The organism is Microcystis sp. M061S2 (assembly GCF_020245605.1).
Classification (GTDB): Bacteria; Cyanobacteriota; Cyanobacteriia; order Cyanobacteriales; family Microcystaceae; genus Microcystis.
The window spans coordinates 1-112,601 of the sequence record NZ_JADBUP010000024.1; the positions used below are offsets into that span (position 1 = coordinate 1).

At 43.1% G+C, this 112,601-nt stretch carries 112 protein-coding genes, 2 tRNA genes and 1 pseudogene; 46 read left to right on the forward strand and 69 right to left on the reverse strand.

The annotated features are described in order from the left end of the window. From IM475_RS05215 to IM475_RS05225, 3 genes and pseudogenes are all read right to left on the reverse strand, one after another. Positions 1-138: pseudogene (locus tag IM475_RS05215) on the reverse strand (photosystem II D2 protein (photosystem q(a) protein)); the annotation flags it as partial. 325 nt (positions 139-463) lie between these two features. After that, complete coding sequence (locus tag IM475_RS05220; RefSeq protein WP_287726900.1) at positions 464-1,225, reverse strand: lipoate--protein ligase family protein; 762 nt, start codon at positions 1,223-1,225, stop codon at positions 464-466. Then, complete coding sequence (locus tag IM475_RS05225; RefSeq protein WP_287660477.1) at positions 1,188-1,664, reverse strand: YbjN domain-containing protein; 477 nt, start codon at positions 1,662-1,664, stop codon at positions 1,188-1,190. Before IM475_RS05225 ends, IM475_RS05220 begins: the two co-directional genes overlap by 38 nt. 209 nt (positions 1,665-1,873) lie before the next feature. Here IM475_RS05225 and IM475_RS05230 point away from each other — a divergent pair, with 209 nt between their 5' ends. Beyond that, entirely contained in the window at positions 1,874-2,506 is a 633-nt protein-coding gene (locus IM475_RS05230) for a TetR/AcrR family transcriptional regulator (protein WP_287660478.1), read from the forward strand. Here IM475_RS05230 and IM475_RS05235 read toward each other — a convergent pair whose 3' ends face one another. Continuing rightward, positions 2,507-2,755, reverse strand: a complete 249-nt coding sequence (locus IM475_RS05235) for a DUF433 domain-containing protein (protein ID WP_287726962.1) — start codon at positions 2,753-2,755, stop codon at positions 2,507-2,509. Positions 2,756-2,855: 100 nt separating this feature from the next. Beyond that, positions 2,856-3,551 (reverse strand): response regulator transcription factor, encoded by a 696-nt coding sequence (locus IM475_RS05240; protein WP_002795661.1) that lies wholly within the window; start codon positions 3,549-3,551, stop codon positions 2,856-2,858. 264 nt (positions 3,552-3,815) lie between these two features. On the opposite strand from IM475_RS05240, the gene IM475_RS05245 reads away from it, so the two are divergent. After that, positions 3,816-5,972, forward strand: a complete 2,157-nt coding sequence (locus tag IM475_RS05245; protein WP_287726901.1) for a putative PEP-binding protein — start codon at positions 3,816-3,818, stop codon at positions 5,970-5,972. Positions 5,973-6,660: 688 nt separating this feature from the next. On the opposite strand, the gene IM475_RS05250 is transcribed toward IM475_RS05245, so the two are convergent. Continuing rightward, entirely contained in the window at positions 6,661-9,411 is a 2,751-nt protein-coding gene (locus IM475_RS05250; protein WP_287726902.1) for a glycerol-3-phosphate acyltransferase, read from the reverse strand. Positions 9,412-10,171: 760 nt separating this feature from the next. On the opposite strand from IM475_RS05250, the gene IM475_RS05255 reads away from it, so the two are divergent. Continuing rightward, complete coding sequence (locus IM475_RS05255; RefSeq protein ID WP_287726903.1) at positions 10,172-10,792, forward strand: GIY-YIG nuclease family protein; 621 nt, start codon at positions 10,172-10,174, stop codon at positions 10,790-10,792. Continuing rightward, the gene (locus IM475_RS05260) at positions 10,793-11,005 is read left to right on the forward strand and encodes a hypothetical protein (RefSeq protein WP_287726904.1); all 213 of its coding nucleotides are present in this window, start codon (positions 10,793-10,795) and stop codon (positions 11,003-11,005) included. 427 nt (positions 11,006-11,432) lie between these two features. On the opposite strand, the gene IM475_RS05265 is transcribed toward IM475_RS05260, so the two are convergent. Beyond that, positions 11,433-12,299 carry a hypothetical protein gene (locus tag IM475_RS05265; protein WP_287726905.1) on the reverse strand — a complete coding sequence of 289 codons (867 nt, stop codon included), beginning with the start codon at positions 12,297-12,299 and terminating at the stop codon, positions 11,433-11,435. A 200-nt stretch (positions 12,300-12,499) separates the two neighbouring features. Between IM475_RS05265 and IM475_RS05270 the strand changes: the two genes are divergently transcribed. After that, positions 12,500-13,504, forward strand: coding sequence for a helix-turn-helix domain-containing protein (locus IM475_RS05270; protein WP_287726906.1), 1,005 nt, complete (start codon positions 12,500-12,502; stop codon positions 13,502-13,504). A gap of 210 nt (positions 13,505-13,714) precedes the next feature. On the opposite strand, the gene IM475_RS05275 is transcribed toward IM475_RS05270, so the two are convergent. Next, a complete protein-coding gene (locus IM475_RS05275) occupies positions 13,715-14,368 on the reverse strand; it encodes a HupE/UreJ family protein (RefSeq protein ID WP_287726907.1) in 654 nt (217 codons plus the stop codon). Between the two features lie 14 nt (positions 14,369-14,382). Continuing rightward, a complete protein-coding gene (locus tag IM475_RS05280; RefSeq protein WP_287726908.1) occupies positions 14,383-15,309 on the reverse strand; it encodes a class I SAM-dependent methyltransferase in 927 nt (308 codons plus the stop codon). Positions 15,310-15,511: 202 nt separating this feature from the next. Between IM475_RS05280 and IM475_RS05285 the strand changes: the two genes are divergently transcribed. Next, positions 15,512-16,708, forward strand: a complete 1,197-nt coding sequence (locus IM475_RS05285) for a homocysteine biosynthesis protein (protein ID WP_287726909.1) — start codon at positions 15,512-15,514, stop codon at positions 16,706-16,708. 109 nt (positions 16,709-16,817) lie between these two features. On the opposite strand, the gene IM475_RS05290 is transcribed toward IM475_RS05285, so the two are convergent. Both IM475_RS05290 and lipB read right to left on the reverse strand, forming a co-directional pair. Beyond that, positions 16,818-18,080, reverse strand: coding sequence for a pentapeptide repeat-containing protein (locus IM475_RS05290; protein ID WP_287726910.1), 1,263 nt, complete (start codon positions 18,078-18,080; stop codon positions 16,818-16,820). A gap of 1 nt (position 18,081) precedes the next feature. Next, positions 18,082-18,750, reverse strand: coding sequence for a lipoyl(octanoyl) transferase LipB (gene lipB, locus IM475_RS05295; RefSeq protein ID WP_287726911.1), 669 nt, complete (start codon positions 18,748-18,750; stop codon positions 18,082-18,084). Positions 18,751-19,223: 473 nt separating this feature from the next. On the opposite strand from lipB, the gene hpf reads away from it, so the two are divergent. Then, a complete protein-coding gene (hpf, locus tag IM475_RS05300; RefSeq protein WP_149987279.1) occupies positions 19,224-19,823 on the forward strand; it encodes a ribosome hibernation-promoting factor, HPF/YfiA family in 600 nt (199 codons plus the stop codon). Positions 19,824-19,881: 58 nt separating this feature from the next. Here hpf and IM475_RS05305 read toward each other — a convergent pair whose 3' ends face one another. Both IM475_RS05305 and IM475_RS05310 read right to left on the reverse strand, forming a co-directional pair. Further along, a complete protein-coding gene (locus tag IM475_RS05305; RefSeq protein ID WP_287726912.1) occupies positions 19,882-20,292 on the reverse strand; it encodes an Hsp20/alpha crystallin family protein in 411 nt (136 codons plus the stop codon). A gap of 299 nt (positions 20,293-20,591) precedes the next feature. After that, positions 20,592-21,233 carry an L-threonylcarbamoyladenylate synthase gene (locus IM475_RS05310; RefSeq protein WP_002803551.1) on the reverse strand — a complete coding sequence of 214 codons (642 nt, stop codon included), beginning with the start codon at positions 21,231-21,233 and terminating at the stop codon, positions 20,592-20,594. On the opposite strand from IM475_RS05310, the gene larC reads away from it, so the two are divergent. Continuing rightward, positions 21,210-22,466, forward strand: coding sequence for a nickel pincer cofactor biosynthesis protein LarC (gene larC / locus IM475_RS05315; protein WP_287726913.1), 1,257 nt, complete (start codon positions 21,210-21,212; stop codon positions 22,464-22,466). The genes IM475_RS05310 and larC overlap by 24 nt on opposite strands. A 40-nt stretch (positions 22,467-22,506) precedes the next feature. On the opposite strand, the gene IM475_RS05320 is transcribed toward larC, so the two are convergent. Both IM475_RS05320 and rpsD read right to left on the reverse strand, forming a co-directional pair. After that, the gene (locus IM475_RS05320; protein ID WP_287726914.1) at positions 22,507-22,959 is read right to left on the reverse strand and encodes a DUF29 domain-containing protein; all 453 of its coding nucleotides are present in this window, start codon (positions 22,957-22,959) and stop codon (positions 22,507-22,509) included. Between the two features lie 214 nt (positions 22,960-23,173). After that, entirely contained in the window at positions 23,174-23,782 is a 609-nt protein-coding gene (gene rpsD / locus IM475_RS05325; protein ID WP_002798058.1) for a 30S ribosomal protein S4, read from the reverse strand. Positions 23,783-24,142: 360 nt separating this feature from the next. Here rpsD and IM475_RS05330 point away from each other — a divergent pair, with 360 nt between their 5' ends. Further along, complete coding sequence (locus tag IM475_RS05330; protein WP_287660493.1) at positions 24,143-24,643, forward strand: bifunctional nuclease family protein; 501 nt, start codon at positions 24,143-24,145, stop codon at positions 24,641-24,643. Positions 24,644-24,961: 318 nt separating this feature from the next. On the opposite strand, the gene IM475_RS05335 is transcribed toward IM475_RS05330, so the two are convergent. Together IM475_RS05335 and upp are read right to left on the reverse strand one after the other, a co-directional pair. Next, entirely contained in the window at positions 24,962-25,249 is a 288-nt protein-coding gene (locus IM475_RS05335; RefSeq protein ID WP_002803502.1) for a ssl2009 family thylakoid membrane protein, read from the reverse strand. Between the two features lie 14 nt (positions 25,250-25,263). Then, positions 25,264-25,917 (reverse strand): uracil phosphoribosyltransferase, encoded by a 654-nt coding sequence (gene upp / locus IM475_RS05340; protein WP_016516455.1) that lies wholly within the window; start codon positions 25,915-25,917, stop codon positions 25,264-25,266. A 327-nt stretch (positions 25,918-26,244) separates the two neighbouring features. Between upp and IM475_RS05345 the strand changes: the two genes are divergently transcribed. Next, on the forward strand, positions 26,245-26,460 hold the full coding sequence (locus tag IM475_RS05345; protein ID WP_002782591.1) for an NAD(P)H-quinone oxidoreductase subunit O: 216 nt from the start codon (positions 26,245-26,247) through the stop codon (positions 26,458-26,460). 26 nt (positions 26,461-26,486) lie between these two features. After that, positions 26,487-27,464: a malate dehydrogenase gene (gene mdh / locus IM475_RS05350; RefSeq protein WP_002786991.1), complete on the forward strand. Its 978-nt coding sequence runs from the start codon at positions 26,487-26,489 to the stop codon at positions 27,462-27,464. Here mdh and IM475_RS05355 read toward each other — a convergent pair whose 3' ends face one another. The 5 genes from IM475_RS05355 to psaM all read right to left on the reverse strand — a co-directional run bounded on the left by IM475_RS05355 (position 27,465) and on the right by psaM (position 32,424). Next, positions 27,465-28,592: a THUMP domain-containing class I SAM-dependent RNA methyltransferase gene (locus tag IM475_RS05355; RefSeq protein WP_287726915.1), complete on the reverse strand. Its 1,128-nt coding sequence runs from the start codon at positions 28,590-28,592 to the stop codon at positions 27,465-27,467. A gap of 267 nt (positions 28,593-28,859) precedes the next feature. After that, entirely contained in the window at positions 28,860-30,299 is a 1,440-nt protein-coding gene (locus IM475_RS05360; protein WP_287726916.1) for a hypothetical protein, read from the reverse strand. 57 nt (positions 30,300-30,356) lie between these two features. Further along, entirely contained in the window at positions 30,357-31,661 is a 1,305-nt protein-coding gene (locus IM475_RS05365; protein ID WP_287726917.1) for a glycoside hydrolase family 15 protein, read from the reverse strand. A gap of 51 nt (positions 31,662-31,712) precedes the next feature. Continuing rightward, positions 31,713-32,063: a slr1601 family putative cell division protein gene (locus tag IM475_RS05370; protein WP_287660450.1), complete on the reverse strand. Its 351-nt coding sequence runs from the start codon at positions 32,061-32,063 to the stop codon at positions 31,713-31,715. A 268-nt stretch (positions 32,064-32,331) separates the two neighbouring features. Next, positions 32,332-32,424 (reverse strand): photosystem I reaction center subunit XII, encoded by a 93-nt coding sequence (gene psaM, locus IM475_RS05375; RefSeq protein ID WP_012264462.1) that lies wholly within the window; start codon positions 32,422-32,424, stop codon positions 32,332-32,334. A 189-nt stretch (positions 32,425-32,613) separates the two neighbouring features. Here psaM and IM475_RS05380 point away from each other — a divergent pair, with 189 nt between their 5' ends. Next, positions 32,614-33,333: a TerC family protein gene (locus IM475_RS05380; RefSeq protein ID WP_002737049.1), complete on the forward strand. Its 720-nt coding sequence runs from the start codon at positions 32,614-32,616 to the stop codon at positions 33,331-33,333. A 104-nt stretch (positions 33,334-33,437) separates the two neighbouring features. Continuing rightward, positions 33,438-33,920 carry a thiol-disulfide oxidoreductase DCC family protein gene (locus IM475_RS05385; protein ID WP_287726918.1) on the forward strand — a complete coding sequence of 161 codons (483 nt, stop codon included), beginning with the start codon at positions 33,438-33,440 and terminating at the stop codon, positions 33,918-33,920. Between the two features lie 174 nt (positions 33,921-34,094). Here the strand turns inward: IM475_RS05385 and IM475_RS05390 are convergent, their stop codons facing one another. The 8 genes from IM475_RS05390 to IM475_RS05425 form a co-directional block, all read right to left on the reverse strand. After that, the gene (locus IM475_RS05390) at positions 34,095-34,811 is read right to left on the reverse strand and encodes a cadmium resistance transporter (protein WP_287726919.1); all 717 of its coding nucleotides are present in this window, start codon (positions 34,809-34,811) and stop codon (positions 34,095-34,097) included. Positions 34,812-34,946: 135 nt separating this feature from the next. Next, complete coding sequence (gene cax, locus IM475_RS05395) at positions 34,947-36,038, reverse strand: calcium/proton exchanger (protein WP_287726920.1); 1,092 nt, start codon at positions 36,036-36,038, stop codon at positions 34,947-34,949. A gap of 72 nt (positions 36,039-36,110) precedes the next feature. Further along, positions 36,111-36,908 (reverse strand): phosphate ABC transporter ATP-binding protein PstB, encoded by a 798-nt coding sequence (gene pstB / locus IM475_RS05400; protein WP_287726921.1) that lies wholly within the window; start codon positions 36,906-36,908, stop codon positions 36,111-36,113. A 139-nt stretch (positions 36,909-37,047) separates the two neighbouring features. Next, on the reverse strand, positions 37,048-37,938 hold the full coding sequence (gene pstA / locus IM475_RS05405) for a phosphate ABC transporter permease PstA (RefSeq protein WP_002738206.1): 891 nt from the start codon (positions 37,936-37,938) through the stop codon (positions 37,048-37,050). A 6-nt stretch (positions 37,939-37,944) separates the two neighbouring features. Next, positions 37,945-38,889 (reverse strand): phosphate ABC transporter permease subunit PstC, encoded by a 945-nt coding sequence (pstC, locus tag IM475_RS05410; protein WP_061430481.1) that lies wholly within the window; start codon positions 38,887-38,889, stop codon positions 37,945-37,947. Positions 38,890-38,909: 20 nt separating this feature from the next. After that, positions 38,910-39,908: a PstS family phosphate ABC transporter substrate-binding protein gene (locus tag IM475_RS05415; protein ID WP_287726922.1), complete on the reverse strand. Its 999-nt coding sequence runs from the start codon at positions 39,906-39,908 to the stop codon at positions 38,910-38,912. 20 nt (positions 39,909-39,928) lie between these two features. After that, positions 39,929-41,002, reverse strand: coding sequence for a sulfate ABC transporter substrate-binding protein (locus IM475_RS05420; RefSeq protein ID WP_287726923.1), 1,074 nt, complete (start codon positions 41,000-41,002; stop codon positions 39,929-39,931). A 109-nt stretch (positions 41,003-41,111) separates the two neighbouring features. Then, positions 41,112-41,786 carry a cadmium resistance transporter gene (locus IM475_RS05425; RefSeq protein ID WP_002763668.1) on the reverse strand — a complete coding sequence of 225 codons (675 nt, stop codon included), beginning with the start codon at positions 41,784-41,786 and terminating at the stop codon, positions 41,112-41,114. 216 nt (positions 41,787-42,002) lie between these two features. Between IM475_RS05425 and IM475_RS05430 the strand changes: the two genes are divergently transcribed. After that, positions 42,003-43,241, forward strand: a complete 1,239-nt coding sequence (locus IM475_RS05430; protein WP_287660458.1) for a sulfonate ABC transporter substrate-binding protein — start codon at positions 42,003-42,005, stop codon at positions 43,239-43,241. 184 nt (positions 43,242-43,425) lie between these two features. On the opposite strand, the gene sigC is transcribed toward IM475_RS05430, so the two are convergent. The 9 genes from sigC to psbZ all read right to left on the reverse strand — a co-directional run bounded on the left by sigC (position 43,426) and on the right by psbZ (position 50,387). After that, the gene (sigC, locus tag IM475_RS05435; protein WP_287726924.1) at positions 43,426-44,670 is read right to left on the reverse strand and encodes an RNA polymerase sigma factor SigC; all 1,245 of its coding nucleotides are present in this window, start codon (positions 44,668-44,670) and stop codon (positions 43,426-43,428) included. Positions 44,671-44,902: 232 nt separating this feature from the next. Further along, entirely contained in the window at positions 44,903-45,964 is a 1,062-nt protein-coding gene (locus tag IM475_RS05440; protein WP_287726925.1) for an anthranilate phosphoribosyltransferase family protein, read from the reverse strand. A gap of 43 nt (positions 45,965-46,007) precedes the next feature. Next, on the reverse strand, positions 46,008-46,979 hold the full coding sequence (locus tag IM475_RS05445; protein WP_287660461.1) for a LysR family transcriptional regulator: 972 nt from the start codon (positions 46,977-46,979) through the stop codon (positions 46,008-46,010). Between the two features lie 182 nt (positions 46,980-47,161). Further along, positions 47,162-48,409, reverse strand: coding sequence for a glutamate-5-semialdehyde dehydrogenase (locus IM475_RS05450; protein WP_287726926.1), 1,248 nt, complete (start codon positions 48,407-48,409; stop codon positions 47,162-47,164). 10 nt (positions 48,410-48,419) lie between these two features. Beyond that, on the reverse strand, positions 48,420-48,827 hold the full coding sequence (locus IM475_RS05455; RefSeq protein ID WP_287660463.1) for a hypothetical protein: 408 nt from the start codon (positions 48,825-48,827) through the stop codon (positions 48,420-48,422). 171 nt (positions 48,828-48,998) lie between these two features. Further along, a tRNA-Gly gene (locus tag IM475_RS05460) sits at positions 48,999-49,070 on the reverse strand. 18 nt (positions 49,071-49,088) lie between these two features. Continuing rightward, the gene (locus tag IM475_RS05465) at positions 49,089-49,442 is read right to left on the reverse strand and encodes a hypothetical protein (protein WP_287660464.1); all 354 of its coding nucleotides are present in this window, start codon (positions 49,440-49,442) and stop codon (positions 49,089-49,091) included. 55 nt (positions 49,443-49,497) lie between these two features. Then, a complete protein-coding gene (gene ribH, locus IM475_RS05470; RefSeq protein WP_287660465.1) occupies positions 49,498-50,043 on the reverse strand; it encodes a 6,7-dimethyl-8-ribityllumazine synthase in 546 nt (181 codons plus the stop codon). A gap of 155 nt (positions 50,044-50,198) precedes the next feature. Further along, the gene (gene psbZ / locus IM475_RS05475) at positions 50,199-50,387 is read right to left on the reverse strand and encodes a photosystem II reaction center protein PsbZ (protein WP_002732865.1); all 189 of its coding nucleotides are present in this window, start codon (positions 50,385-50,387) and stop codon (positions 50,199-50,201) included. Positions 50,388-50,550: 163 nt separating this feature from the next. On the opposite strand from psbZ, the gene IM475_RS05480 reads away from it, so the two are divergent. After that, entirely contained in the window at positions 50,551-53,250 is a 2,700-nt protein-coding gene (locus IM475_RS05480; RefSeq protein ID WP_287726927.1) for a CBS domain-containing protein, read from the forward strand. Here IM475_RS05480 and IM475_RS05485 read toward each other — a convergent pair. Together IM475_RS05485 and rbp are read right to left on the reverse strand one after the other, a co-directional pair. Further along, positions 53,247-53,411, reverse strand: a complete 165-nt coding sequence (locus tag IM475_RS05485; RefSeq protein WP_002733784.1) for an Asl3888 family RNA-binding protein — start codon at positions 53,409-53,411, stop codon at positions 53,247-53,249. The genes IM475_RS05480 and IM475_RS05485 overlap by 4 nt on opposite strands. Positions 53,412-53,523: 112 nt before the next feature. Beyond that, positions 53,524-53,817, reverse strand: coding sequence for an RNA-binding regulator (gene rbp / locus IM475_RS05490; protein ID WP_287660468.1), 294 nt, complete (start codon positions 53,815-53,817; stop codon positions 53,524-53,526). Between the two features lie 458 nt (positions 53,818-54,275). Between rbp and IM475_RS05495 the strand changes: the two genes are divergently transcribed. From IM475_RS05495 to cdd, 5 genes are all read left to right on the forward strand, one after another. Further along, a complete protein-coding gene (locus IM475_RS05495; RefSeq protein ID WP_287726928.1) occupies positions 54,276-56,615 on the forward strand; it encodes a DNA methyltransferase in 2,340 nt (779 codons plus the stop codon). Between the two features lie 224 nt (positions 56,616-56,839). Further along, entirely contained in the window at positions 56,840-57,844 is a 1,005-nt protein-coding gene (gene pheS / locus IM475_RS05500; protein ID WP_287726929.1) for a phenylalanine--tRNA ligase subunit alpha, read from the forward strand. A gap of 13 nt (positions 57,845-57,857) precedes the next feature. After that, on the forward strand, positions 57,858-58,202 hold the full coding sequence (locus tag IM475_RS05505; RefSeq protein WP_004157929.1) for a DUF4870 domain-containing protein: 345 nt from the start codon (positions 57,858-57,860) through the stop codon (positions 58,200-58,202). Positions 58,203-58,277: 75 nt separating this feature from the next. Beyond that, a complete protein-coding gene (locus tag IM475_RS05510; RefSeq protein WP_287726930.1) occupies positions 58,278-59,405 on the forward strand; it encodes an NAD(P)/FAD-dependent oxidoreductase in 1,128 nt (375 codons plus the stop codon). A gap of 566 nt (positions 59,406-59,971) precedes the next feature. Then, positions 59,972-60,373: a cytidine deaminase gene (gene cdd, locus IM475_RS05515; RefSeq protein ID WP_287726931.1), complete on the forward strand. Its 402-nt coding sequence runs from the start codon at positions 59,972-59,974 to the stop codon at positions 60,371-60,373. Here cdd and IM475_RS05520 read toward each other — a convergent pair. After that, complete coding sequence (locus tag IM475_RS05520) at positions 60,370-60,666, reverse strand: DUF433 domain-containing protein (protein WP_287726932.1); 297 nt, start codon at positions 60,664-60,666, stop codon at positions 60,370-60,372. The genes cdd and IM475_RS05520 overlap by 4 nt on opposite strands. Positions 60,667-60,958: 292 nt before the next feature. Continuing rightward, positions 60,959-62,221 (reverse strand): YcjF family protein, encoded by a 1,263-nt coding sequence (locus tag IM475_RS05525; protein WP_287726933.1) that lies wholly within the window; start codon positions 62,219-62,221, stop codon positions 60,959-60,961. A 58-nt stretch (positions 62,222-62,279) separates the two neighbouring features. Between IM475_RS05525 and IM475_RS05530 the strand changes: the two genes are divergently transcribed. Both IM475_RS05530 and IM475_RS05535 read left to right on the forward strand, forming a co-directional pair. Further along, the gene (locus IM475_RS05530; RefSeq protein ID WP_287726934.1) at positions 62,280-63,455 is read left to right on the forward strand and encodes a DUF4336 domain-containing protein; all 1,176 of its coding nucleotides are present in this window, start codon (positions 62,280-62,282) and stop codon (positions 63,453-63,455) included. 58 nt (positions 63,456-63,513) lie between these two features. After that, positions 63,514-63,759 carry a ssr2422 family thylakoid membrane protein gene (locus tag IM475_RS05535; protein ID WP_002749050.1) on the forward strand — a complete coding sequence of 82 codons (246 nt, stop codon included), beginning with the start codon at positions 63,514-63,516 and terminating at the stop codon, positions 63,757-63,759. 89 nt (positions 63,760-63,848) lie between these two features. Here IM475_RS05535 and IM475_RS05540 read toward each other — a convergent pair whose 3' ends face one another. From IM475_RS05540 to rpmB, 3 genes are all read right to left on the reverse strand, one after another. Continuing rightward, on the reverse strand, positions 63,849-64,976 hold the full coding sequence (locus IM475_RS05540) for an amino acid ABC transporter permease (RefSeq protein ID WP_287726935.1): 1,128 nt from the start codon (positions 64,974-64,976) through the stop codon (positions 63,849-63,851). 206 nt (positions 64,977-65,182) lie between these two features. Beyond that, positions 65,183-65,449 carry a photosystem I reaction center subunit PsaK gene (gene psaK / locus IM475_RS05545; protein ID WP_002760753.1) on the reverse strand — a complete coding sequence of 89 codons (267 nt, stop codon included), beginning with the start codon at positions 65,447-65,449 and terminating at the stop codon, positions 65,183-65,185. A 144-nt stretch (positions 65,450-65,593) separates the two neighbouring features. Further along, entirely contained in the window at positions 65,594-65,830 is a 237-nt protein-coding gene (rpmB, locus tag IM475_RS05550) for a 50S ribosomal protein L28 (RefSeq protein ID WP_002732080.1), read from the reverse strand. A gap of 169 nt (positions 65,831-65,999) precedes the next feature. Between rpmB and IM475_RS05555 the strand changes: the two genes are divergently transcribed. From IM475_RS05555 to ispF, 6 genes are all read left to right on the forward strand, one after another. Continuing rightward, positions 66,000-69,200, forward strand: a complete 3,201-nt coding sequence (locus IM475_RS05555) for a type ISP restriction/modification enzyme (RefSeq protein ID WP_287726936.1) — start codon at positions 66,000-66,002, stop codon at positions 69,198-69,200. 148 nt (positions 69,201-69,348) lie between these two features. After that, positions 69,349-72,165, forward strand: a complete 2,817-nt coding sequence (gene secA, locus IM475_RS05560; RefSeq protein WP_287726937.1) for a preprotein translocase subunit SecA — start codon at positions 69,349-69,351, stop codon at positions 72,163-72,165. Between the two features lie 231 nt (positions 72,166-72,396). Continuing rightward, positions 72,397-72,600, forward strand: coding sequence for a hypothetical protein (locus tag IM475_RS05565; protein ID WP_287657601.1), 204 nt, complete (start codon positions 72,397-72,399; stop codon positions 72,598-72,600). A gap of 175 nt (positions 72,601-72,775) precedes the next feature. Further along, positions 72,776-73,963, forward strand: coding sequence for an AAA family ATPase (locus IM475_RS05570; protein ID WP_287726938.1), 1,188 nt, complete (start codon positions 72,776-72,778; stop codon positions 73,961-73,963). A gap of 24 nt (positions 73,964-73,987) precedes the next feature. Continuing rightward, positions 73,988-74,599 (forward strand): DUF4276 family protein, encoded by a 612-nt coding sequence (locus IM475_RS05575; protein ID WP_002799501.1) that lies wholly within the window; start codon positions 73,988-73,990, stop codon positions 74,597-74,599. Positions 74,600-75,146: 547 nt separating this feature from the next. After that, positions 75,147-75,626: a 2-C-methyl-D-erythritol 2,4-cyclodiphosphate synthase gene (gene ispF / locus IM475_RS05580; protein WP_287726939.1), complete on the forward strand. Its 480-nt coding sequence runs from the start codon at positions 75,147-75,149 to the stop codon at positions 75,624-75,626. A 22-nt stretch (positions 75,627-75,648) separates the two neighbouring features. Here the strand turns inward: ispF and IM475_RS05585 are convergent, their stop codons facing one another. Beyond that, entirely contained in the window at positions 75,649-75,867 is a 219-nt protein-coding gene (locus tag IM475_RS05585) for a type II toxin-antitoxin system HicA family toxin (RefSeq protein WP_002760734.1), read from the reverse strand. Between the two features lie 3 nt (positions 75,868-75,870). After that, positions 75,871-76,125, reverse strand: a complete 255-nt coding sequence (locus IM475_RS05590; protein ID WP_002760732.1) for a type II toxin-antitoxin system HicB family antitoxin — start codon at positions 76,123-76,125, stop codon at positions 75,871-75,873. 306 nt (positions 76,126-76,431) lie between these two features. Between IM475_RS05590 and argS the strand changes: the two genes are divergently transcribed. From argS to IM475_RS05610, 4 genes are all read left to right on the forward strand, one after another. After that, positions 76,432-78,189 (forward strand): arginine--tRNA ligase, encoded by a 1,758-nt coding sequence (argS, locus tag IM475_RS05595; RefSeq protein ID WP_287726940.1) that lies wholly within the window; start codon positions 76,432-76,434, stop codon positions 78,187-78,189. A gap of 559 nt (positions 78,190-78,748) precedes the next feature. Next, positions 78,749-79,141 carry a Mo-dependent nitrogenase C-terminal domain-containing protein gene (locus tag IM475_RS05600; protein ID WP_287726941.1) on the forward strand — a complete coding sequence of 131 codons (393 nt, stop codon included), beginning with the start codon at positions 78,749-78,751 and terminating at the stop codon, positions 79,139-79,141. A gap of 30 nt (positions 79,142-79,171) precedes the next feature. Next, the gene (locus IM475_RS05605) at positions 79,172-79,930 is read left to right on the forward strand and encodes a hypothetical protein (protein WP_287726942.1); all 759 of its coding nucleotides are present in this window, start codon (positions 79,172-79,174) and stop codon (positions 79,928-79,930) included. Between the two features lie 4 nt (positions 79,931-79,934). Further along, a complete protein-coding gene (locus tag IM475_RS05610; RefSeq protein WP_287657595.1) occupies positions 79,935-80,186 on the forward strand; it encodes a hypothetical protein in 252 nt (83 codons plus the stop codon). A 42-nt stretch (positions 80,187-80,228) separates the two neighbouring features. On the opposite strand, the gene IM475_RS05615 is transcribed toward IM475_RS05610, so the two are convergent. The 5 genes from IM475_RS05615 to IM475_RS05635 form a co-directional block, all read right to left on the reverse strand. Continuing rightward, positions 80,229-80,636, reverse strand: a complete 408-nt coding sequence (locus tag IM475_RS05615; protein ID WP_287657594.1) for a hypothetical protein — start codon at positions 80,634-80,636, stop codon at positions 80,229-80,231. After that, positions 80,636-82,576 carry an AAA family ATPase gene (locus tag IM475_RS05620; RefSeq protein WP_287726943.1) on the reverse strand — a complete coding sequence of 647 codons (1,941 nt, stop codon included), beginning with the start codon at positions 82,574-82,576 and terminating at the stop codon, positions 80,636-80,638. Before IM475_RS05620 ends, IM475_RS05615 begins: the two co-directional genes overlap by 1 nt. A gap of 9 nt (positions 82,577-82,585) precedes the next feature. Then, on the reverse strand, positions 82,586-82,753 hold the full coding sequence (locus tag IM475_RS05625) for a hypothetical protein (RefSeq protein ID WP_287657592.1): 168 nt from the start codon (positions 82,751-82,753) through the stop codon (positions 82,586-82,588). An 80-nt stretch (positions 82,754-82,833) separates the two neighbouring features. Continuing rightward, the gene (locus tag IM475_RS05630; RefSeq protein ID WP_287657591.1) at positions 82,834-84,885 is read right to left on the reverse strand and encodes a DEAD/DEAH box helicase family protein; all 2,052 of its coding nucleotides are present in this window, start codon (positions 84,883-84,885) and stop codon (positions 82,834-82,836) included. A gap of 1 nt (position 84,886) precedes the next feature. Next, entirely contained in the window at positions 84,887-85,213 is a 327-nt protein-coding gene (locus tag IM475_RS05635) for a hypothetical protein (RefSeq protein ID WP_287726944.1), read from the reverse strand. Positions 85,214-85,319: 106 nt separating this feature from the next. Here IM475_RS05635 and IM475_RS05640 point away from each other — a divergent pair, with 106 nt between their 5' ends. The 7 genes from IM475_RS05640 (at position 85,320) to IM475_RS05670 (ending at position 91,258) form a co-directional block, all read left to right on the forward strand. Further along, complete coding sequence (locus IM475_RS05640) at positions 85,320-86,021, forward strand: 16S rRNA (uracil(1498)-N(3))-methyltransferase (protein WP_287726945.1); 702 nt, start codon at positions 85,320-85,322, stop codon at positions 86,019-86,021. Between the two features lie 15 nt (positions 86,022-86,036). After that, the gene (locus tag IM475_RS05645; protein WP_287726946.1) at positions 86,037-86,165 is read left to right on the forward strand and encodes a hypothetical protein; all 129 of its coding nucleotides are present in this window, start codon (positions 86,037-86,039) and stop codon (positions 86,163-86,165) included. A 78-nt stretch (positions 86,166-86,243) separates the two neighbouring features. Beyond that, positions 86,244-86,873 (forward strand): DUF6391 domain-containing protein, encoded by a 630-nt coding sequence (locus IM475_RS05650; RefSeq protein WP_287726947.1) that lies wholly within the window; start codon positions 86,244-86,246, stop codon positions 86,871-86,873. Positions 86,874-86,952: 79 nt separating this feature from the next. Beyond that, on the forward strand, positions 86,953-87,186 hold the full coding sequence (locus tag IM475_RS05655) for a photosystem I reaction center subunit IV (RefSeq protein WP_002800416.1): 234 nt from the start codon (positions 86,953-86,955) through the stop codon (positions 87,184-87,186). 388 nt (positions 87,187-87,574) lie between these two features. Continuing rightward, positions 87,575-88,963, forward strand: a complete 1,389-nt coding sequence (locus IM475_RS05660) for an aspartate aminotransferase family protein (RefSeq protein WP_287726948.1) — start codon at positions 87,575-87,577, stop codon at positions 88,961-88,963. Between the two features lie 5 nt (positions 88,964-88,968). Further along, positions 88,969-90,066 carry a sulfotransferase family protein gene (locus IM475_RS05665; RefSeq protein WP_287726949.1) on the forward strand — a complete coding sequence of 366 codons (1,098 nt, stop codon included), beginning with the start codon at positions 88,969-88,971 and terminating at the stop codon, positions 90,064-90,066. A 196-nt stretch (positions 90,067-90,262) separates the two neighbouring features. Further along, complete coding sequence (locus tag IM475_RS05670) at positions 90,263-91,258, forward strand: lysylphosphatidylglycerol synthase transmembrane domain-containing protein (RefSeq protein WP_287726950.1); 996 nt, start codon at positions 90,263-90,265, stop codon at positions 91,256-91,258. A gap of 173 nt (positions 91,259-91,431) precedes the next feature. Here IM475_RS05670 and kaiC read toward each other — a convergent pair whose 3' ends face one another. The 3 genes from kaiC to IM475_RS05685 form a co-directional block, all read right to left on the reverse strand. Then, on the reverse strand, positions 91,432-92,994 hold the full coding sequence (kaiC, locus tag IM475_RS05675) for a circadian clock protein KaiC (protein ID WP_287657582.1): 1,563 nt from the start codon (positions 92,992-92,994) through the stop codon (positions 91,432-91,434). Between the two features lie 193 nt (positions 92,995-93,187). After that, positions 93,188-93,502, reverse strand: a complete 315-nt coding sequence (gene kaiB, locus IM475_RS05680; protein WP_002733742.1) for a circadian clock protein KaiB — start codon at positions 93,500-93,502, stop codon at positions 93,188-93,190. A gap of 56 nt (positions 93,503-93,558) precedes the next feature. Further along, positions 93,559-94,488, reverse strand: coding sequence for a circadian clock protein KaiA (locus IM475_RS05685; protein WP_287726951.1), 930 nt, complete (start codon positions 94,486-94,488; stop codon positions 93,559-93,561). Between the two features lie 384 nt (positions 94,489-94,872). Between IM475_RS05685 and IM475_RS05690 the strand changes: the two genes are divergently transcribed. Then, positions 94,873-97,248, forward strand: coding sequence for an ATP-binding response regulator (locus IM475_RS05690; RefSeq protein WP_287726952.1), 2,376 nt, complete (start codon positions 94,873-94,875; stop codon positions 97,246-97,248). A 269-nt stretch (positions 97,249-97,517) separates the two neighbouring features. Here IM475_RS05690 and IM475_RS05695 read toward each other — a convergent pair whose 3' ends face one another. From IM475_RS05695 to IM475_RS05710, 4 genes are all read right to left on the reverse strand, one after another. Then, positions 97,518-97,814 (reverse strand): helix-turn-helix domain-containing protein, encoded by a 297-nt coding sequence (locus tag IM475_RS05695; protein WP_002731911.1) that lies wholly within the window; start codon positions 97,812-97,814, stop codon positions 97,518-97,520. Then, positions 97,807-98,199: a type II toxin-antitoxin system RelE/ParE family toxin gene (locus tag IM475_RS05700; protein WP_287726953.1), complete on the reverse strand. Its 393-nt coding sequence runs from the start codon at positions 98,197-98,199 to the stop codon at positions 97,807-97,809. Before IM475_RS05700 ends, IM475_RS05695 begins: the two co-directional genes overlap by 8 nt. A 259-nt stretch (positions 98,200-98,458) precedes the next feature. Continuing rightward, entirely contained in the window at positions 98,459-99,904 is a 1,446-nt protein-coding gene (locus IM475_RS05705) for a caspase family protein (protein WP_287726954.1), read from the reverse strand. 3 nt (positions 99,905-99,907) lie between these two features. Then, positions 99,908-100,435, reverse strand: coding sequence for a hypothetical protein (locus IM475_RS05710; RefSeq protein WP_287726955.1), 528 nt, complete (start codon positions 100,433-100,435; stop codon positions 99,908-99,910). Between the two features lie 89 nt (positions 100,436-100,524). On the opposite strand from IM475_RS05710, the gene IM475_RS05715 reads away from it, so the two are divergent. The 3 genes from IM475_RS05715 (at position 100,525) to IM475_RS05725 (ending at position 102,080) form a co-directional block, all read left to right on the forward strand. Further along, positions 100,525-101,331, forward strand: a complete 807-nt coding sequence (locus IM475_RS05715) for a hypothetical protein (RefSeq protein WP_147068709.1) — start codon at positions 100,525-100,527, stop codon at positions 101,329-101,331. Between the two features lie 258 nt (positions 101,332-101,589). After that, a complete protein-coding gene (locus tag IM475_RS05720) occupies positions 101,590-101,820 on the forward strand; it encodes a hypothetical protein (protein WP_002793567.1) in 231 nt (76 codons plus the stop codon). Then, positions 101,817-102,080, forward strand: a complete 264-nt coding sequence (locus IM475_RS05725) for a ParE family toxin-like protein (protein WP_002734998.1) — start codon at positions 101,817-101,819, stop codon at positions 102,078-102,080. Before IM475_RS05720 ends, IM475_RS05725 begins: the two co-directional genes overlap by 4 nt. A gap of 111 nt (positions 102,081-102,191) precedes the next feature. On the opposite strand, the gene IM475_RS05730 is transcribed toward IM475_RS05725, so the two are convergent. The 3 genes from IM475_RS05730 to IM475_RS05740 form a co-directional block, all read right to left on the reverse strand. Next, a complete protein-coding gene (locus tag IM475_RS05730; protein ID WP_287726956.1) occupies positions 102,192-103,616 on the reverse strand; it encodes an AAA-like domain-containing protein in 1,425 nt (474 codons plus the stop codon). A gap of 192 nt (positions 103,617-103,808) precedes the next feature. Then, positions 103,809-104,156 carry a YkgJ family cysteine cluster protein gene (locus IM475_RS05735; RefSeq protein WP_287657570.1) on the reverse strand — a complete coding sequence of 116 codons (348 nt, stop codon included), beginning with the start codon at positions 104,154-104,156 and terminating at the stop codon, positions 103,809-103,811. Positions 104,157-104,313: 157 nt separating this feature from the next. Continuing rightward, a tRNA-Val gene (locus tag IM475_RS05740) sits at positions 104,314-104,385 on the reverse strand. A gap of 81 nt (positions 104,386-104,466) precedes the next feature. Here IM475_RS05740 and IM475_RS05745 point away from each other — a divergent pair. Further along, positions 104,467-105,003 carry a metal-binding protein gene (locus IM475_RS05745; RefSeq protein WP_287726957.1) on the forward strand — a complete coding sequence of 179 codons (537 nt, stop codon included), beginning with the start codon at positions 104,467-104,469 and terminating at the stop codon, positions 105,001-105,003. Between the two features lie 239 nt (positions 105,004-105,242). On the opposite strand, the gene IM475_RS05750 is transcribed toward IM475_RS05745, so the two are convergent. From IM475_RS05750 to IM475_RS05760, 3 genes are all read right to left on the reverse strand, one after another. Continuing rightward, positions 105,243-106,763: an ArnT family glycosyltransferase gene (locus IM475_RS05750; RefSeq protein ID WP_287726958.1), complete on the reverse strand. Its 1,521-nt coding sequence runs from the start codon at positions 106,761-106,763 to the stop codon at positions 105,243-105,245. A gap of 179 nt (positions 106,764-106,942) precedes the next feature. Continuing rightward, positions 106,943-107,755 carry a pyrroline-5-carboxylate reductase gene (gene proC, locus IM475_RS05755; protein WP_287657566.1) on the reverse strand — a complete coding sequence of 271 codons (813 nt, stop codon included), beginning with the start codon at positions 107,753-107,755 and terminating at the stop codon, positions 106,943-106,945. A 132-nt stretch (positions 107,756-107,887) separates the two neighbouring features. After that, the gene (locus tag IM475_RS05760; RefSeq protein ID WP_287657565.1) at positions 107,888-108,460 is read right to left on the reverse strand and encodes a cell division protein SepF; all 573 of its coding nucleotides are present in this window, start codon (positions 108,458-108,460) and stop codon (positions 107,888-107,890) included. A gap of 106 nt (positions 108,461-108,566) precedes the next feature. On the opposite strand from IM475_RS05760, the gene IM475_RS05765 reads away from it, so the two are divergent. Next, positions 108,567-108,710, forward strand: a complete 144-nt coding sequence (locus IM475_RS05765; RefSeq protein ID WP_287726959.1) for a hypothetical protein — start codon at positions 108,567-108,569, stop codon at positions 108,708-108,710. 77 nt (positions 108,711-108,787) lie between these two features. Here IM475_RS05765 and IM475_RS05770 read toward each other — a convergent pair whose 3' ends face one another. After that, on the reverse strand, positions 108,788-109,447 hold the full coding sequence (locus IM475_RS05770) for a YggS family pyridoxal phosphate-dependent enzyme (protein ID WP_287726960.1): 660 nt from the start codon (positions 109,445-109,447) through the stop codon (positions 108,788-108,790). A gap of 3 nt (positions 109,448-109,450) precedes the next feature. Next, positions 109,451-109,723: a transcriptional coactivator PipX gene (gene pipX, locus IM475_RS05775; RefSeq protein WP_002800387.1), complete on the reverse strand. Its 273-nt coding sequence runs from the start codon at positions 109,721-109,723 to the stop codon at positions 109,451-109,453. Between the two features lie 522 nt (positions 109,724-110,245). Between pipX and IM475_RS05780 the strand changes: the two genes are divergently transcribed. Then, positions 110,246-111,787 (forward strand): NAD(P)H-quinone oxidoreductase subunit N, encoded by a 1,542-nt coding sequence (locus tag IM475_RS05780; RefSeq protein WP_287726961.1) that lies wholly within the window; start codon positions 110,246-110,248, stop codon positions 111,785-111,787. Positions 111,788-111,891: 104 nt separating this feature from the next. Here the strand turns inward: IM475_RS05780 and IM475_RS05785 are convergent, their stop codons facing one another. Continuing rightward, positions 111,892-112,143 (reverse strand): hypothetical protein, encoded by a 252-nt coding sequence (locus IM475_RS05785; protein ID WP_045358308.1) that lies wholly within the window; start codon positions 112,141-112,143, stop codon positions 111,892-111,894. Between the last annotated feature and the right edge of the window lie 458 nt (positions 112,144-112,601).

The following is a 112,601-nucleotide window of genomic DNA, read 5'->3' on the forward strand; positions in this document are numbered from 1 at the left end:
TCCACCTAGGGCCATGAAGGCGCAGGGGAAGAGTAGTAAACCAGACCAACCGATGAAGACGAAACGGTCTCTTTTGAGCCAGTCATCGAGAGCATCAAACAGCCCTCTTTCTGGGGCGCGTCCGACAGCAATGGTCATGGGTATTTTTCCTCTTGCTTAACTGAAATCACGGGCAAGATTTCTTAACTTTTTTGAGTCTGGGATTACTCCCATTGTCTTATAAGATGGCGCGATCGATTGACTGGATTAGCTTAACTAAACTAGCTGCGATCGCTCGTTAATCCTCACAAACTGTAAAAGATTAACGTTTCTTAAACTAGCACAAGCTAGACAATAATTTCGAGTTTGGTAAGATTTTGGTTCCTTGCGGCCTCTATCTACCTTTACCCATTATTAGCAAAAAATTACAAATCTATACAACTTGACTCATAATTGATTTTTTATACACACAAAAGTTGTTTTGTCAATGAGTATTTATATTCATTTTTTTAATTGATCGCCATTCCCAATCCTCTAGGGGTTGCTCTAGCAATTGACAATCAAAGCAATCCTCGGCGGCGGTTTTCAGGGTAGCGATAATTGTCTCTAGGGTCAAATCTGGGGCTAAATTGAGCTTTTTAGGGGCAGCACTGCCGAAAACTCGCTCAAACAGCGAATTATCTTGCTCTAGCACCATGGAACCATGTTGGAGAACCGAGGAACCCCGTTGCAGTTGGGCGCTACCAATAAATTTGTTCCCCCAATTATCGACTAGATCCGCACCGGTAGCCGTACCGAAACAGTTAGCAGAATGGATATATCCCCGGCCTGCAACACCGTAGGACAATTCCAGACCGAGATTTTGCCAGCCTGTGATTAAAAATTGACAGATTTGAAGGTAAACTTCCCTAACATTACCCTTCATCCCCGAATTTACCACCATATAAGTCAAATCCCCCTGATGTAGTACGGCCCGGCCACCAGTAGGACGACGAACTAGGGAGATTTTTTGACCTTGCCAAGTCAAATCACGCCAAAAATCGGGATATTGCCGTTGATGATAGCCCAAGGAAATGGCCGGGGGCGACCATTGATAAAAACGCAAAGTCGGGGGATGATGACCACAACGGTGTTGCTCTAGTAACCAAGAATCGATCGCCATTTGTAGCTCTGCCGATGAGATAATTGGAGGAATATAACGCCAAATTTTAGCTGCCACCAAAGGATTCTCGTAACATTTCATCATTATTATCTGCTACCGTCGCCACGAGAGTAATTGCTCGCGAAATCTCCCCCGCAGACAAATCGGCCACAGTGCGCTGAGAAATCACCACCACCTGATCATTCATAATGGCAAAATGAGATTCAAAGGTTTCGGCACAATTCATCGCTAATAACTTGCGGGTTAATCCCAATTCATCCTGAACAGGTAATTTCAGCACAGAAGACCACACCGTTAAAAAATCATCATCGCTTTCCCCAGTTAACTGCACAAACACCTCAACGCTACCATACTGAAACTTCCAAAGATAACCTTTTTCTGTGTGTTGTACCATAGCAGTATCATTCTGCTGCAGAGTAGAAATAACCATTTCAATCATTTCTTGGTGACTGCTTGTACTAGCTAGAAATTCATCGGTCATTGACTCTATTGCTTCTGAAGTCGCTAAACTTTCCGTCGTCATAAAAATTCCCTAAACTCGATCGATCACAATCTTATCCCAAGGGAAAAGAAAAAAAGACATTCGGGTTGGGGGTTGGGGGTATTAGTGGAAATTTCCCCATCTCCCCACTTCCCCACTTCCCCAATTACTCAAAATTTTGTGAAGCATTTGAGTAAACACCTGACTTGATAGATGACAATGGCTCTATCCCCTTCTAGCTGTCAATAATTATGCAAAGTCTTTTTCAACGTTCCCTAAATGAGACGAATTCTGGGGAAGAAGATATCCGTAGTCGTATTCTACAGGCCGCTTTACGTTTATTTGCCGCCAAGGGTTATGAAGGAACCACGACCAAAGACCTAGCAGGAAGCGCAAATGTGGCAGAAGGAACTTTATTTCGTTATTTTCCCAACAAAAAGGCGATTTTAATTGAAGTGGCCACTAGGGGATGGGTGGATATTCTCACCGACTTGTTGACGGAATTGAGCGAAATGGGCAGTTATAAAGCGGTAGCGCAGGTGATGCGGCGTAGGGTGTTGAGAATGCGAGAAAATAGCGATTTATTGCGAGTTTGTTTTATAGAGGCCCAATTTCACCCCGAATTAAAAGAGCGAATCCAATCGGAGGTAATTGCTAAAATGACCGATGTGGCCGAGGCTTTTTTTCAAACAGCGATCGATCGTGGTATCTATCGTCCCATGAATCCGAAAATTGTGGCGCAGGTTTTTCTAGGAATGTTCGCAATTGCTGGTTTTTCCAGTGAAACTATTTTAGATAGCAATGCTTCCCCCTTCGCTTTACAAGAAATGGCCGAAGGTATTGCCGAAATTTTTCTGAATGGAGTGTTAGTTAAGGAAGTTTAATTATTGCCTATTTGCCATGACTTTCCCGACGGTTAACTTTAATCTTGTCCAACTACTGATGATTTCCAGGGGATACTTGAGACACAAAGGACAGAAAGTTTTTTCGCTATCATCGTAGTGGGCTAAAATGTCGGCAATAGTCAGGCCAGAACTAAGTAATTCTCGGATAAATTCAACAGGATAACGCAATCCTCGAAGGCACGGTTTGCCGAGACATATATTTAAGTTGTTTTTCCATCGGTAATTCAGTTGCCTGTCATCGTCAGTTATTGAAAAATTTGACCTGCCTTTTCCCCAAGGGATATTTCTAAGAAGAGAGTTGCCCGCTACTTTGTCCTTAGCTGCTATATTAACTGGTTAAACCGTGTTTTAGGGCAAAACGTACCAATTCCGTGCGACTATTAGTACCAGTCTTGCTAAATAAGCGACTGACGTATTTTTCTACGTTTCTGACGCTGGTTTCTAGACGACTGGCAATTTCTTTATTCATCAATCCCTCCGCTACTAGATCTAAAACACTTTGTTCCCGGGGGGTAAGATCAATTTTAATCGGGGGGGGAGTAGTAGTAAAAGTGTTCTGTTGTCCCACCTGCTGTTTTAATTCCCGGATATCTCGGGCAATTTCTTCTAATCTAGCGTTTTCGCTGGTGGCTTGCAAGGATTGACGACGGCGCTCGATTAAAGACTTGATTAATGCTTCTAATTCTTCGGGATCGAAAGGCTTGGATAAGTAAGCATCACAACCGGCATTATAACCCTGAATGCGATCGCTTGTCATCCCCCTAGCAGTGAGAAAAACCACGGGAATTGTCTGAAAACGAGCATCTTCGCGCAATTTCTTGAGAAACTGATAGCCATCCACCTGCGGCATCATAATATCGGAGATGACTAATTCTGGGATTTCTTGATTAAGCAAATCCCAGGCTTCGTTAGCATTACTAGCAGTTCTTACCTCGAAGTCATCCCCGTACTGTAGATATGCTTGCACAGATTCACGAACCCCCGGTTCGTCATCCACTAACAAAACTTTCGCAGGTGTGTCCATGAATTTCTCGCAGCGATCGAATATTGTCCGAATCCTATCTTATCAGCTATCAGGAGCCGGTCGTCAGTAGTCAGGAGATTGCTTTTATTATTCTCCCATCTCCCCAATTCATAATTCATAATTCATAATTCATACATTCATAATTCCTAATCACCAGATCATCCTCAAGATAGTGACGGTGAGTTAAACTAGCAGGTATAAGTAAAAAGTTACAAAAATCACCTAGATTATTTTAGAATCCTTTCACCATTCTTAACAAATCCCGTGACCATTCTCTGCTGGCTCGATCGCATTAGTGCTTCTGATCGCCCCCTGGTGGGGGAAAAAGCTTTTATTGCCAGTGAATTACACCAGCGAGGATACCCAATTATCAGGGGATTTGCCATTTTTAACCGCATTTTTGCGGAATTTTTGGAAACTATCAACGATGCTGACTCGTTTCTGACTGATTTTCCGCAATCTTCCCTCTATTTAGACGTAGATAACGCAAAAGCTCTGCAATTAGTCGCCAAAGAAAGTCGGCGGGCCATTTTACAAGCGCAAATTCCTCCTCTCTGGTTAGAAGAACTAACGGCGGCCGTGGCACAATTATCCATGGATACCCTAGTATGGCGCTTTTCCCTGCCAGCTAATCTGGCTCGGCGAACGCTCGGTTTATTTTCCGCCCCCATCAGTGGAATTAAAGCAGATAATCTAGAAAATACCCTAAAACAAGCTTGGGCGGAGTTATTCACCGCCAGAAGTCTATTTTATTGGCGAAAAATGGGAATTGGTTTAGAAAAAATTCAATTATCTTTACTGGTACAACCGTTATTACCAGCCAATTGTGCGGGAAATGTGCTGATTAATGACGATAACTGGCAAATTCAGGCGGTTTGGGGATTAGGACACAGTTTAGTTAATGGAGAAGTGGCACCGGATACCTACATTATCGATCGCTCCGGTCAATTACACAGTCGGCAATTAGGCAATAAATCCCGCGCTTATTATCTCAATAGTGACAGTAATCTGCTCGCACCACAATTATTAGCACCCAGTTTACAGGAAAGCTACTGTTTAGATAATTTCGCCCTCGATCGCCTTTGTCAACTGGTTCAATCTCTACTGGCGGAAAAACCCAGCTTAACCAGCATAGAATGGCTGATGATGCTGGATGGTCAAATTTATATTCTCAACTGTCACAGTCAGGAAATCACCGCTACTACCTCCCATTATCCCTTAAGAGGATTAGGGGCATCCCCGGGGTTGGCATCGGGAGTGGCAAAAGTGATCAGCAATTTCGACTCCCCAGAGGCAAATTTTCAGGATTGCATTCTGGTTACTGCTAATTTACCTCCGAAAAAACTGCCCCATTTACGCCAAATTCGAGCAATGATCACGGAACAGGGGGGATTAACTAGCCATGGAGCCATTTTAGCCCGGGAATTAGCCATTCCTGCCGTTGTCGGGGTGAAAAATGCCACGGAAATTATCCGCTCAGGCGAGATAATTTTAGTAGATGGTACGAGGGGAATTATTTCTCTAGCATCTCAGGAAAAGATTTCCTTACCCCCACAACCACCCAGAGAAACCGACGGGACGGCAATCGCTACCCGTTTGATGGTTAATCTCAGTCAAACTGAAAGTATTGCCAGAATCCAAGACCTGCCTATTGATGGGATCGGTTTATTGCGCTCAGAATGGATGATTTTAGAGTTACTTTCTCAGCGTAATCTAGAAGAATGGTTAACACCAGAGCATCAAGAAGCATTGATCGAGAGATTAAGTGATTTAATCGCACAATTTGCCCTTAGTATCCAGCCTAAGCCTTTATTTTACCGTTCTTTTGATGCTCAACATTCGGCTCAAGACAGTCGGGGAACCCATGGTTATATATTAGATCCGACTCTATTCGATCTAGAATTGCAAGCTTTACGACGGGTACAAACCACCGGCGCCACCAATATTAATTTACTGCTTCCCTTTGTCCGCGGGGTTGAAGAATTTATTTTTTGCCGGCAACGGGTACAATCAGCTTTACTCACTCAAGTCCCTTCTTTCCAATTGGGGATAATGGTGGAAGTACCGGGGGTAATCTTTCAATTGAGGGATTATCTGCAAGCGGGCGTACAATTGATCGCTATTGGTACTAATGATTTAACTCAATTACTTTTAGGTAGCGATCGAGAACATTTCTCAGAATATTTTAACGCCCGTCATCCCGCAGTCAGGGCAGCTTTAAAACAAATTATCACTCAGGCAAAACTTTTACAGATTCCCTGTTCCGTTTGCGGCATGGCTATCGTCCAGTATCCCGAACTTATCGATGATTTGATTGCTTGGGGTGTGACTTCTCTTTCGGTGGATAGGGAAGCAGTTTTAGCCACTAGAGAGGCAATTGTTCGGGCAGAAAGAAGGTTTTTATTGGAAAATAGCAGATAACTTCCGAACTACCCCACTTCCCCATCACCCCACCTCTCCACTTCCCCAATTCATAATTCATAATTCATAATTCCCACTTCATAACGCATACTTTGTGCTTTTTGTCAAAAAAACTTTTTTTTTGCAATAAAACTACACAAAAAAAAGATCATCGTTGTGGGTGAAATTGACTCATTTACCTGTCTTAGTTAGGATTACCTTCTAGGTGTGGCAAGGGTTTCAACCGTGGCTGCCCAAAAAAGCATAGAATACCCGACTATGAAATTCAGTAAAATCGCTGTTACCATCATAACATCGTTGTTAAATAAAAATCTTTCTCAATTAATTTTTAAGAATTTGTAAATATTGCGGAATGTTAATTTAAATATTCTCAAGTCTGTGGAGTCAATAGATAATTTTTGCTTATCTTTAGCCAACCTTGGGTTAGGAGTCAGTATTCAGGAGATAGGAGTCTCCGAGTCAGTATTCAGAAGTCGGGAGATAGGTTTTAGGTGTTGGGGGTTGGGTTTTGGGGTTTTGGGGTTTTGGGGTTTTAGTTCAATTTCCCCACTTCCCCCCGCAACGCGCACGAAGTGGTCTCCCCCAATGCATAATTCATAATTCATAATTCATAATTCCCACTACCCCACTCCCTGCTCTTCTTAAACAGAATTTAGCATTAGATACCGAACAGCTTGTCCCCTAATGCCTAGAGAATTTCAATAATTCCTTGACTGCCATCGAGACGAATTAATTGACCATCTTTTAACAATTTCATGGCATTATGCACATCCATAACCGCCGGAATTCCGTATTCTCTGGCAATAATAGCACCATGGGATAATTGTCCCCCCACCTCGGCAATAATGCCCACAGCCCGGGATAATAAAGGGGACCATCCTGAGTCAGTATAGGGAATAACGAGAATAGTATTAGGGGCAATTTCTAGATTTTGTAGGGTTGGCATAATTTTGACTCGTCCCTCCACTGTCCCCCCACTAGCGGCAATTCCCTGTAAGCGTTTTTTGGCAGTTAAATTTGAAACTAAAAATTCTCTTTTCGGGGGTTGTCCATAAACGATGTAGGGAATATCGGTTAATTGAGAGTTTTCTTGGAATTGTTGGCGACGCTGGCGGATAATCTGGTTAAGATTGGCGATTTTATTATTCTGACCCAACTGGGTAACTTCTGAGTAATTTAGATAAAATATATCTCCCTTCTCCGATAATATTTGCTGCTGTAACCAGAGGGTTTCTAAAGCGAGAAAATGCCAGCGTAGGTGAGCTAAAAGACGGGAGTAAATTTCAGTCACTTGGTTTTTGATATTTAATCTTTTTTGGACAGTATGGGAAGATTTGACTTTTTTATGGCTATTATTACCCGGACTATCTAAGGGGAGTTGTAGCAGCTCTTGGGGATTTTCTCGCCATCTCGGTATGGAAATATCAGTCCCCACTTCGCTTAAATAACCGTAGGTTTCTAACCAGAGGGAAAAAGCTGAGTCAAAATCTCGATCGATCGTATTTTTTCTCAGTTCAGATAGCGATCGCATTGAGGCTATTTCTGGCGCTTGGGAGTTATCCAATCTCTCAAAAGGTACTTGCGAAATACTGCGACGCAAGGCGAAGCTAAGAGGGGCAAGAATACTATAATAGGTAGCTTTTTTTAAGACGGTTAGAATCTCCTCAATTTGCTCTAAAATCTCCCCTGAAGATAAAGCTTCTGGGGAAGTAGCGTTAATTTTTTTGAGCGTTGGGATAAAATAGTTTTTTTGATCTTGGCTAAAGTCTTTTTCTAACTGTAATTCCCGTCCTAAAAGTTTTAATAAACCAGGGGAATTAGCCAAAGTTGCCGTTAAAGGTGGTTTGGTAAACTTTGCTCCTTTGGTCAGGAATTCTAAGCTTTCTGGAGGTAATCCCATGCGACGGAAAATTGTGCCTAATAAAGAAGCATTAAAATAGGCTCTTTGATAGTGTAAAGTCGCTGTTTCATTGAAGTCCAAATCGAGGGCTTTTTTGTCTAAAACTAACTGGAAAATATCTCCCCAAACTCCACAGGTTAAAGGACGATTAATTGACCAAGGTAAAGGACGAATCACACCTGGAATAACTTCAGCCGCGATTTTTCTTGTCCAAATTGGCTGTAAATTAGTGATAGGACGGCACTGTAATAACCATAATTTGTGTCCGTCATGAGTCCATTCTATATCTTGGGGAATGCCATGTTCAAGGTTTTCTAATTGCCGACAAAGATTAGCTACCTGTTGAATAATAGCTGGGGGAATATCTCCCGCTCCGATGATAATATTTTCTTCTAAATTAACTCGATAACTTTCGGGGGTGATTCTTCCCGATACAACTCTGGTGGCATCTCCGGGTAAAGCTTCAATAACTACATCTAAACTGAGAGGATTAATCGGATCACGACTGAAGGCAACTCCCGAAAAAACTCCTCGAATTTGTTCTTGAATTAACACAGCCATGGCTGTGTTTTCTTGACCTTGATCGAGTCGATAATTAACAGCATTAGGACTATTATAGGAGGTTTGGCAACTTAAAATCGCCGCCGCTAAATTTTCTCGATCGATGACGTTAAGAATTGTGGTATATTGTCCCGCAGATGAAGCGGTTTCACTATCTTCTCCAATAGCGGAAGATCGCACGACTAAGGGATGATTAATATCAGGATTAAGAGATTCTATTAACGGTTGTGGATCATCCCCCGGTGGTAAAACCCAACCCCTAGGAATGGGATAACCGGCACGCTTAAGATAGGCTAAAGTGGCGGCTTTTTGTCCCACTTTTAAGGCCGTCAGATTGTCATCAAGAGTTTGGATCGATCGATCTCCACGAAAAAAACGAAACATAGTTTTTGATTCATTGTTAACACTTGCTTCGGGTAAGTCTAAATCGTCGGCTATTTTTTGAAAAATTGCCCCTAATAGACAGGCTAAAGCAATGGCAGTTATAATATAACCTGAATCGTGGGGACGGCGCAAGGTGAGAATTAAAGCTAATAAAAATAATCCTACCAATCTACCCGTAGATTTTTCTCGAAAGACAGTAAAGCTAATCCCACTAATGATTGAGGTGAGAAAAACAGCGACAAAATCGTGAACGATTAATCCCCAGAAAACATTAGTAGTTCCCGCACCTTTTCCTAACCAATAGCGCCCCACGACTAAGGCAATTAAAGCTAATAATTCCCAAGTGGAGCCGGTGGGAAAAAAGAAACGGGTTAGGAAAATAACGATAATTCCCTTGGCTGCTTCCGAAATTACCGCCAAAATTCCCACTAATTTACCCCCATGGTAAAAAGCGGCAGTTACACCGATATTACCGGTTCCTAATTGGGATAATTTACGTCCAGTTACGAGATAATTTATCCAATCGATCAGAGGCAATCCCCCGATTATGGGACAGACTAAAAAAATAAATAGGGATCCCCAAATTTCTGTCATTATATTTTCTGGCTCTAAAAAATAGTTAATTCTCGGTGGAGTCCTGTCAGGTATCGGGATTAGAAGAATTCCGCCCACACTCCCTTCAATCTTATATAGTATTTTAGCTCTACCAACCCACGACATTATTTATTTTAAATTTTACTTTATAAATACTTACAGCCTTTCTCGGACAGATGAGGTATAATCACAACAGTGATTGCAGCAATTACGGGTGTCTTTCTTGGAGACTGCCTTAAAAGCTTCTTCGAGAGCCTTGTCTAAGTCTCGATAATTTTTCGGTTGTAATTTTCCCAAGATAGACTTGATTTTTGGGCAAAAGTTTTCAATAGTTTTCAATCGAGGTAAAGTCGAGAGAGTAAGGATGTAAATAAACTATCTTAGGCTCCTTCTTCTCCCACAGCTTGACGGACTTCTTCGCTGACATGAATTTTATCACTCACCCTTCGCTCATTTCTGGAACCGAAAATTTGATAAATTGTCTCAAATGCAGTCTAGCAAACGCATTGAGCGTTCTACTCGAATATTTATTAGTACAAAAAGACCATTTTGAGGTTAAGGAATTGATTAGGGTTTGAGCGAGCCAATTGGCGAGCGCAATCTCGGCAATGTTCTGCCTACCTTATTCGCTAAAAAGCATACAGGATAAAGGTTACAGCAATTTTAAAACCCTTGCCTTAAAAAATTAAGCCAACAATGAGTTATAATTGATAGCAATTACAGAAAATTATTATCTTGAAAATAAAATAAGACTAGGTTTATGCTGCTCGATCCTTTGGCAATGTCTTCAGTAGAACTAGATAATTTAAATCAACTTCCTGATTGTTCGGCCATATATTTTGCTATCGATTCTCAAAATAGAATTCTTTATATTGGTCAAGCAGTTAATCTTTTAAATCGCTGGAAAAATCATCATCGTATATATCAATTACAAGAAATTAATCAAGATTATCCTGTAAGAATAGCTTGGCAAGCTTGCAATAATGAAGAATTAAATGAAATTGAACTATATCTAATTAAACATTTTCAACCTTTGCTAAATAAAACAGAAGTTAAATCTCCACAAGTTGTACCATCAGAGTTAGTCTTCCGAAATTTTCTCAGGGAATTTTCTCGACGATTAATCATTATTGGGTTTAAACCACAAACTTCTCAAGAGCTACCACATATTCATTTGAAATATGACTGGACAGATTGTTCTCCGAAAGGGACAGCCGCAAAGATTAAAAATTTTATTCAAGAAAATAATCATATAAATACCAGTTTTAAGATTAGAAGAAAACCTTGGGGAAGAATCAGGGGGCCAGAAGATTTTCAAATAGGCAGTCGCGGACAAAAAGCCCTAGCTCGTCAGAATCGTTCCTATAATAATCATTGGTAAATGGCTTGTAATGGAGTAATAATCTCTATCACCCCTACCGATAATTATAAACAGATTAAATCAATAACAAATTTTCAAAAACTTGCTGGGGTAAAAATGAGAACAATCCCAGAACATGATTTTAAGAGAATGTCTAATCAATATCCTGATGATTTTGCGGATTTATCATACTTTGTCGATGATTTAGTTCCGTTACTTTGGATTGAAGGGTAATCTTGAATGGGTGCATCTCAATTTTGTAGAAATATCTATATTACATTATGGACGCAAGCGTTCATTGCTGTCAACTTAAGGAAATAGCCCCCGAAATTTGTTGAGAGAGAGCCTCCCTTTTCCTGTTCCCTGTTCCCTTGCCTATAGTAGGCTGCGTTCTCTAACCTGAAACCATCCATGAAAACTTCAATTACCCCTTCATTAATTGGAGGGGTTGATCATTTACTTAAACCAGAAAACGGGTTTCTTTAAGAAAACCAGAAAACGGGTTTCTTTAAGAAACCCGTTTTCTAGACAGGGGCTTAGATGTGTAATTAATTTTGCTTAGGTACTTAATCGATATTTATCGGACTACATCATTGGTAATAGTAACGATAATTCTTCGCAGCTTCGCACCTTGAAACTCGTAAGGAATCTCGTGTTTATATTAAGTTAGGAAGTTAGGAGTATGATTTGAGAAAGTTCTGATAATATCGACATTTTGTTCGATGTTATTAATATACAGTTTCATCTTACCTATTGTGCTGTCACCCAACGTTTCATCGGAAGGGGCGATTATCTTTGGTTTGGCAAATTCAACTTTGAGTTTCACCTCGCCACTAAGACAAGGAAGATCACTTGTGATCTTCTGTTGTTGCCCTAACCAGTTATAGACATAACATAGTTTTCCCTGATAGATGTGGAAACTATGCCCACCAAAACAGCCGTCGTGCGCCATCAGAACAGCCTGTAAGTCCCCTTTAGCTTTGGAGAAATCAATAGTTGCTTCGATCGCATAGAGAGGAGTGCTAATATTAGGAACAACAACTTCGGAAATTTCCAATCCTCCTGGATAATTTTTCGGGGGAACGGCGAACGTAGCGATTTCCCCGGCAACAGCTTCGGAAATTTCTGATCCTCCTGGATAATAAATATAGCTATCGGAAATTTCCAATCCTCCTGGATAATTTGTCGGGGGAACGGCGAACGTAGCGATTTCCCTGGCAACAGCTTCGGAAATTTCTGATCCTCCTGGATAATAAATATAGCTATCGGAAATTTCCAATCCCCCTAGATAATTTGTCGGGGGAACGGCGAACGTAGCGATTTCCCTGGCAACAGCTTCGGAAATTTCTGATCCTCCTGGATAATAAATATAGCTATCGGAAATTTCCAATCCCCCTGGATAATAGGTATAGGTAAATGTGGTATATTTTGAGTTATCAGAAAATGCCGGGGGAGGTAATTGAGGAATTTCTCCACCCACTACCGCAGATCCAGAGCAATCCTCAGGTGGCATATATTGTTCAGTCATCGAAATCTCCTTGGTAATCGATAACGGAAAAAAGTGAGAGATTTAACTGGAATTACACTGATGGACAAAATTAATAAATCAACTTTGCTGTAACTCATACTACTCAGTCCTCTATGCTAAGATGATCCAAAAAACGCAAGTTTTTAAATTGATGGGCAAAAAAGCTTAACTTTACTCAATAACCAAATAGTTATATATAGATGTTTATTTTTGACAGTAAAACCGATATTTTAATTGATTCTCAGGAATTAACCTTTAAAAGTGAATATGTTTGTGACTTTTCTCGCTATTTTCAGAATCGAGAATTTGTCAACTTAGATGCTTTACAACTCAGTGGCGATAATTTTGAAGGGTATCTTTCAAGGATCATCATCGATGAAGTGATGTTAGAATTATCGCAACGTAATTGTTTAACGAATGTTGTGGGAGTAATCCATTCTAAAATGTGGGTTTTTGCGATTCCTGTTCAGGTGAATTCTGTCTTCTTCCAAAATTTGTATCCATTAGAAAATAACTATCTTGGGATTGTCCCCCCTAAATCAGAAATTTCCGTTTTTCAACATCCCTTTTCCAATCGTTTTCAGCTTTACGTTCATGATAATTATCTGCAACAATTGTGCCAAACTTTAGAGTTACCAGAAGCGAAAAAGTTTTTAAATTCTTCCGCTTCTTCTATTGTGATTTGCCCATCGGAAAAAATTCGTCATCTCCAACAATCTTGTCATCAACTTTATCAAATGCTATTTAATTTAGATCGTCAACAAATATCTGGGAAAAGAAAAGCATTAAGATTGAATTTTGTCGGTCAAAAATTAAAAGAAGAAATTGTCAAAGATTTTCTTTTGACTTTAGCAGTAACCAAAGATATTAAAACCCCTAAAAACGCTATCAGACGCACCTCTATCCTCAAAAAAGCAGAAGAAATGATGAGAAAAAATCTGCGTTCTGATCTGACTATTCCAGCGATTTGTCAAAACTTAGAAGTAAGTCAACGCACCTTAGAATATATATTTAAAGACTTCTATCAAATGTCTCCTTACAATTATTTTAAATTGCTTCGTCTTAATGCTTTACATCAATCTCTTAACCAAAATAATCAGACAAAATTAGTTTATGAAATTGCCGAAGAATTAGGTTTTTTTCATCGAGGATATCTGGCCTCTGATTATAAAAAACTGTTTGGTTACTTCCCCTGTGAAACCTAAAAAAATAGTAGGGGTAGGAATTAGGATTATTGTTAGATTTATCTGACTTATTTTTTCTTTGAGGACTAAATTCCTAACTCCTCTTTCAATTCAGCGGCTCTCCCGCACTTGTTTGGTAGGGGCGTATAGTGTACGCCCTTTCTTCGATCAGATTTGCTGATCACCATAACCTCAAGAGAGCCATTAATAATTAGCCCCATCGAGATTAATTTACTTAATTCCTAGTAAGAAAGTTGTACCGATCGCCATAATTGCTAATCCGATTAACTTACTAATTAGAGTCGCTTGCTTGGCTAATTTTTCCTTAATGACACTGCCAAGGAAAAAAGCACCAGATGCGATCGCTAATTGGATGACGGTAAAACCGATTAAATAGGCAACTAAAGCGGCAACTCGCGCCCCGATAATTGATTCTCCGTAGGCATAACCGTGGAAAATTCCCGCAATCATTGCCAGAGTTGCCAGAGCGATCGTATAGAGATTAGAATGAGTTTGTAACCCTTTTTTCAGGGTTAAAACCACGCCAAAAATCACCACAGAAAGGGCAACAATCCCTTCAGGAAAAAGTAAATTTATTCCCTGTAAATGAATGCCTGTCCCGATTAAAGTGGCAATCGCAAAAGCGATCGGAATTAATAAACCCTGTTCCATGCCCACAGCAATTAAACCACTAGCCACCACAAAAGCTAAATGATCTAAACCGATAACTGGGTGAGCTAAACCCGATAAAAATCCGTTCCAAAAATTATCGGGAGTTTGCCCTCCCATAGCATGATGGGCGAGAGTTTTGCTGGCAAAAATTAACAGGAAGAGAGGGACAATAGTTAATATCTTTGTCCAGCTTTGACGAAAAATTATCTTCATTGATTACCTCAAAATTATGATTCGGAAACCCGCGCAACAATCGCCCGATGTCGGGGACTGGTGGGGGTAATGATCGGTGTTTCAAACCCCGCTTCAACTAATGCCTGTTCGATATCGAGAGTAAAATATTGATCGAGATAGGGTTCGGTACTCTTGAGTAAGGTTAGGACATAAGGGGGCATTTTTCGATAAATTTCCGAGCGCGGATTCATATCCATCAGCGTCAAATAACCCCCCGATCGCAATAAACGACGCGCTTCGGCGAAAATTTCTCTAGTAGCCTGTTGGGGTAGTTCGTGGAACATTAAAAACGAAGATACCAGATCGTAGGACTGACTGGGTAATTGAGTTTTTTCTGCGGCTGCGTGTTGCCATTGAATCGTCTTTTGTTTTTGTTGAGCTTGGTATTGGGCAACGGCTAAATAGTAGGGAGAGAGATCTAACCCAGTTACCCGCGCTTGAGGATAAGTATCTTGCAGTGCAAAGCTGCTCATGCCGACACTACAGCCTAAATCGACAATATCGTTAATTTCTGCCTTGATTTGCTCTTTTAATATCCGGTGATATTCCCGCCGCAATCGCGGATCGCCGTCCATCCCCGCCCCGGGCCAGATGGTAGAATGGACAGCATAGGCGGCAGATTCTACCTCAAAGGCTGGCAACCAGTCTAAATTGCCCTTTTCGTAAGCGTGGAAAGAACAAACGTAGTATTCGGGATAGACGAGATCGGGATTTTCTACCGCTTGCAGTTCCCAACTCCAATCCCGTTGTTGCCATTGTTTGACGGTTTCCCGCCAAGGTACGCCTAGTTTTTCGGCTCTTTTAATCATCATATTGCGCGCCTGATAGCGAGCGATGTCAAAAAGCGGTTTTATGCCGAGAATACGGTTAACTAGACCAGAAACAGGATTAAAGGAGGCCGGAACGGGTGTAACTGTCATAGAAAAGCTTTGATCGTAAATTTTCCCTTTTTCATCTTATAACAGTGATCAGTCATCAGTAATCAGTAATCAGTGAAAAGACAGCACTGTTACGGCCATTTAATACTGCTCAGTTAATACCACTCACTTAAAACTCAAATCTGATTACTGTTTACTGACAACAGCAAAAAGCTCCCTAACCACCATCTGGTCAATTTTTATTATGAGAACAATCGCTGAAATCAACGACAAAATCGCTAAAAAAACGGCTGTAGTCTGGACAGTAGAGGAATTAAAAAGCCGCGTGAGCGAGATGGGAATTAAGGAGATTTTTTCCCAAGTAGATGTGGTTTGTACGGGAACTTTTGAACCGATGGAATCTTCGGGGGCAATTATTAATTTAGGTCAGACGGATCCGCCGATCAAAATTCGTCAATGTTGGTTAGATGGGATTCCTGCTTATGCTGGTTTTGGGGCGGTGGATCTATACTTAGGAGCCAGTGCTATTAGTGATCTAGTGGCCAAAAATGAGAATTTAGAGGGAGAGAATCCCGAAAGGGGCGGCGGACATATTATTGAGGATTTAATCGCTGGAAAATCGATTCAATTGCGCGCTGTCGGCCAGACCACCGATTGTTATCCTCGCACTTCTTTTGAAACGATTATTTCTAAGGAGACTATTAATCAATTTTATCTTTTTAATCCTCGCAATCTCTACCAGAATTTTATCGTCGGAGTCAATGGGGGAGAGCGGACTTTATATACTTATTTAGGACCACTACAGCCGCGATTAGGTAATGCAGTTTATTCTAACCCCGGGGCAATTTCTCCCCTGTTAAATGACCCCGATTTAGAGGCTATAGGCATCGGTACGCGCCTTTTTTTGGGAGGAGGAATCGGTTATATTGCCTGGGAAGGAACCCAACATTTTCCCCTGCAAAAACGCCTACAAAATCGCACTCCTATTGGTCCCGCTTCCACCTTAGCCTTAATTGGGGATGCTAAACAAATGAATGCTCGCTGGGTGCGGGGTTGTTATTTCAAAAATTATGGGGCTTCTTTAATGTTAGGGGTAGCAGTACCGATTCCGATTTTAAGCGAGGAAATTGTTCGACATTGTGCGGTAAAAGATGAGGAAATTGTCGCTCCAGTGGTGGATTTTTCCATTCCCCGGCGAGTCCGTCCTACCTTTGGTTTAATCACCTACGCTAAACTAAAAAGCGGTCGGATTATGATCGAGGGAAAAAGTGTTAGGGTTGCTCCTTTGGCCAGTATTTCCTTGGCCCGGGAAGCCGCTTTAGAATTAAAAGCACTAATCGAATCGGGAGAATTTACCCTCACAGAACCCGTGGCCAAAATTAATCTAGAGCGGACTTTTATCCCCCAGGATCGTTGGGGCGGAAAATTATCAATTGAGTGAGGAGTTAAGGGATTGCGTGCAGGCGGCACAACTACAATTAGGGTATGCTGAAAAACTTTTTCAGCATACCCTCAATAGCAAATCATTACCGATTTTGACCGGAGGTCTCTTATCGTCCCAAAAGATTGGCAATATCAGCACATCCCCCCGGAATGGTTGCGCGGGACTTTTCCCCACACCAACGACAACAATAGTGACGTTGTTCCTCGCTCATATTTTTCACCCCGGTAAAATTGACATTTTCTACCACTGCTCCCGTGTGTTCTCCGCTGTCATAATTGGGGGGAACGGTACGACTGCGGGGGGTGGCATTTTCCAGGGAACCATAAAATAAACGCATCCCTTTCATATCTGCCCCTCTTAAATTAGCTTCGTAGAGAATTGTCCGCGATAAATTTGCTTTTACCAAATCGCTATAACTTAAATCGGCCCGCACCATATTCGCTTCGCTTAAATCCGTCCAGCGCAGATCCTGCCCGGAAATGTCGGCCCCGGCTAACATTACTCCCAATTGTACTACTCTTGTACCGAACTCTCGATCCTCCGCGTAACCCCCTTCCCCGTCTAGAATCGGTCGGCCCAGATAACGATCTCGTTTAATCGGTGATAATAGCCGCGATTGACTCAAAAAACGCAGTATTTTCGCTTTTCCAGAGGCATCGACACTGCTGAGGATGGAAGCGGTGCGACCTTCTGCGATCGCTCTTTCCTGGGGCCAATCTTCTAAAAATCCCTCCTCATCCAAGGCTAGATCGGAAATCCCCTGAAAATAGGAATCGATCGTCTGTTGTTGGGTAATGCGATTTTGCTGTATGGTTAAATCCTTAGAAATAACGTACTGTTCCCAGGCCACATAGACAGCTAACACGGCGATCATAATCTGTCCCAAGGCCCCCACCCACTCGGCCCAGGAACCGAACTCATCGTATTTAAAACTGTCTAACCACCGCAATATGCGCTCGTAAACTCCTAAATATTTCCCTAATCCGGCCAGAGCAGCTATAAAAACTATAAAAGCGAAAACCGTCTGACGTTCAGAGGGGGTGAGATAATGGGCGATCCACTGGCGAATAGAGGGCAAAATCACCTGTAAAGATATTAATATCGCTACTATCGCCCCAGAAAAGCCTAACCAGTCCCAGCTAAAGACGAGGCCGATGGTCATCAGCATCAGGGGGGCCAGTAGTAACCCCGCGTTACCCGGTCGAAGATCTTTTAATACTAGGATGCGCTGACGCACAGGATTACGCGAAGATAAAGAGGAGACGTATTCGGAGGCATCGGGGGCCGATAAACTGGTTTTACCGTTATTTTCGGGGTTATCAGCCCTATTTTCCGCGGCGAGTTTTTCTGGGTCTTTGCGATCGCTCATGTTAATCCTTGTCAAGAGAAAATAATTCCACACCGAAAACTGAGGCGAAAACTCTCGATAAATCTTGCTGTACTTGCATAAGACTAATATTAGGCAGAAACTGCTGTAAACTGCCCACGGGTTTATTAGCAATCCCACAGGGAATAATCTCGGCAAACCCGCTTAAATCTGGACAAACATTGAGGGCAAAACCATGATAGGTAATCCAATGACTAACTTTAATACCGATCGCCGCTATTTTATACCCTTCTACCCATACCCCCGTCAAGCCCCCGATTCTTTCCCCCGACAATCCATAAATAGCGATAGTTTGCAGGATGACTTCTTCCAATTGTCGCAAATACCAGTGTAAATCCTGCTGATAATAGCGCAAATTGAGGATCGGATAGCCCACTAACTGCCCCGGACAGTGATAGGTGACTTCGCCTCCTCGCTCGATTCGGTACACTTCTTTGTCGGTTTTGTCAAGATTAAATTTAATAAACTTAATATCTGAACCAGTACCAAGGGTGTAAACGGGGGGATGTTCCAGCAGCAGCAGCACATCGGGTAAGTCGGGATCGGCAATTCTCGCCGCCACCAGCGATCGCTGTTGCGCCCAGGTCAGGGAATAGGGAGTGATTGCCTGAATTTTCAGCCCGCAGAGACGAGGTATTTTTTGAGCATTCATTGCGAGATTTGTCAAAATATTTAAGAAATGTAAAAGAGCGCAAAGGAAGATTAAAAGAAGGGAAGATATATATGTTGGGGAGAATACTAAGTGCTAATCTAAGGTTATCCCATCTATTCCGAGGTTAACCGTCGCACAGGAGAAACAATCACCGGATTCCCTTGCTGGCGGCCAAAATCGGTTTCTTTAAATAAAAGTTAACAGAACTTCGCATTTCTGTTAAGAGAAGGTTTAGAGAAACTTGTTAGAATAGAGGCAGATAAATCCAGTTGCAAATAGGCGCTCGACCCGATGAATTTTCCGCGCGATCCGACAAAAAAAAGAGAAAGAGAACACCGACAATATCTAGACTGTGACCTCTAACAACAGCGTGATCGAGCAGATTTTTGAGGATTAAATTCCTAGCATCAACATCCCTTAAAAATAGTTGATGTGGACGGTCTATAGCAAAATTTTTAGATGGAGTAGTGAGTATGAAGCTATTGATTCAGGGCAATAATATCGCTGTCACCGAAGCTATTCATGATTATGTGGAACAAAAGCTGGAGAAAGCGGTGAAACATTTTAACGGCATGACCACAAAAGTGGATGTTCACCTCTCCGTGGAAAAGAATGCACGCATTCCTGATCGCCACAAAGCGGAAGTAACGGTTTATGCTAATGGAACAGTGATTCGCGCTCAAGAAGGAAGCGAAAATTTATACGCGAGTATTGATTTAGTTTCTGATAAAATCGCTCGTCAACTCCGCAAGTATAAAGAAAGATTGGTGGATCATCGCACCAACGCCACCGTTAAAACTAGCGAGGTGGTGCAAGAGAAACCCTTAGATGATAGCCTAATCGGTGATCGCACTCCCGAATTACCTGCGGAAGTAGTGCGGATGAAATACTTTGCCATGCCACCGATGACTATTGAGGAAGCACTAACACAATTGCAATTAGTCGATCACGATTTCTTTATGTTCTGCAACAAAGACACGAACGAAATCAACGTTATCTATCAACGCAATCACGGCGGTTTTGGTGTTATTCAACCCCGTCCCGTTAACGTAAATGGCAAAGAACCCCATTAACAGTTAGCGACTACAAATAAAACCAAAGACTGGAGAATTTCTCCAGTCTTTTTCTCATCTAACCAAGATTAACTTTCACCACTTTATTTTTTTCTGCCGACGCTTTCGGTAGGGTGAGATAAAGAATACCATCTTGATAGTTAGCGGTAACTTGGCTATTTTGCACCTCTACTGGCAGGGTGATCAAGCGACTAAATTTACCATAATAAAATTCGCTTTTTTCCACCTCGGCAGGGCGTTCACGTTGCCCATTAATAGCCACCATTTGCTTGCTAACCTCCACATCGATATCTTTAATATCCATACCGGGTAATTCGATTTTTAATTGCACGGAATCCTCGTTAACGGAGATTTCCACCGGGGGACGAGATACCAATGAAGTTGTCGGTAATACTTCTTGAAAAAGTTGATCGATTTGACGTTGGACAGAATTAATTTCTAGGAAGGGAGAATAAAGAGTGAAAGCCATAGTAATAATTTCCTTGAGAGGTTTTCTCTGACTGCGATTATCTCCATCTTAAGCAACTAACTTGGCTTCCACAAGACGGTTTTCAGGAAATAAAAAGTCGCAATAACCGATACAGTTATCAGTTATCAGTTATCAGTTATCAGTGGGGTGTGGGGTGTGGGGTGTGGGGAAGTGGGGTGTGGGGTGTGGGGAAGTGGGGTGTGGGGTGTGGGGTGTGGGGTGTGGGAAGAATAAATAAAAATAATCTCCTGTCTCCTGACTCCTGACTCCTGACTCCTGCCTCCTGTCTCCTGTCTTCGTTATAACCATTGTTGTAATTCTGGCCAACCCAAACCTTGACGCACGATATCCGGTTGATCGCAGGTAAAATCAACAATGGTTGACACTTCCGAACCAGGAGCCGAACCATCTTCGATAATTAAATCAACGATATGATCGAGGGCATCGAATAACCTAGCGGATTCTAATCCCTTGGTGGGAAAATCCCCCTCCTGATCGGGAAGATGGGCAGAACTAGAGATAATGGGATTTTCTAGGGTTTCGAGAATAGTGCGACAGATAACGTGATCGGGAACCCGGATACCGGTGGTTTTCCGCTTCGGATTCATCACCACTTTCGGCACTAATTTAGTCGCCGGTAAGAGAAAAGTGTAGGGACCGGGTATAACTCGTCGCATAATCTTATAAGCATAATCGCTGACCACTGCGTACTCGGAAATATTCGACAAAGAAGAACAGAGAAACGTCAAGGGTTTATCATTAGATAGTTGCTTGATTTGGCGAACTCGTTCGACGGCAGATTTCACATTGAGATCGCAACCGATCGCATAGACGGTATCGGTAGGATAAAGCATAATTGCCCCATTTTTCAGGGCATGACAGATTTCTTGGATAGAACGTTGTTGGGGATTTTCCGGATGGAGAGAGTAAATAGTAGCCATGATAGCAAAATCGTCGCCTATTGGGATTGTCCCACGGGAATCGCCGGGGATATGTGTTTAGGGGCGTTAGTAGATTTAGGAGTCCCCTTAGAATACCTGATTGCACAACTAAAAACTTTAGGAATCGAGGATGAATATCAGTTAAGGGCCGAAAAAGTGCATCGTCGCGGTCAAATTGCCACTAAGGTTCACGTCGATGTCACTGCCGAGAAGTCCGATTATCATCACCACCATCACCATCATACCCCCGCTCGCCATTTACCGGAGATTGAAAATTTAATTAAACAGGCAAATTTACCCCAGAAAGTCCGAGAATGGAGTTTAGCGGTTTTTCAACAACTGGCGATCGCAGAAGGAGCCGTTCACGGGATCGCGCCGGAAAAGGTGCATTTTCACGAAGTGGGGGCAACCGATGCCATTGTTGATATCGTCGGGACTTGTTTGGGTTTGGATTGGCTATCGGTGAGTGAATTATACTGTTCTTCTCTACCCACCGGCGGCGGTACAGTTCAGGCCGCCCATGGTCGTTTACCAGTTCCCGTGCCAGCAGTAGTACAATTGGTCAGTCAGCGACAAGTACCAATTTATAGTAATGGCATCGCAGCGGAGTTAGTAACACCCACGGGGGCAGCTATTGTGACAACTTTAGCTAAAAGTTTCGGTAAACCGCCGAAAATGCAGTTAGAAAAGGTCGGTTTAGGGGCAGGTACAAAAGATTTACCGATTCCCAATCTTGTCCGGCTTTGGTTAGGGAAAAAAACACCAGAAAAGCTAGATGAAATCGAAACTGTGGCAGTTTTAGAAACTCAAATTGATGACTTAAATCCGCAAGCGATCGCCTATTTAAGTGAGGCTTTATTACAAGCAGGGGCTTTAGATGTATTTAGTCAAGCAATTACTATGAAAAAATCCCGTTTAGGGATACTTTTGACAGTAATTTGTGCCTTGGATAAAATTGCTATTTGTGAAAATATGATCTTTCAGGAAACCACAACTTTAGGCATTAGAAGGACAATTCAAGAGCGATCAATCTTAAAAAGAGAGATACAATCGATCGATACTGTCTATGGACAAATTCGGCTAAAAGTTGCCTACAAAGAGTCAATTAATCAACCGATTACCGTACAACCAGAATACGAAGATTGTGCCGCTATTGCCCGTCAGCACCATCTACCTTGGCGATTTGTTCATCAAATGGCCTTGGCTATTTGGCAAGAAAAAAATCAGTCTTGACAGCAGGGCGATTTTCTCCTAAAACTGCTATATCCATTGTTCAAAAGCTATTTTCAGGAAAATAATCACAATTTAAAACCTGTTCTTGGGTAAAAGGACAATCAACCGGAAAAGTTTCTTTTGGTAAATTAGTTTCATTTACCGTCCCTCGCACTGCCTTTTGATAACATTCTGCGAAAATATCGGCTAAATAGGGTTTTAAGCTGGGACTATCCCTAAAAATAAGCTCTAATTGTTCTCTTTGCTCATCAATGGTATTTATCCAGCTATTAGTCCGTTTTTCCGATTGATATTGCCATTTAAGTAAGTGGATCAAGAGAACTTTTAAACGACTGAATACCTCCCGTCTATTATTACGTCCTATATCGGATATTTCTTCGATTAAGTTATCTAAATCAAGGGCCTGTAAATTGCCCTTTTTTAAGTGATTGACGGTTTGCTCAATCCACAAATTAAAATCAGTTTCATAAAGCTGAGATAATTGATTTTTCATGTTGATAATATCCCATTTAGAAGTGGGTGGTAACGGACCACTCTCTTAACTGTAACTGTTCAGGGGAGTTATCAGTAGGGGGAGCCAGTTGAGGTTCTGCCATTCGCAGTCGGATGTTAGCCAGCCCCATGTACAATCAAAAATACTAAATTTAGCCAATAAAATAAGGACGCTGCCAATTGCGTCCTCAAGGTATCTGGAAAAGGCTTTTTTCCTAGACTTTCCGAGAGTAGTATTCCACTACTAACAGTTCATTAATCGAGAGGGCAATCCATTCTCTTTCCACAACGCCATTCACTTTGCCCACGAGGGTGTTTTTGTCAAATTCCAAATGACTCGGCAGGTTGGCTAAACCGGGGTATTCCATATTTCTTTTGACTAGATCTTGGGAACGCTCTTGATTTCTAACTCCAATCACATCACCCGGACGGCACTGATAACTGGCAATATCCACAACTCTACCGTTAACGGTGACGTGACCGTGATTGACTAATTGTCGCGCCCCCGGAATTGTCCCGGCCATACCGAGACGGAAAACGGTATTATCCAGACGCATTTCTAAGAGTTGCAGCAGCACCTGACCGGTGGAACCGGTAGCCCGGCGAGCTTTGCGGACATAGCGAATTAATTGTTTCTCGCTGACACCGTAGTTAAAACGCAGTTTTTGTTTTTCTTCTAGACGAATGGCATATTCTGAACGTTTTTTGCGGGCCTGGCCATGTTGCCCGGGTGCATAGGCACGACGGGCATTTTTACGGGTTAAGCCTGGTAATTCCCCTAAACGACGCACAACGCGCAAGCGCGGTCCTCTATAACGAGACATACAGACAGTCTGCTCCTATTTAAATTTATCCCAAAACTATTATCGTAGCACAAATTAAGTAATTTAGTTGGGAAGTGGGAGTGGGGAGTGGGTAGAGGGAATTATCAATTATCAATTATGAATTATGAATTGGGGAGCGGGGAGTGGGGAGCAAAAAGCAGCAAGATTGGATCGGGGTATCCTGACTCCTGACTCCTGACTCCTATCTACTGACGGCAGCTGATGTATTTTTTTCATTAAAGATGAGGCTAATCTCCGCCATCTTAGGGCATACTGTGAGTGTAACGAAGCACTATATTATTCAGGTTGCTTTCCCACTCCTTCCCTAGCTGAATCTCTATCTTGGAGAAGCCATAAGCCATGATCGAAATGAAAGTCGCTGGAATTGCCCTAGACGCTATCACTCGCAGTCCCATTGTACTGCTGAAGGATGGTTCTGAGCGTCGCGCCCTACCTATCTACATCGGACAAGATCAGGCTAAGGCCATTATGACCGTCCTCGAACAACAAAAACCCCCTCGTCCTCTCACCCACGATTTGATCGTTAATATTTTTAAAGCTTGGGACATGGATTTAGAAAAAATTGTCATCCATTCTCTCCAAGATAATACTTTTTATGCTGTTCTCTGTCTCCAGCGCGGCGAAGTCAAAAAAGAAATCGATTGTCGTCCCAGTGATGCGATCGCTATTGCCCTGCGTACCAACAGTCCCGTCTGGGTAATGGAAGAAGTGATCGCTTCCGCTTCTATTCCTGTCGATCGTGACGCGGATGAAGAGGAACGTCAAGCTTTTCGCAATTTCGTCTCCAATCTTAGCCCCTCAGACCTGATCCAACGTCGCGGTGATTTTAGTGATCAGTGATCTTGAAGCGGTCAGCCGTCAGCCGTCGGCTAGATAAAAATGATAATAACAGGGAAATTATTAGGGGTCGAGAATAGAGTCGCCCCCATCCCCTCCCATTCGGAACCGTACATGAGACTTTCGCCTCATACGGATATTGGAACCCACATTCCGCACCCTCAACTGTCACATAATAGCTCCTGCAAGCGTGGTGTTTGATTACTGCTAATTCTAACGGAAAATCTTGCCCCTTGCCTCTTGCCTCATCTCAACAAGCAATTTAAATGCGCGGGCAGAGCTTATCCAAAAAGGTTTTGAGATTTATTCAGCCAGCCCTATTTAACGATCGCTGCCGTTTTCCTGTACCGATCCTAACTGTTGACGCACATCATCGATCGCTAGATTTAACTGGGCAATTTTATCTTCTAAACTGCGGCGGGCCATTTCCATGCCTTCCTCGGGAGTCAAGCGCCCATGGCGGATACCCTCCACAAAGGACTGATTATCACCAGCTGCTAAACCGCGGCGGCTGCGATTAGCCAACACTGTCCCCAAAACACCGCCCACTAAACCACCGACAATCGCACCGGCTAAAAAACCGCCCGCAAACCCATCTCGCTGACTCATAATCCGTTTTTCTCCTAATAGGTTCCAAAAGCTCGATCGCCGGCATCGCCCAACCCCGGCACGATGTAACCACGGCTATTTAGTCCTTCATCGATAATAGCCGTATAGATGTTCAAGCTGGGATAATTCTGACTCAATTTCTGTAAAGCCGGCGGGGCAGCCACCACCGAAATCAGGCGAATTAGGGCAGGATCAACGCCTCTGCTGGTAATTTCTGCCATTGCCGTTGAAATTGATCCCCCCGTGGCTAACATCGGTTCCAGAATTAACACTCTCGTGGCCGGATCAAAACTAGCCGGTAATTTATTTAAATAACAACTCACCTCCAGGGTTTCCTCATTTCTGGCTAAACCGAGGTGATAGGTACTAGCTAGGGGTAAAAGACTTTGCGCCCCTTCCAACAGGGCTAATCCTGCGCGTAAAATTGGGACTACGGCGATCGGTACGCTAGGATCGATAAAAGTAGCGGGACATTCCGCTAGAGGGGTTTTAACGCTAGTTTCCAGGGTCGGCAGCCATTGCCGCGCCGCTTCGTAGGTTAACCAGCGCCCTAGTTCCGTCATCGCTGTTTTAAACAGTACCGAGGGGGTATTTTGATCGCGGGCGATCGCCAGCCAATGCTTAACCAGAGGGTGTTCGGGAACGTAGACGCGCAGTTGTAAAACCATGAAAACACGAGAACTCGATCGAGGGCTAAACTTTATCTTAAGCCAAAAAGCCATCAGCCTTGAATTAGTTATCAGTTTCTGAAGGCAAGGGGCGACAGGCACTCATGCAAAAGAAAGAATCTGGCAATTCTCCTACCTAAAAAGAAGGATAGAAACTAAGTAGATCAAAGCTTTTAGCTTAACCAATTAGGTTTTAGATTCGGCCTTTGGTATCGGTTATCAGTTCACTGTTGACTGAAAAAAGCTCTCCACCTCCTCTTGTCAGAGGTCTGCCCGAATATGTAACAATTTATGGGAGAAACCCCCAGCAAATTTAACGAGAAAAACATGGCAGCTACAATTAAGAAAGGAGCTTTAGTCCGCGTGGTGACGGGAAACCTAGAAAATAGCCTCGAAGCCCTAGCCAGCGATCGCCGTTTACCCAGTTATATGTTCAACTCGACAGCAGAAGTCTTGGATGTAAAAGATGATTACGCTTTGATTAAATTCTATGTTCCTACCCCCAGTGTGTGGCTAAAGCTCGAACAACTGGAACCCGCCTGATGAGGATATTGCCTCATCCATAAATCATGGTTGACTTCTACGATACACCCCTCCCCTGTCAATCGCCCCGAGTCTCGGTTATTGGTGCTGGTAACGTCGGACGCACCCTGGCCCAACGCATCGCCGAAAAAAACCTCGCCGATGTAGTTCTCCTCGATATCGTCAATGGTTTGCCCCAGGGTATTGCCCTAGATTTGATGGAAGCTCAGGGCATAGAACTGCACGACAGCGAGATTATCGGCACTAATAACTACGAAGACACGGCAGGCTCGGATATTGTCGTGATTACGGCCGGATTAGCCAGAAAACCGGGCATGAGTCGCGATGATCTCATGAATGTCAATGCTAAAATTGTCGTCGAGGCCGCCACTAAATGCCTCAAGTATTCTCCAGAGGCCATTTTTATCGTCATCACTAATCCCCTTGATGTGATGACCTATCTAGTCTGGCAAGCAACCGGTTTACCCCCCCAAAGAGTGATGGGAATGGCTGGAGTCCTCGATTCTTCCCGTTTACAAACCTTTATCGCCATGGAATTGGGGGTTAGTACCGCCGACGTTCATGCTATGGTTTTGGGTGGTCACGGTGATTTAATGTTACCCCTACCCCGTTACTGTACCGTCAGTGGTGTGCCGATTACCGAATTAATGGACGAGATGACGATTAATCGTCTAGTGGAGAGAACTCGCAACGGTGGGGCTGAAATCGTCAAATTACTGCAAACTGGCGGTGCTTATTACGCCCCTGCTTCCTCTGCCTGTACCATGGTCGAGACGATATTGAGAAATCAATCCCGTTTACTGCCGGCGGCAGCCTATCTCAAGGGTGAATACGGTTTACAGGATGTTTATCTGGGGGTTCCCTGTCGCCTAGGATGCCGGGGTGTGGAAAGTATTCTGGAAGTGCGTTTGACCGATGCTGAACGTCTGGATCTACACACTTCTGCCGCCTCAGTTCGTCAAAATGTTCATTTAGCCCTTGACAGTCTCAAGGTTTTGATGTAGTTAATACAACTCATATTTTAAGAGGGTACAGGGCAAAGAACCGTTATACAAGGGAGTGCGACGGGAAGAACGCAGACCGATTTGTTTGGTCAGTTCTTTGTTTCCCGATAAAATATAGGCTGTCCAACCCTTAAACCTCTGTTTCAAGACATCACCGAAGGATTTATATAGGGTCCCTAATTCTTCGGTATTGCCCAATCTTTTGCCGTAAGGGGGATTACAGAGAATAATCCCTCGATCGCTCGCCGGTTCTAAGTCGGTGATGCTTTGCAAGCTAAAATTAATATGGTCCTGCACTTGACAAAAATAGGCGTTATCCTCGGCCTGATGTAGAACCTCATAATCGGCATCACTAGCATAAATTGGCGCATTTAGCTGAGATTTTTGTTTTTCTTTAGCTTCCTGAAGCAAAGATTGCCATAAATCCGGTTGATAGTCTGGCCATTTCTGAAATCCGAACTGGGAACGAGATAAACCGGGGGCAATATTTAAAGCTTTTAACGTCGCTTCGATGACAATAGTTCCCGAACCACAGAAAGGGTCCAAAAGCGCCATATCATCCTGCCATGCCGATAATTCTACCAAAGCAGCGGCGAGACTTTCTTTCAGAGGTGCGACTCCCATGGCCCGATGATACCCGCGACGATGCAAACTGTGACCAGAACTATCTAAACTAAGCACACAGCGATTTTTCTCGATATGAGCGTTAATTTGCAGGTCGGGATTTTCTGTATCCACAAAAGAACGGGGATTCCCCTGTTGACGCTGTTGGTCGATAATAGCGTTTTTGATGCTTAAGGCGGTGTAATGGGTGTGATTGAGGCGATCGTTCGTTCCCGTACATTGTACCGCTAAAGTTTCCTCACTGGTGAGATAATCGCGCCAATCAATGGCTTGAATACCATCATACAGTTCCTTCCCATCCCCACAGGGAATTTCGGCAATGGGAACCAAAACCCGAAAAATAATTCTTGACCAAAGATTGACTCGATAGAGTAGGGCCAGATCTCCCTGAAAATGGACTCCCGTGAATACGGGTTTCACTTCTTTGGCCCCTAGGAATTCTAATTCCCTAGCGGCAATTTCTTCTAGTCCCCTCGCGGTAGTAGCAAAATAGGATCGAGTCATTTCAGTTATCAGTTATCAGTTTTCAGTTTTCAGTTTTCAGTTTTCAGTTTTCAGATGTGAGTTATCAGATGTGAGTTATCAGTTTTCAGGTTTCAGTTTATCAGGTTTCAGTTATCAGTTTTCGGTTTTCAGTGACTAGCGCCGGTCGTTGGTAGCTTGAAATCAGAAAGATTTTAATTTTTACCCTCTTGTAAATTCCCTATCTCATACGCTCTTTCTTTATCTTGTAGGTAGTCGGCGATCAAATCAAGTTTTTGTTAGGAAATATTAAGGGTTTCTCCCAATCAAGACTAGACAGCATTCTCTGAGAAAATAATGTAGGCGCTCATTATCGTTGGGGAAAATTTTCTCGCGAGTTGCCTGAGCTATATTTGCTAGTTCTGTTTCCCCTATCTCTATATTATCCAGCCAACGCTCAAAATCTCCTTTGTCCATGTGTTCTTTAAATTTATTGGGATTATCTATACATAATTCGAGTAATTCTGGGATATTGTTAACGTCTTTTACTCCACCATTGTCTAAGTTAAAATAGAAAGGTGGATTATATTTCGTAGTTCTACTGTAATTTTTAATTTTATTAAGAAGATTTTTAAAACAATTATTAATAAGTTTATTTAAAAGGTATTGTTTATCTGCTCCTTGTGCTTGCATCGAATCTTTAGTATTCTGTACTTGATTAGCTAGGTCAACTTCACCTAAAGTTTGCAGTCTCGACTTTAATGAGTCATTTTCTATCTCAATAATAGCATTAGTTCTATCATCAATCATTGATTTTACTATTTTATACATTTCCCATACTCTATGGTTAGACTTCCAAAATATTCGTGTACTTTTCACCTCTTTATTTTCTATGTTAATTCCTTTGTACCAAATTTTTCTTAAACTTCCTTCACCGTCTCTTAACTGGGTAATTTTTGTTCTCATTGTCGATTCCCACCATGAGAAGATAAATATAATTATTACTAAATAAAATAATAAGATTAATAAAAAAAACATATTGTTTGATATGTTGAATATGGAAAAAATACCACCTACATTTGCGACTAATGCAATACCACCAAAAACAACCGTAACCCAAGTATTTTCTTCTGCTTCAGTTTTTAAAGTCTGCATATAGCTTTCCCAAATAATAGGCTTTTGACCACTAGGTAAATTATTAAAGTATAAATCATTAATTTTAGGCTCAATATTAGTGGCAATATATCTACCAATTCTAACAATCAGATAAGTATTTCCATTAACAAGAAGGATGATTAGTATACAAGAGGCGGGAACTATTATTCCTAGAATAATAGCTGAAGGTATTCGTCGTTCAATTGGAATATCATAAAAGTTTTGTCGAGATATTGTTTCTGTTTCTGTGTCTTTTTCTTTAATAACTAACCCTGAATTTTTTTCTTGATTGGTGTGGTTACTATCCGCTTTTGGATGAGATATTGTCTGTTTTATTGTATTTCCTGTTCTCTTTTCTATTGTAGTTGTATCTGTGGGTATTCTAGTAACAGTCGTTGTCTCTTTCATGATGGGAAGATTAGCGATGGGACTGATCCCAATTCCCAGTAAAGTCAAAACTAAACCACCCCCAAAGACAATAACATTAGTGCGATTTTGTATGGTTTGCGAAATTTCCGTTCTCAGGGTTTTATACTCCTCCATACACACATCGATCGCTTTATTGATATCGGTTTGATTGTTGTTATTAGGCATTTTTTAACTCTCGAATTTATATATAGTTTTAATTTTATCTGGTCAAATAGAATTACACTATTGGCTTAAACTTTTCTTAATTAGTTCCAATGCGATTTGTAAATTAGCCTGTGTCCAAAGGAGAGGAGTGGCATCATTAGGAATATATTTTCCCTGTTCTAGATAGTATAATTCGGGACATTTAAACTCACCCACGGGGGAATCTTTTCGCGTAATTTGTCCGAGAGAACGATTAAAGTAATGGGTTTGTAGGTTGAGGTATTTTTCCTGACCTGTACTCTGGAATTTAAGTCCAAAAATGGCAGAAATAATCGGATCAAAAATACACCATTGTGCTTCTTCGCCTAGGTTTAATCCTCTCCCTTGTTCCTGTAACCAATTTTCCCTTTCTGTCGATACCGTGGTGCGGATTTCTGGGGGAATTAAGCGATAGTCTCGACACCAAAAAGAATCGCCTAAATAGCGACGAATACCGTAATCTCCCTGAAGGTGAACGATAACATTATTAAGAATTTGATCGGCGATATTTGTCTCCACCACTTGTAAGGGATAAATCAAAAAAAGTAGGGCTGCATCATAACTTCTCGCTTGCGGTACTGGTAGAAGGCACTCGGCTGGTAAAATACGGTATAAAGCTTGTTCTCCTATCTCAATTAAGTCCGCTAAAAATGCTGGTGTAATCCTGCGATTTTCAGCTGTGAGATTTATCTCTGTCTCGATTAATAACCTTTTTAATTCGCGTAATCCCGCTACCACAACCCCGATGCTAGATGCTTCTATTTTGCGGGTTTCTTCCCAGTGACCGCTATCCTCATCCTGCCAATAACTAATCGCTTGAAAATATAAGGGGAATAGGGCAATTGTTTCTAAACAATGGGGGGAAAGCTGAACATATTTTTCCCGTGCTAAACGACAATAAAACCAGAGAAAATAGCCAAGAGAATCATTTTGTGCGTGTTGCCAAACTTGGTCAATTTCCGTCAGTGTACGTCCCTCAAAACGAATATGAGGACGTTCCATGATCTTTTCAGGATTAACCCGACCTTGGATAATATTAATAAAACGCCTTTGGAACTTTTGAAAATAGTTCATCAAAGTCTGAATATTCTTGACAGCGATCGCTGTCTGTCCGATAATATAGTGAGAATAAGCCAGATAAACGTTATCCCTCAGCCAAACATTGGCATAACCCGTGTATTCTGTCTCATTACTGACTAATGCTGCTGGAAATAAGCCATTTTCTAGCTGGGGAAATCTCAAGACATCATTTTCCGACAAAAAGGCAGATAATCTCTGGATATCCTCCAGAGAGTAGCGATATTTAATGAAATCGAGAATTTTTTCGTTGTGAACAACCAGCATCGGCAAAATACTCAAATAATCTGCTCAAAAACGAATTTATCTCGATAAATTCTACTGAGAAACCCAAAAAATGCGTCTTTGATTGGGATCCCGTCGGGGACTTTGTTCTCCCATCACTTGCCGCGCTTGACTAGGATCGAAGCTGCGAGTAAATTGACCGCGTAATTGATTGACGCGTTCCTCCTTTTCTTGGACTGCCAAACGCACTTCTTCCAGTTTTGCCTGTTGCATCTGTTGGTAGGGTAGCAAACGAGCGATCGCAAAAACTGCCGTGATCGAAAGAGCGCTATAGGCAATAATTCGCAGCCAAATCTCGATAACTTGCCATTTTTGGGATTTATTGCCGCTTTTTGGCTTTTTTCTCGGTTTTTTGTCGGTTTGGTTTCGTGTTCCTGCGGTCATAGATTTATGAGTATAAGTAAAATCGGTCAGAAAAGTGGCTAAGTAGCTGGTTATAATTTAAAAATGGATTTTGCCTTTAATCCCCCCTTGATAAGGGGGGTGCCGATAGGCGGGGGCATCTGACAACTTTTAACGCCTACCTACTTAATTACTTTCAAGTTACACCCAATCACTGATAACTGGTAACTGATGACTGATCACTGAAAAAACCCCAATCGGTCTATCCTATAGGTAGGTCAGACGGGATCAGGGTTTATTGAAAGCGGTTTTACTTATAAAGTTCCGTCGCTAGACGAAAAGCCAAAATCCCGGGGATTAAAGCAATTACCAGAGCGACTAGAACTTGAGTATCAGAAAGCATTGCTGATTATCTCCTCATAAAGATATTCATCCAATACTTTCCGACATCATCGGGGTCCTCTGCATCATTTCGTTACAAGACTTCATATCTCCCCACCCCGATGACGGTTATCTCCCCTAGAAAAGAAAGTTGTAAAAGCGTTAAGCTGAGGTATTGCCATGATTACATTTATTTTTACCTGCGGCCTCAATGTTAGACTCGCTCCTTGATTCATCTCTAACCCTTAGTCTAAAAACCCCGTTAATTCTGTTGGTTCTCATTGCCCTAGAAGCGGTATTATCAGCAGATAACGCCATTGCTCTCGCTTCCATAGCACAGGGATTAGGAGATCATCAGCGTCAACGTCAGGCCTTGAATATTGGCTTAGTTTTCGCCTATATTCTCAGGATGGTCTTGATTCTTACCGCCACCTGGGTGGTTAAATACTGGCAGTTTGAACTTTTGGGAGCAGTATATTTGCTCTGGTTAGTCTTTAATTACTTTGCCTCCCCCGAAGACAAAGACCACACCCATCATAGTCTCAAGTTTCAATCTCTCTGGCAAGCTATCCCCCTAATTGCCGTTACTGATTTAGCTTTTTCCCTCGATAGTGTCACCACCTCCATCGCCGTGGCCGATGATACTTGGTTGATCCTGCTTGGTGGTACGATCGGAGTAGTTACCCTGCGCTTTATGGCGGGTTTATTTATTCGCTGGTTAGAGGAATACACCCACCTAGAAGATGCCGGTTTTGTCACCGTCGGTTTGGTGGGTTTAAGACTGCTGTTGCGGGTGATTAGTCCCGATTTTGTGCCGCCGGAATGGATTATGATTAGTTTAATTGCTATCCTCTTTGCTTGGGGTTTCTCAAAACGCAACGATCGAGAACCAATAGAGAGTGATCCCATCCAATCTGATGAATTGCCATAAAATAATCATCAGGAGTCAGTAATCAGTGATCGGATTTGAGTTTTCAGTTCACTGATTACTGTTTACTGTTCACTGTTCACTGAAAAGAGAATCCCTAGAAGATCATGTCATCTTTACCGACTCCATCTGCTGATACCTTAGAAAATTCTACTCGATCGCCCTCTTGGAAAATTAAACTCCTCTACGATGGAGAATGTCCCCTCTGCTTGCGAGAGGTTAATTTTCTGCAAAAACAGGATGCTGGGAGAGGATTAGTTGCTTTTGTCGATATTGCCGCCGAAAACTATAATCCAGAGGAAAATGGCGGTATTTCCTTCGCGGCGGCCATGGGACGAATCCACGCTGTACTAGCCGATGGTACTATTATTCAAAATGTGGAAGTGTTTCGCCAAGTCTATGATATTTTAGGCATTGGTTGGATTTATGCCGCTACCAAATGGCCGGTTATCGGGTTTCTAGTGGATATTATCTATGAAATTTGGGCTTCTTGGCGATTAACCTTAACCGGAAGACCGAATCTAAAAACAATCTTAGCAGAGCGTCAAAAACGTCTGGAATGCAACTCATCAAATCGTTGTTCTCGCTGAGTTAAAATCTCCTAACCCTACACCCTACTCAGAATCACCCCTTGGGATGTGATACTAAATCCGTTGAGTATAGGCTACTTATAAGGACAGTCAAAAGGCAAAAGGGGGAATACATAATCAGTTTTTAATAACCAGATTTAATGTGATAATTCTGCCTAGTAAATAAATGGTACTTTATTTTCTTGCCAGTCCCTGACTGCGACCGATGATCGCCCAGAGATAGCTAATTGCTAAGGCCAAAAACGCGAGGGAAATACTTTCTTTGACGATAAAAATACCCAGACCGATCAGCACACAGGGAACGAAGGTACTTCCCTGACTGGTTAGAATAGTGGCGATGGTCGGCACGCTGGTCAACCCGTATGCGATCGCACACCAAACCCCCACCAGAATCAAAAACACGCTGACGATAACGATCAGACTTGTTACAGTACTACTGGCAAACAGGGGAACGTAAATGCCGATATTATCGCTGCCGTTGGCGACGGTCAACGCAGCCACGCTATAGGTGCGCGGGTCAAACCAACCACCGAAGGGTTTACCCTGAGCTACGCCGAAGGGGGAATGTTTCGCACCCTCTAAGTCCAATTCGACATTCTCCGGCTCCTCCTCCTTCTCCTCTTCTTTGAGAAGGGAAACGATGCCGAGAATCACAGGAACGAGGCCTAGATAGCGAATCCATGGGGTAGGGATGAGAAAGCAGCCGAAAAACCCCGCTAAACTGGCAATAACAAGCAGACTAAAGCCGATATACTGACCGATGACGATATCGCGACGACGGAAGAGTTTCCCCGTTTGGCTGAAGAGAATCGTCAGGATCAATATGTCGTCGAGGTTGGTGGCGACGAATGCCGCTACACCGGTAGATATCGCGATCACAATCTCGATCATGGTTTTTTCCTTAAGATGGCCGTCGGGTTCGTCCGTTCGTTATACCTTGTTCGGCTTTTCCTTCAAAGGTTCCGGAACGGGAGAATTTTACTACCTATCCCGATCGAGAAACTGTATTTCGCACGACCGATGGCTCTATCCCGGTGCGGAATGGAAAAAGAAAGCGAGAGCGATGACCGTGTAGGTCGCCACCAGTAATATACCCTCTAACCAGTTCGAGCGACCGTCGTTACTGATCGAGTTAGTCAGCCACACCGCGACGGCGACGGCGACCAATTCAAACGGATCGAAATCGAGAGCCATCGGCTGACCGAGGAAATAACCCGCAATCACGAGGACGGGTGCGACAAAAAGTGCGATTTGCAGACTCGAACCGACGGTGACAGAAACCGCCAGATCCATTTTGTCTTTTAAGGCGACCCTAACCGCAGTGGCGTGTTCGGCCGCGTTGCCGATAATTGGCAGCAGGATCACCCCCGTGAAAAGGGTCGTTAATCCTAATTTATGCGTGGCTTCCTCTAGGGTATTAACTAATAATTCCGATTCGACCGCCACCCCGATGGTCACCAGCAGTAATATCCCCACCCACAGCCAGAGATTCGGCTTTTTTACGCTTACGGCTTCTCCTGGCTCTTCATCGAGAGCTGCGTCCCCCACCTCGTAAAGATAGGTATGGGTCTTCATCGAAAAAAGCAGACTCAGACAATACACAAAAATTAATACCGCCGCCAACGCTACCGAGAGACGCTGTAGGGCGCTCTCCTGGATTGCGGCGGAAGTGTATTGAAAGGTTGTGGGTAGGAGGATCGCCGCGACGGCGAGATTCATCGACGAGGAATTTAAACGGGCGGTCACGGGCTGGAATTTCTGTTCTTTATAGCGTAAGCCGCCGAAAAACATCGATAAGCCCGTTACCAGCAGCAGATTCCCGATAATCGAACCGGTAATCGTCGCTTTCACCACCTCGATCAAACCTTCTTCGAGGGCGGCGTAGGCGAGAATTAATTCGGTAGCGTTGCCGAAGGTGGCGTTCAGTAAACCGCCGAGATTGGGACCGACCACGACGGCGATTTCCTCGGTCGCTTTTCCCATGTAAGCGGCCAGGGGAACGATCGCCAGACAGGCGCTCAGGAAAATGATCGTCACGTCCCAATGGAGGAAATTCCAGGCGATCGAGATCGGGACAAAAACCAACAAAATAGCGAAAATCCAGTCCTTTCTATTCATAGCAATGGGTGTCTCGGGATAAAACCGCGCACGGTTTTGAAAAACAGACTATCGAGTTTTTTTCTGTTTCGATTACCCGAATCGTCCGCTAATATACTCGCGGGCCTCGTCGGTTTGCGGATTACCGAACATAACTTCCGTGGGGCTGAATTCGACTAATTTTCCCCGACGTTTCCCGGAGGGATCGGTTTCGGTGTTAAAAAACGCCGTCCAGTCGGCGATCCGCGATGCCTGCTGCATATTGTGGGTGACGGTAATGATCGTGTAACTTTCCTTCAGTTGTAGGCACAATTCCTCCACCTGACGGGTAGAGATGGGATCGAGGGCCGAACAGGGTTCATCCATCAATAAAACATCTGGCTTCATAGCGATCGCACGGGCAATACAGAGGCGCTGTTGCTGTCCCCCCGATAGTGCCGTTCCTTTTTCTTTCAGTTTGTCCTTTACTTCCTCCCAGATCGCCGCCTGCCGCAGGGAATACTCGACCAATTCCTCAAGATTTCCCTGATAACCGTTGGTTCGAGGCGCGTAGGCGATATTCTCGTAAATGCTCTTGGGAAAAGGGTTGGGACGTTGGAAAACCATCCCCACCTGTCGCCGTAACTTGACTGCGTTGACCTGCGAATCGTAAATATTCTGATTTCGGTAAAGTAGTTTTCCCTCCACCTTGGCGCCGGGGATCAGATCATTCATTCGGTTAAAGCAGCGCAAAAGGGTACTTTTCCCGCAACCAGACGGGCCGATAAAGGCGATGATTTTTCGTGCGGGAATTTTAATATGAACGTCCAGAAGAGCGAGAAACCCGTTATAAAAAACTTTGACTCCTTCTGCGTCGAAAACACTGTGATCTGGGTTAAGGTGGGTAGTCATGGCAAAAATTCTCCTGATCGTTTATTAAAGATCGATGGTTTTTTTAGAGGGGAGGGTTTGCAAACCCTCCCGTACTGGAGAAGTGGGGAGTGCAGGAGTAGGGAAGGTTCTGTATCTACCCCCTTGCCCGCTGCCTTCCCTAATTCAGTGTCGAATAACGTTGACGTAGATAGATGGCGATGGCGTTGAGGGCGAGAATTAACAGGATCAGAACGATAATCGCGGCCGCCGCCGCATTGGCGAAACCTGGTTCGGGACGGGTGATATAGCTGAAAATTTGAATCGGTAGTGCCATAAAGCGTTGGAATAAACCAGGATCGAAAGTGAGGAAACTAACCGCGCCGACGACCATTAAGGAAGCCGCGTCCCCGATCGCCCGCGACACGGAGATAATCACCCCCGTGAGAATCCCTGGCACCGCGTAGGGTAAAACATGGTGTTGGATCGTTTGCCATTTGGTACTGCCTAGACCGTAGGAGGCTTGGCGTAGGGAATCGGGAACCGCCCGGATCGCCTCCCGCGCCGTGACGATAATCACCGGCAGCGAGAGAAGCGCAAGGGTTAACGCGCCGGAAATCAGCGTCGGGCCAAAATTGAGCAGATAGTTAAAAACCGCTAATCCTAATAAACCATAGACGATCGAGGGAACCCCGGCCAGATTGCCGATATTCACCTCGATCAGTGCCGTCCACCACGTTTTCGGGGCGTATTCCTCTAGATACAAAGCCGACCCGACCCCGATCGGCACCGCCACGAGAAGCACGATAATTCCCAGATAGAAACTACCGATGATCGCCGGACGGATACCGCCCCTTTCCGGGAAACGGGAAGGCGTTTCCGTGAGGAATCCGGGGGTTAAGAGTCGTCCCAGTCCATCGTGGGCGATATTCAACACCAACAGCGCCAGAACGAACAAACCGATCAGTAAACCGAAGAGGAAAAGATACTCGCAGAATTTGCCGATCGCCTCCCGGCGTTCCAGATGGTCGATAAATTCAACGGTATCGGACTTAACAGAGGATTTAACCATGGCAAATCAATCGTATTTTTCTTTAAAACGGTGGGAGATCCAGTAACTGGCCAGATTCAGTGCCAACGTGATCAAAAAAAGCACCGCGCCGACTGCGTAGAGGGTTTTAAAACTGAGACTGCCCCGGGGCGCATCTCCCCCGGAAATCTCGGCCATAAAAGCGGTCATCGTGGCGATCGACTCGAAGGGATTGAGGGTAAGCCGGGGTTGGGAGCCGGCGGCGATCAACACCGTCATCGTTTCCCCCACCGCCCGGGACATTCCCAGAATAATCGAGGCCATGATCCCGGAGAGGGCGGCGGGGAGAACCACTTTAAAAATCGTTTCCAGCTTGGTAATTCCTAGGGCGTAGGAACCCTCGCGCAGGGAACGGGGAACCGCTCGGATCGCGTCTAAACTAATCGATCCCACCGTGGGAGTGATCATGATCCCCATCATTAACCCGGCGCTGAGGGCGTTAAAAATCTCGACGGGGAAAAGATTCCGCAAAGTGGGCGTGACAACGAGTAGGGCGAAGTACCCGTACACCACCGTGGGAATCCCGGCGAGAAGTTCCACCGCGGGGCGTAAAATCGCCGCTAGGTTCGGTTTTGCGTATTCGGCGAGGTAGATCGCGGAAGATAGGCCTAAAGGAACCGCGACGGACATAGCGATGGCTGTGGTTAAAAATGTCCCGTTAATTAGCGGCCAGATACCGAAATGAGGGGTGGCGAACAGTGGAGTCCAACGGGTATCGAGAAAGAATTGGGCGAAAGATACCTCTTGAAAAAATCCCCAGGTTTCACTAAAAATAATCGCCACGATGCCGATTGTCGTCGCCACGGAAACGAAAGCGCAAGAGAAGAGAATCAGCGCGATTATCTTCTCTTGAATATCGTCGCCGGGGTGCTTGAGGAGTGAATTATCTGCCGCGAAAAAAGAATTATCGAAAGAACTCGGGGTTAAGGTCATGGTTTAACAAAATTCCTTTTTTAGATAAAGTTCGTGATCGGTTCTCCCGGTTTAGCTTTGCCGAATTTCGATCCCGTTTCCCCGCGCTCGAATTTCCGCAGGGTTTTGACGTAGGCCTCATCAGGTAAAGCGACGTAACCCACGCCATCGACCCATTTCCAGGAATTTTCTAAATAGAAGCGCACGAATTTTTCCAGGGATGGATTCGTTTTTAAATTATTCTTGTTGACGTAGATAAACAGGGGACGGGAAAGGGGATTATAGACATTGCGGAGAACGTTATCGAGGGGAACCGGTTTGACGCATTTTCCTTCATTATTTTCGATCGCCACCAAGTTCAATCGATCTTGGTTCTGCATATAGAAAGAGATGCCTAAATACGCAAGCGCGGATGGATTGCCGATCACCCCCTGCACGAGGGCGTTTTGATTGCGGTTCGGGGTGAAATCGGTACGGCTATTTCTCCGTTTTCCCGTGATCGCTTGGGTGAAATAATCGAAGGTTCCCGTATCGGAAGGCGGGGCGAAAAGTAATAATCTCTCGTCGGGAAATTTGGGATTAATCTGTTTCCAACTGGTAATCCTACCCTCCGCTTTCGTGTTCCACATTTGATCGAGTTCTTTAATCGTTAAACACTTGGCGAATTGATTTTTTTTATTGACGATCACCGCCAATCCGTCGATCGCCATCGGTAATTCCAGAAATTCCACGCCGTTTTCCCGACATTTCTCGATCTCTTCTTTCCGGATCACCCGCGATGCCCCGGCAATGTCGAGATTTCCGGCGCAGAACTTACTAAAACCGCCCCCGGTTCCACTGGTGGCGACGCTAACCCGCGCTTCGGGATGGATTCTCTGATATTCTTCGGCAACGGCGAGGGAGAGGGCGAAACCCACCGCACCACCGTCGATCGAGACTGGCGCTTCTTTCTCGGCCGAGTCGGCCGGGCGACCGCAACCGGCGATCAAATTACTGGCCATCAGAAGGGAGATTAGGAAAAAACAATGAGAGAATTTCATAGATTAAAGCGGGAAAAATGTTAGGAAGCCGACTGGTTTTTAATCTGCTCGAAGATGCCGTTATTGGCCAGAAATTCCTTTTCGATCAACGTCCAACCCCCGAGATCTTGGGCGTTGAAAAGAGTTTCGATCGGCGGGAATTGTAATCCTTCATCCTTGGCCACGAAGGGATTGACCGATCGATAGCCTAATTTGGCCAATTCCTGTTGTGCCGGCTCGGAATAGAGGAAATTCACAAATGCCTCGGCCACCTCTCGCGTGCCGTGTTTATCGACATTTCTATCCACCACCGCCACGGGATTATCGATCGAGATATTGACCGGGGGGACTAAGTAACTGGTATCGGGTTGATTTCTTGCCGCTAGAATTACCTCGTTTTCGTAGGTGACTAAAACATCGCCCTTTCCCTCTTGGAAAAAGGCATTGCTGGCTTCCCGTGCGTCCCTAGCTAGGGTGGGAATCTTTTGATAGATCCGGCGGACAAAATCCCATGCCTGTTGCGGTTCGCCCCCCGTTTGCGTCACCGAACCCCAGAGGGCTAATAACTGCCAAATAGCGATCCCGGAAGTTTTCGGATCGGCGGATAGAACCGTAACGTCCTCTCTAGCCAGATCCGCCCAAGATTGAATCTTTTTCGGATTTCCCGCCCGCGTCACGATCGCCGCCACCGAGTGACTCACCACCCCCCGCCGCGGCACCCGATCTTCCCAACCGCGATTAATCAGGCCGGCTTGAGATATCCGCATCACGTCGAGGGGAAGGGCGAGATGTACCACGTCCGCCTCTTGTTTCCCGGCGATCACGTCATCGGCCTGGGCCAGGGAACCGCCGTAACTCCGCTGGAAAATGACTTTTTGGTTATGCTCTTTCCGCCATTTCTCGACGAATTTCGGGATAATCTGGTCGTGGGCGGCTTTCGTGACCGAGAAGGAAACGAGATTCAGTTTCACCTCCGGTTTCGAGCCGATTCCCCCGCAGGAGGCGAGGGCGAGACTTGCCAACATTCCCACTAACAGGAAGAAAAGAAAACTCCTCCCCGATAAGGAACGAAAGGGACGAAACAGCGATCGAATTGGCAACAATGATACATTCATCGGGATTTTCTCGATAAGGTTGCTCTAAACCAACTAATTTTTTCTTCTCTCTTCCTGAGTTCTGACTCCCGTGGGAGCCGGAGATTGGCGATTTTTACGGGGGCCTAATTTACCCGATGGGAATCAACAGGCGATAGGAGCCGTTATCGAGAATAATCCGTAGGCCCAACCACATCAGCACAAAAGGGAAAAGCTTACTCGCATAACGGCTGAGGACAACCGCGATCCCCGGTTGGCGGGTTAGATTATAGGAGAGAAATAACCAAGTACAGACGATTAGATAGCAGATCGGGATGATTACGGCTAACTGCGCCACGGTACTATTGGCGAATAGGGGAATATAGATACCGAGATTATTGCCGCCATTGGATATCGTGACCGCGGAAACTTTATAGGTTTGGCGATCGCTGAAGACTTGACCGAGGGATAGTCTGCGGGAGGCGAATCCGTGAAATCGGGCGTTTCTTCGCAAATTCACCTTGCGATCTGCGGTTTCCCTCTCGTTATCGCGATTTAACGTCAGTAAATTTCTCACACCGATGAGGATTGGCAAGATTCCGAGAAGACCGATATAAATCGGCGGGATGATTAAGCCGAGCAGAAAACCCAGCAAGCTCACCGATACTAAGGCCGTAAACCCGACTAGCTCGCCGACGACAACGTGAACTGGGCGAAAGGTACGATTTACCTCGCTAAAGAAGCCGGTTAGATAAATATTGTCGTCGAAGGTGGTGGCTATGCCGGTGGCCACCGCGATTTTGACGATTTCGATCAACCAATCCATCCATACTACCTCGATCTCTCAAATGCGGGCGCAATTTCATTTTAAAACTATATCATTTTCAATACATTTATAAATGTACTTTGTTACACAATCGAGGAGTCGTGGGTTTCTATAGTATGTAGATAAAACTAATGGCAGCTATGCCGAGGGAGTTTGTAAACCCTTCCCTCTTGTCTCCTTTACCGATAATAAATCTTGTTTTCTGCGAGAAATCCCATGCTCCACCGTTCGATCAAGTGTCTCTGGAAACCGTGGCGAAATTGCCGGGCAGTTCTTCCCGCAGTGCTTTTTGTGACCAGCCTGGTGGGGAGCTTTCTCCTGGCTGGATTTTCCGACACGATCGCCGTCGGTCAAAATTCTCGATCCGATAACCTGATTCTGAACCTCGTCGATAGCTTTAAATTCCCCCGGAATACCACTCCCCGGCTATTGGAAACCGTGGGATTATTTATCGCTGGAATTCTCTTCTGTATCGCGATCGATCGCTGGTTCAAGCGCTCAACCCCCTCCGATATCACTCCTCTCGCCAAACAAGCGCGGCGGCTAGGAACCCTCAAGATCGGCTATCCCGAGGGCATGACCAATCTGGAAGTTCTCCGCGCCCAGGCCTTTCTGGAAAGACGCTTAAAACCCTTTGGGGTGACGGTAACGTGGACGAGTTTTCTGGCCGCTTCCTCTCTGATCGAGGCCTTGAGCAACGGAACGATCGACTTCTGCGGTGGTGGCGGTACGGCGAGTATTTTCTCGCAAGCAGCCGAACACGTCTTCGTCCGGGTAGCCAAGGAAAAATATACCGCCCCGAAAGGTCAGGCGATTCTCGTGCCTGAGGATTCGCCAATACAGACCTTGGCGGATTTAAAAGGCAAAAGAATCGCCTTCGATCGAGGTTCGAGCGCCCATTACGTCCTCATCCGCGCACTGATGAGAGTGAATCTAGAATTAAGCGATATCGAACCGGTGTATGCGACTCAACCGGAAGCACTGGTGCTTTTTCGTCGCGGTGAGATCGACGCTTGGGTGGTCTGGGTTCCCTATTCCCCCACGGAGACGCGCACCTATCCGGGAAGATCGTTGGCCGATCTAGAGAGCATCTTCGGGGAAAACGCCTCTCTAGAAGTGCCGACCTATTATTATGCGGTTCCCGAATTGGTACGCGATTATCCCGATGTACTGAAGGTGATTTTAGAAGAGGTGAACGAGGCGGGTGCCTGGGCGAAACAACAGGAGTTAGAGGCGACGAGACGCTTGGCAGCTCACCACGAGATCGATCCAGCGATCGTGACTAATCTCGAACAACGGGCCTCTGAACGTGCCATTATCCCGATCGATGATCGCTCTCTGGTGGCCCTACAACACCAAGCTCATATCTTCCGAGACCTGAAGCTGATCCCCCATCGGGTCAATGTGCGCGACGGAACCTACACCCTACAGACGAAACAAAATTGGACATATTAATACTAAATCCGTTGAGTATAGGCTACATATCAGGATAGGCAAGAGGCAAGAGGCAAGAGGCAAAAGGAGGAATAAATAATCAGTTTTTAATAACAGGATTTAGGATTACTTTTTACTGTTTACTGTTCACTGAAAATACTCCCCACACCCTGCCCCCAGGAAAAACTTTTTCCACATACCCTAACTAACTCAACGCTTCAAAATAATCGCGAATTCGGTTACGTCGCTGGGGTTGACGCAATTTTTGCAAAGCTTTCAACTCAATTTGTCGCACCCTTTCCCGGGATAATGCCAAAGTGCGACTGATATCACCTAAAGAATAGGATTTACCATCGAGAAAACCATAGCGCAATTCAATCACCTCTCGTTCGCGAGCGGTTAAATCTGCCAATAATTCTCCCATATCTCTTTGCAAAGATTCATAGACAAGATGATTTTCTGAAGACAGTTCTTCGGTTTCCAAAAGGTCTAATAATTCCGTATCTTTTTCCTTACCTACCTTAATTTCCAAGGAAACCGAACGCGGCACGTTCATCAACACTTCCCGCACCGCTTCAGGGGTCAGAGCTAACTCTTGGGCAATTTCCTCTAGGGTCGCAGTGCGACCGCGCATTTGCGAGATTTTCCGTTGTGCCTTCTTAATTCTGTTGAGTTTTTCGGTAATATGAAGCGGTAAGCGAATAATCCGGCTTTGAGTTGCGATCGCTCTCGTCATTCCTTGACGGATCCACCAGTAGGCATAGGTACTAAAACGATAGCCTTTGCTGGGATCAAATTTCTTGACGGCCCGTTCTAAACCCAGGGTTCCCTCTTGAATCAAATCCAATAATTCTAAACCGCGATTCTGATATTTTTTGGCCACCGACACCACTAGACGTAAATTGGCCTTGATCATCTGTTCTTTGGCACGGGTACCAAGGGTAATAATTTCTTCTAATTTCCCCACTTCTAAGCCCGCTAGGTGCGCCCAACGCTGTTTTCCTGCTTTTAAAGCATTTTTTAACTCAGACACGGTGATTTGGGCGGTTTTTGCCCAACGTTCTAGGGCGGGACGATGGGCCAATTGAGCGGTCAGCCGATCGCGAACCTCCATTAACTTGACAAATTGCTGTACTTGTGCATCACCTTGTTGAACGGCAGTGGCGCATAATTTCAGTAAAGACAGATGACGCTGCACCTGTTGCGCTTGTTCAACTTCCTCGTCCTGTTTGAGTAGAGGCACTCTGCCAATATCCTGTAGGTACAAACGCACTAAATCAGTAGTTGTGCCGTTGCTGTAGCTTTTTTCGGGACTAGATACTAAATCATCTTCTAAATCACTGCCGAGAAAATCTTCATCTAGGTCGATCGAGTTTTCCTTCAATTTTAGGACAGAAAAAGAGGGAGAGATAAATTCAGTTTCGAGCGTCGAGGGATTAATTGCAGACATGGCGGCTTCTCTAGGGGCGACTGTGATAGGAATTAGAAACTTCTAAATCGTTCACCTTAGTCATAGCTTTCCCACTTGAGCGAGGAAATGATGCAGTCGGGAAAATTTTTTTCTCAAAAGTATTTATCTTTAAACCTAGAAGTTATACCAAGTCTGGGGTTTACCTTCTTAGTACAACTTCTCGAATTAATGATTGATTTAGAAGTAATTTCCCCTACAGCCCTATTCCTATCTATTCCTGATTTTCCAGATAATTACAGATTTGTTCTAGTTTAACCAGAGCTTTTCCCGACTGTAAACATTTTTGTGCTTGTTGGAAACCCGTGGGGATATCTGGGGCAATTCCACAGCGCCAAAGATAAAAACCACCGTTAAAAATTGCCGCATCGGTTAATTCATTATTTTCTCCAGCTAATAAACCCTTTAATTTAGGGGTGAGCATCTCTAAAGATTCGAGGGGATAATCCGAAGGACAGAAGCCATAATCGCGAGGATTTAGGAAAAATCGCTGAAAGGAAGGGGGATCGGTGGGATTTCCCAGACCAATAATCGTCGTCCGATTACAGGCTAAATCACAACTCCCCTCTAATCCTTTCACGGTGGTGAAGTGAGAGATATTTCTCAGGGCAAAAGTTTCGCGAAAACGATCTTCGGTGGGGGGGTGAACAAAACCCGATATTTGATGAATATTACCGACAAAAGGCGACCAGATTAACTCTACCGTGGCCATGGGAGGACGTTTACCGATTTGCTCCCGATAAGTAACAAGATTCTCTACTAGGGGAAAATGGCGCGGAATATAGAAAAAAGTCAATCCCGTGGTGATTAAACAGTCTTTCACTGCTGCTAAGGATAATTGGCTAAAATCTGCTCCTAATTGCTGCCAGATTTCCCTGAGAGAAATACCGTATTTAGTCGGCATTCGATCGCCCCCGTGCAGGACTACAGGAACCCCCGCCGCCGCTAAGATTAAAGTAGTGATCGGAGTAACCGGGGCAGTGCGAGAACGTCCATCGTAGGGATTGCCAAAAATAGTGATCGGATGCTGAAAAGAGGCTGATTCTAGGGTTATTTGCGGGCCAAGCTCGGCGTAGGCATCAAGCATTCCCGCTAACTCATCGCTGGTCGGGCGTTTAATGCGATGGGCAATCATAAAAGCACCGATTTGGGCCGGGGTTGCCTCTTGGGTTAACATCATCTTGGTGGCCATCGCCGCTTCGGGACGGGTTAAATTTCTGCCCGTATGGGTGCCACTACCGATCACTTTTAATAATTCTCGAAAAGTATCACTCATCTCAAGGAAGAAAATAAAGAGTAAATGGGATTGACGGGGATTGCTACGGCTGGACGTGGTGGTTTTCTAGGCTTTTAACCACACTTTGATTCATTTGCCGCACTAATTGACAGAAATGAGCGATCGGTGGTATCTGTAGGCGATCGCTAGTGGTGACGAGGACTACCTGACGGGTGAGACGATGACTAAATTTACCATTGTTAAAATGGGGATTTTCGCCACTAGGGGAAGCAAGAGGACGAATGGCGAGGGTAGCATCGCTACGCGCTTCCATCAGGGCAGATTGGGGCAGAAGAGCGATAATATTACCCTGACGCACCACACCGCGAAAAGCATCGAGGGTGTTTAATTCCATGACAGTTTTCAGGTGGGCATCCTGACGGGAAAACCATTCTTGTACTAATCTTTGCATTCCGTAGCCATCTTTGAAAACCACTTGCGGATAGGGGATTAATTCTGACCATGGCACTTCTTTGTATTGGGCGAGGGGATGATTAGCGGCCATGAGAATTTCGATCGCTTCTTGGTATAATACCTCGACCACCATCTCCGGGCTAGAGGTGAGAAAACGATTATTCATTACCAACGCCACATCTACTAAACCATCCCGCAGCACTTTTAAGGCGCGATCGCTGCCTAGTGCTGTCACTCTTAACTGAACTTCCGGGTATTCAGCACAAAATTTCGGCAAAATCGGCGGTAAATAATGGGCGCACACGGAATGAATCGCCGCCACGCACAATTCTGGCTGTTTTCCTGCCTGTAGGTCGGTGATTTCCTCGTGAACATTCGTCCACTCTTGACAAATCCGTTTCGCCCGGGGCAGTAATTTCTCCCCAGCAATGGTTAACTTCGCCTGGGCGGTACGATGGAAAAGAGGTAAGCCCAAATCGGTTTCTAGGGATTGAATCTGGCGGCTGATAGTCGATTGGGTGACTCCACACTGGCGGGCGGCTTGACCGAAATTGCCCGTATCGGCTACGGCTAAAAAGGCTTGCAATTGCTCGATCCGCATTCTTTCTCGTTTTAATTACATTCCCTCATGACTTTATGACAATAACGAATTTTATTCTGACTTTTGGTAGAAATTGCTACCGTTTTCTCAGTTATCAGTTACCAGTTATCAGTTATCAGTTATCAGATGTGAGTTTTCAGTTCACTGATTACTGTTTACTGTGGACTGATCACTGAAAAAAACTACCCCTGCACCACCTGTTTAAGGGTGGTAAAGGTTTCTAGGTTGATTAACCCCCGGCGCTGGCCTTTTTGGTTGGAAATGCCCAAAAATACCGATTCTCCCTGTTTGGGATTGCGATCGAATCGGGGTGAAGAATTGATATAAACTAAAGCACTATCGGACTCCATGGCAAATTGACGACTTTCTCGATAGGATTCGGTGACAATACAATCGGCATGACCGCTACTATACTTATTAATCCAAGCGATCGCATCAGTGAGGGTATCCACTAACCTAAAGGCCACCGTTTTTTCTAAATAGGGTCTTTGCCAATCATTATCGGTAGCAATGGTTAAATGTTCCGGAAAATCCGCCGCTAATCGGGTATCTCCCCGCAATTTAAAGCCTTTTTCCTGCAAACTTTTAAACAAACGACTTAAAGTCGAAGAATTCTGATGGGGACTAATTAAAACTTTTTCGATCGCATTAACCGGATCGGGTATACTGCCATGACTATCGATAATTACCTGACGGGCTAACTCCAAATCGCCACTAGGAGACCAATACAAATAACAGTTTCCCATCGCTGCGCGCAAAACGGGAACCGTGGCCAATTGACTCACTCGACCGATTAAACTAGGGCGACCGTAGGGAATAATTAAATTAACATAATTTTCCTGGGTCAGCAACTCCTCTAGGGAGGGACTAGAATCACAGGGTAAACCACTCACACAATCCACGGGTAAACCCACATCTTCCAATGCTTCTTGGATAATTTCCGTAATCACCCCATCGGAATGACTAGAGGCATTGGAACCCCGAATAATCAAACTATTGCCACTTTTTAGGGAAAATCCCGCCGCTACCATCGCTAATTCCGGAAAACCTTCATAGACGAAGGCAATCACTCCTAAAGGCATCCTTTGGCAATAGGTTTGGGAAGGATTCAGTTGATAGGCCGCGTTAATTACCTGTTGCAGCGGATCCGATGCTTCCGCTAGTTGTTGCAATACCTCCACCGTCGTCTCTAAACGTTCGGGAGTTAACCGTAACCAGCGAATCATTTGTTCCGAGACAGCCATCTCTCGACTGACTTCTAAATCGAGGGTATTGGCTTCTAAAATGCGATCAAAGCCAGTTTTAATGCCCTTAGCGATCGCGATTACCCCGCGATTTCTTTCATTGCCATTAAATTGACCTAGAGCCAGAAAAGCATTATATGCTTGCTTAAAGATCGTCAGGGGGGGGGGGGAGGAACTTTCGATCATAGATTCTTGTCTAGCGTCGATAGGCTAACCAAAAGATGAATGCGGGCAAAATAACTAATAGCATAACTAGAATTGCCCCAAAAATCACGCTTACCCCCGGCGGTGATTTTAAAATTAAGGGTAGCCAAACGATCGATAATAACAGAATTATCCCCATTATCAGGGGTAATACCTCTTGCCCAAGGCGCTGATTGGTACTCACCCAACGAAATCCCGTCCAGCGCCAAGTGCGTTTATAGGGATAGTGGGGGGCTAATTGTTCGATAATTTGGCCGTTTTCCTGTAGCACAAATATCTGTTGACAGCGATCGCAGCCAAAGGCATCGGTCAATAAAATCGGGCATAATGTCCCTTTCCGACGACAGGGACAAGGATAGTCTTGGTGTTGGTCGATTTTAGTGTATTTATGCGGTCGCACAAGCTAAATTTTTGTTTATAAACGGTTGTTTTTAGTCGCTCGTGGTCAATAGCTAAGGGATTCAACGGTTGCCCAAAATCCTCAACCCTGTTGCTCACGGGTAATTCCCATCTTAAGGGATATCCCTAAATTATTCATCCTGACCTTAAGGTATATTTCAAGATTTTTTCAAGCGGGCAACGCGATTCGAACGCGCGACATTCACCTTGGCAAGGTGACGCTCTACCACTGAGCTATGCCCGCAAGCCGTTTTTTTCACACTTACCTGAGTATGCCAAATCTCAGAGCATTTGTCAAGTAGTTGGGAGCATTTTTTGACAATGATTCATCTTCTGGCAAATCCCCCAAACCCGTAATAGCTTCGAGAACCACTTCTATCTTAGCCTGTAGTCGGTTGAACTGATGTTCCAAGCGATCAAAACGCTTGTCAATGGCGGCGAATTTTTCATCCACTGCGGCGAATTTTTCATCTATATGCCGTTCCATAGCGTCAAAAGCTGCCGTAATCCGCCCCTCTGGTTCTAAATCTAATTCCAGAGTCTTGATTCTCTCGACAGCGTTGACTAATTGCCGTCTGAGTTGGTTAATATATTTGTTCTGTTCAGCTTCGCTCATCAGTGGAACTCCAGGAGTGGGGACAACTAAAATCCTAAATGCCGGGGGAATTTTCTTAGCCTTCCATCAGTGCCTGTTGGGGATTATTTTGCAATAATTCTAGGGGTTTATCTTCATTCCGGGGGCGCAATTGACGCATGAGACTAGCCATTTCTAGGGCAGATAGGCCATAATTCCAGCCCAAATTACTCTTAATACCGGCCCGTTCGAGGGCCTGTTGTAGGGTATCAGTGGTGAGAATACCGAAGACAACGGGAACACCTGTCTGAAAAGCGGCCGCGGCGATTCCCTTAGCGGCCTCGGCGGCAACGTAGTCAAAATGGGGCGTTTGGCCGCGAATAATTGCCCCTAGACAAATAACGGCATCGTAACGGTGGGAAAGGGCGACTTGACGGGCTACCATTGGCACTTCAAAGCTACCTGGTACCCAGATATAATCCACTTGCGTGCCATCGGGATTAACATCAACCCCGTGACGCTTGAGACAGTCTTGACAGCCTGATAACAGTTTATCAGTGACGAGATCATTAAAACGACCAATCACGATCGCAAACCGCCAAGAGGATATATCCTCGGTAAAATTTCCCTCAAAAACAGTCATAGGTAAAAGGGGTTAGGAGTGGGAATTATGAATTATGAATTATGAATTGGGAGGTGGGAAGTGGGGAAGTGGGTAGTGGGGAGATGGGGTAGTGGGGAAGCTGTCTCATCACCCTATCACCCTATCTCCTCCTGTCTCCCGTCTCCTGATCAAGGCTAAATCACTAAAAAGTTTAAAATAGCGACGGCAACGACTAAAATCGCCCAAATTGCCGAACCCACATAGAGAAGGGGTTTCGATTGATCCCAGTTTTGGGGGGAAGCATAGGCAACGGGGACACCAATCACCATCAGCAAGGAAAATAAAACTAGGGCAATGAGAAAAAATTGAAAGACAATAGACATGATTGGGTTCTCCTAAAACACTTGATATTAGATAATTCTCCCTGATATAGTACCCTACCAAATTTTGTTACTTAATGGAAATGTGGGGGAGTGGGGAGAAAAAAGCTGATTACTGATTACTTTTTACTGAAAAGCCCCCAACCCCTAAAACCTCAAAAAAACTATGGATTTAATTTTATGTCATCAAACGGCGGATTTTGACGCTCTGGGGGCAGCGGTGGGTTTATCGTTGCTGAAAGCGGGTAGTCGCATTGTGTTGACGGGGGGAGCGCACCCAACAGTGAGGGAATTTTTGGCCCTGCATCGGGATGAATTCGCTTTAATTGAAATGCGTAGTGTCAATCCGGACCGTATTCGCTCTTTAATTATCGTTGATAATCAGTGGCGGGAGCGTCTGGGAAAAGCTTCCCAGTGGCTCGATTTAGACCATTTACAGGCGATCGAATTGTATGATCATCATTTGGATAGTGAAAGCGATATTCACGCCTCTAGCGTCCATTTAGAAGCGGTGGGAGCCACCACGACTTTAATTGTCGAAGCTTTACAAAAAGCCCACATTCAACCAAACTCGATGGCAGCGACGGTAATGGCACTCGGTATTCACGTTGACACGGGTTCCCTGACTTTTGCCGGTAGTACCCCCAGGGATGCCTATGCTTTGGCTTGGTTAATGACCTGTGCTGCTAACATTAAAACGATCGCCCAATACTGTCAACCGAGTTTTTCCCCGCGCTTACAGGAGTTATTTAGCCTTGCTTGGGAAAATCTAGAGATTAAAACGATCCATGGTCGTAAAATCGCCCATGTTCTCCTCCATACTGCCGATTTTATCCCCGGTTTGTCTAGTGTGGCCGAGCGCCTACTGGAATTATCCGATAGTGATGCGCTACTTTTTGCCCATAGTTATAGTAAAGACGAGGAAGATAATTCCCGACAGCGTTTAACCGTGATCGGTCGCTCTAGAATCGATGGGGTGAATCTATATCGGCTTTTTTCCCCCTATAACGGCGGTGGTCATGCTCAGGCCGCTTCGGTGAGTTTTCGCGATGTTCAGCCAGTTCAACAGTTAAACCAACTACTGGGGGACTTAATTGCTCAAATTCCTCCTTCTCCCACTGCTAGGGATTTAATGTCTTCTCCGGTGCGAACCATTCGTCCCGATACTTCCATATCTCAAGCCGAGCGCATCCTTTTCCGTTATGGCCATTCGGGGTTATCGGTGGTAGATGAGCAGGATCGCTTAGTTGGGGTGATTTCTCGTCGTGACCTCGATTTAGCTCTCCATCACGGCTTTTCTCGCTCTCCCGTGAAGGGATACATGACTTGTAATCCGAAAACTATTACCCCCGACACTTCCCTTCAGGAAATCGAGTCGCTGATGGTAACGTATGATTTAGGGCGTTTACCTGTACTAGAAAACGGGCAGTTAGTCGGTATCGTCACTCGTACAGATGTATTAAGACAGATTCATCAAAATGAGCGGGTGCGTTTTGAAGGGGTTGCTTTGGTTTCCTGTCTTTTACCGACGATTAAAGAGCGTTTAGAGCCGATTTTATGGTCATTCCTGCAAGCTGCCGCCACTGCCGCTCAAAAACGCGGTTGGCATCTCTATCTGGTTGGGGGTGCGGTGCGCGATTTATTGTTAGCGGCAGCAAGGGATACTTTACTGTTACAGGATATCGATTTAGTGGTGGATGGCGGCCATCGCGCCGCCGATGTGGGTGCGGGGGTAGAATTGGCTAATTGTTTACGCGAAATTTATCCGGGGGCCCGGTTATCGATTCACGGGGAATTTCAGACGGCGGCTTTGTTATGGCACAAAGATGAGCGTTTTGGCTCGTTATGGGTGGATATCGCTACGGCACGCACGGAATTCTATCCCTATCCTGCCAGTAATCCCCAAGTGGAGGCTAGTTCGATTCGACAGGATTTGTATAGAAGGGATTTTACAATTAATGCTCTGGCAATTCGCCTAACTTCGCCGAAAGAGGGGGAATTACTCGACTTTTTTGGCGGTATGTTGGATTTACGCGCTCAACAAATCCGGGTTCTCCACGCTAATAGTTTTATTGAGGATCCGACGCGCATCTATCGAGCGGTGCGTTTTGCCACTCGGTTAGGATTTGTTATTGAACCCTTGACAGAAAACTATATTAGGTATGCGATCGAAAGTGGAGTTTATGAGCGCTCACGGCAAGAAAATCAGAATGCACCCGCTTTACAGTCCCGTTTAAAAGCGGAGTTGAATTATATTTTAGAGGCGGATTACTGGGAAAGTGCCTTAGAAAAGTTGGCCGATTTGGGGGCTTTGCACTGTTTACACGGAGATTTAAGTTTAAATCGGGCTTTATGGCGACAATTGCGCTGTCTCAGTCGTTGGTTAGATTGTTTAAGTCTGGAATTGCCGGTGAATGCCTGGTTAATGCGGTTGGAATTATTAATCGCTTCTCTGGCTATGGGGGAAAGAATAGCGATCGCTAATAATTTACAATTGCCCAAAGATACTGTGGAGCGTTTACAAAAACTAGAAGTTATGGAAAGAGAGATTAGCAATAATTTTGCTTATGATCGACCCGTTAGTCAAATTGTCAGCTTTTTCAACGGTTATAAGGTTCCTAGTTTGTTATTGGTGGCGGTGAGGAGTGAGACTAGGATGCGGGCTTTAATCTGGCAATATTTAACTAAATGGTCGCAGATTGAGGCTCCTATCGACGGCAATGACCTTAAAGCTTTGGGTTATCAACCAGGTCCCCAGTTTAAATCGTTACTTGCGGCGGTATTGGGGGCAACTTTAGATGGAATAGTCAGCAATAAAAGCGAAGCCAGGGCTTTTATTGCTAGATTAACTAAGTCAGCAGATTAGGTATCGGCTGCCCCTTCATTTTCCGAAGATTGTCTTTGATCGCTGGAATAACCGCCTCTACCTCCTCTGGTGGTGGTACGATTAGAGGCAGCCCGGAATTGACGAGCGTAGGCGCGGTTGCGTTCAGCTTTTTCTTTTTTCAAATTACGACGTTTAGCCACAAGAATCTCCTTGCGATATTAGATAGACAAGCGGGGAAACGAGCGATCGCTTCCCCTGTTGACAATGAAAACAAGTTAGGTAATCATAACCTAGAATGGTTACGATCAGGGATTAGTAGCGACGATCTCGATTGCGATTGCCACCACCGAAGGAAGGTTTGGGTTCTCTTTCACGAGCTTGATTGACTTTTAATTCTCGTCCCATCCATTGGGCGCCGTCAAGAGCGGCAATAGCGGCCGATTCTTGCTCTGGGGTTTCCATTTCCACGAAAGCGAATCCGCGTTTTCTTTTCGTTTCCCGATCCATGGGGAGGTGAACGCGCTTGATTTCACCATATTCGGTAAAAACCTCAACTACGTCTTCTTGGTCAACCTCGAAGGGGAGATTACCAACATAAATTGACATAAAACCTATCCTTGCACAGATAAAAACAACAGATTTGTAGAGAACGAAGATTTCGGGAACTAGCTGAACCAATACTAAACAGAAACGCTTTGACCATTAATACTGACAACGAGCCGCAGTGCCGACTTTTATTCTCAACCTCCATCCTAGCACATAGCTATTAGCTTTGATCGATTCTGCCTCTCTCGCCACGGGAGCAGATGAACTAGACTAGAATGCTGCCCTATAAAATGCCCTAATTATGAGTTTATCCCCCCATCCGCTCGAAACTGCCCTAAAAACCCTGGAAACTAAGGCCGAGGATTCGATTTCTGGGGTGCTTTCCCCACCTGTTGCCGAGAAACGGCAACAAGAGCCGGACTTCCTCCGGCAGTGCGTAGGATGCTCCCAAGAGGGTATCCTCGCCATACCCTCACATCTGGGTACAGTAATATATAGAACTCTATTCTTAAGGCCAGATGAGTGCTTCCTCCTTCGACTATAGAATGATCGATCCCATTTCTGGGCCGATCGATCCCAAAAAACAAGGGACGTTACGCCATTGGGGAAGTCATCCCTATTTTACCAGGCGCGCTTGGAATGTGGTACAGGAATATATTAAGCGTTTTAGTCAGGTGGGAGATGTGGTTTTAGACCCCTTTGGGGGATCGGGAGTGACTGCGGTAGAGGCTCTAGTTTTAAAGCGAAAGGCGATTTACTCGGATATTAACCCGATGGCTGGTTTTATCTGCCGCAATATCGCTGTTAGTCCCGTTAACATCGATGATTTTCGGTCTGCTTTCGATGACATCGCCAGAAATTGTCAGGAAAAGATTGAGGAAGTTTATCGAATGTCTCCAGAAGAAGCGGCGGATTTAGAGATTCCCTATTGGTATCCGCAAGGGGTTCGTTTACCGAAAAATGCGGACGCAGAATCTGTAGAAAATTTGTTTACCAAACGTCAATTATTTTCCCTTTCTCTAATTCTCAACCATATTGAGTTAATTACCGATCCGATCATTAAAGATTTAATGAGGTTTACTTTCTCGGCAACTCTCAATAAAACCAATTTAACCTTTAGTTCCACGAGAGGAAGAATAGAAAGCCGGGGAAATAGCGGAATTATGCACCGTTATCGCTATTGGATTCCTCCTCAAACTATCGAGCTTAATGTCTGGGAACAATTCGAGCAGAAATTTAAGGGGACGGCAAAATTCAAGATCGAAACTAATACAGTAATCGGTGATTTTTATCAAGAAAATTTTTCAATTTTTGATTTCTCAGCGACGGACTTAACTGGCATATCGTCCGAATCCGTGGATTATATCTATACCGATCCTCCCTACGGACAACATATTGCCTATTTAGAGCTCTCGACTATGTGGAATGCTTGGCTAGGATTTGAAGTGAGCGATAACGCAAGAGAATTGGAAGTGATCGAAGGAGGAGATTTAAAGAAATCGAAAGAAACTTACATCAATTTGTTATCGAATTCCATTCGAGAAATGTTTCGAGTTTTGAAATTTGATCGCTGGATGAGTATTGTTTTTGCTCACAAAAATCCTGCCTATTGGGATGCGATCGTTAAATCTGCTCAAGAAGCTGGTTTTGAGTATGTAAATTCCTCTGTACAACATTCTACTACGCCCTCATTACACAAAAAGAAAAATCCTCTGACTGTCCTATCGGGAGAGTTAGTTTTAAACTTTAGAAAAGTGAATAATCCCAAAACAATCGCCATCAGTAAAGTCGGGATCGATATCCTGCAAATTATTAAAGAAGTGGCCGAGATGACAATCGTTAAAAGTTCGGGTGCTTCCACAGAAGATATTTATAATGCGCTCATTCCTAAATTATTGGAAAATGGCTTACTAACCCAAGTCAAGAAACAAATAGATGATATTACTCCTTTGTTAAAAGAGGAATTCAACTTTTCGGAATTAGATCATCTCTGGAGAATTCGTACAAATACGAAAATCGGTTGCTTTATTCCGCTAGAAGATAGAATAAGATTTTATCTCTTAGATTTTCTAACTGCCAAAAAACGACAGGGAAAAGTAGCAACTTTTGATGAAATTATTTTTGCGGTCATGCCTAACCTGATCAACGGGACAACACCAAGCGATCAATCGATTTTAAAGGTTTTAGAAAAGTTAGCTTATTCTGCCGATGGTCGGCACTGGCAACTAGGGCAAGAAGAAGGTCTTCAGCTAACTCTCGATTTAAATATAGAGCCAATTTCTTCCGTTTTAACTGGTTTAGATTTTCCCAAACAAGCAGATAAAATTCCTCACGATCAAATTATCTACGCTCTGGCAAAAATTGCTATTGCTGTCGGATTAAAGCCTTATATTGGCAAAAAAGAACAATCTACAGGTTATTGGAATGGAGAAGCTTTTAAAGATATTTCTCTAGAAAAATTACCGATCGATAAATTAGGAAAGTGGGACAGAGATAAAATACAACAGATCGATCTCATCTGGTTTAATAACTTAGGCGATGCAGTGTTCGCTTTTGAAGTAGAAACCAGTACACCGATCACCACAGGAATCGATCGCTTTATGGAATTACTAAAAATTTATCCAGAACTGGCAGGAAAACTTGTGTTAATTGTTCCACCGAAGCGAGTCAACAAACTGAAAAAAATTCTTAAAGATTCCCACTATATTGGACATCCTCTCTATATGGAGAATAAATTAGTCTATAGTTTTTCTAATCAAATTGCCGAAGTTTACCAGAAACTCTCCTCGTCAACTAAACTAGAATTATCTGCGGTTTTTGCCTCGATCGAGTTCATTTTAAAAAAACCAGAAATCTGATGCAATCAAGAGAAGCTGGTTCCCATTGAAAGTTCTAGGTTCGACGAGGCACTCATGCAATAAGCTCCCATTTGATCAGAGGGGAGAGGGAGCGATGAACATGATACAGCAAACCATCTCAGGGAATCGTCACCCCGGAAAGCAAATCGCCCCTGCAACTGTCTCCCCAAATTCCCCCTCTTGATAAACTAGACTAGAATGCTGCCCTATAAAATGCCCTAATTATGAGTTTATCCCCCCATCCGATCGAAACTGCCCTAAAAACCCTGGCAGGGAAAGCGGAAAATTCCATCGAAGAAACAACAACCCTAGAAGACTTAGAACAGCTAAGGGTGAATTATCTCGGTAAGAAAGGAGAATTATCGCAGATTTTACGCGAAATGGGCAAATTAACCCCTGAAGAGAGACCGCGCCTCGGTGCGATCGCTAATGAGGTCAAAGAATTAGTACAATCGCTGCTGGAATCCCGGCGAGAAAGTCTCCAGAATGCCCAAATTAAGGCGAAATTAGCGGCGGAAACCCTCGATGTCACCCTACCTGCTCTTAGCCGTCCTTTAGGGCGAATTCACCCCTTAAATAGCACAGTTGATCGCATGATCGATATTTTCGTCGGTCTGGGTTACAGCATCGCCACCGGGCCGCAGGTAGAAAGCGATTATTATAATTTTGAGGCTTTAAATATCCCTGCTGACCATCCGGCCCGGGATATGCAGGATACTTTTTTCTTGAGTGATGGTCGTTTATTGCGGACCCATACCTCCCCGGTGCAGATTCGCTACATGGAAAGTCACGAACCCCCAATTCGGATTGTGGCCCCGGGCCGTGTTTATCGTCGCGATACCGTGGATGCAACCCATTCTGCGGTTTTCCATCAAGTGGAATTATTAGCGGTGGACCAGGGATTAACCTTTACGGATTTGAAAGGAACAATTAAAGAATTTCTTAAGCAAATGTTTGGGGCCGATTTACCAGTTAAATTCCGCGCTTCCTACTTCCCTTTTACCGAACCCTCGGCCGAGGTAGATGTACAGTGGAAAGGCAAATGGTTGGAGGTGATGGGCTGTGGTATGGTGGATCCCAATGTCTTAAAAGCAGTCGGTTATGACCCCCAAATCTATACGGGTTTTGCTGCTGGTTTTGGCGTGGAAAGATTTGCTATGGTATTACATGAGATAGACGATATTCGCCGTTGTTATAATAGCGATATCCGCTTTCTCCGCCAATTTTAGGGGGATAAACCCGATGGTCAAGAGTGAAGATTTAACCAAAAAAAGACTCCTATCCGTGGCTTGTCATGCTTCGATCCTTTTGAGTGCTACGCTGGTATCGGTGGGGATTCCCTTAGCTATTTATTTCATTTCTGATGATGGAACGGTGAAGGAAAACGCCAAAGAAGCTTTAAACTTTCACCTGAATATGTGGTTATACTACCTAATTGCTGGGATTCTAATTTGGGTTTTAATCGGTTATTTGCTTTTAGCGATTCTTGGTGTGGTGAACATTGTTCTCCCCATTCTTGCTATCCTGCAAGTCTGGAAAGATGCTTATAAGGTTTTCCGTTATCCTTTTATTTTCCGGGTTCTGTAATTAATTATCGGGGTTGAAACCTGTTCAACCCTTTTTTTGGTCCTATTCCCACTAGAAAAATAGCCTCTGGAGTTTATGACTAAAATTGTCATCATCGGTGCGGGGATAGTGGGGGCCACCATTGCCTACGAATTAAGCGCCATCAAAGGATTAGAAATTACCCTCATCGATGAAAAAAAACCAGGACAGGGAGCAACTGGGGCAGCTTTAGGGATTTTAATGGGTATTATCAGCCATAAAACTAAAGGTAGAGCCTGGAAACTGCGGCAAGAAAGTTTAAAACGTTACGAAACCCTCCTTCCTGAGCTAGAATCCCTCACCGGACTGACTATTCCCTGTAACCGTGATGGTATTGTCCTACTGCGATCGAGTGCCGAAGACGAAGAAAATTGGCGCAAGTTAGCCCAAATCCGCCAAGAACAGGGATATTGTCTAGAAATCTGGGATAAAGAGACTTTAAACCAAAAATGTCCCCAAGTGGCCAGCGATCATCTCCATGGTGCCATCTATTCGCCCAGTGATCATCAAATTAATCCGGCCCTGCTCACGGAGGCTCTCGTCGATGCTGCGGCAAGAAGGGGGGTAAAATGTCAATTTGGGGTAAAAGTTGAAAATTTTGGGAAGACAGAGCTTCATGGCTCTAATTTGAGGCAATGCACCCACGTTTATAGTTCTAATGGTATAGAGGAAAGCGACTTTTTGATTCTTTGTGCGGGAATTGGTTCTACTGCTTTAACCGAAACTCTTACCCATCCAGTGGAAATCCGACCGGTTTTAGGGCAAGCTTTACAGATAAAATTGACGCAAACCTTAGAAAGTTCCGATTTTAAGCCGATTTTAACGGGAAATGACCTGCATATTCTGCCTTTGGCCGGAGCAGAATACTGGATTGGAGCAACGGTGGAATTTATGGACGAAAAGGGCGAAATTATCGCCGATACTGCCCTATTAGAGCAAGTGTATCAACAGGCGATCGCTTTTTGTCCCTCTTTGGCCGCGGGTGCGATCGTGCGTACTTGGTCTGGTAAGCGACCGCGACCGGAGAAAAAATCCGCTCCCATCATCGAATATTTGCCCGGATACGATAACGTTATTCTGGCCACGGGACACTACCGTAACGGGGTTTTATTAGCCCCCGCTACCGCTAAAATCGTCAGGGAAATGTTAAGTGATAAGTTAGGGTTTGCTGAAAAAGTTTGTTGATGGGGTTAGGAGTCGGTATTCGGCTTTTTTCTCCCCTCTCTACAATAATTACTCGCAGCCAGAAATACGTTGCTTATTATCATACTTTGTGCTTTTTGTCAAAAAAACTTTTTTTTTGCAATAAAACTACATAAAAAAAAGATCATCGTTGTGGGTGAAATTGACTGATTTAACCGTCTTAATTAGGATCACCTTCTAGGTGTGGCAAGGGTTTCAACCACTGCTGCCCAAAAAAGCACAAAACAGCCCATTATGAAATTCAGTAAAATCGCTGTAACCATCATAACATCGTTGTTAAATAAAAATCTTTCTCAATTAATTCTTAAGAATTTATAAATATTGCGGAATGTTAATTTAAATATTCTCAAGTTTTTGCAGTCAATAAATAATTTTTGCTTATCTTTGTCGGAAAATAGAACTCCCGCAACAATCCAACATCTACCATTGGGTTAGGAGTCAGTTATCAGTTATCAGTTATCAGTTATCAGTTCACTGAGAAAATTCCCCACACCCTACACCCCACTTCCCCAATTCCCCAATTCCCCTCTCCCTGCTATCGGCAGCCGATGACCCTATCTGACCAAGAAAGACAACAACTCTGTGACACTGCTCGGGAAGTGGCGAAACTTTCCTATTCTCCCTATTCCCGTTTTCGGGTGGGGGCAGCGGTCTTGACAGATAAAAAGATTTATGCTGGTACTAATGTGGAGAACGCTAGTTATGGCTTGAGTTTGTGCGCGGAAAGGGCAACTTTAGCGCAAATAATCGCGGCAGGCGATCGAGAAGTACGGGCGATCGCTATAGCCTGTATCGATGGTAAGAATGATATTAGTCAGTTAACTCCCTGCGGAGCCTGTCGTCAATGGATAGCCGAATTAGCGCCGCAAGCGGAGATTATTGTCTGTGGAACCCAGCAAAATTATTGTTTTAATCTCTCGGATTTACTGCCTTTTTCCTTTCGTTTTTAACTGTGGGTATAAAAAGGCGACTTGGCAGCTTGATTAGTCATATTTTCTTGTACTTGTTGCCATTCCATTGTGATTTCTTGGTCAATTTCTTCTTGATGGTCAAAATAGTAACCCATGGCTGCATGAGCTTCGGCTAGGGTTAAATAAAGGTGTTGACGACAGATTTCTTCTACCGACCAACCATAGGCGATGTAGTCCATGACAATTTGAGCAACGCGGATACGCGGTAATCTTTGTAAATGTGCGGGTTGGTCGTCACTTTTTTCTATGTGTGGATAGGTTAGAGCTAACATAGGGCCTCTAGTTAATTGATTTGACCTATTCTAACAGTTTTAGGCGTTGCTGAATCAAGATATGAATGCTAATTGTGCATCGTATCCACAACCAACGCTGAGGACTAGGTTTGAAAATAGGCAGTGCCTTCGGTATTGTACTGAAAACGTCTAACTGATAACTGTTATTAGTCGGTTCCCCCTCAGACACTGGACGAATCTATATCTACATACCACAAATTCTTAAGATATTTTCCCATCGCTCTAGAGTGTATCAGATTTATGTGAAATGACTATATTCTTTGAATACCGATCAATTATCTCCTCCCGTAGCGACATTTTTAAATCTTTCTTGGGCAGCAGAAAAAGCCTCTTTCATCACCCTTTGAATCCTCTTAGGATCGGGTTTTTTACCCCCCATTAAATCGCCAAAATAGACACAAGCGCCCTCTCCTAGGGCCCAGGTATAGGCAGCGGACCAAGAAGCGGCGATAACACTGCCAAAACCGGGGATAAATTTCACCAATTCCCGACCGATGGCCTGGGCCAAAAAGCCGCCAGCGATCGCACTGACGACTCCGCCGGCTTGGGATGGGGTTAAGACTTGACCGTATAATTTGCCTAAAACCCCCACCATTGACACTTGTAGGGCGGTTAACACGGGCATAGTCGCTAAGGGTAAGGGAATCGCCGCCAAGGTCGCCGCTATGACGGAAAAGGCTAACATATAGCGTCGGGCCACGTCCCGATAGAGATTGCCTAATTTATTGCTGGTTTCCCGATCTAAAAGTTGGTGGATGGTGTTAGCCTCGGCTTTTGGCAATAAATCAGCTAAATTGTCTCTAAATGCCTCTAAACCGTAAAAAACAGGGTTGTAACCGTCTTCCTCTAGGGTAAAATCTATTAGCACAGAATTGTCATATAAATCCTTAAAAGTTTCTTTAATTTCTTGATAGGCGCGATTGATATCCTCGAAATCGGGAGGATAAGGGGGATGATCGGCGATATTAGGAGGATAAAGCTGATGAAGGCAGGTGACAGCCAGTAAACAGGGGATTTTAGGATATTTTTGCCGCAGTTGTTTGGTAATTTCCAGAAGGCTATCGGTGGCAAAATCATTAATTTTTACCGTCACGATAAAAACTTGGGCGCGTCCCGTGTTTTCGCTTAAATCTGCCAATAATTCCGCGATTACCTTGTCTGTGTGTTGATAGGCATCCCCTAACCCCACCGTATCGGTAAAAATTAACAGGGGTAAGTCTTCTGCGGGGTAGGTGTAGCGCTGGGTGTTTTCGGTGTGGGGACGGAAACCTTGCCCGACGATTTCCGCCGAAACTCCCGTTATTCCCCGAATAATCGAACTTTTTCCCGTTTGGGGTTTGCCGATTAACAGCGCCTCGGTGGTGGGTAATTCTTGACGGACTTTTTCTAAAATTTCCGCCACTTGACTGTCACTAACACTAAACCACTGGAGGACAGTATTAGTCAACTGGTCGATGGGGAGTCTTTTCATCACTTCCCCCGTGAGACTATTCCAAGTATTGACCAAAGAATCAATGGGCAGTTTATTAGTCATGGGGATTAGAAGGGTTTATGATAACTAAAATAGAGATTTTCAGCGATAGAATCAGACGATGACAAAAGCCGCAATTAGTCCGCAAGATTTATCATGGCCTTTTTGGCCAATTGTACCACTTTATCCCTACGGTCAAAGACGGACAATTCGCCAAGAAGTGGTGAAAGATACGCTCTGGACATTTGAGCAATTGCAGGGTATTTTCTATGTGGTTGTGCCGATTCGCATGACGGTAATTAAGTTAGCATCTGGGGGTTTATTTGTTTATGCACCTGTGGCCCCGACTCCGGAATGTATTCGCTTGATGCGTGAGTTGGAAAGTGAACACGGGGAAGTTAAATATATTATTTTGCCGACGATTTCTGGGATTGAACATAAGGTTTTTGTCGGTCCTTTTGCCCGTTATTTTCCTAAGGCTATAGTTTATGTTGCTCCTAATCAATGGAGTTTTCCTCTTAATTTACCTTTGAGTTGGTTGGGGTTACCGGCAAAACGAACGGAAATTTTACCTGCTGACTCGGCAACCACTCCTTTAGGAAAAGATTTTAGTTATGAAATTTTACCCGCAATTGATCTGAATGTGGGATACTTCTCGGAAGTGGCTTTTTTTCATCACTACTCTCAAACTCTGCTGCTAACCGATGGCATTATTTCTATCCCAGAAAATCCTCCCGCTATTTTAGAATTAGACCCCTATCCGCTGCTGTTTCACGCTAAAAATAGTGCTAAGGATATGGTGGAGGATACTCCAGAAAATCGCCGTCGGGGTTGGCAGAGAATTTGTCTTTTTGCTCTTTATTTTCAACCTCCTGTTTTAGCTGTTCCCAATTGGATTAAGGTCTTTCGAGATGCTTTTACTGCTCAGGAAAGGAGTAAAAAAGCCTATTTTGGTTTATTCCCTTTTCAATGGGGTGATGATTGGCAAAAGACTTTTTTAAATTTGCGTCGAGAGGGGAGGTTAATAGTAGCCCCAATTTTGCAAACTTTGATTCTTAATCGCACTACTGACGAGGTTAGTCAATGGGTTGATAGAATTTCCCAATGGCCGATTAAACAGGTTATTCCTTGTCATTTTGCTAGTCCAATTCAAGCTGATAGTCAAGAGTTTCAGCAGGCTTTTTCTTTCTTGTCAAAAGATTCTTATTTACCTAAAAATGACTTGGAATGTTTAGAAAGTATTGATAGTTTTTTAGTGCGCTGGCGATTGACTCCTCCTCCTGATAAAAAATTGTAATTTATGGCTGAGAACTGCTATAATGTATTCGGTTGTTAGTTGATTGCTAATCAAGGTTATGCAAATTCCCGAAAATCCCAGTAATGATGACATCAGAGAAGCGTTGATTCAATTGCGAGAAGAACTTGGTCAAAAAGTTGACCGCTTAGAATATAAATTTGATGCCTATCAAAAAGGTACAGACGGTATGGTGAGAATGGCTACTACTATCATCATTGCCACCGCTTCTGTGGTGGTTTTATCTAGTCTTAGTCCTGCGGTGACAGCAATTATCACCGCTTTATATTCTGGTAATGCTCATTAATTAATTTATCGCTAAATTCTGGTGCATTAGGCTACCTTTTGGTGCGATTGATTCGGTGCGTTACGCGATGCTAACACACCCTACCTGTCCTAAATTTGTACCCGTTTGTTTAATTGATTCATAGTCAGAGAAATCACCAGATTAAAGAATAAATAGGTGGCCATAACTACTATTAACATCTCTAGAGCTTTTCCTGTCTGATTAGCGATGGTACTAGAGATAGCATAAATATCATTATAACCGATAGCGATCGCTAAACTAGAGTTTTTAACCAGGTTTAAACATTCATTAGTTAAAGGAGGAATAATCACCGGCAAAGCTTGAGGAAAAATTACTAATCTCATCACTAATAAAGGTTTTAATCCCAAGGCTTTAGCTGCTTCCCATTGTCCCCGATTAACCGATTGAATCCCTCCCCGTACCGTTTCCGCAATAAAGGCAGCTGTATAAACAGTTAAACCGATTAGGAGAGTAGCAAACTCGGAAGAAAGATGTAAACCGAAGTCAATATTTTGATTAAGAGGATTAACTTGGGGATTTTGCCATTCTAAACCCCAGATTAGAGGAATTATAACTAGGATTATTAGGCTAGTTAGACATAAACTAAGTTTATTTTTTATGGATAAAAATAATGAGAGAATTATTCCTAAAATAATGATAGCTAAGGCTAACCATGTCCTGAAACTATTAGCGGGGAAAGGCAAATAGACTCCTGAGTTATTTAAGAATACCCTGCCAAAAAACTCTAGAGAGTCCTCAATCTTCGGCAGTTTCAAAAATACAGCAAAATACCAGAAAAATAATTGTAATAATAGGGGAGTATTGCGAATAGTTTCCACATAAATTGTTGCCAACTGACGAATTAACCAATTATCCGACAAGCGACCTAACCCGATGACTATTCCCAGACTAATCGCCAAAAATATGCCACTAATCATAATGCGGAGGGAATTAACTAATCCCACCAAAAGAGCGCGAAAATAGGTATCGGTGGGACTGTAGGCAATAGGAGAGTCACCAATAGCAAAAGAGGCTGGTCGGTCAGGATCAAAGAGAAATCCAAAGCCAAAACTTAAGCGTAGGCGTTGGAAATTAATCACTAAATTGCGACCAAAAAACCAGAAAATTATGCACAAAATTAGCAGGATAATTACCTGTAGAAAAATCTTCTGAAATCGCTCATCGTACCAAAAAGAATTTTTTTGAGGTAGAGTCATATTTATTAAATAGCTGGTTATAATTAAATCCCCCCTATATCCCCCCTTGATAAGGGGGGTGCCGATCCCCCCTTAGTCCCCCCTTAATCCCCCCTTAATAAGGGGGCATCTGATAATTTTTAACGCCTACCTACTTATATAGTCCAGAATTTTTCACAAAAGAAATCGGTGACTTTTGGCCACCGATTGAGAAAATCAAAACATATTTAGATAACTCCCAGACGGGAAAGACCGAGGATGACACCGGCGCCGAGGACATGACCAAAACTGGTAGTACCCAGTAAAGCGCCTAATCCCATACCACCGAATAAAGCGGGGGAAGGTAAAGCAGGACCGACATTTTGTTGTTGAATAGTCGCTTTACCGAAAGCAATAGCGAGAATATTGCAGATAATCATGACAATCGCCACTTTGGGACTCCATTCGCTGGAACCTTGTACGGCGGTGGCGGCCATTAATAGGGTTGAGTACATTGAAATTCTCCTGAACAGGTCGTTTTAAGTTTTTAATCTTAAAGGTAGTTTTCACCCCACATCACGCCCTGTTGCAATACTTAATAATCAAAAGCAGAGGAGTCAACAATAAGGCCGATTCGTCTCCACTTATGAACTACTCGCTTAGTACAAATTCAAGTTTAAGCCTACTTCTCTAGCGAAGACGGCTAATCCTTTCTTTTCAATGGTTTTGATAGCTTTGGTGGAGATGCGTAGTTTTACCCAACGGTTGCCTTCCGACCACCAAACTCTTTTCCATTGTAGGTTAGCTTCTTGTAATTTTTTGGTGCGACGGTGGGAGTGGGACACCGCATAGGCGTTATTGGCCTTTTTCCCCGTCATAGTACAGACTCTAGACATAATTTGCTCCTGTGCGATCGATGTTTGTCAATAGTCAACCTTTCTAGTTTAACTCAAATCTCGCCAGAAGTCCCCTTAAACGGGTATAACTTGAGCAGCAATTGAGAACATTGGGGGCAAATGAGGTTATATTTTATCTATAGAAGAACGTTTGTATGTCGCAACGATAATGAGTAATTCACTGCCAAAATATCTAGAGGAAATCACAGGCATTTATCAACAGGGTAACGCCACAGAACACAGTTATCGTCCTGCTTTAAAAAAATTAATTGAATCCCTAAATAATAACCTACAAGCTCTCAATGAACCCAAAAGGATTGCTTGTGGCGCTCCGGATTTTGTGATTAATCAGGGTATGGTAGAAATTGGCCATCTGGAAGCAAAAGATATCGGAACTTCTCTCAAAAAGGTTGAAAATACTCCCCAAATAAAACGTTATTTACAGGCTTTGGGTAATTTAATTATCACTGATCATTTAGAATTTCGTTGGTATGTATCGGGAGAATTGCGTCTATCAGCTGCCGTGGCAAGTCTTAATCAAAAAAAGCAAATTAAGCCTGATTCCCAGGGTATTTTACAAGTAGAACAATTGTTCTGTCAATTTTTCCTCTCAAAAGTTATTCAGATAACAACACCGCGAGAATTAGCGAAAAAAATGGCCGCTTTAGCGCAGTTAATTCGAGACGCAATCGGCCAAGCTTTAAAAGATCAAGATTGCGGGGGAATGTTGCGGCAACAATTGCAATCTTTTCAACGAGTTTTAATTAGTGATCTCAATGAAGCGCAGTTTGCGGATATGTATGCACAAACAATTTGTTATGGTTTATTCGCAGCACGCTGTAATACGGATCAAATAAGTTCTTTTTCCAGGGAAACGGCGGGATTTCGACTACCGAAAACTAACCCTTTTTTGCGGGGAATTTTTCATCAAATTGCTGGTACAGAATTAGATGAGCGGATTACTTGGGCCGTGGATACTCTAGCCACTATTTTACAACAAACGGACATGGATGGTATTCTTAGCAGCTTTGGAAAACGCACGCGCAAGCAGGATCCTGTGGTTCACTTTTATGAGACTTTTTTAGCAGAATACGATAGTAAAATGCGTGAGTCTAGGGGTGTTTATTATACCCCTGAACCCGTGGTTTCTTACATGGTTCGCAGTGTGGACTATATTCTAAAAAATAAGTTTCAGATTCCTAAAGGTTTGGCCGATGCCAAAAAAATTACGATTAAAAATCCTAATAATAGCCAAGAAACTCAGGAAGTTCACCAAGTTTTAATCCTCGATCCTGCTGTGGGAACTGGCACTTTTTTACACTCTGTTATCGACCATATCTATGATAGTTTTCGTCAACAGAAAGGGATGTGGTCTAGTTATGTCAGTAAACATTTATTACCCCGTCTCTTTGGGTTTGAATTACTGATGGCTCCCTACACCGTAGCACACATGAAATTGGGTTTACAACTTCAGGAATTAGGCTATGATTTTAGTGCCGATGAACGCTTGGGAATCTATCTCACCAACACCCTACAGGAAGCTTTTCAAATTCCCCCTGCTGATGGGTTTTTAAATCGCATTCGCGATGAAGCAGCTGCGGCAAAAGATGTTAAGCAAGAAATGCCAGTTATGGTTATTTTAGGCAATCCTCCCTATTCCTATCAGTCGATGAATACTGACCCTTGGATTGTGAATTTGGTTAAGGATTATTATCAATTAGATGGAAAACCATTGGGAGAGAGAAACCCTAAAGGTTTATTAGATGATTATGTGAAGTTTATTCGCTTTGCTCAGTATCGGGTAGCGGAAACTGGTTATGGAGTTGTGGCTTTAATTACAAATCATGGTTATTTGGATAATCCCACTTTTCGGGGAATGCGTCAAAATTTGATGCAGACTTTTGATGAGATTTATGTTTTAGATTTACACGGCAATAGTAAGAAAAAAGAAGTTTGTCCCGACGGTTCAACCGATCAAAATGTGTTTGATATTCAGCAAGGTGTAGCGATTGCGTTTTTTATTAAGTATCAAGATAGTCAGCAAGATTTAGCCAAGGTTTATCATGCTGATTTGTGGGGTGTTAGAGAGGTTAAAGAGAATAAGGAGTTAGTTGGGGGTAAGTATCATTGGTTAGATGAAAATGATATTAGTTCAACTGAATGGGAAATTATTAAACCTGAAGCAAGTTTTTATCTCTTAAAAAATCAAAATACAGCTTTATTCCCAGAGTACGAGAAAGGCTGGAAAATAGTTGATATTATGTGTGTTAATTCAACAGGTGTAAAAACTCACAGAGATCATTTTGTTTTTGATTTTGATTTTGAATCTCTTTATAAGAGAATAGAAGATTTTAGAAATATTCAAATCGCCGACAAAGAAATTGGAGAAAAATATAATATAAAAGATACAAGAGATTGGAATATTTTTGAACAAAGAAGAGCTTTGTTTAACAATAGTCAGTGGTTAAGTTATTTTACTAAATGTTTATATCGCCCTTTTGATTTAAGAGAATATTATCACCATCAAAATGTAGTTGAACTTCCAAGACAAGAAGTTATGCACCATTTTGTAAACTTTGACAATTTGGGTTTAATTACTTCTCGACAACAATCACAAAGTGGGATTTGGTCTTTAAGTTTTGTGACACAAAATATCATCGAATGTTGCTCTATTTCTAATAAAACAAAAGAAACAAATTACATTTTCCCCCTTTATCTTTACCCAACTAATAACCCAACGCTATTTGACACAGAAGCAACCAACTCGCCAAATGGTCGCCGTCCCAATCTAGCGCCTGAATTTATTAAGGAACTTTCGGCAAAACTTGACTTAGAATTTATCAGTGATGGCAAAGGAGACGAAAAGAAAACCTTTGGACCGGAAGACATTTTTAACTATATCTATGCCGTCTTTCACTCTCCCCAATATCGCCAACGTTACGCCGAATTTTTAAAAATAGACTTTCCTCGCGTTCCCCTAACCAGTAATAAAGAATTATTCTGGGAATTAGTCAAAAAAGGTGACAGATTAGTGCAGTTACACCTAATGAAAGCAACGGGAAAAGAAATTAGTAGCTATCCCGTGGCGGGTTCCAATCTAGTCGAACAGGTGAAATATGACGAAAATAAACAACAAATTTCGATTAATTCTGACCAGTATTTTGCGGGGATTCCGCCCCAAATTTGGAACTTTTATATCGGCGGTTATCAAGTGTGTCAGAAGTGGCTAAAAGACCGCAAAGGTCGCCACCTTAGCTACGATGACCTAGAACATTATCAACAAATTATCTCCATTTTGGGAGAATCGATCGCAATTATGGAAACTATAGATATAATTATCAATAAATATGGTGGTTTCCCCTTTAGTTAAGCCACCGGTGAGAGAAGATTAACTTAATTTTTGCCCACTGGCAAGAGTCCCTTTTCACCGATAAATGATTCTCCACTCCCAACGAGAGTGATACAATTGTTAACACCACAGACCAAGAGCCAATCGAAGCGAGAGAATAAAAACTGCTATGTTAAAAGCCCTACTCGGAGATCCCAACGCCCGCAAAATTAAAAAATTTCAGCCCCTCGTCACCGAAATCAACCTGCTGGAAGAAGACATTAAAAACCTGTCCGATGAGGAATTAAGGGGTAAAACTGGCGAATTTAAGGAAAGATTAGACAAAGCGAGAAATTATGAGCAAAGAGAGGATATTCTCGAGGAAATCCTCCCCGAAGCTTTCGCCATTGTCCGGGAAGCGGGAATCCGAGTCTTAGGGATGCGTCACTTTGACGTGCAGTTATTGGGGGGAATGGTACTGCACAAAGGACAAATCGCCGAGATGAAAACCGGGGAAGGAAAAACCCTAGTTGCCACTCTCCCCGCTTATTTGAATGGATTGACCGGAAAAGGGGTTCACGTCGTCACCGTTAACGATTATCTCGCCCGTCGTGACGCGGAATGGATGGGGCAGGTACACCGCTTTTTAGGGTTAAGTGTGGGACTAATTCAAGCCGGCATGAGTCCAGAAGAAAGAAAGAAAAATTATGCCTGTGACATCACCTACACCACTAACAGCGAACTCGGCTTTGATTATCTGCGCGATAACATGGCTACAGTGATGGGGGAAGTCGTCCAAAGACCCTTTAACTACTGCGTTATCGACGAAGTGGACTCCATTCTTATTGATGAGGCCAGAACTCCATTAATTATATCAGGACAGATCGATCGACCCACAGAAAAATATATTCTCGCCGCCGAAATCGCCAAGCAATTAGTGCGCCAAAAAGTAGAAGACGGACCGGGAGACTACGAAGTTAACGAAAAAGACCGTAACGTTTTAATGACCGATGAAGGCTTTAAAAAAGCGGAAGAACTATTAGGAGTTACCGATTTATACGACCAAGAAAATCCCTGGGCGCACTATATTTCTAACGCTATTCGTGCCAAAGAACTCCAGAAAAAAGACGTTAACTATATCGTCCGCAGTGGTGAAATTGTTATCGTTGATGAATTCACGGGACGGGTATTACCGGGGCGACGTTGGGGCGATGGTTTACATCAGGCAGTGGAGGCTAAGGAAGGGGTGGAAATTCAACAGGAAACCCAAACCTTAGCCACGATTACCTATCAAAACTTTTTCCTACTCTATCCGAAATTATCCGGCATGACCGGGACGGCTAAAACCGAAGAAACGGAACTAGAAAAAGTCTATAACCTGCAAGTAACAATTATTCCCACTAACCGCGTTTCTCGTCGGCAAGATTTAGCCGATGTGGTCTATAAAAATGAACAGGCAAAATGGAACGCCGTCGCCGAAGAATGTCAACAAATGCACGAACAGGGTCGCCCGGTTTTAGTCGGTACTACCAGTGTGGAAAAATCGGAAGTGCTTTCGCTGTTATTACAGGAAAGAAAGATTCCCCATAACTTGCTTAATGCCCGTCCAGAAAACGTGGAAAGGGAATCGGAAATCGTCGCCCAAGCAGGCCGGGCCGGGGCTGTAACTATTGCTACGAATATGGCGGGACGGGGAACCGATATCATCCTCGGTGGTAACTCCGACTATATGGCCCGATTGAAAATTCGCGAGTATTTAATGCCCAAATTAGTTATGCCCGAAGATGACAATTTGGCCTTTAGTTTACCCAGTTTAGGCGAACGCAATCGCCCGCAAGGATTCGCCTCGGGTAAGAAGAAAAAAAACTGGCGTGCCTCGGCGGAAATTTTTCCCACCGAGTTACCGAAAGAGGTAGAAAATGCCCTGAAAGAAGCGGTTAAATTTGCCGTTGATACCCACGGAACTCAAAGTTTACCCGAATTAGAAGTGGAAGAAAAAATCGCCATCGCGGCCGAAAAAGCCCCCACGGATGACCGGGTTATTCAAAAGTTACGCGAAGTCTATAAATTAATTCGCAAAAGTTATGAAGATTACACGGGTAAAGAACACGATGAAGTAGTAGAAAGAGGCGGACTGCACGTTATCGGGACGGAACGCCACGAATCCCGCCGTATTGACAACCAATTGCGAGGCCGGGCGGGCAGACAGGGCGACCCCGGTTCCACACGCTTCTTTTTAAGCCTAGAAGACAATTTATTGCGGATTTTTGGGGGCGACCGCGTGGCCGGTTTAATGGATGCCTTCCGGGTGGAAGAAGATATGCCCATTGAGTCGGGAATGTTAACTCGTTCCCTGGAAGGAGCGCAAAGAAAAGTGGAAACCTTCTATTATGATGCCAGGAAACAGGTGTTTGAATACGACGAGGTGATGAATAATCAACGGCGCGCTATTTATGCCGAACGTCGTCGGGTTTTGGAGGGGATGGACCTAAAAGAACAGGTGCTGCAATACGCCGAAAAAACCATGGATGAAATCGTCACGGCTTATATTAATCCCGAACTGCCGGCGGAAGAATGGGATTTGGAAAAACTGATTAGTAAATCTCAGGAATTCGTCTATCTGTTGGCAGATATTACCGCTAAAGATGTCGAGGAGATGAGTGTTAATGATATCAAGATGTTCCTACACGAAGAAGTTCGCAAAGCCTACGAAATTAAGGAACGTCAAGTGGATAGTATTCGCGCCGGTTTAATGCGCGATGCCGAACGTTATTTTATCCTGCAACAAATCGATATGTTATGGCGCGAACACCTGCAAGCTATGGAAGCTTTACGCGAGTCGATTGGTTTACGCGGTTACGGTCAAAAAGACCCCCTAATTGAGTATAAACAGGAAGGCTACGAGATGTTTTTAGAAATGATGATTGATATCCGTCGCAATGTGGTTTATTCCATGTTCCAATTCCAACCGCAAGGACAACCCCAAGCAGTGGCTAGTGAACAGTAAAAACTAAAAGTTGGCTTAAATTGGGGAGAATTGGCTAAGGCTGATTCTCTCATTTTTTTCTACCGAGAAATCAGTCACCCACAATCCACACTAGGACAAAAATTATCAGTCCGATTACTCCATAGGACAACAACGACCCCAAAAAATTGAGGATTTGTATGGGAAAATGAATCAAAACTTGGTAAGTAAAATCGGCAGCTGCCAGCAAGGCAGCGAAAAACATAATCACAAGTGTTATCATACTTAATATCTTCTCAATCTGATAGAATAAATGGCTATCCTTCGCGGGAATCGGCAGTGGATAGTCAGAATTTAGGAGATTATCCCCAAGAAAAAACTCGGAGTGCGGTAGAATCGGGAGAGCGTTGGGTTTCATGCTTCAACCGTTCGGCAAAAGCTCACGGCCGAAGCCCAACCTACGTTCTTGTTAAATAAGATTTAGTATAACTCGATCGCTGTTAAAATTGCGGTAGAATCAGGAGAGCTAATTTGCTATAACCAGTCCAGAAGAGCGAGATTACTAAAAATTGACCAGTTTTTTGCGGGAACTGGGAAAATTAACAGCTAATCTGGGACAAGACGAGCTAAAAGCAGCAGAGAGCAACAATCAATGTCTAAAAACTCTATACCTCGAATCGAAAATCTGCGCGTGCAAAATTACCGAGCTTTACAGGACTTAGAATTAAAAAGCATTACTCCTTTAACCGTTTTTCTCGGTCCTAATGGGAGCGGAAAATCTACCATATTTGATGTCTTTGCTTTCCTCTCTGAATGTTTTACTGTTGGTTTAAAAAAAGCTTGGGACAAACGGGGAAGATTTAAAGAATTAAGAACCAGAGGACAAGAAGGTTACATCATTATCGAATTAAAATATCGAGAAAAATTGGCATCACCTTTAATTACCTATCATTTGGCTATTAATGAAGCTAACAATCGCCCTTATGTTGCCGAAGAATGGTTACAGTGGAGACAAGGAGCGAAGGGCAAACCTTATCGCTTTTTAGACTTTAAAGAAGGGGGAGGAATAGTGATTAGTGGAGAAAATCCCCAAGAAGAAGATGAACGAATTTCTGAACGATTAGACTCCCCAGAATTTTTAGCTGTTAGTACCCTCGGACAATTGGCCAAACATCCCCGGGTTAGTGCTTTGCGTCGTTTTATCACAAGTTGGTATCTTTCCTACTTAACCGCAGATAATACTCGCACTCAACCAGAAGCAGGAGCGCAAGAAAGATTATCGCCAACTGGTGACAATTTACCTAATGTTATTCAATATTTAAAAGAAGATCATCCTCAACGATTAGAATCTATTTTACAAACCCTTTCTCGTCGAATTCCTAGATTAGAAAAAGTAGAAGCATCTATTATGCCGAATGGACAGCTTTTACTGCAAATTAAAGACGCACCTTTTCCAGAGCCAATTCTTGCCAAATTTGCCTCCGATGGCACTTTAAAAATGTTGGCTTATTTAACTATATTATACGATCCAAGCCCTCCGCAAGTACTGGGAATAGAAGAACCAGAAAATCATCTTCATCCCCGTTTATTACCTGAATTAGCAGAAGAATGTCGGGCAGCGACCGCAAGTACACAATTAATGGTAACAACTCATTCTCCCTTTTTTGTAGATGGTTTGAAACCAGAGGAGGTTTGGGTACTTTATCGAGATGAAAATGGTTTTACTCAAGCTAAACGTACTTCAGCAATGCAAGGAGTTAAGGAATTTATTCAAAATGGTGCTTTGTTGGGTCAATTATGGATGGAGGACTATTTTGATGTGGGTAATCCTAGCATTTAAGTTTAATAGCAAAGGAGGGAAAAAGTGCATCTTGAATTTTTAGTTGAAGAATTTTCTACCCAAGAATGTTTAAATCAAATTTTACCTAAAATATTATTTGAGAATGTCACCTATAAAATTCATGCCTTTCGAGGTAAATCCGATTTAATCAAAAAACTACCGGAGCGATTAAAAGGCTATCAATGCTGGATACCCGATGATTATCGAATCATTATTCTTGTAGATAGAGACAATGAAGATTGTCAAATGCTCAAAGAAAAGTTAGAAAATATTGCCCAACAAACAGGACTGATCACCAAAACGATTAGTGAAGATAAAAAAACATTTCAGGTGTTAAATAGAATTGCTATAGAAGAACTAGAAGCTTGGTTTTTTGGTGATATTCAGGCTATAGTCTCAGCCTATCCCAAAGTTTCTACTAATGTGGGACAGCAAGCAAAATACAGAAAACCCGATGAAATTACGGGCGGAACTTGGGAAAACTTAGAAAAGATACTTCAAAAAGCTGGGTATCATCGAGGAGGTTTAGAAAAAGTGAAAGCAGCCCGAGAAATTTCTCAATTTATGACTCCTGCTCATAATTGTTCTCCTAGTTTTCAGATTTTTTATCAAGGTTTATTGGCGATGATTAGCTAAGGATATTTAGGAAAGTAAATGATGAAACTGCTAGATCACTGTCAAGGATAAATCGATTTTTAACTGTTGAATAAATTGTTGCATAATTGTTCAAAATTCGGTGTTTAACTATAGCGTTTCCTAAGCTAGTAAGGTACACCTATTTTTCTTCCCTTTTGCATGAGTGCCTAAAACCCATAACTTTTGTACCTTAGCAGACTGAAAAACGCTATAAATCTTATTGAAAAAGAACGTAGGTTGGTTTGAAGCATGAAACCCAACGCTCTCCTGATTCTACCGCAATTTTAACAGCGATCGAGTTATACTAAATCTTATTTAACAAGTATAGAGTGGCAAGTGGGAAGTGGGTTTTTAAAGTTGGATTGGCAGTTAATGATACTATCAAAAATCAATTTAGTATAAGCTTTCATTGTATTGGGAAAAACTTCAGCAGAATAGTTCATCCTTCCTAGCTAATTAACTAATAAGGACAAGTTAGGGAAATCTTTTCCCTAACTTGTTCCCTTTTGCGATAAGATAATTAATATAACTTCAAGGAGACTGCTCTATGAATATTCGTATTGGTAACGGCTACGATATCCACCGATTGGTAACAGGAAGACCTTTAATTTTAGGAGGAGTAGAGATTGCCCATACTGTCGGTTTATTGGGTCACAGTGATGCCGATGTCTTAACCCACGCTATCATGGATGCCATGCTGGGGGCGCTTAGTTTAGGCGATATCGGTCATTATTTTCCCCCCACAGACCCACAATGGCAAGGGGCGAATAGTTTAAAATTATTAGAACAAGTTAATCAATTAATTATCGATAAAGGTTGGCAGATTAATAATATTGATTCGGTAATTGTCGCCGAAAAACCGAAAATGAAACCCCACCTTATTGCAATGCGAGCCAAGTTAGCAGCAACTCTCAAGATTAATCCGGAACAGGTGGGAATTAAAGCCACTACTAACGAACAATTGGGGCCAGTAGGACGAGAAGAAGGTATCGCAGTTTATGCCGTGGTTTTATTGGTTAAGGAGTAGGTTAAATGCGTTGTTTTCCCTGCTATTCTCCCAGCCATTCTTCCCTGGTAATACCCGCTTGATTGAGAATGCGTTTTAACAGTCCTACCCCTATTTCACCTTGATGAGGATTGGGGATAATTATCGTTAAATTATCGCGACGCATTTGAGGGTGTTTACCCCCAGCGTAGGGACCGTCAAACCCAAGTTCTCGTAATCTTTGAACTAGATTAAGCCATGATATGGCGGTTAATTTAGGCATATCTTAAATTGAAGACATGGGTTGAGGAAGGAGATTAAGATCTATTCCTGCTAACAATGGAATTGGCAAACCTAAACACAGACGCAAAGCAATCCAATCGCTTAAAGCTTCGCGCAATTCTTGCCGGCAATCTTCTAGATTGGCGTGATTTGCCCAAACTCCCTGAAGGGGTGGAATTTCACCCCAATAAGTGCCATCTTCTTCGATGATTTCGTATTGAGCCAATGCCATCGCTTGATCAATATAACTGGCTAACATGGTTGTACTATTGGTAAAGCTTACTTACTATATTAAAGCAAATGTTTCCCAGCAGCCAGCTGCATTGGATTCGCCTTCAGATTATGATAAGGTAAGATGGTCAATAACCTGAGTTGTCTGGAGTGTTAATCTCGTTGGCTCGAAACTATAATGAATACACCACAAAAGATCATCAAAAAAATCTTGAAAGAATACCATCAATCGGCATCTTCAGTAGCTAATTCTCCCCACAATCTGGTTACTGCTAGGAAGCTAACCAATTCCTTCTCAATTTTTGTCTAATCCCTAATTGCTATAATTCTCTCTATGACTGCCATTATCCAACAAATAAAAGAACGCTTTTCCCAATCCCTAGTTAAATCCTTTGGTGAAAACTTCGCTGATACCGATCCTCTAATTGTCGCCGCTAGTAACCCCCGTTTTGGCGATTATCAATGTAATATTTCCCTCTCTTTAGCCAAAGAATTAAAACAAAAACCCCGGGAAGTGGCGGCAACTTTACTAAAAAATCTAGAGATAGATGATCTCTGTCAACCCCCCGAAATTGCCGGACCCGGTTTTATCAATCTTACCCTTAAACCCAGTTATCTAGAAACCCAATTAAAAGACCTAATTACTGACAACCGTTTAGGAGTTGCCGCTGCTAACCCCAGTCAAAAAATTATTGTCGATTTTTCCAGTCCCAATATTGCTAAAGAAATGCACGTCGGTCACTTGCGATCGACTATAATTGGTGATTGTATTGCTCGGATTTTGGAATTTCGTCACCATCAAGTAATTCGTCTCAATCACGTCGGGGATTGGGGGACTCAATTCGGGATGTTAATTACCTATCTACAAGAAGCTTATCCTAGCGCTTTAACCCAAGCGGATGCTCTGGATTTAGGGGATTTAGTTAGCTTTTATAAAAAGGCTAAAATTCGTTTTGATGAAGACGAAAACTTTAAAGAAACTGCCCGTCAAGCCGTAGTAAAATTACAGTCGGGTGATCCTCAAAGTCGTCAAGCATGGCAGTTACTTTGTCAACAATCACGACGGGAATTTCAGAAAATCTATGATATTCTCGATATAAAACTGACTGAAAGGGGCGAATCTTTTTATAATCCCTACCTGGAAGCAGTAATCAGAGAATTAGATCAACAGGGATTGCTAACAGAAGACAACGGCGCTTTATGCGTCTTTCTCGATGGTTTTACCAACAAAGAGGGGGATCCTCTGCCCCTAATTGTCAAGAAATCCGACGGCGGTTATAATTACGCCACCACCGATTTAGCAGCAATTTGTTATCGAGTGCGGCAAGATAAAGCCGAAAGAATAATTTATGTCACCGATGCTGGACAAGCTAACCATTTTGCCCAAGTATTTCAGGTGGCTAAAAAAGCGGGATTTTTACCCGATAATGTGGCAGTGGTTCACGTCGCTTTTGGATTAGTTTTAGGGGAAGATGGTAAAAAATTAAAAACTCGTTCCGGGGAGACGGTAAAATTACAAGAATTACTCGATCAAGCGATCGCCTATTCCCTAGCTGACTTAGAAAAAAGACTGGCAAGCGAGGAAAGAGAAGAAACCGGCGATTTTATCGCTAAGACTGCCGAAACTGTCGGATTAAGTGCCGTTAAATACGCCGATCTCAGCCAAAATCGCAATAGTAACTACGTTTTCAGTTACGACAAAATGCTCAATCTGCAAGGCAACACCGCCCCCTATATGCTGTACGCTTACGCTAGGGTCCAGAGTATCAGTCGCGAAGGTGGTATTAATTTTCAGGATTTAAGTGCCAATTCATCGCTAATTCTCAAGGATGAAAGCGAATTAATTCTGGCTAAACAATTACTGCAACTTCCGGAAGTAATTAGTGCCGTGGAAGAGGATTTATTACCCAATCGTTTATGTGATTATCTTTACGAACTCAGTAAAAAGTATAATCGTTTCTACGAAAATTGTCCCGTTCTTAAAGCGGCAGAACCGATTAAAACCTCTCGTTTAGTTCTGTGTGATTTAACGGCAAGAACCCTAAAACTAGGCTTATCTCTCTTGGGTATCCCCGTTTTGGAAAGAATGTAAATCAGTTATCAGTTGACAGTTATCAGTTGACAGTTATCAGTTGACAGCAAAAAACTACCCAATTCATAATTGATAATTGATAATTCATAATTCCCACACCCCACCCCTTGGATTGCGTATCTTTGACAAAAGCGGGTGCTATTTTATACCCAGAAAAAGTGTACTATGCTGACGTGAAAAAACCTGAGTTTTTGCTAACCTAGAAATAGCTCTAATCAGAGCCAATGTCTTGGGGCGAAGCTTAGAGATTAATCTAGTTAAACTCACTCGTGACGTTATCTTATTGTCGTCTGTTGCCTATTAGCTTTCAGGTGATAACTCGGAGGTAGAGAGTTAGTACAAATGCTCAAACTTCCTCTCGCTGCTCCCTGCTCGCTCATAGACAGTCTTAACGAGTAATTTAGATAGTTAACAGCTTACTCCCGCATCTGGGCCGCTGACGCAATAAGCCACATCTGTTATCCCAGAGATGTTATCTTTAAAGCGGCCAACTATCCGAACATCCTAGAGGATTTTCGGGAAAGATTGTTCGCCCTCTCGTAATCTCAGATAGAACCTTATGAGTCAATCAATAGAAGGTAAGGCTATGGCTGATGCTGATGTATCAGATTATACCACAAATAAAATAATTTTGTCTAATTGGATTGCCCCTTGGTCGAAAGGCAATCGGAAAAACCCGTCACCGCAACCAAAATGGGATTTATGGCAACCCCTGCGGCAACGAATCGATCATCTAGAAATCAATACACCTGCACTAGCTCATCGGATTTGTCGTCTAATTCCGGCTCAATGTCCCTTTGCGCGGAAAATTACCCTATTTAGCCGGACAATTCTAGAGATTCCGCCCCTTTGCAAGCTAAATCCCCTCTACGAAAACCTAATGATGTTAAGATTTCGCGCTCTTTCTTACCTAGCCGATGAATGTGGAGAGGATATCGGTGCTTACTGCTAAAATGGTTGAGTGTCTTTAATCGCCACACCTATGGCCATCATTGCCCTGAAAGCTTGGTATCTGGACAAATACGAACCTATCCGCGAGGTTGTCAAACGTCCCCACGACTTGCGCTTAAGTCGCAATAGTCTCTTAAAATCGGGTTTAAGAGCCGATTTTCTCGATGATAGTCTGACAATACAGGGTTCTGTCTGGTTCCAACGCTATCTAGAAGGGGAAAGGGTGGAATTTTACCTCGAAGGTAGTGGCGGTTACGTCATCTCGAATATTGACCTGATTTCCCAAGAAATTTACTTTACTAAACAAGACCTCAGCGCTTGGCTGGATCCCGTCATTTATTTTAGCTCCCAAAACCAATTTAAGGACTCTAGCACCGCTTTAAAAACAGTTTTGACCGAAACCGTCGAAAATCTCAATAAACGCTCCCGTTTGCCCTTAAACATCGAAGAAACGCCTCGAACTGAGGGCAATGTCACCCGGTTGAGTGATAGTCAATTACGCAAAATTCGCAAAAGTTTATTATTTATTGCCGATGCTACGGCGATTAGCCAAAAGGAAACGGAATTACTGCCTAGTCCCCTAGTGGGTGTAGAATTGGGTTATGCGATCGCTTGTAAACAGGGCGGACAAATTCTGCTAACCTATCAAAATCGAGCGGAATTAAAGGGTAAACTAGCTTTTGACCTGCCAAGCTACCAAAAATTAATTTTCTCAGATCTGAGCGAATTGCGTCTGACTTTTCCGCCTTTAATGGCAACTTTATTACAAAAATTCAATCTGATTAGTTAAAAAAATGAGTAGAAAAGCTGACGAGTACGCTGTACATTTGTTCTTGAGCAGTGGACATCGCGAGGAAGTCCGTTTTTTGACTATCCAAGAATTTCAAAAGTGGTACAGTAAGGAATTAGTTCCGAAAGCCGATTCCCAGGATTTTATCAATGTTCCGATCAGAAATATTCAAGGGGAATATATGGTTTTACGTCCGGCTAGTATCGTTGCTATTCGCGTGGAACCCGTCTTTTTTGGCAGTGTGGAAAGAATGTAATTTGTCGTTATCCCTAAAAAAGATTGTTAGATAGGGAGAATTTTAGAGATTATTGATAATTCTCTCAATGTCAGCTTGAATTTGATTACTGACTTTGCCTTGCCAGCGTTCTTTTAATTCCCTTAATCCCACTTCTGCGTATTGACAGATCTTATCTAAAACTTCTTTGCCATCGCTGGGTTGAGGATAGGAATTCTTTTTACAGATAATATAAATTCCTGCGGTTAAAGCTAAAATAACTTCTGGCTCGATTTGGCTAATAGTAATTAAATCCTGTCGATTGCTCAAAGTGGTTCCGTAGATACTGAAGTCTTGTTTAATGGCAAAAGCAGCGGCGAATAAATAAGCATCTACCATGCGCTCAAAAGTTTTATTATCTTTTAGTACCTGTAGATAATTTCTGGAAGTTTCCGAGGCATAAATCTTCAAACTGGAATCGATTCTCTGCATTAGTAACTCTCCATCACTTCAATCACGGAAGCATCTTCATCGGCAGCCAAACGGTGTATTTTAAAAATATCAGTAGTGTGGGGAAGCAAGAGATTTAAAAGTGGATCGGGAAGATCGCGATCCGTGGCTAAAATAATCACTTGGGAGTTTAAATTAGGGAGAGAGTTAATAATATTTTTTTGATGTTCTTTGTCTAAATGTCCAAAAGGTGTATCCATAATTAGGGGGACACAGGTATCAGTTATTTGATTTAAACCGGTGATAAAAGCAAAGGCTAAAGCTTCCTTTTCTCCCGCACTTAAGACATCGGGATGTAATAATTCTCCTGTGATGGTACGGATTCCTAAAGTGTATTCGGGAGTGATTTCTACTCCTGTATATTCTTCTGGTTTATTGGTTACTTGTAAATAGCGATCGCTGGTTACTTGATTAATCATTTTTTGGGAATTATCGATATGCCATTCGATTAATTCGTTAGTGGCATTTTTTAAACCTCTGGCCATTTTAACCTGATTAGATAACATCAATGTGGTTTTATTTTCACTAGCTAAAATTTCCACTTCTTTGCGTAAATCTTCTAATTGCTTTTCTTTGATTTCAATTTCCTTTTGCAAGCGTTCGATCCTTTCTTGGATAACCTTAACTTTTTGTTCCGATTCGCCAACTTTTCGCCAAATCTCATTAGTTGATTCTTGATTGGTTCCCGTGGTTTCCTGTTTTAGCTGTTTAATATGTTGATTAATTTCTTCGATTTCTTCTTCTAAAAGATATCTTTGTAAAAGCAATTGACTATAATTGCTAAATTTGGCATTATTTCGGATAATTCCCTGTAAATCAATTCTGATTAGGTCTTTTCCTATTCTGGTGGCGTTGTCCACTTCTAAGGACTCTAGTTCGGCAATTTGTTGCAGGATAAAGTCACGAGAATTTTTATCTAAACAACGACCACATAAACAACTTTCATCGTCAAGTATTGCTTTTAAAATTGCTGTAGAATTAGTTTTATAAGTGCTTTTTAAGCTAGTAACTTGCAAATCATCGGCCATTTCCTGCACAAAGTTAATCAGCAAAGGTATCGAAGCTTTTTTTAACCAAGAATCAATAGACTTTTGTAGGTTATTTAACTGAGTTTGTAAACCGATATGCTTTTTCTCTAAGTTATGAATTTCCTCTAATTTTTCTCGTAAGCTTTCAATCTGAGCGGCTTTTTCTTGAGCATCCTGATGGATGATTATAGCATCTTTTTCGTTATTTTTGGCATTTTTAATCTGACCTTTTTTAAGATCAATGTCTTCTTCTAATTCTCGCAATTCTTGCATCTTATCTTTAAAAGTTTGACTGGTTCCCTTGGCTTTATCTAAACGGTTTTCTAATTCTTGTAAGGCTTTTTCTGTATCATCACGCAGATTTCTTAATTCAGGGATACCCAAAACTTTTTCAATTGCTTCTTTTGCTTCTTTAGTTTGAGTTATCTGGGTATATTGTTCAATTTTTAAGCCATCAAAACAGAAAAAATCTCGAATAGATTTAGGAAGCAATGCTTCGATATATTCCCTAGAGTTACTTCTCATGGTTCCATCTTCATAAAATAATGCTTCCTCTACGCTGGGATAAAAAGTGCTGCCATTAACTTTTAGTTTCGCTGTGCGACTGATAAAGTAATTTTTATCGTTTTTAGTAAAATTTAATTCTACCCGCATTTCTCTTACTGATGATGAATCATCCTTACCTCGATAAAAATAGGTTTTCAGAGTCTCTTTAGATACAATATCTCCCCCATAGAGACACCATAAAATCGCCGTCATCAGAGAAGTTTTACCGTGGCCATTATTACCGAAGATGATCTGAATTTTTCTGTCGGGATGCAGGTTAAAAGTAATATTTTGACTGGGATAACATTTCCAATTAGTTAAGCGAATTTGTTTCAGTCTCAAAGTCATAGAGTTTATTTATTGTGAGGAGTCGGTATATTTTTCGATAAGTTCGACAATTTTAGGTGATAGCCGCCGATTTTGTAGAGTAATTTTTTCTACTTCTAAAGCCATGGCTTCCTTGAGCAGTTGGGGAGGTATCTCATATTTTTGTGCCAGTTCTTTAATTTTAGCAGTTATGTCCATGGATTTTCTGGGGGTTGGGGAGTGGGTATTGTCAAGTCTTAATGCTTATTTGCCAAGAGATACCTTGATGAGGATAAATTTTATAACAGATCTGAGTAGGTAAGGCCATAGTAACTTAATTCTTGGACTAATCTGTTGATAACTGTAGCTTGATTGCTGGCTGCCCGGGCAAAATCAATAACTCTTTTGATCTCCGATGCGATTAATTTTACCTCACCATCGCCCCAAGGAGGAACCACCAAGACATCGATTAAAATCGCTTTCTTCTTGGCCACGGCTGCCCGGAGAATTCTGCCGCGACGTTGAATAAATTGACGAGGAGAAGCATCGGCAGCGAGGATAATTCCCTGACTGACTTGTGGGATATCAACTCCCTCATCGAGACATTTTACCGCCACTAATGCGTCAAGATTTCCCGAAGATAACTGTGATAATAACATAACTCGATCGCTGTCTAAGGAACTATAGCGAGCGACTCTTTTTCCCTGACGCGCCAATCGGGTACTAATAGCAGTTGCTTGGGCAATATCGGCACAATAAATTAATGTTTGTTCTAAGGTGTGTTCAGCCAGAATACGATCAATTATAGTTAATTTTGCCCCCGCTGCTTTAATTAATTGCGCCCGTTGAATTAATAAACAATTCACTGCTTTACTGTCTTCTTGGCTAAATAAGCGAGCAATTTTTGCAGTTAACTGACGATATTTTTCCTGTTCTTCTTCTGCGAGATAGGTGACATAAACGTGATAATCGTACTCGCACAAAATCCCCTGCTGAATAGCTAACTCTAACCCGTATTCATAGACGATTCCCCCAAAATAATCTAAAACTTTTTCCGTACCGAGTTCATCGTAGGCACGCAAAGGAGTTGCTGATAAACCCAAACGATAACTAAAATCATCGCGTAAAAGACGCTGATAAACTCCCGCACCAGTAGCGTGAACTTCATCGGCAATTAATAAAGATTCTTTTGGCAAACCTCCCGCATCGGTAATTAAATCACTAACGGTATTTTTAGCTAACTCTCCATAGGTTCCCACCACAATTACAGGATATCTCTGAGAGGGCAATTCTTGATGATTAATTAACCGTAATTTGCGAAATAAAACCTCACGCCAAGCACGAGAATTACCCATCGCTACCACAGGAAAAGCATAGGTAGTTCGACAGTTTAATTCTTTCACCCACTGCTGGACTAATTCTTTAGTAGGTACACCGATAACAATTAATTCTAACCTTGATAAACCACTAGCGGCAGCTAGGGCTGTAATCGTTTTTCCCGCCCCTGTTGCCATGGCGAGTATCCCCTGATATTTGGCTTGTTTCCATGCACTTATTGCCTCAATTTGACGGGGCTGTGGTCTTATTTTTAGGGGAGAGGATAACTGATATTGGCTGGTATCGGCGGCAACTTTAAAAGTTTTTTTGCTACTGCTATCGGGTTCGGTAGTGGGTGGAAAATCAGGACGAAATTTTAAGAGAGATTGGGCTGCTGCTGCGGGAAAATCCCAAATATCTAGATGGGGAGTTTGATTGTGCCAGAGTTTTTCAAAATTATCAATTTTTCTCTGGACTCTTAGCTGTTCCTGAGATTGCCAAGAGCGAAAAATATCGATACACTCGAAATTATCCTGTAAACTGCTGTGACTTTCATTCGCAGAACCAGTAAAAGCGATCACATTTTCAAAAGCATCAATAAATAGGCCTAACTTTTCATGGTATAAGCCAAAATTAGCTAAGTTTTTCGGGATGGCTAATTTAATTTCTAAGACTCCCTGACTTAATAACCAAGCTAAACAAGCAAAACGATTTTTAGTAATTTCGTCTAAGTCAATTTCTAGAACTGATAATAAAGATTTATTAATCACTTCTTCCCTTTGCTTTAATCCCTGGCTAATGGCCTCGATATCTTCTTTCGAGAGATAGGGAGAAGCAATTAAACGCATTTTTCCACCTCCGCGAATTAAAGCGGTTAATCCTTTGGCTAGAGAGACAAGGGAAGAACTAGAAAAAAAGCCGACTGCTCGACAATAGAGGGTAGATTGTGCTAAACAAGGTAGATAAAAATCGGCAATGAGATTATGGCGATCACTACGGTATTCTTCTAATAAGTCTAATTGTTGTAGTGGCAATTTAAATTCCTCCTCGATCTCGTTTTAAATCATAAATAACTTTTTCATAACACCAGCTTTTACTGCGTTGGGGATTTCTCAATCTAATATTTAAAAGCAATCGAGTCGCTAAAGCTTTATCTCCATTCACGAGGGTTAAAAGTTCTCTTTCTAAGTAGAAAAGTTGATTCTGACTGATTGGCAACTTTTGACGATTATTTTTAGAAGTAGATCTTTTCGGTTTAGTGGGGGATAAAGATAGGGTATCGACTAACCACCAGATAGCTACAGCTAACCCCAACAAAAGCACCCCAGTAAAAGAGTATAAAACGATGCCTAGTAAATTCATTAATCAATTCCCGTATTTCTTAATGATCAAGGTTTTAGGCTAATCTACCCTATACAAAAACACCACAAAAGCTAAAATAGATAATAGCAATATAGACTAAACCGCCTTGTATTACCGTCTTCTTCTTGATTTTAATACCCTAGAAAACGGGTTAATTGCCTTAACACCCGAACAAAGTCATTATCTTAAAAAAGTTGTTCGTTTAAAATCCCATGACCGTTTTATTGCCCTAAATGGACAAGGACAAGCTTGGTTAGCGGAAATAATTGATAATTCGGCCTATCTTTTAGAAGCGATAAACGAAACTACCGAACTACCAGTACAAGTGAATTTAATGGTAGCAATTCCCAAAAATGGCTTTGATGATATCGTTCGCGCTGCCACCGAATTAGGAGTTTATCGGATTATTCCCCTGCTGACAGAACGCGGTTTAGTTAATCCTAGTCCTCAAAAAATCGACCGTTGGCGAAAAATTGCCCGGGAAGCTGTAGAACAATCAGAAAGACAGATTATTCCCATTATCGAAGAACCACAACCATTTTTAGCCATCCTTAACCGGGGAGCTAACCCACAGACAACTTGTTATATTGGTGTTACGCGTAGAACAGTGGCCCCGCTACTTTCTCAATTGCAAACATCAACCGAGATAACCATGGCCATCGGACCGGAAGGGGGATGGACGGAGGCAGAAATAGAACAAGCGATCGCTGCTGATTTTCTGCCTGTATCACTGGGAAAACGCATTTTGAGAACAATTACCGCTCCCTTAGTGGCTCTCGCTATCATTAACGCCTATTTAGACAGCTAATTGACTAGAGTTTCTATGACCAAGACCAGCAATCGAGATAACTGGAATCATTTCGCTTCTTACCTAAAGCAACAACTGGCAGTAGCTCTCCTCTGGTCAGATTTTCCCTTTTTTGCCAAAACCACCCTGGTCAATCCCCATTAAAGACACCTACTGGGACACCGCCTTGCAACTCTATAGCACCCTTATCTTCCTCGAAAAAACTCCCCCTAGCGCAACTTTATGACCCCTAGTAGCCCTTCTAACCCCTCTTTTGACTGGTTTAACCCCTCGCCCCAGCAAGACAGCGATTTACTGGCACAAATCGGCTTTATCCCCGGTTTCAAAGAATTTCTGACCCTGCGACAGGTTCACGCCTTGGAACACGCCACCGTCTGGGTATTGAGCGAAATGGCTGCCCGTCGTCAATCGCCTTTTGACCATTCCCAAGCGGATAACGAGGCCCTGGGGGGACTCTCCACCGATAGGGGTTTTTATCTCTACGGACAGGTTAATACAAATGAACTACAAATTGCAGCCAAACAGGCGCTTCATCGTCTCAAAAATGGCGAGGGGCAATTGGCATTACATCCGCGTTGTGGCACCAATTTATCGGTAACTTTAGCCTTAACCGCCGGCTTAGTCTTAGGAACTCATCTTATCTTCCCCAGAGGTCCGATTTCTCAGTTATTAGGCTTAGGTTTAGCCACTGCCGCCGCTTTTCAAATCGGGCCGGATGTGGGAATGTCGGCCCAAAAATACCTGACTACGGCCATTCCTTTTAACTTAACAATCGTTAACATTGCACCAAAGGCAGACCTATGGGGACGTTCGGGGCATTTTGTCCAAACAGAGTGGCAAGATTTGCAATAAAACTTAAAGTAAAAACCCTTTCGGCAAACTCGCTCTGATTGTAACCTGTTAACTAAACCCTTAAAAAAAAACAACAGCTATGCCTGGAATCGAACGCGGAGCCGAAGTTAGAGTCAAACGGAAAGAGTCTTACTGGTACAACGATGTAGGAACCGTAGCCAGTGTTGATAAAAGTGGTATCCTCTATCCCGTTATCGTCCGTTTTAATACTGTTAACTACCACGGTTTTAGTGGTAGCGCCGGTGGACTGAATACCAATAACTTCGCTGAAAGTGAATTGGAACTCGTTAAGGCTGCCCCCGCTAAGAAATAAAGCTGACTAAAATTCAGCCTATCATCACCGACTGACTGACAGGGATTCTCTCTTGTTGGTCGGTTTTTTTATAGCTGTCAGCCTTGTATCAGTTATCAGTTATCAGTTATCAGTTATCAGTTCACTGTTTACTGATATTACATTTTGGGCGCACACGATGGGCTTCTACCATATAAAAACTGACTAATAAATTATCTCAAAGTCGCTTTAACCTTTAGCCAACAAGAGCTAATTAGTTTAATTATCCTAGATAAGTTCTTAAATACTTGACAAAATATATTGAATAATTTATAATATTAAATCACCAAAGATCATGATAATGTGCTATGGACATAATCGGTTTTGAGGTGTTTGAAAAATAGTTTTTCAGTAATCAAATCTGGAATTTATGAGCATTTTAGAACTGATAGAAAAAAGACTAGAAGAAAACTTTGCCCTCCACGAACAATACCTAAACCCCCAGATGGTTAGGGTACTAAAAACGATCGGCTATGATCGCCACTACGTTAAAGCTCAAGGTCCGTACCTATTCGACAATCACGGGGAAAAGTATCTGGACTTACTGAGTGGTTTTGGTGTTTTCGCCCTCGGACGCAATCACCCCAAGATCGTGCAAGCTTTACAAGAAGTATTGACGGCAGCATTGCCCAATTTAGTCCAATTGGATGCTTCTATCCTAGCGGGATTGCTGGCGGAACGGTTAGCAGCGATCGCACCTCCCGGATTAGAACGAGTTTTCTTTGCTAATTCCGGCACAGAAACCGTCGAGGCTGCCATTAAATTCAGCCGCTACGCCACCGGACGCAGCCAAATTGTTTACTGTCAGGGAGGCTACCACGGGTTAACCATGGGTTCCCTTTCCGCCACCGGCGATCCCCATTATCGCCAGGGATTTGGGCCTTTTGTCGCCGATTTTGAGGAAATTCCCTTCGGCGATCTGGCTGCGCTCGAAAAAGCTCTAATTAACCAAGAAGTAGCGGCTTTTATTACCGAACCGATCCAAGGTCACGGGGTGAGAATTCCCGAACCGAACTATCTCCCGGCGGCGGCTGCCCTTTGTCGTCGTTACGGCACTCTTTTTGTGGCCGATGAAGTGCAGACCGGTTTGGGCCGGACTGGCAAAATTTGGGCAGTGGAACATTGGGGGGTAGAACCGGACATTTTATGTGTTGCCAAGGCTCTTTCGGGTGGTTTTGTGCCAGTGGGAGCGGTTCTCTGTCGTCGCTGGATCTTCGATCGAGTATTCGATCGCATGGATCGTTCTGTGGTTCACGGTAGCACTTTTGGTAAAAATAATCTGGCCATGGCCGCCGGTATTGCCACTTTACAGGTGATTGAAGAGGAAAAATTAGTCGAGCGATCGGCCGTAATCGGTCAACAAATTATCGCAGAACTACAGCCGCTCGTAGATCAGTACGAATGTTTGCAGGAAGTGCGGGGATTGGGTATGATGATCGCCTTGGAATTTGCCGAGCCGAGCAGTTGGTCACTAAAAGCCGCCTGGAAAATGCTAGAAACCGCCAATAAAGGGCTATTTTCCCAGTTAATCGTCGTTCCCCTCTTTACCCGCCATCAAATCCTCTCGCAGGTTTCCGGCCACGGCATGAATATCATCAAGTTTATCCCCCCCCTCACCCTCTCCGATGAGGATTGCCGTTGGCTTGTCACCGCCGTTAAAGATGTGGTGGCCGATGCTCACCGCTTCCCCGGAGCCGCTTGGGAATTCGGCAAAACCTTGGCCAGTCAAGCTATCCGCCAAAAAACCGCCAAAAAATAGTTAATATGTCCAGTTTGTTTCATCCCCTCTGCGGTAGTAACCTTAGCACTCTCCTTCGTTTGTTTTTGACCAATGGCGGCATCGATCGCCCCAATTTGGCCCCGGCAACCCTGGCACTGGCAGTTACCCTGGCGCGACTGCCTTTTTCTACCCTAGAACGAATTTTAATCACAGGGTTTTATGAGTGCCGCGTGCAGGTAAAAGCACCCATTTTTATTGTCGGCTATTGGCGCAGCGGCACGACCCATCTGCACAATTTACTCGGTCAATCGGAGCATTTTGGCTATATTTCGCCCCTAGCGGTGGGATTACCTTGGGATATCCTCGGCATCGTCCGCTTATTTCAACCGCTGCTAGAATTGGCCCTACCTAGCGATCGCCATGTGGATAACGTTGCCGTTACTCCCGATTCCCCCCAAGAAGACTCGATCGCCCTGGCCAGCATGATCCCCCTTTCCTACTACCATGGTTTATACTTTCCCCAACGTTTTCAGTATCATTTCCAGCGAGGGGTTTTTTTTCAGGGCTGCAGCGAGAAAGAAATCGCCACTTGGCAGCGTTGGCATACTCATCTATTAAAAAAAGTTTCCATACATCAAAAAGGCAAACAATTACTAATCAAAAACCCCGTTTATACGGCACACATTGCCAAATTGCGAGCTATCTGGCCCGATGCTAAATTTATTCATATCTACCGCAATCCCTATCTAGTTTTTCCCTCAACCCGTCACTTTTTTACCCGCATCCTACCGGAACTAGCACTACAATCCTACGATAATTTATCCACGGATGAAATCGAGCAGGTAATTCTGAAAAGTTATCCCTCAATGCTCAATTCTCTCCTGCGAGATAGTGCCGATTTACCCGCCGATAGTTTTGTAGAAATTCGTTTTGAAGATTTAGAAAAAGACCCCCTAGCACAAATCGAGAAAATTTACGATCAACTGCAACTTCCCGACTTAAAAATTGCTATGCCTCGCTTTGAGAAATATATCAGCAGTCTGCAAGGATATAAAAAAAATAATTATCCCCCAGATGCAAAAGTGATCGAGTTAGTCGAATCCCATTGGCTACCATTTATTCAACGTTGGAATTATTTCTAGTCATCAGCTTTTTCAGTTATCAGTTATCAGTCACAATTCACAATTCACACTTCATAATTCACAATTCATAATTCACAATTCATAATTCACAATTCATAATTCACAATTCATAATTCACAATTCATAATTCACAATTCACAATTCATAATTCATAATTCACAATTCACAATTCATAATTCACAATTCATAATTTAGTATGAAATATCTTAAATTTATCTTTCTGGGTTTAGGTTTTGTTTTACTAGGGGTAATTTTACGCCAAACAAATCTGCAAGAAGTTTGGCAACAAATCACCCTAGTCGGTTGGTGGGGAATAACATTAGTAATTATTTTTTATTTCCTAGAATTCCTCACCGATGTTTTTACTTGGCAACTAACTTTTAAAAGTATTCCTATCCAATCTCGATGGACAATTCGCCTATTATTAATTTACATGGTAGGGGCAGCCTTTAATCGCGTGACTCCCTTCGCTTCTTTGGGAGGAGAAGGTTTTAAAGCAGTGATGTTGAAAACTCACTATCAGATTAGCTATAAAGAAACCAGTGCCTCGATTATTCTGACCAAGACATTAAATACTGCTTCCCTTGTCTTCTTTGCAATTATCGGTTTTTTGCTGCTCCTAGCTTCCCCAAAATTCTCCAATTCTTTTAAAACTTTTACCGGATTAAGTCTCGCTATATTCTCCAGTTGTATCCTGATATTTTTCTTGATTCAGCGATTCCGTTTATCCTCCCGAATAGTTAATCGATTAGGTCATTCTTTTTTAGGCGATCGCCTAGCTAAACCTTTAGAAAATCTTCGCAGTGTCGATGATCGTTTAGGGGAATTTTACCGGAATCTGCCCCTATTTAGAAATGGCTTGATCGTCGGTTTTCTCAATTGGCCCCTCGGAGTTTTAGAAATCTATGTTTTAATGCAGTTTCTCCAACATCCGATCAGTTTTGCCGATGCTTGGTTATTCGATTCTGTTGCCCAATTGGTGCGCGCTGGAACCTTTTTTATTCCCGCTAATATCGGTACTTTAGAAGGTTCTTTAGTGCTGCTGGGTGCTTCCTTAACTGGTAGTCTAGAATTAGGTTTAGCGATTTCTGTAATTCGCCGGGTTAAAGATATTCTCTGGATTATCTTAGGTTTATTGATCTGGTGGCTATTTTCCCTAAGACCGACTTTACCCGATCGCTCTTCAAAATAATCTCCATCAGTCAACTCCCGGCTCTTCTAGGTTCTCTGTGATAAGTTTAACTTACATAGGATCGATCGATCTTTGTGTCCTCTGTGTCTCTGTGGTTCCTTCCACTCCCTCGCCAGCGGTACTGTATCTTAGAATACATTTTACCCACCAAATCCAAGAGAGCCAACTCCCGATTATTCATCCTGTAATTTTTCGCGTACATTGCGAACAATCCGCGATAATTCAGTCTTTTCATCGACGCTAATTTTAGTCGGGGAACCACTAATAATCCGCTCGTAATTGCGGAAAGAATCCTTGATATCGGCCCCGTCCTGACTGATAGTATATTCACGAATCCCTTTATCGTGCCAAGAACCGCGCATCTTAAAGACGTTAATCGCTCGCGACATTTCGCCACGAATTTCCACATACTGCAACATTAAAATCGTGTCGGTAATCGTAGAAATATGGGATTCGGTGATCGAGTGCGCTCCCATAAATTGGTCGGTGGTATTGGTGAAAAATCCCGTAATTTCCTCCTGTTTGGCGTATCCTGTCACCCCGATCACAAATTGCCGAAAAGCATTATTTGTCACCCCCCGCGCGAGTGCCGATAGAGAATCGATGGCAATACGGGAGGGTTTAAATTCCGAGATTTCCGACTTAATCATCTGTAAATGGTCTTCTAATCCCGCCGATTCGGGGTAAGAACACAATAATTTTAATAATCCCTTGCGTTCCATTTCCTCAAAATCGATCCCCCAAGAAGAGGCATTTCGGGACAATTGGGCGCGAGATTCTTCATAAGCGAACAAAATCGCCCGCTCCCCCCGCCGACAGCCTTCTTCCAGAAATTTACTGACTAAGAGAGTTTTACCCGTACCGGTTGCTCCTGTGGCCAAAATAATCGAATCCTTGAAAAAACCGCCCCCACACATATCATCGAGGGTTTTTACTCCCGAAGAAATGCGGACATTAGAGGAGCGCTGAGTTAAACGCATCGCACCGAGGGGGAAGATATTAATGCCATCATTGGTGATAGTAAAGGGATATTCCCCCTTCATGTGGGTTGTTCCCCGTAATTTGAGGATTTCCGCGGTTCTACGTCGTCTTTCTCCCTCTAGGACGTTCCGCATAATTACCACATTATCAGAGACAAATTCCTCTACACCAAAACGGGCCACCGCTCCGTATTCTTCGATACGTTCTGTGGTCATAATTGAAGTCACTCCTAATAATTTTAACCTGGCGACGAGCCGAAAAATTTCCCGCCGCACCACTGACACCGCTTCGTACTGCTGAAAAACAGCAGTTACAGAGTCAATTGATACCAGTTTTGCTTTATATTTGGTAATTGCGTATTGAATGCGCTCGATCAAGGCCGAAAGATCAAAACTACCCACCACCTCTTGACCTTCCGGATCCGGAGAAGCATCGAGAATAAATAACTTACCCTGGTCAATTAATTCTTCTAAATCCCAACCAAAACTATAGGCATTTTGGATAATATCGGTGGGAGATTCTTCAAAAGTAACAAACAGGCCTGGATAGTCAAAATACTTGATCCCGTGGTAGAGAAATTGCACAGCAAGCAGGGTTTTTCCCGTGCCAGAAGTGCCACTCACTAAGGTAGTTCGCCCCATGGGTAAACCACCGTGAGTGATCTCATCAAAGCCTTCAATTAGGGTTCTAATTTTGCGAACACCTTTCGGTTTAATCGGTGGATTTGGTTGGCTATTAGAGTTAGATTGAGTCATTATTTATCCAGCGAGTATTTAAAGAGTAGGATTTTTATCTAATTTTTCCACAGAAACATATCGGGACTGACTAGACACTTTACACTATCTCGATTGCCATTGACTCTTGACTTTCCCCTAGAGGTACTAGATTATGTCCCGATCATTTCTTCTTCAATAAATATAAACCGTCTAATCACCTATTGCCGAAGGCCTAGCTATCATTTTCTCGTTCGCGAATTTCCTCGTACAGTAAGTCTAACCCGATTAGAACCTTCTCTCGATCGGACAAATCACCGATAATTTTCCGCACTGGGGGAGGGAGGACTTTCGCAAGGGTAGGAGTGGCGAGAATCTTGTCTTCCTCCGCTAGTTGCGGGTTTTTCAGCACGTCAATCACCTTGAGCGCATAAACTCCCTGAAATTCCTCTTCTAGGATATTTTTCAGGGTTTTTAAGGCTCGCACGGAGTTGGGGGTGTTTCCGGCGACGTACAGTTTTAAAACATAGGTTTTTTTAAAGACGCTCATAGGTTAGGATCAAAGGGGCTGGGGATATGAGTTCATCGCTATTTGTCTGGGATATTTTAGTCTATTCCCAATAATAAATCATAAGGGATATCCTCGCGAGGTATGGAACGACGGTACATTTCCCCTAGATGAGCCAGGATATCAATGAGAGCGAGACGATAATCTAGGAGAATTTCCTCGCTTCTGCCTTCCAATTTTAATTGTTGGGAAAATTCATCCATTAACTCCATGTGAATTTCCAGAATTTGCGACACCGAGAGATCGGTAAAAAAGACATTATTAACCAACTCATCGATCGCTTGATTAATCGGATAATCCTGTAGGAAGTAATTTAAAATAATCTCCCGATAATCTCTTCTTACTTCCCGCAGTAATTCGTTTTTTTCCTCCGGGGCAAGATTGCGATAGAATAGCTGCGGGTTGCGTTTGTAGTAAACACCTAAATAGCCGAGTCTTTCTTTTAATTTTTCCGCTAAACGGCGCTGTTGTAGGAGGAGAAAACTGTGATTATTGGCCACGGGATTTGGTTGGTTAACAATCGTGGTACGCTCGGAAAAAGAGCAATTAGGAGCTAAATGGAGAAATCTAGCGATCGCTTGGTCGATGACGGAGGTGATGCTGTCTAATTCGTTGACGGTAATTTGTAATTCGGCACTATGATAGAGACAGGTGGGAGAGTCATTCGTCTCGGCAGTGATGTTCTTGTCAGCGACAATGATCACTACTGGCAGTAAAATCCCCCCTTCGTAGAGTTGATTAAAAGTCGGCTGTAGGGAAGGATGAAAGACCACCAGCAAACAATCGATTTTTTCCTTGTGTACCTCGATATTAGCCAGTAATTCGCTAGAAGACGACCCTAGGGTTAGATTATAGCGTTCATTAGCCAATAAAGCCGTCAAAGAATTAACCAGCCCCGGGGGTGAACTCACTCCCGTCAAGGGTGGGTCCGTTGGGACAAAAGCATAAATAGTCAGTCTCGGAGGCAACGTTTTCTCACCCGCAAGGTAGATAGAAAATAACAAACTATAGGTTAGACTTTCTCTGTCGAGAAGACAACCCCCTCGCCATCAGATCGGCGAAGTTAAAGTTAACTTTGCTTTTTGGCAGTGGGTATTGTAGTTAATTGTAATCAATGGGGAGGCTGTCTAGATCAGCGAGCGTCATAATCAAGGTAGATTCAAGTTCTAGGACTACTAATAGTTTGGCCATCAGTTTGTTAATTATGCCCTAAAGTTACCGCCACCGCCCACCCAATTATACTAAATCCAGTTATCAAAGACTGATTATCTATTTCTCTTTTGCCTTTTGCATGAGTGCCTTTTGCCTGTCCCCATAAGTAGCCTATACTCAACGGATTTAGTATTATCCCCATGCCTAGCGTTACCCTCAGCCTCGATCACTTTAATCAATCCGTTACTACCTGTGAATTAATTGTTGACAGGGCAAGTCTTTGCGATTTAATTAATACGGGCAATCCAGAAGCGATCGTGGTGGTGGATGAACGGTATTGTCCCCTAGGACTGATTGAGAGTCAAGCCCTGATCGCTTACCTCCTCTATCAGCAACAGCACCCCGAAACTAGAAACCCCTCCTCCAACTGTCTGGATCTGAGCGGTTGGCTGCGCCCGATTATCCCTCTTAACTCGCGCATGGCCGTGAGTGAGTTTCTGACAACCCTGACGGGAGAAGCGATCGCCCTAGCCCCTATTTTAGTGGATGCTCAGGGCAAACTGTTAGGACGCTTAGACACGGGCAAACTTCTGCAATTTTGTCTCGGGCGATCGATTCTCGATGATCCCCCTCCGCAGCCCCGCATCAGCGATCGCAATTTCCCCCCCCGCAGCGATCGTCCTCTGGAATTTCTGGAACAATTACCGCTGCCGCTGCTGCTCTACAGTCCAGAAGCGGGAATTTTATACCAAAATCAGGCTTGGTGTCAACAAATCGGGGCAGCTTTCCCCGCTAATATCGATAACTCTCCCTTTGCTTTGGTTAATGACCCCTTAACCCTCCAATCCCCCACCCCCCCCTTTTTTCCCCAGCGTCTAGAAACAGTGACATCGGGTTTAACTAAGACTTGGCGCCTGTTGTCCGTGCCGTTAAATTTAACGGATAATTATCCTTTGATCGAGAAAGCTTCAGGACTATGGTTACTGTTAGCCACCGATATCACCGAACAACAGCAATATTGTCAGGAATTAGCGGTTAAAAATGCCGATCTAGTCCATTTAAATCGTCTTAAGGATGAATTTCTCGCCTGTGTCAGCCATGAGTTTAAATCGCCCCTCACCGCCGTGATCGGTCTCTCCAATCTGCTGCGGGAACAAAAAATCGGTGAACTTAACCCCCGACAGTCCAAATATGCCGATTTAATCTATCGCAGCGGTCGCCAGTTGATGGCTCTGGTCAATGATCTCCTCGATTTAACCCGCCTAGAGACAGGACAACTACAATTAACTTTAACTAGAGTCAGAATCGATCGCCTCTGTCAACGGGTGTACGATATCATCGTCGATAAGTATCCCCAACGTCTCGATCTCCCCGGCAGCTATCGTCTTGATATCGAATCGGGGTTAGATTATGTTCTGGCCGATGAGGCCCGTTTGCAACAGATGTTAGTGCATTTGTTAGATAATGCGGTGAAATTTACCATTGATGGCGGTAATTTGGGCATTAAAGTTAATCGTTGGGAAAATTGGCTGGCTTTTACCGTCTGGGATACGGGAATCGGTATTCCGGAAGAATCCCAGCATCTGATTTTTCAGAAATTCCAACAGCTAGAAAGTCCTTTCACCCGTCAATTTGAGGGCGCAGGTTTAGGTTTAGTCCTCAGCCAAAAATTAGCACGCTGTCACGGCGGCGATCTATCCTTTGTCTCCAAGGCCCAGGAAGGTAGTGAATTTACTTTACTACTGCCGGTTCATCCCCAAGGTGCCGAGCAGGAGTCCGCTACTCCCCAGCGTCTGGTGTTGGTGGTGGAAGCTAATCCCCAAGTGATCGAACAGTTTGTCGATCGCTTGAGTGAATTGGGATTAAAAACCATTATCGCTCGTAGCGGCACTGAGGCGATCGAAAAAGCCCGTCAGTTAAAACCCCGTTGTGTTTTTCTCAATCCTAATCTACCCCTCTTGTCCGGTTGGGATGTGTTAACGCTGCTGAAATCCCATCCCCAAACCAAAGATATAAAAGTTATTGTCACCGCCGCCGATTCCGATCGCAACCGCAGTCAACAGCAAGGGGCCGATAGTTTTCTGGTTCCGCCGATCACATCGGCTGCGCTGCAAGCTTGCCTGAATCTGACCGTTTCCCCCGTTCCTAGCCGCAAACGGCGTACTGCTCCGACTCTGCTGCGTTTACACGGCCATTATGCCCCCAATTTCTCCGATTTATCTTCCTTTAGCTGGATTTGGAATAATCAATTAGTTCGGGAGAATTATCGTTTTATTGAGGCCGATAGTTGCGAACAGGCGGAACTTTTAGCTACTGTCTGGGAGGTGGACGCTATCTTAATCGATAGTTCGATCGCAGAAGATTTATACTCTTATCTGCAAACCTTGAGCGAGTCGGAAACCCTCGCTAATTTACCCCTAGTCACCCTTGATGTGGCTGTCACCGAGGTAGCCAATCAAATCCCCGGTTTAGCCGTTTTTCCCTGTTTAGCTCCCCCAACGGAAAACCGCATCGAACAGCTATTAAAGGTGATCGAGACTGCTGATCTGGCTTTTTCTCGCCACAAAGAACAGTAAAGGCAAGTCAGGCAAGTCTTGGGAATACAAGCAATGTCGATGCTCTAGCCCGATTTTCCCCAGAAGTTGGCGCTAAAGCGTAACTACAAACCTTAACTCAACCTAGAGATTATTAACTCAATTTTCTCAAAAAAATCGACCAGCCGTTAGGTGAGAAAAAGAGAAGAACCGAGAACATTAACGCACCCTACAAATTAAGATGGTGCGTCACGGCGCGATCATAATTTAATTATTAACAAATCTCCTTTAAATACGCGCAAACACGCACCCTACAAGCTACTAACAAGGCTCATTTTGACTCGTTGATTAAGGGCAGTGGCAATTTTTTGTAGCATTATTAGGGGATTGTCTTGATAGTCAGCGTCTTCTAGATCTTCAATAACGGATTGCTCAACATGGATTAGGTCGGCTAGTTGTTGTTGAGTTAATCCAGCATTCATACGAGCGTCATAAATCAATTGTGCGATTTCTGAGTTGAGGGATTCTAGGGCAATTTGTTCTTTGATTGTGGGATCGTCTGCAATCATTTGGTGAATGATTTTTACGGCATCTGTGGTTTTAGGCATTGTTTATTTCTCCTTGATAAGTATGAAGTTCTGGATTTTGTTTAAATTGTGCTTTTCTTTGGATAATTCTCTCGATGTCTTGTGAGGGAACGGCGGAAGTTTTTTTGATAAGAGCATGACCAATAATTGCTATATTTTGACCATGATAAAAATAGAGGATTCGATATTGTATGGTTCCCTGTTTGGCTCTAAGCTCCCAGATATCATTTCTGAGATAATCGGCAGCAGGGCGGCGCAGTTCATGACCTTGTGCGGCAAGTTGTTCGATTTTGGTTATACATTTGGCAAATCCTTTTTTATCAGTTTTGAGTAATTTCTGAATCCACTCAACAACGGTTGAGATGCCTTCTGCTTCTTGATAAAAGATGATTTTTGTCTTTGGCACGTTTCTTTTGAAATAGTATGCGATGAAAAATCAATAAATGGAATCAGGTGATGGTGATGGGTATCGAATTGCTGGATAGCTCATAACCTCGTTGAAAAGAATTATGCGATCGCCCCTTGTTTATCCCCTAAATTAAACTTAGAAATTCCGCGATAATAGACATCAACATCGTTAAGTATCGAGTTCTGTGAAAAGCTGATGTTTCCGTGAGCAAAATCCCTAAAATTAGACTTGACAAAAGGCCTGAGATCGTTATATCCTACAGGTTACAAGCTTTTGCACGAGAGAAAAGCTTTATGGTGCTATCACGTTCTGCCTGGAATCCTCCCCAGTCGCCAGGTGGAGTAATGCCATTGTACTGCATTCCAGTAGGGAGGTGAGCTTTTGGGGCTTCCGCATTATTAAAGGTTAGATCTGAGCGGGACACCCATTGACCGGTGCCCTCGGGGGTTCCTCTCCAGCCGACGCGATCGCCGAACTTGTTCCACACTTCCCCATTATACTCTCTCGTGCCATCGAGACTCTCATAGATTTCTTTCTGAACGCTGAAGCCGAATTTACCGTTACTAGCTGACAACCAAAGCTGGTCAATGATGCGTAAGTCTTCACAGGAAAAGCTCTCAAAATCTTTTACTCTGAACCACCCTTCCTTTTCCCTCTTAGCAGATTGAAGCATCGCCCTAGTTGTTTCCTCATCTGCTTCTTTCCATTTCTCTGCTGCTAGTAGGTCTCGCAGATTGGTATAATTCACTCCTGTTGACCTCGATATAAGAGTAGTTCCCGGCTTGAGGAAAGGTGAAGGGGTCGGTTTTGGCGTTGGTACAACAGCAATAGATGGGCTAGGGTTAGGAACAGGTGGGCTAGTCACAATAGGAGGGGTTGTTTCAGTTTTTTGATTAAAAGCAAATTCTCCTATTAAAGAAGATGAAGTCCAAGGAACTTGATAATCATTAGTATCTTTAGCAACATCAGAGCGTACTTTTCGCAGCATTAAATCCACTTCCATATTGGGAGTTTTAATATATTTCAATAAGTAGGAAGTAAATAATCCATTCCGTCCAGTACCATCACTAGCGACTTTTCCCGGCGCAGTAGCAAAAGCAATTAAAGTTCCTGATGCTGCTTGTAATGGTGCTGTTAATCCCCTGCTAGACGACCGCCAAAATTTACGAAAAGGATTATCGCGACAAGCATCTAAAATCACAATATTAATTCGATTACCTGCATCTTCCATTCTGCCGAGTATTTTGCCCAAAGGCATTGACTCATACTCAACATCTTTTTCAGCTTTAATCTGAGCATTAACAGGAATGAGATAATTTTCTCCTTCTACCTCCATTCCATGACCTGCATAATAAAATAAACCGACATAACCTTGATTAATCCGAGTGAAAAACTGATCGAGAGCATCATCCATTTGTCGTTTAGAAGAATCCTTAAGCAAAATTACCTCAAAACCTAATTCCTTCAAAGCATTAGCCATATCTGTGGCATCATTAAGCGGCGTATCGAGCTTACCAACTTGGTAATTTTCATTGCCAATCACTAACGCAATTCTTTGCTGCTGTTGAAGATTAGGCGAATTTTGAGGAACGGGAGTTATTTGACTACGGTTTTTTGGCTCAGTGGAACAAGATGAAACCATCATTAAGATGATCACAGAGATTGCTAATTTACCAAAAATCTTAAGACGAGAGATAGACATAATTTATTTTTTTGGCATAGTAAAGGCTTCTAATGTCATTTTTTGAGGCGAGTTAAAACTAATTTTAGATAGTACATGAACCTTGTCTTTGATATTAAGTAGCTTTCGTAATTCTTCAGGTGTTAATACCCTATTTAAGTTGACTTTAGCCGACTGGGGAGGATTTTGTAACCTTAAAGCCGTGACAGGAACTCCAGGCCAAGTTTTAACAAAAGGGCGAATACGAGAAGGAAGAGGTTTACCCTCAATCAAGACATCTCCTTGAAATTCTATCGATTTAATTTGATTCAGAGGAACTGTTTCTGAATCACCCCCCGCCGACAGCCTCAAACTTGCCTGATTAAAAGCTGTTAACCGTCCCGTCAGAGGATTTCCCCGCTTGAGTACCACCGTCGCCTTATCTGGTACAGCCACCTCTAACGCCGTTTCCTGACTGCGGACAGAACCCTGAAGCCATTCTAACCGCCGATCGCTTGCTACTCCCAGCAACAGCAAAGAGAAAATACTCCCCCGCAAAATAGCTTTCATCATCCGACTTAACCCCTCAATATCGAAATAAATAAGAGATGATAGAATTTTAACATCTCCTTTTTCACTTCAACCATCCCAAGCAGTTTGTCATGACTGATCCCGACAATTCCTCAGAATTTAATCCTCTCGGTAAACTAATTAGTGTATTGGTTTTATTAGCCGCTGCTCTTTACTTTACCGGCTGGATTTATCGCTGGGCATACTTTAGCTTTTTTCATCTCGAAGTTACGACTCTGAGTCTTCCTAACGAATCCTTTTATTTTGCCGCTTTTCAAACATTTTTTGGAGACCTTTGGGCAATTCCTAGAAAAATCCTATTTTTATTGGTGATTATAGGTGCTACTGTCATCACCTTTGCTGGGCAAAGATGGCTAATAAAATATCTGAAAAGATTACCGATTGCTTTGAGTAAATCTCAAGCTAAGATCGTTAATTTTTTATCATCCCTATTGAATGAATTTATTATCGTTATTTTTGTACTGATGGCTCTTTTTTGGCTGGCAACCTGGCAAGCAAAAGATGATGCTTGGAAAGATGCTGTTAATGAAACCTCCGCTTTACCGATTGTCACGATTGTTATGCCTCAAGATGCTAGTTTAGGACGAAAATTTAATAATCCCTTAGAAAGTCGTTCCACAAAAACTAACTTACCTAATTTTAGAATTATCGGCGATCTTCAATCCTACAAACGTTTATTAGATAACGAACTTAACGATATTAGTAACCCTGATAAACCGAGAATTTGGCGACTGTTGCTCAAAGGCAATGGTTATTCCTATATTTTCCCAGCGTTACCAAAAAAAGAAGCTAAATTAACCTTTCCCGTCGTGATAGTTTATGAAAGAGATAACGGTGTTCAATTGACAATTCTTAATTCTTCCATCTCCCAACCCTAGCATCTAAAACATAGAATGTAGGCTATGTTAGTCGAGTGCGTAACGCATCATAAACTAGATGGCATAGCGACTTTTTTCGGAAGTATTACAGTGAGCAAGCGTAATTTTTTTTGCGAGGATAATAAAGTGTAGGGTGCGTGTTTGCGGTTACAAATCCGGTCAAAAAACTAAAATTAACAATCCACGCACCGATTATATCATTTTTGGTTTGCGGTGGACGTTGTAGAATAGAGAAAACCTACTACGCTGATAGATACCATGCCCTCTCCTGCTATTACCACGATCATCAAGATGGTTGAGTCTCTGCCTGATGAGCTTCAAGAGCAGTTAGTAGATTATGTTCGAGCTTATATTGCAGAAATTGAAGAAGAAAAACGATGGGATCAGTCGTTTAAACAGACGAAGAATAATCTAGTCGCAGCAGCCCGAAAAGCCAAAGAAGAGATTGCGGCAGGATTGTCCGCGCCGATGGATTATGAGCAGCTATGAATTCCGCGACATTGCCCTCATTTTGGCAGAAGTATCGCGACTTGAAGCCAGCAGTCAAAGCCGGAGCCAAGAAAGCATATCGGTTATGGGTAGAGAATCCGTTTCATCCATCGTTACATTTTAAGTGTATTGACAGCGACGAAGATATTTGGTCAGTGCGTGTAACGAAGAGTCATCGAGCTTTGGGAGTGCTGTCAGGGGATACAGTGACCTGGTTTTGGATTGGCGATCATGATGAGTACGAAAAGTTTTATTCGTAAAACACAGGAACTACAAGCCTATTCCACTGGAACTTTAAAAACCCCCTTGCCACTCTCCTATACTTTTTAAACAGTATTTAGCATCACTCCCTCATAATGACATTCGATAAACTAGATGGCACAGCGACTTTTTTCGGAAGTATCAAAGCGAGCAAGCGTAATTTTTTTGGCGAAGATAGAAGTTTTTCGAGGCAAAAAAACAGAACGTTGCCGGAAATATTCGCTAAAATATTGACGGTAGAGAGGACAACTCACTCGGCAAAACTTACCTTGTCGGTGAATTAGTCCGAGACTTTCTAGGTGAAAAGCCGCCATTAAGTCAATTTCTATGTCTTTTTCCGCCATCACCACCTTAGCAAAGATAGCCGCTAAATTGCCCTTTAAGTATTGCAGATGCGAAAGTAAACGTTTAAGATGGTCTGCAAAAATATTACTTTCCTCGCCGATAGAAGTAGCCAAAATGCTTTCTAGGGTACAATTACCCCGATCAAGATGATAGCAAGCAAGACGAATTAAATAGGGATTCCCCCCTAGAAATATCCGTAATTTTTCGGAGTCAAAATTCTGATCTAATCCCTGTCTTTGACTTAATTCTCGTACTTGTGCGCTGGTAAAATTAGGCAATTCGATCGGTAAACCAAGACTAAAAGGAGATCGATAGGTATCTGAGGTTTTATCAAGCTCCTGTGCATGGGAATAGGCGACAATTAAACGTAATTTTTGCCAGAGAGGTTTGTTTTTGCCTTCCTCGTGCCAGAGGTGCAGAATACTAAAAAATTCTTCCCTTAGCTGTGGATAGGGTAAAAGATATTCAAGATCATCAAAGGCAAGCACTAAAGGGCGATCGAGATGGGGGAGAATATGCTTTTCTAGATAGATTTTACAGTTAATTTTACCCCCTAAGAATTCATCCCAATCCTCTGGGAGATGATTATCTAAATCTAACTGGCGACTAATACTAACGCAAAGCCAACGCAGCCAGTGATTTAAATCTTGAAAAATTGAGCTTTCTGCTAACCGAAAACTGAAATAAAGTGTATGGTATTGCTGTTGTTGAGCATAATTAATAATTCTGGCCATCAGGGAGGTTTTTCCCATTTTTCTGGGTGCGTTAATCCGGATCAGACTACCCCCGCGCAAGATCTCTTGATAACAAGTCTGTTCTAGATTATTTCTGTTAATATAAAAGGGGGAATCGAGGGGGACTTGTCCCTCTGGTAATTCAGGCAATAGTTGAGGATTAATAGTATTAGTTTCTGGTAAGTTAGGACGATAATAATCGCTATTTTCTAAAGTTAAATTAAAGGCTTGAAAACAATGTTTCAGGGTTTGTTTATCCACTCCCGATTCACAAGCAAATACCTTCATCAAAGTATCTACCCCTAAAAGAGTTTTCTCGCTGAGGACTTCTAGGGTGAAGCGATAACCGCGATTATCCCGATATTCCGCTTCTTGTTTAGCAGTAAGTAATTTTTCTAGTCCCGTGGTGGTAAGGATAACCCCGCGTCTGCGGCGCTGTTTTTCTGGTTTTTCCATGATAGTTTTTCCCTGTCCTGAACTCAAACTCTGCACCTCTACTAGAGGTTTTGAGTTTCCTATAGACTTCTCCTCAACAGGGAAACAATCAATTCCGTAATTTTACTGGTTTAGCCCTCGAGAAGGTAGGAAAAATAACCAGACCACTTATTTTCTTCCCCGTCTAAGTTATTTCTGGGATAGGGGTAAATCTTAGCCTACTTGCTGACGATAGCTATTCATTTCTAGGCTATCTTCCCCATAAAGATCCTCAATGTGTTCATGACAACAATCGATCGCAAATTGATCGAATTCTCCTGGTTCAATTTGATACATTTTGGCAAAAATATCGGGTTGAACACGACAAAATTCTGGTCTCTGGTCATAAATGGTACAGAGACGGGTTTGGCGATCAAAGTGTATACACCAACCTTCTTCCCCCACCATGCTGAGATATTGACTTAATTGTGCGGGAGTCAGATATTCTTCTAAGTCAGGACGCTCATCGGGATTTAGTTGACAACAAGCTCCACAATTTTTAATACATTTCCAATTGGCCATATAACCGCTGTGCCGCGATGAATTAATCCTAGTACCTACTGACTAGCTTACTAGCAAATAGTCCCTATTTCCCGTTCCAGCAGCAATTACCCTCAATAGTTTTAATCTAAACCGGCGATCAGGAGTGAGAGCTTGACTAGGCAAGGATCGAATAAAATGGGCGTTGTAAGGGTCGAACTTACGGCATCCTGCTTGTAAGGCAGGCGCTCTACCACTGAGCTAAACGCCCGAATTAATTTCGTACTTTCTCAGTATAACATATATTTTCAAAAAAGTATATTATTTTTTTGAGCGAGTTAATTTTTTTCCGATGCCCTCTGGTCGAACTCACGATCGCATTACCCTAATTCTGTTGCCACCGATTGCGGGGGCGAGTTTTTTGGTCAGTGGCAGTGGTAAATTAACCCTATTACTGTTGGCCAGTTATTTGTTTAGCGGATTTCTGTTTGGACCGGATCTTGACATCCACTCGGTACAATACAAACGTTGGGGTTATCTGCGCTGGTTGTGGCTACCCTATCGTTCCATGATCCGTCATCGCGGTTGGTTATCCCACGGTTTATTGATCGGCACAATTTTTCGGTTATTTTACTTCGGTAGTTTTCTTTTACTAGCGGCGATCGTCATCATTCCGATCCTGCAAAGTTTTTGGGGTATAGACTGGGATTGGCGACTGTGGCCGCAGCAAGCGATCGCATTATGGCATCACCATCCCCAGGTAGCGATCGCTATTTTCCTTGGTTTAGAATTAGGGGCGATGAGTCATAGTTGTAGTGATTGGATCGGATCGGCCTACAAGCGTTCTCGAAAAGTGGCTCAAAAACCGGTAAAAAAGAAAAAACGTTAATAGTCCGCGTCCACAATTTCTAATTAGGGTTTGCGGCAAAAAGTTGTTCGTGGGGGCAGGGTGTGGGGTGTGGGGTGTAGGGTGTAGGGTTTTAGCGATTTTGAGGGGGTCAATTACCTAATTTTCAGGGAAAAAGTCCAGGGATTTTCCCGCCGATCACTCCCATATCTGGTACTTTTTGATTGACAAAAAGTCTAAAAGTCTTACCCAACAAGGTTTTTAGATTTATTCAGCAAACCCTAATCGGCCTTACTTTGATATTCTTGCCAAGTTTTCGGACTGATAAAGAGAGTTCCTTTTTCTTGCTTGTCGGGAAACTGGATATAATTTTTCTCTAAATAATCCTTGAGTTTTGGTGATTGCAGAAATTGCTTTTCAAATCGATAGAGAAAAACCAAATCTGGCTGTCTTTTTTCGATAACTTCTAGGATAAAATCCCCATCAAGATTCTGATTGATAAATCTCTTTCTGGTGATGACGGCAGTTTCTGGGGGTGTTTTCAAGAAATATTGATATATGTAGTGAGGATTGTCTGTTAAGAGAAGTTTATCGGAGTTTTTAAATTTTTCAAACACAGCTTCTGCTAAAAGAGGTTTATACCTTTTATTAAATTGAACGTAGGCATTAATTGAGGGATCACGATTGGTGATTATTCTTAAGGTATTAAAGAGAAATTGACCAGAAAGGGGAAGAAAAATTAGCATTTTGAGAACTAATTCCCTGGTTATTTTTCGATTTTGCTGAAATTCTCCGAGGCTATCAGTAATTTTTAACTGTTCGACAAACAAGGCAATTATCCAAACGGAGGGAATAATTAAATGGATATAATAATAGGGCCAAATTGGGGCGACTGTGGCAAATCTGAACAGATTAGAACCCAACCAGATCAAGGGCGGTAAAAGTGGTATTATATTGCGAGTAAAAACCATCGCTATAATAGCTATCACTGTGACGATCAGATAAATTGGCTCGTGCTGTAGGGCGCTTTGTAAGAGAGTCCATAAGGTGAGATTTTCTTCACCGAAACTAGCGGCAACACTGACATGAGATTTAATAATATTTTCGTAGGAAAAAGGAAAAATAGTCAGGGAACCCAAGACAAAGACTAAAACGACAGCGACTGACCAAATAACAATATCAATGATTCTTTTAATAAAACTATTCTGTTGATTAAGAAAAATAATTAAAGCTACAGTTGGGATAATAGTAATGCCCGAAAGTTTAATTTGCAGGGAAAAAACCAAAGCAATGGCACTGAGTAAATACAGCCCATACTTAAGCTTACCCGTGAATTTAACGGCTTTAAAGATGATAAAAATACTTAAAATTGTAAAAAAAAGTGAGGGTAACTCCCGCAACATTGTCGTTGACATGGTAATATAAACTAGACAGGTTGAGAGAATAAATACCGATAAACAAGAAGCCAATATTCCGCAATTAACTCTCAGAATTAGATAAAAAATTCCTAACATAATTGTGGATAAAGAAAGCACCATAAGGCGGGCGGCATGGATAGTAAATCCTGTCACGCTTAACCAACCATTTAGTAAAAGAGATAAACCCGATAAATGATCGTGCCAAACTTGTTCGTAGAGACGATAACCTTGTTTAGTGACGTAGGCAAGTACCATGGCCACCGCTTCATCAAAATTAAGGATATAGGGATAATGAAGCGGGACTTTCCAGAAAACGATCCCTAGGAAAAAAACTGCAATGGCAATTAATGCCATTAAATCAAAACGATAAGATTTCTTATTCATACCAAATCCGGTTATTAAAGACTGATTATCTATTGCCCCTTTTGCCTATTACCTTTTGCCTGTCCTCATAAGTAGCCTATACTCAACGGATTTAGTATCATAACTTTTTCTGGACAAGAATTGCTGCGTATCTTATCACAGATTGAGACATCAGTTATGGGTTAAAAAAGATACAAAGATTACTTTTCAGAACTACGCCCTAAATCTTTAGATCTATGATAGGCCGCCACCACTGCCTCGATAATAGTCGATCGAAAAGAGCCTTTTTCTAATTGTCTCACCCCGGCAATCGTCGTTCCCCCAGGGCTAGTGACGCGATCCTTTAATTCCCCCGGATGTATGGCCGATTCTTTTAATAGGGTTGCCGTCCCCAAAACTGTTTCTATAGCTAATTGAGATGCGATCGCTCGCGGTAATCCAGCCGCCACACCACCATCGCTTAAAGCTTCCACCATCAAGGCCACAAATGCCGGACCCGATCCCGATAATCCCGTTACCGCGTCCATCAAAGCTTCGGGAACTTCCACCACCGAACCGACCGCAGCAAAAATATCTCTGGCTACGGCCAGATGTTCCGGTTCCGCATGACGACCGGCCGCCATCGCTGTAACCCCTTGTCCCACCGTGGCCGGGGTATTGGGCATCGTCCGGATGACGGGGCGATCGGGAAAGCCCATTTCTAAGCGATTGAGGGTAACTCCCGCTAAAATCGAGATAATTAGGGGTTTTTCGGGTATTCCCAGCAAACTATTCACTACTTGCTCTAAAATTTGCGGTTTTACCGCTAAGATTAACACCTCAGTTGCTCTGGCGGCTTCCCGGTTATCCTCGCTGACTTGCACTCCGTAGGTATTAACCCAAAAGTTGCGCCGTTGGGATTGGGGTTCACTGACTAACACCGTTTCGGGACTATAAATATTTTTTTTTAATAAACGGCTGAGAATGGCCTCGGCCATCACTCCACCGCCAATAATTCCTAAACGAATAGACACAGTATTATTTAAAGTAAAAAGTAAAAAGAAAAAAAGGCCGATTTAGAGGTCTTACCCCCAAAAAAACGCATCCTCTCGAGAATCGAGCGATTTCTAGCTTCGACAAACTTGACGAGAGGACTATGGGAGGATTCATTGAGCTAATCGACTGCTTTCGGCGCCCCAAGCAGGTGCGGGGGAAACGGGACGAGCCATTTTCGGGTTGTCGGTGATATCGTGAATGGTTCCGGAAAGGGTGCTAACTTTAACGCAGCTGGGAGTAAAGAGGAAAATACTCTCACCGATGCGTTCTTGATGACCATCAATCGCGTAAGTGCCACCGGCGACAAAATCCACGGCTCTTTGTGCTTCTTCGGGATCCATGACGTTGAGGTTTAAAACCACCGATTTGCGTTCTCTCAGGGTTTGGATAACTTGGGGCATTTCCTCGAAGGAATGGGGCTCGATCACCACTACTTCTGCATTATTGTTGTTAATACCTGGCATACCGATCACGTTGCTTCTGTTGAGTCCCATAGATGTGGCTGTACTGAGATTTAAAGGTTCGCGTTGACGACGATTAAGGGGTTCTTCTTCTTCGTTTTGATCCCTATCTTGGGGGGAAGACTTTTCCCAGTTCATTTCTTCGTAGTCGGTTTCGTCTTCGTCTTCTGGTTGTTCGGAGATGCCGACAAAATCTTTGAGTTTGGTAAAAATGTTGTTCACAGTCTAAGTGTCCTTCAAAAGATTTTTTAGGTGGTCTTGGCTAGAGTCGGGGTTGTTTTAGTCACCCTTAACATTTTTGGCTCTCACTTGGTACAGGGGAACTGTTTTGTTAAGGGTTCCTCATTTTAGTCGTCTGGAGGCAGCGGTTAGTTCCCTCTTTTCAGTTATCGGTTATCAGTTATCAGGGGATAGTTTTCAAGGATTGAGCAAAAGTCAATTCCTCATTTCTAACCAGCAACTTCTAGACTAGACGCTGTAATTTTAAGATATATTATCACCGATTATTAAAATTTCTAGAGGTTTTTTCTGTAAATTTACGGCGATGGTTCAGTAAATGCGATCGCCGAAGATGCCAGTTCCCACCCGGATCAAAGTGGCTCCGGCCTTGATAGCCAGAGGATAATCGTTAGACATCCCCATGGATAGATGAGGCAGGCATAAACTAGAGCTATTCTCGATTATTTGGGCTAAATCTCTGGTTTTTTCAAAGGCGGCTAACTTTTCCCCGGCGGATAATCCCTGGGGCAGAATTGTCATCAAACCTTGAATTTTTAGCTGTTGACAGTTGACTAAATCGGGAATATCTGCTAGTAATTCGGCCTTGTCCCAACCGAACTTATCGGGATCGGGGACAACTTTCACCTGTAGCAAAACTTGGGGATTAATATCTAATTCCCCAGCTAGGCGATCGAGTCTTTGGGCTAATTTTAAACTATCGAGGGAATGGATTAAATCAAAAGATTCTAGGACTTTGCGGGCTTTATTTGCCTGTAGATGCCCGATAAAGTGCCAAGAAATATCTGGGAGGTCTTTTAGTTCTTGCTGCTTCGAGATTGCTTCCTGTAGCTTACTTTCAGCAAAATCTCTCACTCCTGCCCGGTAAGCTTGACGGATATAATCGCTCGATACCTGTTTACTGACGGCAATCAGGCGCGTGGAGGGGGGTAGGGTAAGACGGATTGACTCGATACGACTAGCGATCGTCATGAACTAGACTGAAAAGGTTTGTTGATAAGTTTGGTTGAGACTGTTAAATTCTTGCACATTACTGCGCCGTCGCAAATTCCGCAGCCGGTTTTCCACCAAAAGACGAGCATCGGAACGACTAATCGGATCGAACGAGACTTTTTTGGGTCCCACCGTCACCAGAAAAAAAAGACGTTGGGCATAAAGAGTGGTGAATAATTCCTGATGTTCTTCTAATAGACAGACTCTGTATAATAGACCGAAAGTGGGATGATTGAGATAGGTTTCGTTACTCATTCAAGCGAGCGCTAAAGGAAAAGGATTGAGCGAACTAGAAAGTTTTTCAACAACAAAATCAAGCGGATGGCTCGAAAACAAGTGTTTTTCGGGGGTTTCCCTAGCCTGATTTTACCAGAATCCTTCAATGACAACTAACGATGCCAGTCTATGTCATGATTTCCTGAGTTTTCACTTTTTCCCTGTTAACGTGGATACATCTCGGTGACAACTTGTCACCATCAGAAATTAGCTCGGCTGCAAAAATCAAAAATCCTCCGTTAGGTGAGAAGAATCCGAGACTCCGAGAATCGGAGACAGGAGGAGTAAAAAAACAAGAGATAACTTTCCTACCCATAAAAGCTAAGATTATGTCAAATTTATCTGGGTTTTTAGATATTTTGACCCGATAGCGGTGATCGGTGAACTGAAAACTCACATCTGATCACTGATAACTGATAACTGATCACTGAATCACTGATGAAATGCCCTAAGCTTGTATTAAGCCTTTTTTAACTTCAAATTCCTTTAACCTCAATCAATATGGATTTTTCTAGTCTTGTTGCCAGTCAGCTAAATGCCGGCGTTATCTGGCCCGAAGGAATTCTGATTATTACCCTGATGGTAATTTTAATCGGCGATTTAATCGTGGGACGGAGTGCCAGAAGTTGGCTGCCCTACGTTGCGATCGCTGGTCTGCTCGCTGCTGTGGTTGCTCTTTATTTTGCCTGGGACAATCCGAAACCAGTGGCCTTTTTAGGGGCTTTTGAGGGGGATAATCTCAGTATCGTCTTTAGGGCGATTATTGCCCTTTCTACCGCCTCCACAGTGCTGATGTCTATCCGTTATGTGGAACAAGCGGGAACCTCCCTAGCGGAATTCTTGGCCATTATGCTCACCGCAACCCTCGGGGGAATGTTCCTATCTGGCGCTAGTGAATTGGTGATGATCTTCATCTCCCTAGAAATGCTCAGTATTTCCTCCTATCTAATGACCGGTTACATGAAACGGGATCCTCGATCGAACGAGGCCGCTTTAAAATACCTGTTAATTGGAGCTTCTAGCTCGGCGATTTTCCTCTACGGTGTTTCCCTTCTCTACGGTTTATCCGGAGGTGAAACCAGTTTAAGTGCCATTGCCCAAAAATTAACTGATGTTAACGGTGGTCAGTCCCTGGCCTTAGCGATCGCATTAGTTTTTGTGATTGCCGGTATCGCCTTCAAAATTTCGGCGGTTCCCTTTCACCAATGGACTCCTGATGTGTACGAAGGTTCACCCACTCCCGTGGTGGCTTTCCTCTCGGTAGGTTCCAAAGCGGCCGGTTTTGCCCTAGCAATTCGCCTATTAGTGACGGTTTTCGGTCTAGTCAGCGAACAATGGCGGTTTATCTTTATCGCTCTAGCAATTTTGAGTATGATCCTCGGCAACGTGGTCGCCTTGGCCCAAACTAGCATGAAACGGATGTTAGCCTATTCCTCGATCGGTCAGGCGGGTTTTGTCATGATTGGTTTAACCGCCGGTACTGACGCGGGTTACTCTAGCATGATTTTCTATCTGTTAATTTACCTGTTCATGAACCTAGGGGCTTTTGCCTGTGTGATTCTCTTTGCTCTCAGAACTGGAACCGATCAGATCGCTGAGTATTCGGGACTCTACCAGAAAGATCCGCTCCTAACCCTCTGTTTAAGCATCTGTCTGCTCTCTTTGGGGGGAATTCCGCCTCTAGCGGGCTTCTTTGGTAAGATTTATCTATTCTGGGCCGGTTGGCAAGCGGGACTTTATGCCCTCGTCCTCGTTGGTTTAGTCACCAGTGTGGCCTCGATTTACTACTATATCCGTGTGGTCAAAATGATGGTAGTTAAGGAACCCCAAGAGATGTCCGATGCGGTGAAAAATTACCCCGTTATCAATTGGACTCTTGCCGGGATGCGTCCCCTACAGGTGGGTATTGTCCTCTCCCTAGTGGCGACTTCCCTGGCCGGTATCCTCTCCAATCCTCTCTTTACCCTAGCGACGGATTCCGTCACCACTACCCCCATCCTACAATCGGCGGCCTTGGCGACCCACATTTCCCGGGCGAATTGAGAATCTCTGTTGATTTATCGGCGTTGTCAGATCAGAATAACAACGCCTATTGTAGGGCTAATTCATGAATTAGCCCTACACCTAATCCGTTTTTAATAGTGTGATTAACTCTCAATTTGTTCTAAAATAGAGGCTAAAATATCTGGAGTTAATCCGTTAGCTTCTGTTTCATCACTAGCTTGATCCATAATTGTTGATAATCTCGCCGCTGCTTTTTGACGATATTTTTCTAATTCTAATTGAATAGTTTCAGTTAATTTGTTTTCTATGTTCCCTCGGTCATTGGGTTTAATTTTAGCGTAATATCTAGCAATTTCTAAAGGAACTTGAATAGTGATTTCTGTCTTGCTATTCATGGTAATTGATTGTTCTTTTTACTTTTAACAGACCTCTATTGTAGCACAAAATTACCATACTCATTGAATTTGACTCTATTGATGTAAAAGTTGCCATTGGATCAAAAAAATCAATAAATAGGGCTTGCTGAAAAAGTACGGGCGAAGCATTCGGATAGAAAATCTACGGTTTCACCGATAGGTTATTGCCCGAATGCTTCGCCCCTACAGGACGCGGACCGATGAAGACGCAAGGTTTTGAACCACGATTCTCTCAAAATCTTGAACCTGTGAGAGCAAAACAGGACAATAAAACCCTTACCTCGTCTATATTTTACATTAGACATCTCCAAAAATTTGTAAGTCAGTCACAGCAAGGAAGACAGGCAGATTAGACCAAGAGTCAAAATTAGCTCTAAAAACCGATTAATCAGGGTTTTAAGAGACAAAATCGAATTTTGACGGAAAACTATGGCTAA

Bases quoted from the DNA above. Each gene is read 5' to 3' on its own strand.
- IM475_RS05525 (WP_287726933.1), bottom strand. From the start codon at position 62,221: ATGACTAATAAACTGCCCATTGATTCTTTGGTCAATACTTGGAATAGT.
- IM475_RS05450 (WP_287726926.1), bottom strand. From the start codon at position 48,409: ATGATCGAAAGTTCCTCCCCCCCCCCCCTGACGATCTTTAAGCAAGCA.
- argS (WP_287726940.1), top strand. From the start codon at position 76,432: ATGACTGCCATTATCCAACAAATAAAAGAACGCTTTTCCCAATCCCTA.
- psaM (WP_012264462.1), bottom strand. From the start codon at position 32,424: ATGCTTTCTGATACTCAAGTTCTAGTCGCTCTGGTAATTGCTTTAATC.
- rpsD (WP_002798058.1), bottom strand. From the start codon at position 23,782: ATGTCTCGTTATAGAGGACCGCGCTTGCGCGTTGTGCGTCGTTTAGGG.
- IM475_RS05250 (WP_287726902.1), bottom strand. From the start codon at position 9,411: ATGACAGAAATTTGGGGATCCCTATTTATTTTTTTAGTCTGTCCCATA.
- IM475_RS05655 (WP_002800416.1), top strand. From the start codon at position 86,953: ATGCCTGGAATCGAACGCGGAGCCGAAGTTAGAGTCAAACGGAAAGAG.
- IM475_RS05615 (WP_287657594.1), bottom strand. From the start codon at position 80,636: ATGCAGAGAATCGATTCCAGTTTGAAGATTTATGCCTCGGAAACTTCC.
- IM475_RS05660 (WP_287726948.1), top strand. From the start codon at position 87,575: ATGAGCATTTTAGAACTGATAGAAAAAAGACTAGAAGAAAACTTTGCC.
- IM475_RS05390 (WP_287726919.1), bottom strand. From the start codon at position 34,811: ATGATCGAGATTGTGATCGCGATATCTACCGGTGTAGCGGCATTCGTC.
- IM475_RS05695 (WP_002731911.1), bottom strand. From the start codon at position 97,814: ATGCCTAAAACCACAGATGCCGTAAAAATCATTCACCAAATGATTGCA.
- IM475_RS05510 (WP_287726930.1), top strand. From the start codon at position 58,278: ATGACTAAAATTGTCATCATCGGTGCGGGGATAGTGGGGGCCACCATT.
- pstC (WP_061430481.1), bottom strand. From the start codon at position 38,889: ATGACCTTAACCCCGAGTTCTTTCGATAATTCTTTTTTCGCGGCAGAT.
- secA (WP_287726937.1), top strand. From the start codon at position 69,349: ATGTTAAAAGCCCTACTCGGAGATCCCAACGCCCGCAAAATTAAAAAA.
- IM475_RS05220 (WP_287726900.1), bottom strand. From the start codon at position 1,225: ATGATGAAATGTTACGAGAATCCTTTGGTGGCAGCTAAAATTTGGCGT.
- IM475_RS05360 (WP_287726916.1), bottom strand. From the start codon at position 30,299: ATGCCTAATAACAACAATCAAACCGATATCAATAAAGCGATCGATGTG.
- lipB (WP_287726911.1), bottom strand. From the start codon at position 18,750: ATGAATGCTCAAAAAATACCTCGTCTCTGCGGGCTGAAAATTCAGGCA.
- IM475_RS05530 (WP_287726934.1), top strand. From the start codon at position 62,280: ATGACAAAAGCCGCAATTAGTCCGCAAGATTTATCATGGCCTTTTTGG.
- IM475_RS05750 (WP_287726958.1), bottom strand. From the start codon at position 106,763: ATGAATAAGAAATCTTATCGTTTTGATTTAATGGCATTAATTGCCATT.
- IM475_RS05780 (WP_287726961.1), top strand. From the start codon at position 110,246: ATGGATTTTTCTAGTCTTGTTGCCAGTCAGCTAAATGCCGGCGTTATC.
- IM475_RS05255 (WP_287726903.1), top strand. From the start codon at position 10,172: ATGCTGCTCGATCCTTTGGCAATGTCTTCAGTAGAACTAGATAATTTA.
- IM475_RS05670 (WP_287726950.1), top strand. From the start codon at position 90,263: ATGAAATATCTTAAATTTATCTTTCTGGGTTTAGGTTTTGTTTTACTA.
- IM475_RS05600 (WP_287726941.1), top strand. From the start codon at position 78,749: ATGAGTCAATCAATAGAAGGTAAGGCTATGGCTGATGCTGATGTATCA.
- IM475_RS05285 (WP_287726909.1), top strand. From the start codon at position 15,512: ATGAGAACAATCGCTGAAATCAACGACAAAATCGCTAAAAAAACGGCT.
- IM475_RS05225 (WP_287660477.1), bottom strand. From the start codon at position 1,664: ATGACGACGGAAAGTTTAGCGACTTCAGAAGCAATAGAGTCAATGACC.
- IM475_RS05425 (WP_002763668.1), bottom strand. From the start codon at position 41,786: ATGGATTGGTTGATCGAAATCGTCAAAATCGCGGTGGCCACCGGCATA.
- IM475_RS05520 (WP_287726932.1), bottom strand. From the start codon at position 60,666: ATGTTAGCTCTAACCTATCCACACATAGAAAAAAGTGACGACCAACCC.
- IM475_RS05620 (WP_287726943.1), bottom strand. From the start codon at position 82,576: ATGACTTTGAGACTGAAACAAATTCGCTTAACTAATTGGAAATGTTAT.
- IM475_RS05290 (WP_287726910.1), bottom strand. From the start codon at position 18,080: ATGAGCGATCGCAAAGACCCAGAAAAACTCGCCGCGGAAAATAGGGCT.
- kaiB (WP_002733742.1), bottom strand. From the start codon at position 93,502: ATGAGCGTCTTTAAAAAAACCTATGTTTTAAAACTGTACGTCGCCGGA.
- IM475_RS05310 (WP_002803551.1), bottom strand. From the start codon at position 21,233: ATGGCTACTATTTACTCTCTCCATCCGGAAAATCCCCAACAACGTTCT.
- IM475_RS05605 (WP_287726942.1), top strand. From the start codon at position 79,172: ATGGCCATCATTGCCCTGAAAGCTTGGTATCTGGACAAATACGAACCT.
- rbp (WP_287660468.1), bottom strand. From the start codon at position 53,817: ATGTCAATTTATGTTGGTAATCTCCCCTTCGAGGTTGACCAAGAAGAC.
- upp (WP_016516455.1), bottom strand. From the start codon at position 25,917: ATGGTTTTACAACTGCGCGTCTACGTTCCCGAACACCCTCTGGTTAAG.
- IM475_RS05345 (WP_002782591.1), top strand. From the start codon at position 26,245: ATGGCAGCTACAATTAAGAAAGGAGCTTTAGTCCGCGTGGTGACGGGA.
- pstA (WP_002738206.1), bottom strand. From the start codon at position 37,938: ATGGTTAAATCCTCTGTTAAGTCCGATACCGTTGAATTTATCGACCAT.
- IM475_RS05260 (WP_287726904.1), top strand. From the start codon at position 10,793: ATGGCTTGTAATGGAGTAATAATCTCTATCACCCCTACCGATAATTAT.
- IM475_RS05335 (WP_002803502.1), bottom strand. From the start codon at position 25,249: ATGAGTCAGCGAGATGGGTTTGCGGGCGGTTTTTTAGCCGGTGCGATT.
- IM475_RS05305 (WP_287726912.1), bottom strand. From the start codon at position 20,292: ATGGCTTTCACTCTTTATTCTCCCTTCCTAGAAATTAATTCTGTCCAA.
- IM475_RS05745 (WP_287726957.1), top strand. From the start codon at position 104,467: ATGCCCTCTGGTCGAACTCACGATCGCATTACCCTAATTCTGTTGCCA.
- pipX (WP_002800387.1), bottom strand. From the start codon at position 109,723: ATGAGTAACGAAACCTATCTCAATCATCCCACTTTCGGTCTATTATAC.
- IM475_RS05505 (WP_004157929.1), top strand. From the start codon at position 57,858: ATGGTCAAGAGTGAAGATTTAACCAAAAAAAGACTCCTATCCGTGGCT.
- IM475_RS05465 (WP_287660464.1), bottom strand. From the start codon at position 49,442: ATGAGCGAAGCTGAACAGAACAAATATATTAACCAACTCAGACGGCAA.
- IM475_RS05540 (WP_287726935.1), bottom strand. From the start codon at position 64,976: ATGACTCTACCTCAAAAAAATTCTTTTTGGTACGATGAGCGATTTCAG.
- IM475_RS05380 (WP_002737049.1), top strand. From the start codon at position 32,614: ATGTTAGACTCGCTCCTTGATTCATCTCTAACCCTTAGTCTAAAAACC.
- IM475_RS05645 (WP_287726946.1), top strand. From the start codon at position 86,037: ATGACCAAGACCAGCAATCGAGATAACTGGAATCATTTCGCTTCTTAC.
- IM475_RS05385 (WP_287726918.1), top strand. From the start codon at position 33,438: ATGTCATCTTTACCGACTCCATCTGCTGATACCTTAGAAAATTCTACT.
- IM475_RS05610 (WP_287657595.1), top strand. From the start codon at position 79,935: ATGAGTAGAAAAGCTGACGAGTACGCTGTACATTTGTTCTTGAGCAGT.
- IM475_RS05570 (WP_287726938.1), top strand. From the start codon at position 72,776: ATGTCTAAAAACTCTATACCTCGAATCGAAAATCTGCGCGTGCAAAAT.
- kaiC (WP_287657582.1), bottom strand. From the start codon at position 92,994: ATGACTCAATCTAACTCTAATAGCCAACCAAATCCACCGATTAAACCG.
- IM475_RS05320 (WP_287726914.1), bottom strand. From the start codon at position 22,959: ATGAAAAATCAATTATCTCAGCTTTATGAAACTGATTTTAATTTGTGG.
- IM475_RS05735 (WP_287657570.1), bottom strand. From the start codon at position 104,156: ATGGCCAATTGGAAATGTATTAAAAATTGTGGAGCTTGTTGTCAACTA.
- IM475_RS05770 (WP_287726960.1), bottom strand. From the start codon at position 109,447: ATGACGATCGCTAGTCGTATCGAGTCAATCCGTCTTACCCTACCCCCC.
- ispF (WP_287726939.1), top strand. From the start codon at position 75,147: ATGAATATTCGTATTGGTAACGGCTACGATATCCACCGATTGGTAACA.
- mdh (WP_002786991.1), top strand. From the start codon at position 26,487: ATGGTTGACTTCTACGATACACCCCTCCCCTGTCAATCGCCCCGAGTC.
- IM475_RS05720 (WP_002793567.1), top strand. From the start codon at position 101,590: ATGCCCTCTCCTGCTATTACCACGATCATCAAGATGGTTGAGTCTCTG.
- IM475_RS05715 (WP_147068709.1), top strand. From the start codon at position 100,525: ATGACTGATCCCGACAATTCCTCAGAATTTAATCCTCTCGGTAAACTA.
- IM475_RS05265 (WP_287726905.1), bottom strand. From the start codon at position 12,299: ATGACTGAACAATATATGCCACCTGAGGATTGCTCTGGATCTGCGGTA.
- rpmB (WP_002732080.1), bottom strand. From the start codon at position 65,830: ATGTCTAGAGTCTGTACTATGACGGGGAAAAAGGCCAATAACGCCTAT.
- IM475_RS05785 (WP_045358308.1), bottom strand. From the start codon at position 112,143: ATGAATAGCAAGACAGAAATCACTATTCAAGTTCCTTTAGAAATTGCT.
- IM475_RS05445 (WP_287660461.1), bottom strand. From the start codon at position 46,979: ATGCGGATCGAGCAATTGCAAGCCTTTTTAGCCGTAGCCGATACGGGC.
- IM475_RS05625 (WP_287657592.1), bottom strand. From the start codon at position 82,753: ATGGACATAACTGCTAAAATTAAAGAACTGGCACAAAAATATGAGATA.
- IM475_RS05430 (WP_287660458.1), top strand. From the start codon at position 42,003: ATGCTCCACCGTTCGATCAAGTGTCTCTGGAAACCGTGGCGAAATTGC.
- IM475_RS05495 (WP_287726928.1), top strand. From the start codon at position 54,276: ATGAGTGCTTCCTCCTTCGACTATAGAATGATCGATCCCATTTCTGGG.
- IM475_RS05690 (WP_287726952.1), top strand. From the start codon at position 94,873: ATGCCTAGCGTTACCCTCAGCCTCGATCACTTTAATCAATCCGTTACT.
- ribH (WP_287660465.1), bottom strand. From the start codon at position 50,043: ATGACTGTTTTTGAGGGAAATTTTACCGAGGATATATCCTCTTGGCGG.
- cdd (WP_287726931.1), top strand. From the start codon at position 59,972: ATGACCCTATCTGACCAAGAAAGACAACAACTCTGTGACACTGCTCGG.
- IM475_RS05275 (WP_287726907.1), bottom strand. From the start codon at position 14,368: ATGAAGATAATTTTTCGTCAAAGCTGGACAAAGATATTAACTATTGTC.
- IM475_RS05585 (WP_002760734.1), bottom strand. From the start codon at position 75,867: ATGCCTAAATTAACCGCCATATCATGGCTTAATCTAGTTCAAAGATTA.
- IM475_RS05230 (WP_287660478.1), top strand. From the start codon at position 1,874: ATGCAAAGTCTTTTTCAACGTTCCCTAAATGAGACGAATTCTGGGGAA.
- psbZ (WP_002732865.1), bottom strand. From the start codon at position 50,387: ATGTCTATTGTCTTTCAATTTTTTCTCATTGCCCTAGTTTTATTTTCC.
- IM475_RS05705 (WP_287726954.1), bottom strand. From the start codon at position 99,904: ATGTCTATCTCTCGTCTTAAGATTTTTGGTAAATTAGCAATCTCTGTG.
- IM475_RS05535 (WP_002749050.1), top strand. From the start codon at position 63,514: ATGCAAATTCCCGAAAATCCCAGTAATGATGACATCAGAGAAGCGTTG.
- IM475_RS05330 (WP_287660493.1), top strand. From the start codon at position 24,143: ATGATCGAAATGAAAGTCGCTGGAATTGCCCTAGACGCTATCACTCGC.
- IM475_RS05725 (WP_002734998.1), top strand. From the start codon at position 101,817: ATGAATTCCGCGACATTGCCCTCATTTTGGCAGAAGTATCGCGACTTG.
- IM475_RS05355 (WP_287726915.1), bottom strand. From the start codon at position 28,592: ATGACTCGATCCTATTTTGCTACTACCGCGAGGGGACTAGAAGAAATT.
- IM475_RS05440 (WP_287726925.1), bottom strand. From the start codon at position 45,964: ATGAGTGATACTTTTCGAGAATTATTAAAAGTGATCGGTAGTGGCACC.
- IM475_RS05240 (WP_002795661.1), bottom strand. From the start codon at position 3,551: ATGGACACACCTGCGAAAGTTTTGTTAGTGGATGACGAACCGGGGGTT.
- IM475_RS05370 (WP_287660450.1), bottom strand. From the start codon at position 32,063: ATGACCGCAGGAACACGAAACCAAACCGACAAAAAACCGAGAAAAAAG.
- pheS (WP_287726929.1), top strand. From the start codon at position 56,840: ATGAGTTTATCCCCCCATCCGATCGAAACTGCCCTAAAAACCCTGGCA.
- IM475_RS05365 (WP_287726917.1), bottom strand. From the start codon at position 31,661: ATGCTGGTTGTTCACAACGAAAAAATTCTCGATTTCATTAAATATCGC.
- IM475_RS05650 (WP_287726947.1), top strand. From the start codon at position 86,244: ATGACCCCTAGTAGCCCTTCTAACCCCTCTTTTGACTGGTTTAACCCC.
- IM475_RS05415 (WP_287726922.1), bottom strand. From the start codon at position 39,908: ATGAAATTCTCTCATTGTTTTTTCCTAATCTCCCTTCTGATGGCCAGT.
- sigC (WP_287726924.1), bottom strand. From the start codon at position 44,670: ATGTCTGCAATTAATCCCTCGACGCTCGAAACTGAATTTATCTCTCCC.
- pstB (WP_287726921.1), bottom strand. From the start codon at position 36,908: ATGACTACCCACCTTAACCCAGATCACAGTGTTTTCGACGCAGAAGGA.
- hpf (WP_149987279.1), top strand. From the start codon at position 19,224: ATGAAGCTATTGATTCAGGGCAATAATATCGCTGTCACCGAAGCTATT.
- larC (WP_287726913.1), top strand. From the start codon at position 21,210: ATGGAGAGAGTAAATAGTAGCCATGATAGCAAAATCGTCGCCTATTGG.
- psaK (WP_002760753.1), bottom strand. From the start codon at position 65,449: ATGTACTCAACCCTATTAATGGCCGCCACCGCCGTACAAGGTTCCAGC.
- cax (WP_287726920.1), bottom strand. From the start codon at position 36,038: ATGAATAGAAAGGACTGGATTTTCGCTATTTTGTTGGTTTTTGTCCCG.
- IM475_RS05665 (WP_287726949.1), top strand. From the start codon at position 88,969: ATGTCCAGTTTGTTTCATCCCCTCTGCGGTAGTAACCTTAGCACTCTC.
- IM475_RS05710 (WP_287726955.1), bottom strand. From the start codon at position 100,435: ATGATGAAAGCTATTTTGCGGGGGAGTATTTTCTCTTTGCTGTTGCTG.
- IM475_RS05420 (WP_287726923.1), bottom strand. From the start codon at position 41,002: ATGAATGTATCATTGTTGCCAATTCGATCGCTGTTTCGTCCCTTTCGT.
- IM475_RS05270 (WP_287726906.1), top strand. From the start codon at position 12,500: ATGTTTATTTTTGACAGTAAAACCGATATTTTAATTGATTCTCAGGAA.
- IM475_RS05635 (WP_287726944.1), bottom strand. From the start codon at position 85,213: ATGAATTTACTAGGCATCGTTTTATACTCTTTTACTGGGGTGCTTTTG.
- IM475_RS05555 (WP_287726936.1), top strand. From the start codon at position 66,000: ATGAGTAATTCACTGCCAAAATATCTAGAGGAAATCACAGGCATTTAT.
- IM475_RS05590 (WP_002760732.1), bottom strand. From the start codon at position 76,125: ATGTTAGCCAGTTATATTGATCAAGCGATGGCATTGGCTCAATACGAA.
- IM475_RS05480 (WP_287726927.1), top strand. From the start codon at position 50,551: ATGGATTTAATTTTATGTCATCAAACGGCGGATTTTGACGCTCTGGGG.
- IM475_RS05280 (WP_287726908.1), bottom strand. From the start codon at position 15,309: ATGACAGTTACACCCGTTCCGGCCTCCTTTAATCCTGTTTCTGGTCTA.
- IM475_RS05730 (WP_287726956.1), bottom strand. From the start codon at position 103,616: ATGGAAAAACCAGAAAAACAGCGCCGCAGACGCGGGGTTATCCTTACC.